This window comes from Paucibacter hankyongi (assembly GCF_037482915.1).
Classification (GTDB): Bacteria; Pseudomonadota; Gammaproteobacteria; order Burkholderiales; family Burkholderiaceae_C; genus Paucibacter_A; species Paucibacter_A hankyongi.
Genome location: NZ_JBBHJX010000007.1, coordinates 112,988 through 228,330, shown reverse-complemented (window position 1 = coordinate 228,330; position 115,343 = coordinate 112,988). Strand labels below are relative to the sequence as shown.

Sequence of the window (115,343 nt, the reverse complement as noted above, 5' to 3'; positions counted from 1 at the left end):
GAGCTGGGCACCCAGATTTTGCTCGGCGACGCTCAGCGCATCAGCGAGATCCTGCTGAACTTCGGCGGCAATGCGGTCAAGTTCACCGAGCAGGGCTATGTGCGTTTCAGCGCCCTGCTTGAACAGGACCTGGGCTCATCGCTGCAGATACGCTTTGAGGTGCAAGACAGCGGCATTGGCATCAGCGAAGAGGCGCAGGCGCGGCTGTTCCAAGACTTCGAACAGGCCGACAGCTCCACCACACGGCGCTACGGTGGCACCGGCCTGGGCCTGGCGATCTGCCGTCGTTTGGCGAGCTTGATGCACGGCGAGGTCGGCGTGCAAAGTGCGCCCGGTGAAGGCAGCCGCTTCTGGTTCACCGTGCGTGTCGACAAGAGCAGCGCCAAGACATTGAGCGAGTTGCCTCAGGCCACGCGCAGCCACGCCGCCCGGGATCAGCTGCAGCAGTTCCGCGGCACGCGCATCTTGCTGGCCGAAGACAACGCAGTGAACCAAGAAGTCGCGGTGGCGCTATTGGGCAGTGCCGGACTGCAGGTCGATGTGGCCGAAGACGGCCAGGAAGCACTGCGCATGGCCAGCGAGCAGGACTACGGGCTGGTGCTGATGGATGTGCAGATGCCGATGATGGATGGCCTGGACGCGACCCGCGCCATCCGCGACATGGAACGCCAGCGCGGCAAACGCCGCAGCACCCCGATTCTGGCCATGACCGCCAACGCCTTTGCCGAAGAGCGGCAGCGCTGCCTGGATGCCGGCATGAACGACCATGTGGCCAAGCCGGTGGTGGCCGAGCAACTCTTTGCCACCTTGTACATGTGGCTGAGCCGAGACGAGAAGCAGCGCGCCAAGCAGGATTCCTCGGCGGCGCCATAAGCCTTTGGGTGGCGCAGGGCCACTTGAGATTCAGCGTTATGGGGTAGCGATGTATCGGCTCGGGATGAAGGGCCGGGCCGCTTGGGGCCTTTTGAGAGAAACGGGCCGACGGGCAACTCAGCTTGAATCAATCCCCAAGACGCTAGTCAGTTGAGGACGGAGCTCGCAGCTGCGCGGCTTCGGTCCGTCCCCAAAAACATTAGTTTGACTCTTTGATCAAACGCCCCGAGCCAGCCTGGATGGGCCGGGCGTTCATCGGGTAGAGGCGCGAAAAAATCGTGATCTGATTGGCGGACAGTTGCACCGGCGAGCGCATCACCATCCACAGCACGCCTTCTGAGCAGGGCGGCGTGGTCAGCGAGCCCATATAGGTGTAGTAGGCCCGATCACTGGGCAGCAACTGACTCAGGTCGACAAAGCCCGGGGCCGGCAGCGCCTCGCCCTTCTCCAGCGGCAGATTGTTCCAAATCGTCTGGATCAACGGCTGGTCGCGGCCGCGCTCGAGCAGCACCGCCACCACGGCGAGTTTGCCGTCCGGATCCTTGTGAACCAGATGAGCCACCATATCGAATTGGCGGCCGTTGATGCGCTCCTCGCTCGGGCGATGGAAGTGGAACTGCAGCAAATCGAAGCGCCGTCCCATCACCGTCAAGGCATTGCCTTGCGCCACATTGACCTGGATGGTGTGCCCGTTGTCGAGCACCGCGAAGCCACTGGGGCGGTAGTCAAACTGGATCTTCTCCAGATCAACGCGAATGCCTTCGCGGATATCGATCGGGCTTTGCCGCGTGCCGATGGCGCATTGGCGGTTTTCGGGGCTCAACTCGGCCCAGCGCTCCGGCGCACCCTCGCCCGCATAACCCCAATGGACATGAGGCGCAGCGTGGGCCGCAGGGGATTCCGCCTTGGCAGCGCCGCTCTTGGGGGCAGCTTTGGCGCCGGCCTTACCACCCTTGGCCTCGCCCTCTTCCGACGGCTGCTTATTGGCCACCTTCATTTGACCGCTTGCGGCGCCAGGGTTGTTGCTCAGACGCTCGGCCAAACGCTTGCGCAACACGTCCAGCGGCTCACCGCCCGCTTCGGCGGGCGCGGCCGCAGGCTCGGCCGATTTGGACTTGGGCTCGGACGCCTGCACACCTGCGCAGACGGTCAGGCTCAAGGCCAAAACTTGGACGGCCGCCGCCACACCGGACCTCGGCCACACTCGCAAACTAGAAACCATGGTTCGACTCTCCTGGGCGCTTGATCGCCCTGATCGTCTAGTCATCGGACGTTTTACCGCCCAGCTTGAGGCCGGAAGCCGCGCTCAGGCCATTTCGCGCTTGACCGACAACCAAGCGATCAAGCCGATCGCCATCATCGACAAGGAGCCCAGCGCCAAGGTCAGCGTTGAATACATCACCAGCGGTACCACCAGGCCGGCCACCAGGCCGTTGGCGGCACTGCCGATGCAGGCCTGCAAAGAAGACGCCATGCCACGCCGCTCGGGCACCTCATCGAGCACCATCAAGGTCACCACCGGCACCATCAAGGCCCAGCCGAAGGAGAACGCTCCAATCACCGGCAGGGCCCAGAAAGGGCTCGGCGGCAAGACCAAATTCAGCAGCACATTCAGGCTGGAGAACACAAACATGATGGTGAAGCCGCGCCGGATCTGCTGCTTGGGGCGGATCTTGCCCGCCAAGCGGCCGCTCAACCAGGCGCCCCCCATGATGCCGCCAATGGCAAAACAGAAGAACCAGAAGAACTGCGTTGGCGCCAGGCTCAGGTGTTGACCCAAGAACACCGGGGCCGCCAAGACATAGAGAAACATGCCATTGAAGGGAATGCCGCTGGCCAGCGCCAGCAACACGAAGCGTCGGTTCGAACACAAACGCCAGTAGTCACGCAGCAAGGGCTTGACGTGAAACGGTTGGGCCATGTCCTTGTGCAGCGTCTCGGGCAGCAGACGCCAGTTGGCGACAAACAGAGTCACCCCCACCGCGACCAGGAACCAAAAGATCGAATGCCAGTCGGCATGCACAAACAAAAAGCCACCGATCATCGGCGCAATCGCCGGCGCCACGCCGAAGAAGATGGTCACCTGCGACATCACCCGCTGCGCCTCCGAGGGCGCAAACATATCGCGGATGATGGCCCGCGACACCACCATGCCGGCGCCCGCCGACATGCCCTGCACCGTGCGCCAAAACACCAGCTGGCCAATGCTGCTGGACAGCGCACAACCGACCGAGGCCAAGGTGAACACTGCCATGCCCCACAGCACCACCGGCCGGCGACCGAAGCTGTCGGACAACGCGCCGTGGAAGAGATTCATCACCGCAAAGCCGAACAGATAGCTCGACAGCGTCTGCTGCATCTCGATCGGCGTGGCCTTCAGCGCTGCCGCGATGCCCGAAAAGGCGGGCAAATAGGTATCGATCGAAAACGGCCCCAACATCGCCAGGCCAGCCAGCAAAACGGCCAGGGCCCAACGCGGAGCGCGCCACAAATTACTGGCTTCGGGATTCATGTGAGGCGTGCGGCGCGTCAGGGACGGCGCCATGATTGAGCAGCCTTCCAGTGTAATCGGCGGCCCTAAACTGCCGGCTTCAAGGGATTTGCTGGACGAACAAACAATGCATGACGGTCGATTGAATATTGGCGTGATTGGCCTTGGCGTGATGGGGCAAAGGATGCTGGCCCGGCTGGCCGCTCACGGCCGCTTGCAGGCCCAGTCGGTTTGGGATGCCAACCCGGCCGCCATCGCCGCCACGCTGCAAGCCTATCCGCAGCTGCGGGCCGCCCACAGTGCGCAAGCCTTGATCGCCACACCGGGCTTGCACAGCCTCTACATCGCCACCCCGCCGGCGCCGCATATGGCCTTGTCCGAACTGGCCTTCGATGCCGGCCTGGCGGTGTTTTGCGAAAAGCCATTGACGGTGGATTTCGCCGCGGCGCGGGCCTGCATCGCCCGCATCGAAGCCCAGGGCCAGCGCGCGGCGGTGAACTTCGCGCTTGCTTCTTCACAGGGCTTGGCGTTGCTGCAGCAACAATTTGGCGCGCCTGGTCAGCGCTCAACTCAGCAATCGCTTGGCGCCTTGCAACAGGTTGAACTCGAATTGGCCTTCGCGGCCTGGCCGCGGCCCTGGCAGGCGGCCGCCGGCGCTTGGCTGGGCGAGCGCATCGAAGGCGGCTTCAGCCGCGAGGTGCTGTCGCATTTCATCTTTGCGCTACAGCGGGTCTTGGGGCGCGCGACGGTGCTGCGCAGCCAGGTGGAGTACCCGTCGGACGGTGTGTCAGCCGAGACCGGCCTACAGGCGAGCGTGGACGCATCCGGCGTGCCGGTGCACATCAGCGGCCGGGTGGGCGGCGAGCAGGCCGACCTGAACCGTATGCTGTGGCGTGCCGAAGCCGGCCAGACCGAATTACAGGAGTGGTTCGGCCGCATCGAATGCCGTGACGCGGCCGGGCTACCCAAACCGCTGGATTCGGCGGCTGCCGAGCTACGACTGAGCGGTCAGCGCGAGCAACTGGATCAATGGGTGGCGCTGATCGAGGGCCGCCCACACGGCCTGCCCGGCTACGCCGAGGCCTTGGCCGTGCAAGAAACCGTCGAAACGCTGCTGCAGGGCCAGACCGGAACATAAAGAGTGAAGCAAGCCGATAGGCCGGATTCTGTGCAAGACCTGACCCTTGCGGGCCCGGTCCTGTGACCGCCATTCCTCTTGGCCGGACATCGCTGCCCGGCTCGGTGCCACCTACCCGCCAGCTCTGCGAGCCGCATCAATACTGGCCTACTTGGTGTTGCTGCGCGTAGAGATTGCCCGTTTCACCCGACCCCGGAGGCTGCGCTTCCGGTCCCGCGGCGCTTGCGCCCCGCACGTTTGATCGACTCGTCTCTGTTGCTCTAATCCTCGGCTCACGCCGGACAGCCGTTAGCTGCTACGCCGCTCTATGCAGTCCGGACCTTCCTCCAGCCCCAGGTTTCCCTGATCGGGCCAGCGGCGGTCTGGCTTGCTTCACAGCCGGCATTATCGCCCAGCGCGACTCGCCAGCGGACAGAGCCACTTTGCCTCTACCATTCAGTCCTCATCCACCGGGCCTCGCCGCATGCCGCACCTGACCACGCTTGACTTAGCAACACCCACTGGCGACGAACTGAAAGCCGCCCGCATGGCCGCCGGCCTGAGCCAGGTCGAAGCGGCCCAACTGATGGGCTATCCGGTGCAAGCCGGCAGCCGCGGTGGTCTGCAGTCGCGCACCTGGCAGGCCTTGGAAAGCGCCGGCGACCCCCGCAATATGCCGGGGCCCGTGTTTGCGCTTTTCCTCTTGATGACCGAGCAACATCCCGAGTACACGCTGGTTCGCAAAGACGGCTGCGCCGCTAACGGATAAGCCCGACGCCAACCCATTTCTCGCTATCTCACCGAAGGAGTCCACCGATGAAAGCCGACAACGTTCTCGCCACCATTGGCAACACACCGCATATCCGCATGCAACGCCTGTTCGGCGCGCAGGCCCAGGTCTGGGTCAAATCCGAGCGTAGCAACCCGGGGGGGTCGATCAAGGACCGCATCGCACTGGCGATGGTCGAAGACGCCGAAGCGCGCGGCTTGCTCAAGCCCGGTGCCACCATCATCGAGCCGACCTCGGGCAACACCGGCGTCGGCCTGGCCATGGTCGCCGCCGTCAAGGGCTACAAGCTGATTCTGGTGATGCCGGACAGCATGTCGGTCGAGCGCCGCCGCCTGATGCTGGCCTATGGCGCCAGCTTCGACCTGACCCCGCGCGAAAAAGGCATGAAGGGCGCCATCGCCCGCGCCCAGGAATTGATGGCCGAGCACCCCGGCTCCTGGATGCCACAACAGTTTGAAAATCCAGCCAATATCGCCGTCCATGTGCGCAGCACCGCCGAGGAAATCTTGGCCGACTTCCCGGGCGGCCTGGACGCCTTGATCACCGGTGTGGGCACCGGTGGCCACATCACCGGTTGCGCCCAGGTGCTGAAAAAGGCCTGGCCAAATCTGAAGGTGTTCGCGGTGGAGCCTGCTGCCTCGCCGGTGATCAGCGGCGGCGCGCCCAGCCCGCACCCGATTCAAGGCATTGGCGCCGGCTTCATCCCCGCCAATCTGCACACCGATTTGCTGGACGGCGTGATCCAGGTCGAGGCCGAGGAAGCGCGCGAATACGCACGCCGCAGCGCCGCGCAAGAGGGCTTGCTGGTCGGCATCTCCAGCGGCGCCACCTTGGCGGCCATTGCCAAGAAGCTGGCCGAACTGCCGGCCGGCTCGCGCGTGCTGGGCTTCAACTACGACACCGGCGAGCGCTATCTGTCGATCGAGGGCTTCTTGCCGGCCTGACGCAAGCGCTGCGCCAAGCCGTCAACGCGTCCCGGGTTCAGGCCCGGGGCGCGTTTTTTTGGCTCAGTCCTCGGCCGGCGCGTCGACGCTGGGGCTGTCATTGTCCTTATTGGCCTGGCGCGCCAACTCGGCCTCTAGCGGTTTCAAAGCATCGATCAGCGTCGTCGTTGGCTTGGGCTCAACAAGGCGGAAGGACGGCGGCGGCAAGCTGCTCAGATAGGCCGGGCCCAGCCAATGCTGCTGCTCCTGGCGCCTGGCCACCGTCAACACCAGCAAGGTCAGCAGGCCGGCCCCGACGGCCAGCGCCAGCCCGTGGCGGGCACGCGGCCAGACCAGACTCGCATGCCACCACAGCAAGGCCGCAACCCCACAGGGAAACGCGAGCGCGTCCAGCACCAACAAACGGGGCAGCGAGAAGGCATAGGCCAGCAGCGGCAGCAGCACCGCCACCAGATGCAGGCCGGTCACGCCGATCAAGGCGCGTCGCAAATGCGTGACGAAGGGAAACCGGTGTTGGAACAACTGCGTCACCAGCGACCACAGCGCCGCCCAAGCCAGCAACACGATCAGCGGCAGCAGCACCGCCCCGCTGTACTCGATCCACGGCGAGCCGGGGTTCAGGCCCGACCATTGGTCAAACCACAGCAGCCCCAGCCAAAGCAACAACAAGCCAGGCACCCAAGCCGCCGCCACCTTGGCGGCGCGCAGCTGATGCTGCTGCATCGGCAATTCCGGGGCCATCGTTTCGCTGTCGCGGCGCCAACGCAGATGCGTGGTGCCGAGCTGGAATAACTCGGTATCCCCCAGATCCACCCGCTGGCCCGGCTGCAAGCGCGCTTCGCCGAGCCAGCCGCCATTCAGGCTGGCCATCATCTCCAGCCGCGGCCCGCCCTGTTCATCCCAATGCAGGCAAGCATGTTCGGCGGCCAGGTGGCCGTCATCCAAGACCAGCTCGCAGCGCGGCGCGCGGCCAATTCGGGCCGGCCATTGGCTGATGCGTTGAACCAGGCGCGGATGGCCATCGCGGCCGAGGACTTCGATTACCGCGATGCGTTGTTGGCGCTCTTCTTGTTCCACGCGAAGCCCTCCAGGTAATGCGCGGTCAGTTTCAGCGCGTTGTCAAAGCTGACGCCGCGGGCGTCAAAGCGGCCAAGGGCACCCTCGGTGGCCGCATCCACCGTGGTCACCAAGACGCTCAGGTCATGGAGACCGGCCAGCTTGCGGTAGGCGCGCATGCAGACCACGGCACGCAAGGGCAATCCATCGCGGGAGACAAACTCCTCCTTGCAAAACGGCGCGGTGCGGAACTTGTCCTCGCGCCCCAACCGCTCATTGCGAAAACTGCCCGAATACTGCTTGGCAAAGCGGATCGGCCCCAGCTTGGCGCCGTCATAGGCCTCGTGCGACATGTCCAGATAGCCAGTCTGGATTTGACCGCTGACGAACACCGCATGCTCCATGCGGCACTGCGAGCGCTGGAACTCCAGGCCCTTGGTATCGGCCGGCGTGCCGCGACCCCAGCAGCGCATGAACTGCTCCTGCGGCACCGGCAGCAGGTAATGTGCGTGTCCCGCCGAGGCCCAGGGCTGGGCAATGAAGCGGCTGCTCAATTCCTCTTGATAAGCCAGCAACTGCTCGCGCAGACGCGGCCAGGCCGGGCTGCCCATCGGCTTGGCATTGCGGCTGCGCTCAAACAAGGCCTGGGCAAACGAGCCCGGCACCAGAAAACTCATTTGCTGGGCAAAGAACATCGCCGAGACATTGACGCCGACGACGCGCCCTTCTTCATCGACCACCGGGCCACCGCTCATACCAGAGTTGATGCTGCCCGAGTAGTAGATCAGCGGATCGAAACTGCGCTCGACCAAGCCATTGAAATTGCCCTCCACCACCGCAAAGGCGACGTCATGCGGATTGCCCATCGAATAGATGCGGTCGCCCTTGGACAAGGGCTGCGAGGCCGGCCTGAAGCCCAGCGCACCGCGCGCCTTGAGCGCCCCCGGCGTGGCGCGCAAGAGCGCCAAATCGCGCCGCACATCAAAGTCGAGCAACTCGAGTTGCCCCTCCTGCCCCTCAGTGGTGGCGAAACGCAGGCGGTAGCGGTCCGGCTCCAAGGCGAACTGGCTGATGACGTGGTAGTTGGTCAGCACATGCCCGTCTTCGCTGACCAAAAAACCGGAGCCGACCGAGGCCTGGCTGTCCTGCGTCTTCAGCAGCGTGCGGATCTGCAGCAATTGCGAGCGCGTGCTGTCGTAAAGCCTGCGTGCGCTGGCCGACACCGCGGCGGGCGGCGCCGAGGCGGCAGGGGCCACCGCAGGCATCGCGAGGGCCGGCGTCGGGCTCGGATTGGCGTTCGGACCTGGGCGCGATTGCGCCGCGGCCCAGCCGCAGCCGACGCTCAAACTCAGCGTTACCAACAACCATGCCGCTGCGCGCAGCGCCCTGCCCTTGGGGCTAATGTGGATCAGCAAGCGAGGTCCCATCAAAAAATGAGCGGCGAGTATGCCGGAGTGCAGCGCTCGCCGACCGAGGCGAACTGCTGCGCCGATGCTAGCTGGTTTGCGGCGCGGGCAGCGGGCGAAATACCTGGCGGTCCGCATAGAACTCGGGGCTTTCGTTGGCCGGCCACCAACCGGGCACGCCCAGCACCGGCAGCGGCAGAAAGGGCTTGCTCTCGAGCCAGTCCAGGTCGAGCGCCGCATCCGGCACCGGGCTGTCGGGCGCCAGCATCGGCTGGATCAAGACATGGGCGCAAATCGGCTTGCGCGGCTGTTGCAGCTTTTCCATCAAGGCATGCCCAACCAAGCGCAACCGGGCCTGCGCCCACAAGGGCCGCAGAGCGCCGAACAAGGCTTGCCAATCGCGCCGCGCCAAGGCTTCGCAAAGCGGCGGTGGCGCCCAGAGCAGAGCGGCGTTTTCGTCCACCACCGTCAAGGCATCGCGCAGCGGTCCTCGCAAGGGGCCCACGACACCGCCCATGCGCTCGATGGCCACCCTATGGCCCGCGTTCAGCCCCGCCTTCAAGATCGGCCAATGCAGCCACATCAAGCCATTCAGCAAGTCGTGCACGTTGTCGCGCGTCGGCACCGAGGCAGTGCGATGGATGAACACTTCGTAGGCCTCGCCTTCCGGCAAGGCGGCCTGCGGCACGAAGCGCAATGGGCCCTGCGGCAGGACGATGGACGAAGCCTGCGGTCGCCGCTGCAAGGCCCTATTGAGGGCCTCTGCCACCGTGGCCCCGGCAGCCAGATCGGCGCTCAAGACCTGACCCTGCTGGCGGTACGGCGCCATCCAGGGCGCCGACCAATCGATCTGCAACAGCGCCGGGTTCAGAGCAGTTTCCAGCCCAGGGTTTCGCCGCCGCGCAGCGGCTTCAGTTGCGCATCGCCGAAGGGCACGGCACTGGCCAGCGTCCAGTCTTGTTTGGCCAGCGTGACGCGGTCGGTGTTGCGCGGCAGGCCGTAAAAGTCGGCGCCATTGAAGCTGGCAAAGGCCTCCAACTTGTCCAAGGCGCCCATCGCCTCGAAGGCTTCGGCATACAACTCCAGGGCCGAGGCCGCGGTGAAGCAGCCGGCGCCGCAGACCGAGTTTTCTTTCATCTGCGAGGCATGCGGCGCGCTGTCGGTGCCGAGGAAGAACTTGTTGCTGCCTGAGGTGGCGGCCTTCAACAAGGCTTGGCGATGGACCTCGCGCTTGAGCACCGGCAGGCAGTAGTAATGCGGGCGCAGGCCGCCGGTGAAGATGGCGTTGCGGTTGTAAAGCAGGTGTTGCGGTGTCAGGGTCGCAGCGGTGTAGGCGTCGGCTGTTGACACATAGTCCGCCGCCTCTTTGGTGGTGATGTGCTCGAACACCACCTTCAGCTCCGGCATATCACGGCGCAGTGGCTGCATGACCCGGTCGATGAAAACGGCTTCACGGTCGAACACATCGATCTCGGGATCGGTGACTTCGCCGTGCACCAGGAAGAGCAGGCCTTCGCGCTGCATCGCTTCCAGCACCTTGTAGGTCTTGCGGATGTCGGTCACGCCGGCATCGCTGTTGGTGGTGGCGCCGGCCGGATAAAGCTTGAGGGCCACCACGCCTGCATCCTTGGCGCGTTTGATCTCGTCCACCGGGGTCAGGTCGGTCAGATACAGCGTCATCAAGGGCTGGAAGTTCGAGCCTTCAGGCACGGCCGCCAGAATTCGCTCACGGTAGGCGGCGGCTTGCTCGGCCGTCGTCACCGGCGGACGCAAGTTCGGCATGATGATGGCTCGGCCGAACTGACGCGCCGTGTAAGGCACGACGCTTTGCATGGCCGCGCCATCGCGCACATGCAAATGCCAGTCGTCAGGACGGGTGATGCTCAGCTGCTGCGCAGCCACGGAGGGGGTGGATGTTTGGGCCATGGGGGGATTGTCCCAAATCTCTCAGCGCAACTTCCAATCCGACGTTTTTTTGCAGTCTGCTTTTGCGAGCGCTGGACAAACATCGTTACCTTGGTGACCTTCGCCAATCGGCGGGTGCCAAGCGCCGCCGGGGGCGAAATTCCGCTCCTGTCCCCAAGAGTCCTGATCACCACCCTACGGTGGTTTAGCTCAGTCCAGCTCAACGCCGCTCAGTGAAACCCAGCCTTTGCAGCAGACCTTGCTCATTGAACAGCAAAACCAACTCGGTCCCGCGTTCTGGCGCAGCAGGCGCATCAACTGCGGTCTTGGCCGCAGCGGCTGCAGTTGCGGAGGCTGCGGCCGCTACCGAGGGAGGAAGTGAGGCGCTGATTTTCTCGACCTCGGCACGCAGATCTTGCTCGGACTTCTGGCTCATTTCGGCTTCGGAGGGCATGGCGCTGATGGCGGACCTCGCCGCCATCAAGGTCGACAAGGAAGGCATGGCCACTGACTCTGAACTGTCTTTTTTGGCTGCGTCCTTGCTCGCTTTCTCTTTTGGAGCCGCTTGCCAGTAACGCAAAATCTGATGGCCATGATCAAACTTGACTCGGCGTCCCTTGCCCAAGGCGGCGGTTACTTGATCCACATGGGTTTCACCAATCTTCCAGGACTTGGCTGCCTCGGCGAAGCGATGCTTGGAGGCCTGCAACTCCTTCACCGGCATCTGGGCCGGCGAGTCCATGGTTTCAAACACCACGCGGGTCTCATCCGACCAGGAGTTGTCGCCCATGGGCAGACGGAACATACGGTCGCGCAGCAAAAAACCCCAGTCATAGTCCTGGCCGCGATCGTCAAACAGGCCGTGCAGCATGCGATGGTTCAAACGCATGCGGCGCTCGCCATCGATCAGCGTGGCCGAAAAAATCGGAGCATCCGCGAAGTTGCTGGGACTCCAGTCCTTTTCTTCACATTGCTCATAGCCAGGCCGAAACACCGACTGCAAGAAGCGCTGCCAGGACGAATCCGTACGAGCCAAGCCACTGGCAAAGGCGATGCGGCATTGCAAGCGCAAGTCGCCCAGGCGGCGCTCACCCTCGGGCACACCGGGGCTGCGAATATCGGGGCGCCAGGTGACGCGACCTTCGGCCAGGCGACTGCGTACCACGCTGTCTTGATCGAGCTTGCGCCAGGCCGGGTTGGCCACAAATTGGTGTTGTTCGTCCAGGGCAATGGGGGTCCGTCCTTGCCCGCCCACCAAGGCCAAATCGGCCCGCTCCAGGTCCGAGGCGTACTGGCGCGCAAAGACGCGGAACTTCAGCTCCGCCTTTGGCGCCAAGCTTTGATGCTTTTGAAACAGCGCTTGAGCCTTGAAGATCTGTGCCAAGGTCTTGCGTTCGCGTGGCAAGGTCGATTCGCCTTGCGCCTGAACCTGGTGCAACTCCAGCAGTGGGGCATTGCGGGGAATGATCTTGGCCGGCGGCAATTCCTCATCGCTAGGCTCAGCGGCCGAGGCCAGAGTGCAGGCCAGCAGCATGACCGGGAGCCAAAGCAAGCGGGAAGCGGGAACAACAAAAGGACGAGCAATACAAGACATGGCACACATTCAAATCGGAATGTACGACAGCCTAAGGGCACAGACCCTCGCCACCCAGCGGCAGCCGACCAACTGCAGAAACAGCAGGACCAGCCGCAATTGAAAATGGCCCGCAAGACGAGATGCCTAGGCGGGCCATTCAAGTTGAGGAGTCGCCCCAAAAGAGGCGCTCAGTGCCTTGTCAAACCATCAGTGCTGCAAGATCTTCGCCAGGAAGTCCTTGGCGCGCGGGCTGCGCTCGTCGGGCTTGCCGAAGAAGTCCTCGCGCTTGCAGTCCTCAACGATCTTGCCCGCATCCATGAAGATGACACGATGGCTGACGCGCTTGGCAAAGCCCATTTCGTGCGTCACGCACATCATGGTCATGCCTTCTTCGGCCAGTTTGACCATCACGTCCAACACTTCGCCCACCATCTCGGGGTCCAGCGCCGAGGTCGGCTCGTCAAACAGCATCACGATCGGGTCCATGGACAGTGCGCGCGCAATCGCCACGCGTTGCTGCTGGCCGCCGGATAGCTGGCCCGGGAATTTGTCTTTGTGCGCCGACAGTCCCACGCGGTCCAGCATCTTAAGGCCCCGCACCTTGGCTTCATCGGGCGTGCGACCCAGCACCTTGATCTGCGCGATGGTCAGGTTCTCGGTCACGCTCAGGTGCGGGAACAACTCGAAATGCTGGAACACCATGCCGACGCGCGAACGCAGCTTGGGCAGATTGGTCTTGGGGTCGGCCAGCGAAATGCCGTCAACGATGATGTCGCCTTTTTGGAAAGGCTCCAGCGCGTTCACGGTCTTGATCAGCGTGGACTTGCCCGAACCCGAAGGGCCGCACACCACCACCACCTCGCCTTTTTGGATGCTGGTGGTGCAATCGGTCAGCACCTGGAATTGGCCGTACCACTTGGAAACGTTTTTGATATCGATCATTTGAAACTCCAGTCCAGCATCAGCGGATGATGGCAATCTTCTTTTGCAGTCGGCGCACCAGCATGGACATGCTGAAGCAGATCAGGAAGTAAATGGCCGTGGCCACCAAATAGGTCTCCACCGGGCGGTTGAAGTTGCGACCCGCAGTTTCAAAACCCTTCAACAAGTCGTAAGCGCCAATCGCATAGACCAAGGAGGTGTCTTGGAACAAGATGATGGTTTGGGTCAGCAGCACCGGCAACATATTGCGGAAGGCCTGCGGCAAGATCACCAACTGCATGGTCTGGCCATAGCTCATGCCCATGGCGTAACCCGCATGGGTCTGCCCCTTGGGTACGCTTTGGATACCGGCGCGCATGATCTCGGCGTAATAGGCCGCCTCGAACAGCGTGAAGGTCAAAATGGCCGAGATCTCTGCGCCCAAGGGCCGTCCGATGACAAAGGGGATCAGCAGGAAGAACCACAGAATCACCATCACCAGCGGAATGCTGCGCATGGTGTTGATGTAGGCGGCCGCCGGCAGCGCCAGCCAAGATTTGCCGGACAAGCGCATCAAGGCCAGCACGGTGCCCAGCGCAATGCCGCCGATCATGGCGATGAGGGTCAGCTGAACCGAGAAGTAAAGCCCCTTCAGCACATAGCTGCTGACGATGCCCCAGTTAAGGAAGGCGAAGTCGAGATTCATGATTGGCTGCTCCCCACCATGCCTGGCACGCGAGCGCGTAGTTCAATGAATCGGGCCACGGCGAAAATCGCAATCGAGGAGATGAAGTACAGCGCGGTCACCGCCAGATAAATCTCAATGCCTTTGGAGGTTTCTTCCTGCGCCTGGCGCGCAAACATGATCAGTTCGGGCACTGAGACCGCAAAAGCCACCGCCGAATTCTTGACGATGCCCATGGCCTCGCTGGTCAGTGGCGGAATCACGATGCGCAGCGCCACCGGCAGCAGCACATAGCGATAGGTTTGCGGCAAGGTGAAGCCCATGGCCAGACCGGCATAGGTCTGGCCCTTGGGCAGGCTTTGAATGCCAGCCTTGACCTGCTCAGAAATACGCGCCGAGGTGAAGAAACCCAGGCCCAACACCACCAGCAAGAAGCTCGGCACTTGCTTCATCACGGGCACCAACTCCGGCACCACAAAGTACCAAAGAAACACCTGGACCAGGACCGGAATATTGCGAAACAACTCGGTCCAACTGTCGCCCAACAAGACCAACCATTTGCTCGGCGTGGTGCGCGCGATACCGATCAGCACGCCAAAGAACATGGCGACGATCAAGGCCAAGCCCGAGACCGACAGGGTCCAGCCCCAGGCGGACATCATCCAGTCCAGATAGGTGATGGAGCCACCGCTGCCAAAGCAGCGCGGTACCACCTCCTGGTCAATGGTGTCTTTACAGAACACCTGCCAATCCCAATTAGACAAGGCACTTCTCCTTCAAAAAACTACAAGGCCGCCCGAACACTTGCTGGGCGGCCTGCTGATTCGGTGTTGCGCTCAGCGCATCACTTCTTGGCGTAGTCTTCGGCCGGCTTGTCGTTCGGGCTGGCCCAGGCCTTTTTGGTGTTTTCGTTGGCCGGCATGCCCACCTTGGTGTTGGTCGGCGGGATCGGCTGTTCGAACCACTTGCTCCAGGTCTTGGCGATTTCGCCAGACTTCATCTGAGCCATGATGCTGTCATCCACGGCCTTCTTGAAGGCGGGGTCGTCCTTGCGGATCATGATGGCAATCGGCTCGACCGCCAGCACTTCGCCAACGATTTTGAAATCCGCAGGGTTCTTGGCCTTGGCCGCCAGACCGGACAGAATGGCGCCGTCCATCACAAAGGCGTCGGCACGGCCCGATTCCAGCAGCAAGAAGCTGTCGGCGTGGTCCTTGCCAAACACTTCCTTGAAGTCCACGCCGGTGGCGCGCTCATGCTTGCGCAGTGTCTGCACCGAGGTCGTGCCGGTGGTGGTGGCCACGTTCTTTCCGTTCAGCTGATTGATGCCAGTAATACCCGAATTGGCCTTCACCAAGATGCGGACTTCTTCAACAAATGTGGTGACCGCGAAAGCCACGTCTTTTTGACGGGTGGCGTTGTTGGTGGTGGAGCCGCACTCGATGTCGACCGTGCCGTTTTGCACCAGCGGAATGCGGTTTTGCGAAGTCACCGGCTGGTACTTGACGCTCATCGAGCTCATGCCCAGCTGCTTGCGCACGTCTTGCAGCACCTTCTCGCAGATCTCGACGTGGTAACCAACGAACTTGCCATCACCCAAGGTGTAAGACAGGGCGCCGGAGGACTCACGCACGCCCATGGTGACGCTGCCACTGTCTTTGATTTTCTTCAGCGTATCTTCGGCATGGACCAGGCCGGTAGCGGCAGCCAGTGCAAGGGCAAGCAGTGTTTTCTTGGTCATAAACGCTCCAAATTCAAAGGTGGCAAGTACTGAAAATACTGAGGGTAGAGCAGACCACGCCGGAGTGGCGCGGCGAATACGTGTTTCTACGAATCCGATCCGCTTATGCGGCGGTCAGGAAGTTCCACAGGGCCAGCGAGGCGGGCTTGTTGCGCCGCGACAGTTCGGGCCGCTCCCGGTAAATGCGCAACTCCATGTTCAGCTCGAACTGGCCCTCGGGCGCGGCCCGCACCAAGCGGCGCGCCGCCAGTTCAACGGCCACCGAGCTGGCTGGCAAGAAGGTCAGGCCGTGCCCTTCCAAGGCCATGGCCTTCAGCCCTTCAGCCATATCGGTTTCGTAAATGGCGTCTAGATTCAAGGGTACGGCCGAGGCCTTCACCACCAACTCGACCAAGCGCCCCAGGTAGGCCCCGGAGGCATAGCTGAGAAAGGGCAGCTTCTGGCCCGGATGGCCGGGTAAGCGGAACATGGGCTCACCGCGGCTGTCGGCCTTGGCATAGGCGGCCAAGGTCTCCTGGCCGAGCGAGGCCATCTGGTAACGCTCAGGGTCGAGTTGCAGCGGCTGGCTGGCGTGGTGGTAGACGATCAGCAGGTCGCAATTGCCTTCGCTGAGCTGAGACATGGCGTCATGCACATTGAGCGCATTGAGCCGGCATTTGAGCGCCCCAAAACGCTGGCGCAAGCCCATCAACCAATGCGGGAAAAAGCTGAAGGCCAGCGAATGCGGCACGGCGAACTCGATCATGTCCTGCCCGGCCGACTGATGGCTGCGCAGCATATTGCGCGTCGCCTGCAAATTGCCGAGGATCTCGACCGCCTGCCCCAGCAAGGTTTCACCCGCACCGGTCAAGCGCGTCGGGTAGGACGATCTGTCCACCAGATCCACCCCCGCCCAAGCCTCAAGCGCCTGGATGCGGCGCGAGAACGCAGGTTGGGTCACATGCCTCAGTTGGGCGGAGCGCGAAAAGCTGCGCGTCTCGGCCAAGCTGACGAAATCTTCAAGCCATTTGGTTTCCACGCCGTCAGTGTAGCCGCGCCGCTGGGCTCATTGCAGGGCGTCAATGCGCCGACTCTGCCCCGCTTTGCTGCAAGCGCCACATCCTGGCGTAGGTGCCTTGCAGCGCCATCAGTTGCTCATGGTGGCCGCGCTCGACGATCCGGCCAGCCTCCAGCACCAAGATCTCGTGCGCATCGACCACGGTCGACAAACGGTGTGCGATCACCAGCACCGTCTTGTTTTGCGCCGCCGATTCCAGCTCGGACTGAATGGCGCGCTCATTGCTGGAATCCAGCGCCGAGGTGGCTTCATCGAAGATCAGCACGGGCGGGTTTTTCAACAACGTGCGGGCAATCGCCACGCGCTGCTTCTCGCCACCACTGAGCTTGAGCCCACGCTCGCCGACCATGGTCTCGTAACCCTTGGGCATGGCGGCAATAAAGCCATGAATATGGGCCGAGCGCGCGGCGGCCTCGACTTCTTCTTGGCTGGCGCCGGGGCGGCCGTAAGCGATGTTGTAGGCAATGGTGTCATTGAACAGCACCGTGTCCTGCGGCACGATGCCGATGGCGCGCCGCAGGCTGTTCTGCGTCACGCTGCGCAGCTCCTGACCGTCGATGCTGATGCTGCCGCCATCGATGTCATAGAAGCGATAGAGCAGCCTGGCCAAAGTGCTTTTGCCCGAGCCGCTGGGGCCCACCACCGCCACCTTTTTGCCTGCAGGGATGTCAAAGCTAACGCCATGCAGAATCGGCCGCGCCTTGTCGTAGGCAAAGCTGACGTTGTCAAAACGCACGGCGGCACCGCTGACCTGCAAGGCGCCCGCGCCGACCGTATCGGCCACCTCGCGCTCGCGCTCCAAGAGCGTGAACATTTTGTCCAAGTCGGTCAGGCTTTGCTTGATCTCTCGGTAGATCACACCGAGGAAGTTCAAGGGAATGTAGAGCTGGATCATGAAGGCATTGACCATCACCAGATCGCCCAAACTCATCTGCCCCGAGACCACCCCCTCGGTGGCGCGCCACAACATCAGCACCAATGCGGTGGCAATGATCAACTGCTGGCCGGTGTTGAGCAGCGACAGCGTCGACTGCGCTTTCAGCTGCGCGCGGCGCAGCTTCTCCAGGCTGGTGTCGTAGCGACTGGATTCAAAGTCCTCATTGTTGAAGTACTTGACCGTCTCAAAGTTCAGCAGCGAGTCGATCGCTCGGCTGTGCGCCACCGAATCCAACTCATTCAACTGCTTGCGGAACTTGGTGCGCCACTCGGTCACCGTGACGGTGAAGGTGATGTAGAGCGCCAATGCGGCCAGCGTGATCCAAGCAAACCAGGCATCGAACTTGATAGCCAGGAGGCTCAGCACCAAGGTCACCTCGATCAGCGTCGGCACGATGCTGTAGAGCGAATAGGAGATCAGCGAATGCACCGCGCGCGTGCCGCGCTCGATATCGCGCGTCATGCCGCCGGTTTGGCGCTCTAGGTGGAAGCGCAGGCTCAGCGCATGCAGATGGCGAAACACCTGCAGCGAGATGCTGCGCGCCGTGCCCTCGGTGGCCTTGGCGAAGATCAGCTCGCGCAACTCGGTGAACAAAGAGGTCATCAGGCGCAAGGCACCATAGGCCACCAACAATCCCAGCGGCACCACGGCCACGCTGGCCGGCGAACCGGGTTTGATCGACAGGCTGTCCACCAAGGACTTCAGCAACAACGGCACACCCACATTGCTGAGCTTGGCGCAGAGCATGAAGCCCAAAGCCAGCCCCACCCGCCAACGGTACTGCCACAGATAGGGCAAGAGCTTGCGAACGGTGGCCCAATCGGAACGCGCCGGGGCCGCTGTGGTCGTCGAGGCACTCGATGAATCGGCGGGGGAATGGCGTGAGGGCGCTGAGCTGCTGGGTCGCATGGGCTGGGGTGAATGGCTTTGTAATTGAAGGTCTGTCGCCGAGAATGGAGGGCAATTCTCTCAGGAAGCCTTATGTCAGACACCGCCACCCCGCCAAACCCATCCGCCACGCAGGCTTCTACGCCCAACACCGCGCCCATCATGCCGCGCGAACTGGTGCTGCGCGTCATGCCGATGCCGGCCGATGCCAATCACAACGGCGATGTGTTCGGCGGCTGGATCATGGCGCAGGTGGACATTGCCGGCTCGATCTTGCCGGCGCGTCTGTCGAAGGGCCGCGTCGCAACGGTGGCCGTGAAGGAGTTTTTGTTCAAGCAGCCGGTGTCGATTGGCGACCTGCTGTCCTTCTACTCGCAAGTGACCCGCGTTGGCCGCACCTCCATCACCGTGCGCGTCGAGGTGGTGGCCGAGCGCAACCCCGCCAACCCCGAAGTGGTCAAGGTCACCGAGGCGGAACTGACCTTTGTGGCCATCGACCATTCGGGCAAACCGCGGCACATCGGCCTGTCGGCCTGATCAGTTCAAGAGCGCTGATCAAGCGTCCTTGAAGGCTTCAAGCGCGATGCGCTCGCTCAGGCTCTCGGCCCAGAGCCGATAGCCGGCCGGCCCGGGGTGAAAACCATCGGGGGCCATCAAGGCCTGCACCGCCTCGCGGTTCTTGGCGCCATGAAGTTCATCGGGCATGGCTTGGACACCGCGCTCTGCGGTGCCGGCCAGCGCCAACCCTAGGCGCTGATTCAAACGCATCGCCTGCGTCCCCATCCACCAGCGCAAAGGCTGTGGCAAGAGCGGAAAGGCATGCATCGGCGGTATGGCGCTGTGCAAGGTGTAGCGCACCCCAGCCACCTGCCGCGCATGCGCGTCAATGGCCTGCAAGGTTTGCAGCCAGGATTGAGATCCGACTTGGCCGACCACATCGTTGACGCCCAAGGCTGTCACCAACACATCAGCGGCCTGCAAATCGCTGGATTGCAGATGACGCAAAGCCTCGGCACTGTTGTGCCCGGTTCGGGCCACCAATTGCCAGCGCACCCGGCCGCCCAAGCGACGCGCCAAGGCGCGACTCAGGCGCCCTGCCAAGGCTTCATCTTGGTGGCTGGCGCCAACACCGGCGCCCGAAGAATCACCCAGGATCAGCAGACGCAGCATCAACTCGCCATCGCCCACCTCGCCTTGGCGAGGGCCTGCCGCCTCGGGCAGTCGCAGCGCCTTGCGGCGCACTTGGCGCCCTTGCATCAGCAGCAGCGGCGCCAGCGCGGCCTTGGCCAGAAGCAGCTTCACTCGAACTGACTGAAGTCCGGCTGGCGCTTTTGGAAGAAGGCCTGGAAGGCTTCCATCGCCTCCGGCGAGCGCAGGCGGGCGCCGAAGATTTCGGCTTCGACCTTGATGGTTTGCATCACCTCGTCGGCGCTGTGGCGGCGCATCAGGCGCTTGCTTTCACGCACAGCGCTAGGCGCCAGCGCATTGAAGCGCTCGGCCACGCGGCGCGCATGGGCCTGCACTTCAGCCGCCGGCAAGACCCGGTTGGCAATACCGCATTCGGCCGCTTCGGCGCCGGTGAAAGGGTCGCCCAAGAGCAGTTTCTCTGCCGCCTTGACGTGGCCCATCAGGCGCGGCACCACCAGGCTGGAGGCGAACTCTGGCACCAAGCCCAGGCCCACAAAAGGCATGGCCAGGCGGGATTCATCCGACACGAAGACAAAGTCGCAATGGAAAAGCAGCGTGGTGCCGATGCCAATGGCCGCGCCAGTCACGGCCGCCACTACCGGCTTCTCGCAGCCGACCAGGGCGCGCATGAACTGGAACACCGGCGCGTCTTCATCGCGCGGCGGGCTGCTCATGAAGTCTTCGATGTCGTTGCCGGAGGTGAAGATCTCGGGCTGGCCCTGGATCAACACCGCCCGCACCGACTTGGCGCTGTTGGCGGCGACCAAGGCATCGGCCATGGTCTGGTACATCTCGCGGGTCAGCGCGTTCTTCTTCTCGGGGCGGGCGATTTCAATCGTCGCCACACCGTTGTGAATCGCGGTCTTGATGCTCATGGGTGAATCTCCTGTTGGGCGGCATTGTCCCGGATCACGGGGCCCTGCCTTTCAAGGCCTGCGGCCAGATCAGCCTTTGTTGCCGAGTTGCTGCCAGTGGTTGGCCAGATGCATCAGGTGGGCACGTTCATAGTCTTCACGACTCAAGGGCCCATAGGCAAAGTGCGGCGCGTACTCGCCCTTGTGCGCCGCAAAGGCGTCCATGGCATCAAGCATGCGCTGCACGGCCAGCTTCAAGCTGAGCTCGGCGTCCAAAGCGGGCGCCCCTGGAATCGGCTCATCCAAGCTGTGCGACATGCTGCCGCGGGCATTGAAAAATGCCCAGGCCGCGTTGCCCGCCGTAGCGCGAAACCAAGCCGGCTTCAGCTCGGGATAGCCTTGCACCGAGTACTCGATGCTCTGCGCCAGATGCTGAAGCAGTTGCGCCAGTGACCAGGGGCTTTGCATCAGCTTCGGGCTGCCGAACAGCAGGTCAAAGACCGCCTGGCGCGCCTGTTTCCAAGACTTGAAGGTCTTCAGATCACCGGCGCAGCCGGTGAGCAAGAGCGCGGGAGACGCCAACAGCGCAGGCGTCGCTCGCAACAGCCGGCGTCTCTCGCTCTGCATCTCAGACGCGCTCGAGAATGCCTGCAGCACCCTGGCCAGCGCCAACGCACATGGTCACCATGCCGTACTTGCCGCCGGTGCGACGCAGACCATGGATGACCGATGCCGCACGGATAGCGCCGGTTGCACCCAGCGGGTGACCGAGGGCGATCGCGCCGCCGTTCGGGTTGACCTTGGCGCGGTCCAGCGAGATGCCCTTGCTGTCCAGGTCGTTCAAGACGGCCAGCGACTGCGCAGCGAAGGCTTCGTTCAGTTCCACCCAGTCCAGATCGGCGGCCGAAATACCGGCCAGCTTCAAGGCGGCGGGGATGGCTTCGATCGGGCCGATACCCATGATTTCGGGCGGCACGCCGCGCACGGCGAAGCTCACGAAGCGGGCCAGCGGGGTCAGACCAAAACGCTTGACGGCGGCTTCCGAGGCCACGATCAGGGCGCCAGCGCCGTCCGAAGTTTGCGAACTGTTGCCGGCGGTGACGCTGCCCTTGGCGGCGAACACCGGACGCAGCTTGCCCAGGCCTTCCAGCGAGGTGTCCTTCCGAGCGCCTTCGTCCAGGCTGACGGTGCGGCGTTTTTCGATCACTGAACCATCGGCCAAATTCGGCAGACGCTCGATCAGTTCAAACGGCGTGATTTCGGCGGCGAAGTGGCCGGCTTCCATGGCAGCCAGGGCGCGCAGATGCGATTGCAGCGCGAACTCGTCTTGTGCTTCGCGGCTGATCTTCCACTGCTGAGCCACCTTCTCGGCGGTCAGGCCCATGCCGTAGGCGATGCCGATGTTCTCGTCACGCTCAAAAATCAGCGGCGACAGCGAAGGCTTGTTGCCGCCCATGGGCACCATGCTCATGGACTCCACGCCAGCGGCGATCATCACCTCGGCTTCACCGACGCGGATGCGGTCGGCCGCCATTTGCAGGGCGGTGATGCCGGAAGCGCAGTAACGGTTCACCGTCACGCCGCCCACACTATTGGGCAGGCCGGCCAGCACCGCGCCGACGCGGGCGATATTCATGCCCTGCTCGCCTTCGGGGAAGGAGCAGCCGACGATGGCGTCTTCAATCGCGGCCGGGTCCAGCGTTGGCACCTGAGCCAGTGCGGCTTGCATGGCGCGCACCAGCATTTCGTCTGGACGGGTGTTCTTGTAATAGCCCCGGCCCGACTTGCCGATGGGCAGACGGGTGGCGGCGCAGATATAGGCTTCTTGCACTTGCTTGGCCATGATTTCAACCTTTCAGTTTTTGGGGGTCTTGGGTATCCAAGCCCAAACAAATTCACATTCGACCGGGTTCACGCCGGCTTCATCCGTCACCACCACCGCCACCGTGACTTCGCCCTTGGGCTCGGTCGCCATGCTGTGACGCTGGGCCTCGCTGAGGCGAGCCTCGGCGCGCAGAGCACCGGTGGCGCGCTTCTTGAAATCCACTCGCATGGACTTGCACAGCGGCAGGCAGTCATCGCGCACATTCATGCCCACCACCATGCCCGTGGCCGTTTCGGCCAACAAGCTCATGGCAGCGGCATGCACGCCTTGGATGTGGTTCTGCACCGGGCGGCGATTGGCAATGCGGATGTCCGACTGAGACGGCGTCAAGGCCACAAAGTCCAGGCCCGCCGTGCCAGTGAAGGGCACGGCGCGGCGCAGCGCGAAATTGCGCGCGGCCGGGCGCAGCACAGCGGGCAAGGCCTCCAGGCGTTGCAGCGTGCGAACCAGTCTGTTGGGTGCAGCCGAGGTCATCATCAGTCTCTGATCAACTCAGACTCAGTTGCGAACCGGCTTGCCGGTTTGCAGCATGCCCATGATCCGCTCTTGAGTTTTTGGGTTCTCAAGCAGCGAGCAGAAGTGCTTGCGTTCCAGCGACATCAGGTACTCCTCGCTGACCAGCGAGCCCGCCTCAACCTCGCCGCCGCACACCACATCGCCGATCAGGCTGGCCAGATAGAAGTCGTGCTGGCTGATGAAGCCACCGTCACGCATATTGGCCAGCTGACCCTTGATGGTGGCGATGCCCGAGCGGCCAGCGACCGGGAACAGGGCCTTCAGCGGCGGACGGTAGCCCGACTCGAACAGACCCTTGACCTGGGCACTGGCCACGTGCAGCAACTCGTCCTTGTTGGGCACGATCACATCGCTGTCCAGCAAGAAGCCGTTCTTCTTGGCTTCCAGGGCCGAGGTCGCCACCTTGGCCGTGGCCGCGGTGGTGAAACCGTCCTTCAGGAAGGCGAACAGGTCGACGCCGGAGTTGCCAGCGGCAGCCATCTCGGCCGCGCGGCGGGCGATATAGGTCAGGCCGCCGCCGCCGGGGATCAGGCCGACGCCCACTTCCACCAGGCCGACATAACTTTCCATGTGCGCAACACGGCGTGCGCAATGCACGGCCAGCTCGGCGCCACCACCCAGGGCCAGACCACGCATGGCAGCCACCACCGGCACCTGGGCGTAACGCACGCGCAGCATCATGTCTTGCAGCTTCTTCTCTTCCGGCGCGATGCCCTTGGCACCCGACTTCATGAAGACCGGCATCAGCGCTTCCAGATTGGCGCCGGCCGAGAAGACATCGTCCGGGCTCCAGATCACCAGGCCCTTGTAGCCTGCTTCAGCGATCTCGACGGCCTTGAGTAGGCCTTCGGTCACGGTCGGGCTGATCAGGTGCAGCTTGGCGGTGATGGAGGCGATGACCACCTCGTTGTCCAGCGTCCAAACGCGCACTTCCTCGTTCTTGAACAGCTCGGTGCCGGCCTTCAGAGGCTCGACCGCGCCTTCGCCGACCAGACGCTCCGGGAAGGCTTGACGACCATAAACCGGCAACTCAACACGGCCCTTGAACTTGCCCTCGGCCGCACTCCAAGAACCGTTGGCGCTGTGAACGCCGCCGTTCTCGGCCACCGGGCCTTCAAACACCCAGGCTGGCAGCGGCGCGCTCGACAAGGTCTTGCCTTCGGCGATGTCGGCAGCCACCCACTCAGCCACTTGCTTCCAGCCGGCGGCTTGCCACAGCTCGAAGGGGCCTTGTTGGGAGCCGAAGCCCCAGCGCATCGCGAAGTCGATTTCGCGGGCGGTGTCGGCCACGCTGGCCAGATGCACGGCCACATAGTGGAAGCTGTCGCGCAGGATGGACCAGAGGAACTGGGCCTGCGGGTTGCTCGATTCACGCAGCAGCTTGATGCGATCAGCGGCCGGTTTTTTGAGCATACGGGCCACGATCTCGTCGGCCTTCTTGCCGCCAGCGACGTACTCGCCGGTGGCGAAGTCCAGGCGCATGATGTCCTTGCCGACCTTCTTGTAGAAGCCGCCGCCGGTCTTTTGACCCAGGGCGCCCTTCTCGATCAAACCGGCCAAGACCTTGGGCGTGGCATAGGTGCTGTAAAAGGGGTCGTCCTTCAGGTTGTCCTGCATGGTCTTGACCACGTGAGCCATGGTGTCCAGACCGACCACGTCCGCAGTGCGGAAGGTGCCGCTGGAAGCGCGACCCAGCTTCTTGCCGGTCAGGTCATCGACCAGATCGACGGAGAGGCCAAACTTCTCAGCCTCGATCATGGTCGCCATCATGCCGGCGATGCCGACCCGGTTGGCCACGAAGTTAGGCGTGTCATTGGCGCGCACCACACCCTTGCCCACGGCGGTGGTGACGAAGCCTTCCAGCTGGTCGATCACTTCCGGACGCGTGGTCGGGGTGTTGATCAACTCCACCAGGTACATATAACGCGGTGGGTTGAAGAAATGGATGCCGCAGAAACGCGGCTTGATGGATTCCGGCAGCACTTCAGAGAGCTTGGTGATGCTCAGGCCCGAGGTGTTGGAGGCGACGATGGCGTGCGGGGCAATGAAGGGAGCGATCTTGGTGTACAGATCGAGCTTCCAGTCCATGCGCTCGGCGATCGCCTCGATGATCAGGTCGCAGTCCTTCAGCAGTTCGAGGTGTTCCTCGTAATTGGCTTGCTGAATCAGCGCGGCATCGGCCACATCACCCAGCGGCGCGGGCTTGAGCTTCTTCAGGCCGTCGATGGCCTTGCTGACGATGCCGTTCTTGGCGCCTTCTTTGGCGGGCAGGTCAAACAGCACCACCGGCACTTTGACGTTGACCAGATGCGCAGCGATCTGCGCACCCATCACGCCAGCGCCGAGCACGGCGACTTTGCGAACTTGGAATCGACTCACGGACTTCTCCTAAAAATCAAAGGGAGCCCAGCTCTCGGCAACACGCGAGGCCGGCTCCGGGGAATCACAAGGGCTTATTCGGCCCGCACCCAAACCTGGGTGCGGTAGAAGAAACCGATATAGCCACGCATCTCCAGCTTCTTGCCACCGTCGACGGCCTTCAAGCGGGTTTTGTAGGTCTTGCCATTGTTCGGGTCAAGAATCTCTCCGCCCTCCCAGTGCGACTTGTCATCGCTGTCCTGCTTCACACCGCGGATGATCTGCATGCCAGTGACCGGCTTGTCCTTGCGGTCATCGGTGCACTTGTCGCACTTGGCATCTTGCTTGGCGGGATCAAACACCTTCTCGATCGTGCCGGTCAGCACGCCACCGTTTTCGGTGATGCGGACCAGCGACTTCTCAGTCTTGCCATCGTCATCAATGGTCTTCCACAGACCCACCGGGCTGGCCTGAGCCATGGCAATAGTGCTAACGAGGCTCAAAACAGCAGCGGCAACAAAAGATCTCATGGTGTCTCCAATTAGAAGTTTGAGTGGGCCGTTTGAAAACAGCCCTTGTTGTACAGGATCTGGGGCTAACTCTTGATGAACTCTGACAGAACGGGGAATGACGCTTTGAAGGGCCGCCGCAGCGGCCGCCGGCTTTAGAACAACTCTTCTTCCATCTCCATCAGCGGTGCCAGGCCGGCGCGCGCGGTACGGATCAGGGTGGCCGTCTCGGGCAGCAGCTTCGCAAAATAGAAGCGGGCTGTCGAGAGCTTGGCGATGTAGAACTTGTCGCCGCTGTCCTTCTTGGCCAGCGCCACCTTGGCCATGCGGGCCCAGAAGTAGGCGAAGGTCAGGTGACCGACCACACGCAGATAGTCAACGGCGGCGGCGCCCACTTCGTCAGGGTTGCCGAAGGCCTTCATGCCCAGCTCGGTGGTCAGCTTGGTGACCTTGTCGCCAATGTCGGCCAGCGGGTTGATGAACTCCTGCATGGCCTCATTGGTGCCCTCTTCTTCAACGAAGGCAGCGATCTTGGCGCCGAACTTCTTCAACTTGGCGCCGTTATCACCCAGGATCTTGCGGCCCAACAGGTCCAGCGACTGAATGGTGTTGGTGCCTTCATAGATCATATTGATGCGGGCATCGCGCACGAACTGCTCCATGCCCCACTCGTGGATGAAACCGTGGCCGCCAAACACCTGCATGCAGTGCGAGGTCGAGATCCAGCCGTTGTCGGTGATGAAGGCCTTGATGATGGGCGTCAGCAGCGAGACTTCGGCCTCGGCTTCCTTGCGCTCGTCTTCGTCGTCCGAAGCCAGGGCGCGGTCCAGCGTCATCGCCACATAGGTGGACAGCGCACGGCCGCCTTCCGCATAGGCACGGGCGGTCAGCAGCATCTTGCGCACATCGGGGTGCACGATGATGGAGTCGGCCGGCTTCTCAGGCGACTTGGGGCCGCTCAGGGCGCGCATCTGGATGCGGTCCTTGGCGTATGCGGCGGCGTTTTGATAGGCCACTTCGGTCAGACCGAGCGACTGGTTGCCGACGCCCAGGCGGGCGGCGTTCATCATCACGAACATGGCGGCCAGGCCCTTGTTGGGCTGACCGACCAGGGTGCCGACAGCGTCTTCCAAGACCATCTGGCAAGTCGAGTTGGCGTGGATGCCCATCTTGTGCTCGAGGCCGGCACAGAAGATGCCGTTGCGAGCACCAATGCTGCCATCCGCATTCACCAGGAACTTGGGCACGATGAAGAGCGAGATGCCCTTGGAGCCTTCGGGCGCGTCCGGCAGGCGGGCCAGCACCAGATGGACGATGTTCTCGACCATGTCGTGCTCACCGGCCGAGATGAAGATCTTGGCGCCGGTGATCTTGTAAGTGCCATCGGCTTGCGGCACGGCCTTGCTGCGCAGCAAGCCCAGGTCGGTACCGCAATGCGGTTCGGTCAGGCACATGGTGCCGGTCCACTCGCCACTGGTCAGCTTGGGCAGGTAGGTCGCCTTTTGCTCGGGCGTGCCGTGGGCATGCAAGCACTCGTAAGCGCCGTGGCTCAGGCCGGGATACATGGTCCAGGCCTGGTTGGCCGAGTTCATCATTTCGTAGAAGGACTGGTTCACCACCAGCGGCAGGCCTTGGCCGCCGTACTCGGGGTCGCAGCCCAGCGCCGGCCAGCCACCTTCCACGTACTTGGCATAGGCTTCCTTGAAGCCCTTGGGCGGCGTCACCTCATGGGTGGTTTTGTCCAGCTTGCAACCCTCGGCGTCGCCGCTCAGATTCAAGGGCGCCAGCACCTCGGCCGCAAACTTGCCGCCCTCTTCCAACACCGCATTGATGGTGTCGGCGTCGATGTCGGCATGCGCCGGCAACATTTTGAGTTCGTCGACCACATTGAGCACTTCGTGCATCACAAATTGCATGTCGCGCAGTGGGGGGTTGTAGATCGGCATGTCTTGCTCCAGGTTGAACTTGGTGAAATCAGGACCGCTTCTTGGCGGCGGCCCCTGTTTTTGGTTTTGGGGTGACGCGGGCGGCCTCGACGCCCAGGCCCTCCGCGGTGGCGTAGTACTGAATCGTGCGCTCGAAGCCGAGGCTGGCGCGGGATACGGCGCCGGGGTTGCGCATGAAGCGTGCGTCGTGGTGCAGGGAAAGAATCAGGCCGTGCAGTTCGAACAAAATCTGCTGCACATCGGCATCGGCGTGCAAATGACCGGCTTCTTGCGCCAGCACGATGGCTTTGTGCAGGGCTGCGTGCCAGGCTTTGACCATGGCCACCAAGGCATCGCGCACCGGGCCGGGCCGGTCGTCAAACTCCACCGCGCCGCTGATATAGATGCAGCCCGAGTCGATTTCGACCGACACCCGCCGCACCCAGCGCTCGAACAGCGCCCGCAGCCGCGGCAGGCCGCGCTCTTCCCGGATGGCGGTGAAGAACACCTCTTCCTCAAACTTGGCGTGGTACTCCATCACCACGGCAATTTGCAATTCCTCGCGTGAGCCGAAATGGGCGAACACGCCGGACTTGCTCATCTTGGTCACATCGGCCAAGGCGCCGATCGACAGTCCCTCCAGCCCCATATGCGAAGCCAGCCCCAAGGCCGCTTCCAAAATGATGGCTCGGGTATGCTGGCCTTTCTGCAAGGAACGCACCACCCGCGCAGGCTTGACCCCAGGCTCGGAGGCCAGTCCAACTTTGGGGTTTGAGGATGCAGACAGGGACACAGGCGTTTTCCAGACTTCGGCAGTGGTGCAATAATAAAACGAACGATCGTTCTATTTTGCAGAAAGCTGGAGAGACTTGTCCAAATATTTGGCATGATTTTTAGGCGCAAAGCCCTAGAAACCGATGCCCGGCCACCCGCCATGCCGCGGGAGAGCAAAGAGTCTGAGGGCGTGGCATGACAGGTTGTTGACGCCGCTGCTGCTGTTTCTTTCCCGGCGCATCGCCTTGAGAACGCCCTTGAGTCACGACGCACTATTGAAGTACGCTGCGGCTTGGAGGTCTACACCGTGGATGTGCTTCAACTGGATATCTCTGGTCGGCCGCAAGCGTGGATCACGACCCGAGAGGCCGCCGTCATCTACGCCAACGACGGCATTGCCTGGACGCTGGGCGACCCCTGCCATGTCCTGCGCGGTGGCATGCAACGGCGTACCGGCCTGCAGTCGCGCATTGAGGTGCACCCCATCATCGCCGTGCGCGGCGCCGTGCCCAGCCGAGCTTGGCGGCACTCGCCGGCCTTGTCGAATGCCAAACTCTTTGCCCGTGATCGTTATATGTGCGCCTATTGCGGCCACAGCTTCCGGCCCGATGACCTGACCTGTGAACACATTCACCCCAGTTCGCGCGGCGGCGCCGACAGCTGGATGAACTGCATCACCGCCTGCCGCGGCTGCAATGGCCGCAAGGGCAACCGCCTGCCCGAAGAAGCCCATATGAGCCTGCTCTACCTACCCTATGTGCCCAGCCTGCACGAGGACATGATTCTGCGCGGCCGTCGCATTTTGAGCGACCAGATGGACTTCTTGCTCGCCAGCGTGCCTCGCAGCAGTCGGCTGCACGCCTAAAGCCGGGCTCGAGCCCGCCCATGGCCGGGCCAGTAGCGTGAGGCGCTCCCCTAGGTATCAAACGGCAAGACTTGACCCCAGGGGGCCAGTCGGGCGTCAACGGCGTCACAATTGACTCCGTTAGTTGGCTAATCGCAAGCCAACCCCGGAGAACCCACATGACATTGAAGAAGTTTGCCCTTGTTGCCTGTATGGCTGGCGTGGCCGCCTTGAGCGCCTGCTCCACCTCGAACCCCGACGTGATCTCCCGCCATGACGCCCAGCGCATGTCACAAGTTCAAGACGCCACCCTGCTGTCGGTCCGCGCCGTCACGGTGGATGGCTCGCAAAGCGGTGTCGGCGCGGTCGCCGGCGGTGTTGTCGGCGCCGTCGCAGGCTCCAATGTCGGCGGCCGCACCGAAGGCCAAATCGCGGGCGTGCTGGTCGGTTTGGCCGGCGCCGCGGTCGGCAATGCCATCGAGCGCAATGTCACCAAGGAAGAAGCCGTCGAGATGTTGGTGCAATTACGCAACGGTGAGCGCCGTGCCATCGTGCAAGCCAAGGGCGGCGAAACACTGCTCCCCGGCGACGCCGTCATCCTCGTCACCAGCGGTGGCAAGACTCGCGTGATGCGCGCACCAGCCGTCACTCCCAGCGACAAGAACTAAGCCCGACGGGGCGCGGCGCCACCGCCGCACCGCGCCCAGTCCGGACTTTGGGCTAAGGCCAATGCGCCTTGAGCCTACGACCTTCACCTAGGTCCTACGGCAGCGCCGAGTCCCCTCGCCTGCCCCAACGGCACAACCTCTGTGCCTTGCACCCGACAACTAACGCGCGAAAGTTCCCCCATTCCTCGCGCTTGCTTGCTAAATTAGGCCCTTATCTCGGTTTTCCCAGTCTTTGAGATTGCGGAAACTGGCACTCACGCATCGTTTTGATGTCGAGTCACGACGTTCAAGCCCGCCCATCGCGGTGCTTAGAAAGGCTGTGAATGAGTTGTCGTTCGGGGGGTGACTTGGGGCAGAGTCAAAAAGCAATTCGCCTAGGGCCGCTGAAGCTGCGCATGGAAATCATGCTGCTGCTGCTTTGCGCACTCGCCCTCGCCTCGATCTGGCAACAGCAGTGGCTGGGCCTCGCCGCCGCGGCCTTCAGCGCCGCCATCCTGTGGGCCGCGCTGAACCCTTCACACGGCCCAACAAGCTCCAACAACGACACCAGCCCCCCAGCAGCCGAGGAGCAAGCCTCCCCCGCAAGCACAGCGCAGACCGGCGTCGAGCTGATGGCCGACGCCATCATCCCCATCTGGAGCCGCCAACTGGCGGCCATCCAAGCCAGCGTGCAGTCCGGCACCGTCGAATTGCTGACTTGCTTTTCCAGCGTGCTGGGACTGCAGGACCAATTGAGCGGGCAGATCCAGTCGCTGTCGGCCGAAGGGCAAAACCCACAGGCGCTGGAACAACTGACGCAGTTGGGCCAAGAGATTCAGACCCAGTGCGAAAACGCCTTGCACGGGCTGCAGTTCGGCGACCGCGTCTCGCAAATGGTCGACATCCTGCAACAAAACACCGAGCGCTTCAGCCAACAACTGTCCCAGATGAGCCAGGCCCAAAGCGCCGATGTGCAGGCCTGGTTGAGCGCGCTGGAAGCCACCTACACGACCGATGAACAGCGCCTGTTTCACCACGGTCAGCCGCAAGAACCCAAACATGACAACGTCGAATACTTTTAACTTTTCCTTCGCCAGTTCCGGTACGTCAAGCAAGCAAAGAGGCACACATGAGTAAAACAATTTTGGTCGTCGATGATTCGGGCAGTTTCCGCACCGTGGTGAAACTGGCCCTGCAAAAAGCCGGCTACACCGTGATCGAAGCCGTCGACGGGCAAGACGCCGTCGGCAAGCTCGATAACGCCAAGATCAACCTGATCGTCTGCGACGTCAATATGCCCAATATGGACGGTCTGAGCTTCCTGAAGCACGTCAAAACCTTGGCAGCCTACAAGTTCACGCCGGTCATCATGCTGACCACCGAGTCGCAGGAAGCCAAAAAGGCCGAAGGTCGTGCGGCCGGCGCCAAGGCCTGGATCACCAAGCCCTTCCAGCCCTCGCAGTTGGTGGACGCCGTCAATCGCTTGTGCGTTTGATCGAATCATTGTTCGAACGGCCCTCGACCAGGGCTCAGGGAGCAAGCCATGCCGGACCCCGTTGAAGCCGACGCAGCGCTGAGCCTGCCGCTCGGCCCCGAGCTGACAATCGCCCAGGCCGCCGCGCAGCACGACATCTTGCTGGATGCCTTGCAGCGCCTCGAGTCCGGTGTCCTCCGGCTCGACCTGAGTGGTGTTAGCGACTTCGACAGCTCGGCCATCCAGCTGCTGCTGGCCACGCGTCGCAGCCTGCAGGAGCGCGCCGCCGAACTGCAGTTGCACCAGCCCAGCCCGGTCGTCGTGGCGGCCCTGCGCAGCTATGGGCTCGACACCACCTTGCAGCCGCTGCGCGCCAGCGCCGCAGCCAACTCCAGCGAAGGATAGCCATGTCCATGAACGATGACGACGCCGAGATCCTGGCCGTTGCCCGGGCCGGCTTCCTGGACGAAGCGCAGGAGATGCTGCGCCAGTTCGAACAAGGCTTGCTGGTGTTGGAAAACGACCCGGCCGATTCCGAAAGCCTGAATTCGGCCTTCCGTGCGGCCCACACCATCAAGGGCACGGCCGGCATGTTTGGTTGCGAGGCGGTGGTCACCTTCACCCATGAAGCCGAGACCCTGCTCGAGGCGCTGCGCGCCAATCAGCGTCAGTTGGACGATGACGTCATGGGCGCCCTGCTGGAAAGCCGCGACCAAATTGAATTGCTGCTCGGCGAGGTGCGCAGCGGCGAGAACGACCCCGACATCGCCGCCAGCAGCGCCGCCCTGGCGGCCCGCCTGCGTGCGCTGCTGGGCCAGCCCGAAGCCGCCGCCGCGCCGCGCGCACCGGTAGAGGCCGAGGCCGCGCCTACAGCCGCCGAGACCGCCAGCAAGACCTGGCACCTGTCGCTGCGCTTCATGCAAGACGCGCTGCGCAACGGCCTCGACCCGCTGTCCTTCATCCGCTATCTGAGCACGCTCGGTAAAGTGACCGCCATCCGCACCCAGACCGCGGCCATCCCGGCGCTCGACGCCTTGGACGCCGAGGCCTGCTACCTCGGCTTTGAGCTGCGCTTTGACAGCGAAGCCAGCCACAAAGAGATCGAGCAGGTTTTTGAATTCGCCGTGGATGACAGCGATGTGGTGATCCTGCCGCCGGGCTCGCCGCCGGCCGCTTTCGAAGATCTGGCCACCAAGCGCTGCGCCGAAGACGCCGAGGCGCGCGCCGCCCTGTTTGCCTGCTGGCGTGAAATGGGCATGCACTTTGAGGTGCGGCTGGAAATCGCCGGCGCACCGGCCGGCGAGGCTCCGCCGGTGGTGCCGCATATCGAGCGCCGCGCGGCTGCAGCCGAAGACACCGGCAAGCGCGGCAGTGACCGCCGCAGCGGCGAGGGCGAACGCCGCACGGGCGGCCGCGACCGCCGGGCCGGCGACGAGACCCGCTTTGTGCGGGTGCGTGCCGACAAGCTCGACAAGCTGATTGACCTGATCGGTGAACTGGTGATTGCCGGCTCCGGCGCTCAAATGATTGCCCACCAGGAAGGCGCCGAAGTCTTGCTGGAAGCCACCCAGCGGGTCATGGATCTGGTGCAAGAAACCCGCGACGGCACCTTGGCGCTGCGCATGGTGCCCATCGGCGAGACCTTCGCGCGCTTCCAGCGCGTGGTGCGCGACGTCTCCAAGCAACTGGGCAAGGAGGTCGATCTGGTCGTCACCGGTGGCGACACCGAGTTGGACAAGTCCATGGTCGACGCCATCGCCGACCCGCTGATGCACCTGGTGCGCAACAGCATGGACCACGGCCTGGAAACCTATGACGAGCGCCTCGCCACCGGCAAGCCACCGGCCGGCCGTCTGGCACTGAACGCCTTCCATGAGGCTGGTTCGGTGGTCATTGAGGTCAGCGACGATGGCCGCGGCCTGGCGCGCGAGCGCATCATCAGAAAGGCGGTTGAGCGCGAGCTGATCGCCGAGGGTCAGGTCTTGTCTGACCACGAGGTCTGGCAGCTGATCTTCCAGCCGGGCTTCTCCACCGCCGAGCAGGTCACCGATCTGTCGGGCCGTGGCGTTGGCATGGACGTGGTGAAACGCAGCATCGAAGCGCTGCGTGGCACCATCGCCCTGACCAGCCAGGTCGGCCATGGCACGCTGACACAGATTCGCCTGCCGCTGACGCTGGCGATGATCGACGGCTTCCTGACCATGGTCGGCGGCGTCAACTATGTGCTGCCACTGGCGGCGGTGTCCGAGTGCATCGATGTCCCGTCCGAATGCGCAAAGCAGAGCGACCGCGTCAGCGGCACCTTTGACCTGCGCGGCGAAATTCTGCCTTGGCTCGATCTGGCGCGCTTCTACGGCATCAGCGCCCAAGGCCATGAGGTTGAGCACAGCCGCCGCCGCAGCGTGGTGGTGGTACGCGACGGGCCGACCCGCATCGGCCTGATCGTCGACCGCTTGCTGGGCGAGCACCAGACCGTCATCAAACCACTGTCCGGCATCTTCCAGCATCTGAAGGCGCTGGCCGGTTCGACCATTCTGGGCTCGGGCGAGGTAGCACTTTTGCTGGATGTATCAGGGCTGTTTGCCGCCGCCATTCGTGACGGCAAGAGCGCTGGGCCGACGCAGAGACAGAGCATCAGCAACCCATAAGTGAGTCAATCGACGTGATCAACGCAAACACTCGAGATCAACATTGAGCAGCGGCGATCAACCTCCACCTCAGGGATGAGATAAAAAATGGACAAGATCCTTCGCAGCATCAAACTGTGGCAAAAATTTGCCATTCTGGGCTTGGTCGCGCTGTTCTTGGCGGGCATGCCGGCCAGCCTGCGCCTGAAAGGGCAATTGGCGGACATCGACACCGCCAAGACCGAATTGCTAGGCTTTGGCCCACTGGCCGATGCGACCCTGCTCGAGCGCAAGCTGCAACTGCACCGAGGTCAAACCGTCCAGTGGCTGGGCGGCCGGATCGAAGCAGAGGCAGACCTACGCCGCCTGCGCGAGGAACTGAAGCCGCTGTTCGAAAAACTCAAGCTCACGCTGGATGCTGACCCCATCTTCAAGACGCCGGCTGATTTACTGAAAGAAAGCAAAGAGGTTTTCGACGGCTTGTTGGCTGCCCTGGATAAGCGCGAACTGTCACCCGATGACAACTTCGCCCTGCATGACAAGGCGATCCACGAAATGCTCGAAGTGATCTCCGCTATCGCGGATGCCTCGGGACTGATACTGGAACCCGATCCCCTCAACTATTTCCTCGTCACCACAGTGGCCGAGAGGCTGCCCGACTTGGCCGAAAACCTGGGTGCAGCGCGAGCCATCGGTACCGACATGTTGGTCTCCAAGGACTACAGCGCCAAGAACCGTTTCATGCTCGCCGCCCAGTTGAAAACCGCAGCCAATACACATGACCGGGCGATTGAGCAACTCGAGAAAGCCACAGCGCTTTCAGAGCCGATGAAGAAAGCCCTGGCCAGCGCCGTCAAAGCCAGCGGCGAATCACTGCAAAACTTCAGCCGCCTGGCCCAGGCTGAGCTGGTTGTCGCCGACAAGCCCAGCATTGGCATGGCCGAATTCTTCAAGCAAGGCAGCTTGGCCGTTGACGCCCAATATCAATTGATGGAGTTGGGCCGCACGACCCTGAATGACTCGGTCGAGCAGCGCCTAGCCGGCTTGCGCAGCAATACGCGCTGGGAAATTGGCAGCTTCGCGCTACTGGTGGCCGTCGCGGCGGCGCTGGCGCTGGCCATTTCTCGATCGGTGACTCAGCCGCTTGAGCATGCGGTCGCGGCCGCCGATGCGGTCGCCGACGGTGACCTCAATTTCGAGATCCAAGCTCGTGGCCGTGATGAGGCCGCTCGTTTGCTGAATCGCTTGGCCTTGATGCAAACCAGCCTGCGCGCACGCGGTCTGGCCGACGCAGCGGCCTTGGCCGAAAACGGCCGCATCAAACAAGCACTCGATGTCTGTTCGACCAATGTGATGATTGCCGACTCCGAGCTCAACATCATCTATATGAACCGCTCGGTCACACAGATGCTGCAAGGCAATGAGGCCGAGCTGAAGAAGGCACTACCTAACTTCAATGCCCGTCAGTTGATCGGCGCCAATATCGATGTCTTCCACAAGAACCCGGCGCATCAGCGCGGCATGCTGGCCAGGCTGCAGACCGAATACAAGACGCAGATCAAGGTCTCCAGCCTGGACTTTGGCCTGATCGCCAATCCCATTGTTGACGCAGCCGGCAAGCGCTTGGGCACCGTGGTCGAATGGCGCGACATGACGCAAGAGTTGGCCGCCCGCGCGCGCGAACAGGCCTTGGCGGCCGAGAACGCGCGCGTCAAGCAAGCGCTGGACATCTGCTCCACCAATGTGATGATCGCCGATCCCGAAGGCAACATCATCTACAACAACAGCTCGGTCGCGCAGATGATGCAGCGCAACGAGGCCGAGCTGCGCAAGACCTTGCCGCAATTCAATGCGCGCGCCATCGTCGGTAGCAATTTCGACCAATTCCACCGTAACCCCTCGCACCAGCGCAATCTGCTGGGCAGCCTGAAGGGCGAGTACAAGACCGAGATCAAGGTCGCCAGCCTGACCTTCTCCTTGATTGCCAACCCTATCAACGACAGCCAAGGCCATCGCCTGGGCACGGTGGTTGAGTGGAACGACCGCACGCTGGAAGTGGCGGTCGAGAACGAAATCGGCAGCATGGTCGACAAGGCCACGCAAGGCGACTTCTCGCACCGCGTCGCACTCGAAGGCAAGGCCGCTTTCTTCAGGATGCTGGGCGAGAGGTTCAATTCCTTGGTCGAGACCGTCAGCGGCACCATCCGTGAGGTGCGCGTCGCCGCCGACCAACTGAGCGGCGCGTCCGATCAGGTTTCCCAGACCTCGCAGAGCCTGTCGCACTCCGCTTCGCAGCAAGCCGCCAGCGTCGAACAGACCACCGCCTCGTTGCAAGAAATGGCGGCCTCGGTGAAACAAAACGCCGACAGCGCCAACGTCACCGACGGCATGGCCACCAAGGCGGCTCGCGAAGCGATGGACGGAGGCGCGGCGGTTGGCCAGACGGTGGATGCGATGAAGCAGATCGCCACCAAAATTTCCATCATTGACGACATCGCCTACCAGACCAATTTGCTGGCCTTGAACGCCGCAATCGAAGCCGCCCGTGCCGGCGAACATGGCAAGGGCTTTGCCGTGGTGGCGGCCGAAGTTCGCAAGCTGGCCGAGCGCAGCCAAGTGGCCGCCCAAGAGATCGGCACCTTGGCCAGCAATAGCGTTAGCTTGGCCGAAAAGGCCGGCACGCTTTTGAGAAATATGGTGCCCTCAATCCAGAAGACATCGGAGCTGGTGCAAGAGATTGCCGCGGCCTCGGGGGAGCAGTCGCAGGGCGTATCCCAAATCGGCAGCGCGATGAATCATCTGTCCACCGCCACGCAACAGACCGCCTCTGCCTCGGAACAATTGTCGGCTACGGCCGAGGAGTTGTCGGCCCAGGCCACGCAATTGCAAGAACAAATGTCCTTCTTCAAATTGGCCGATGACCACAGTGCTGCGGGCAATCACAGTCGCCGGACAGGGGTCCATCTGCGCCAAACCGGGCCGCGCATGTCCGCCACATTCCAAACCAGTTTGGCGGATCACTAACTTAACAAAGAGAGCAAACCATGGCCTTCACCAGTTTGAATGTTGGACAGCAGCCAAGCGCGGCGTTTGCGCTGCTGTTGGCGCATCTGATGGCTTGCGTGGGCTTCGCGTTCTACAAGGTCAAGCAAGCCAATCAGACACTGAAGCTCATGGTGCACGCTGTGCACAAGAACACCGCGCTGATCCATCACATGTCGGAGTCGGCGCACATCGTGCGAGGCGTCATCCGCGACCAGACTTTGCTGATTGATGCCGCGGCCATTCGAGACAGCCAGAACAAGAAATCTTCTTCGCAAGCGAGCCGCTAGCCCAAGACGGCGCCGGACAGTCACCCAAAAAACCTATCGTTGGAGTTCCTGCCATGCTTTCCCTGCTCCGCAAACTGATGCTCTGGCAACGCTTCGTCCTCCTGGCGGTGATCGCGCTGCTGGCCTGTGGCGTGCCTTTCACCTTGGTGCTGAAGAACTTGCAACAGCAGTTGACTGTGGCCATGGCGGAGGACGCCGGTCTTGACCCGCTGCGGCCCACGGTCGAGGCAATCCGACAGTTGCAAATTCACCGCGGCCTGTCCGGGCTGGCCTTAAGCGGCGATCCGGCTGCCATCGCAAAATTGCCGGATGTCGATCGCGCAGTCGTCAAATCGCTGGACGAATTGCGCAAGGCACTACCCGCCGATGACTCGCATTACCAGCGTGTGCGCGAACAGGCGGCAGCCCTACACACGGCAACGCAGCAATTGCTCGCCAAGGTCACCTCTCGCGAAATTGATGCCCCCAAGAGTTTCGCCGAGCACAGCCGCGTGATCGAAGATGCGGTGCTATTGATTGAAGGCATTTCCGACACCTCCGGCATGTCGCTGGACCCCGAAGAGGCCAGCTACTTTTTGGTCACCGCGGTCTCGGAATCCATTCCTCAACTGACCGAGTCCATGGCCCTTGTGCGAGGCAAGAGCGCCGGCATTTTGGCGGGCTTGGCCGCTGGCCGCGACATCAGTGCCGCCGACCGATCAGCGCTTCACGATTTGCGCCAACGGTCGGAGTTCTGGCGGCAGCGCGCCAAAAGGCAAATGGAGAAGTCTCTGGTCAGCGAACCCAAGCTCGCAAACGCGCTGAACAAGCCCTTCGCGGCAGCGCAGCAGGCCGCCGATGAGTTTCTCCATCAAGTTGAAAAACAGATCGACAGCGGTAAGCCGACGATCAGCGGGCAAGAGCTGTTCGCCCAAGGCACGGTGGCCGTCGAAGCACAGTTCGCACTCGACAAAGCGTCCACCGACGCGCTGGAGGAATTGCTGCACGAGCGCATTCACGCCCTCACCTTTCAGCGCAATGTGGGCAGTACAGCGCTGACCGCCTTCTTGCTCTTGGCCTTCTATATCGGCGTCACGATTGTGCGCTCGGTCACCCAACCGATTAATCGCGCCATGGCGGCAGCCAATGCCGTGGCCCAGGGAGACTTGGCTTTCGATACCAAAGACCCCCACAGCGATGAGATGGGCAATTTGCTCCGCACCTTGGGGCTGATGCAAAGCAATCTGCGTGAACGTATCGAGCGAGACGCACTGATCAGCGCCGAGAACGGCCGCGTCAAAGAAGCGCTGGACAACACCAGCACCAATGTGATGCTGACCGACGAGAACTACCGCATCATCTATGGCAACAAGTCCTTGATGGCCATGCTGCAAAAGTTCGAAACCGACTTCAAGCAAGCCGCACCGAACTTCGATGTCAACAACATCATCGGCAAGTCGGTCGACGACATGCACAAGAACCCGAGCCACCAGCGCGCCGTGCTGGAGCGCATGCAAGGCCCGCACTCGGCCCGACTCAAGGCCGGCAGCCGCACCTTTGATCTGGTCATCAACCATGTGCGCAATGCCCAAGGCCAGCGCAGCGGCACGATTCTGGAGTGGACCGACCGCACCGACGAGCTGGCTGCATTAGAGCTCGAGTTGCAACGAGGCCGCGAAGGCCGCCGTGTTCAACAAGCCCTGGATGCCACCAGCAGCAATGTGATGATTGCCGACGCCGAGGGCGTGATCGTCTTCATGAACAAATCGCTGGTGCTGATGCTGCGCTCTAACGAGGGCGAGATTCGCAAGCAACTGCCGCAGTTCGATTCGAACCGCTTGATCGGCATGAACTTCGACCGCTTCCACAAAAACCCGGCGCACCAGCGCGGCCTGATTGAGAAGTTGACCACCGAGCATGTGGCCGAAATCAAGGTCGCCTCGGCGAGCTTCCGACTGATTGCCAGCCCCATCAACGACACCGACGGCAAGCGCCTAGGCACCGTGGTGGAGTGGCGTGACCGCACCGCCGAACTGGCCGCTGAGGTCGAGGTCGGCGCGATGGTCGACGCAGCCAATGGTGGCGACTTCACCCAGCGCATTGCCTTGGAAGGCAAGGCCGAGTTCTTCAAGATGCTGGGCGAGAAGTTCAATTCGCTGGTCGAGACCGTCAGCAACACCATTCGCGAAGTGCGGGTGTCGGCCGACCAACTCAGCGGCGCGTCCGATCAGGTTTCGCAGACCTCGCAGAGCCTGTCGCATTCCGCCTCGCAGCAAGCCGCCAGCGTCGAACAAACCACTGCGTCGCTGCAAGAGATGGCGGCCTCGGTGAAACAAAACGCCGACAGTGCCAATGTCACCGACGGCATGGCCACCAAGGCGGCCAAGGAAGCGATGGATGGCGGCCAGGCGGTCGGCATGACGGTGGACGCGATGAAACAGATCGCCACCAAGATTTCCATCATTGACGACATCGCCTACCAGACCAATCTGCTGGCCCTGAATGCTGCCATTGAAGCGGCCCGTGCCGGCGAGCATGGCAAGGGCTTTGCCGTGGTGGCTGCCGAGGTGCGCAAGCTGGCCGAACGCAGCCAAGTGGCCGCCCAAGAGATTGGCACCCTGGCAACCAATAGCGTCAGCTTGGCCGAGAAGGCCGGCGCCCTGCTCAGCAATATGGTGCCTTCGATCCAGAAGACCTCGGAGCTGGTGCAAGAGATTGCCGCGGCCTCGGGGGAGCAGTCGCAGGGCGTCTCTCAAATCGGCAGCGCGATGAGCCATCTGTCCAACGCCACGCAGCAGACCGCCTCGGCCTCGGAGCAGTTGTCGGCCACGGCCGAGGAGTTGTCGGCCCAGGCCACGCAGCTGCAAGAGCAGATGGCGTTCTTCAAATTGGCCGATGACCATGCGGCGGCGAGCAGCCAGAGTCGCCGGTCCGGCCCCCATCAGCGCCAAACCGGATCGCGCTAGTCCACCAGACTCCGGACCCCACAACCCTAGCAAAGAGACCCACACATGAACTTCACCCATATGAATGTTGGACAACGGCTAGGCGTGGCGTTTGCGCTGCTGTTGGCTCTTCTGCTGGCATGCGTAGGCTTTGGGCTTTACGAGGTGAAACAGGCCAATCAGACGCTGGAGCTGATGGTGCACGATGTGCACAAGAAAACCACGCTGATCAATCACATGTCGGAGTCGGTGCACATCGTGCAACGCGTCGTGCGCAGCCAGATCTTGCTGAATGATGCCGCGGCCATTGAACGTGAAGGCGCCAAGATTCAGGCAGCCCGAAAACGTTACGACGACTCGCGCGATGCCTTAGAAAAAATGCCCATCAACGCCGACGGCCGCAAGGCCTTGGACCTGGTCGCGGCCAAACGAGCCCTGGCTCGCCCACTGAACAATCAAGTGATTGAACTGGCAGCTGCCAACAAACACGCCGAAGCGACCAAGCTGCTCTTGGAGCAGGCCAGCCCCGCCTCCAATGCATGGCAAGACGCCATCGACGCCTATGTCGGGGTCCAAGAAAAGCGCGCAGAGTTGGAGGTCGACAAGGCCGCAAAGGCCTACAACACGAGCCTGACGACCTTGGGCCTGCTGGCGGTATTGGCCATCTGCCTGGGCATTGGCGCGGCTTGGGCCGTGACTCGCAGCATCACCCGCCCGCTCGCCTTGGCCATCAACACCTCAGAGGCGGTGGGGCAAGGTCAACTGGAAAACCACATCCCGGAGGATGGTCGCGACGAGCCCGGCCGCCTACTCGCCTCGCTGGCCCGCATGCAGCGGCAGCTTCGTGAGCGCAATGAGCGTGACAGCGCGGCCGCTGCCGAGTCTGGCCGCGTCAAACAGGCGCTGGATGCCTGCTCCACCAACGTCATGATCGCGGACCCCGACGGCAACATCATTTATATGAACCGCTCGGTCACGCAGATGATGCAGGGCAATGAAGCGGAGTTGAAAACAGTGCTGCCGAACTTCGATGCACGGCGACTGATAGGCGCCAACGTCGATGGCTTCCACAAAAACCCTTCACATCAGCGCAACTTACTGGGCTCACTGAAAGGCGAGTACAAGTCACAAATCAAGGTCGCGCGACTCACCTTTGACCTGATTGCCAACCCCATCACCGACACCCAAGGTGTGCGGCTTGGTACGGTGGTCGAATGGAACGACGTGACGGCCACTCTGGCCGCACGCCAGCGCGAGATCGCCCTGGCGGCCGAGAACGCTCGCGTCAAGCAGGCGCTCGATATCTGCTCAACCAATGTGATGATTGCAGACCCCGACGGCGCCATCATTTACAACAACCGCTCGGTCGCGCAAATGATGCAGCGCAACGAGCAAGAACTGCGCAAAGTCTTGCCCCAGTTTGACGCGCGCAAGATCGTCGGCAGCAACTTTGACCAGTTCCACCGTAACCCCTCACACCAGCGCAATCTGCTCGGCGGGCTCAAGAACGAATACAAGACCGAGATCAAGGTCGGCGGTTTGACCTTTGCCCTGATTGCCAACCCCATCACCGATGCCCAGGGCGAGCGCTTGGGCACGGTCGTCGAGTGGACCGACCGCACCCTCGAAGTGGCCGTGGAAAACGAAATTGGCGGCATGGTGGATGAAGCCAACCAAGGCAACTTCTCCCAGCGTGTGCCGCTGGAGGGCAAGCAAGCCTTCTTCAAGATGCTGGGTCAAAAGTTCAACGACCTGGTCGAAACCGTCAGCGGCACCATCCGTGAGGTGCGCGTCGCGGCCGACCAATTGAGCGGCGCGTCCGATCAGGTGTCGCAGACTTCGCAGAGCCTGTCGCACTCCGCCTCGCAGCAAGCCGCCAGCGTCGAACAGACCACCGCCTCGCTGCAAGAGATGGCGGCCTCGGTGAAACAAAACGCCGACAGCGCCAACGTCACCGACGGCATGGCCACCAAGGCCGCGCGCGAAGCAATGGAAGGCGGCGCGGCGGTCGGGCAGACGGTGGATGCGATGAAACAGATCGCCACCAAGATTTCCATCATTGACGACATCGCCTACCAAACCAATTTGCTGGCCTTGAATGCGGCCATTGAAGCGGCCCGCGCCGGCGAGCATGGCAAGGGTTTCGCCGTGGTGGCGGCCGAGGTGCGCAAGCTGGCCGAACGCAGCCAAGTGGCCGCCCAAGAGATCGGCACCCTGGCGACCAACAGCGTCAGCTTGGCCGAGAAGGCCGGCGCCCTGCTCAGCAATATGGTGCCCTCGATCCAGAAGACCTCCGAATTGGTGCAAGAGATCGCCGCGGCATCGGGTGAGCAGTCGGAGGGCGTGTCACAAATCGGCAGCGCGATGAATCATCTGTCCACTGCCACACAGCAGACCGCCTCGGCCTCGGAGCAGTTGTCGGCCACGGCCGAAGAGTTGTCGGCCCAAGCAACGCAGTTGCAAGAGCAGATGGCCTTCTTCAGGCTGGCCGATGACGGGGCCGGTAGTACAAGTGGAAGCAGGAGAGCGCGTCCGCGCTAAACCCAGCGGGCGATCAGCCATCGCAATAATTGAAAACAGGACAAGGTGAAGCAATGTCACTCGCAAATCTGAAAATAGGGCAAAGGCTGGGCCTGGGTTTCGCCCTCTTGTTGGTAATGCTGATCGGTGTCGTCGCCTTGTCCCTGAAGAACCTGTCCGAAGTCAACCATGCGCTGGAACATGTGGTGGAGGAGAACTTCAACCGCATCGTGAACCTGAACGATATGTCGGAACAGGCCCATGTCGAACAGCGTGTGGTGCGCAGCATGATTCTGCTGACGGCTGCGGATGCGATCGAGGGTGAGCGCAAGAAGATCCTTGAGGCGCGCAAGGCCTTCGACGCAGCTTTGGCGTCGGTGACTAAAAACACAAGCCGCGATGAAGACAAGCAGGCGCTTGATGTGGCCCGCGAGCAAGCCAAGAAGGCCAGAGCACTCGATGATCAGGTGATGGAATTGGCCACGGCCAACAAGGATGAAGAGGCCGCCAAGTTCCTGCTGAGCCAGGCCAGCCCCGCAGCCAAAGCACTGCAAGCCACCTTGGACAAGGCCGTCAAGTTGCAGGTGGAAGACGCGCGGGCCGATGTCACCGAGGCTGGAGCCAACTATGCCTCGGCACGCGCTTGGATGATGGGCTTGGCCGCCTTGGCCGTCATGCTGGTGGTCTTGCTGGCCTGGGTGCTGACCCGCAGCGTGACGGCGCCGCTGGCCAAGGCGCTGCAGTTCTTCGATGCCATCGGCAACGGCCGCCTCGACAACGAGATTCGGGTCAATGGCAAGGACGAGGCGGCGCAGTTGCTGAACGGCTTGTCGCAGATGCAGGCCAATCTGCGCGAACGCAATGAGCGCGACAGCCGCATTGCGGCCGATAGCGCCCGCGTCAAACAGGCACTCGATGCCTGCTCGACCAATGTGATGATCGCCGACCCCGAAGGCTTGATCATCTATATGAACCGTTCCGTCGGCAGCATGTTGGCCGGCAATGAGACGGAGTTGCGAAAAGCCCTGCCCAATTTCGAAGCCAGCAAGCTGATGGGCGCCAATATCGACAGCTTCCATAAGAATCCTTCACACCAAAGAAACCTGCTCGGTGGTTTGAAGAGCGAGTACAGCGCGAACATCAAGGTGGGCGGCCTGTCGTTCAGCTTGATTGCGAACCCGATCAATGACGACCAGGGCACGCGGCTCGGCACCGTCGTGGAATGGCGCGACCAGACGGCCGAACTGGCGGCGCGAGAAAAAGAACAAAAGCTGGCGGCCGAAAACGCACGCGTCAAGCAAGCCCTGGACATTTGCTCGACCAATGTGATGATCGCCGACACCGACGGCAACATCATCTACAACAACGTCTCGGTGGCTCAGATGATGCAAAGGAACGAGAACGAGTTGCGCAAGGTCTTGCCGACTTTTGATGCACGCCGAATCGTCGGCAGCAACTTTGACCAGTTCCACCGCAACCCCTCACACCAGCGCAATCTGCTCGGCGCGCTGAAGAGCGAATACAAGACCGAAATCAAGGTCGGGGACTTGAGCTTCGCATTGACCGCCAACCCGATCAACGACAGCCAAGGCGCCCGCTTGGGCACGGTGGTCGAGTGGAAAGACCGCACCGCCGAGGTGGCCGCCGAGGTGGAAGTCAGCATGATGGTGGACGGCGCCAACGGCGGCGATTTTGCCAACCGCATCTCGCTGGAAGGCAAGGAACCCTTCTTCCGCATGCTGGGAGAGAAATTCAACGCCTTGGTCGAAACGGTGAGCGGCACCATCCGCGATGTACGCACCGCAGCCGATCAGCTCTCGGGCGCCTCGGACCAGGTGTCACAGACATCGCAATCGCTGTCGCACTCGGCCTCGCAACAAGCGGCCAGCGTCGAACAGACCACCGCCTCGCTGCAGGAAATGGCTTCTTCGGTGAAACAGAACGCCGACAGCGCCAACATCACCGATGGCATGGCCACCAAGGCGGCTCGCGAAGCGATGGATGGCGGCCAAGCGGTCGGCATGACGGTGGACGCGATGAAGCAGATCGCCACCAAGATTTCCATCATTGACGACATCGCCTACCAGACCAATCTGCTGGCCTTGAACGCGGCCATCGAGGCAGCACGCGCCGGCGAGCATGGCAAGGGCTTCGCCGTGGTGGCCGCCGAGGTGCGCAAATTGGCCGAGCGCAGCCAAGTGGCCGCGCAAGAGATTGGCAACCTGGCCGGCAATAGCGTCCAACTGGCGGAAAAAGCCGGCGCTCTATTGAGCAATATGGTGCCCTCGATTCAAAAGACCAGCGAGTTGGTGCAAGAGATATCGGCGGCGTCCGGCGAGCAATCGGAAGGCGTGGCGCAAATCACCAGCGCCATGAACCACTTGTCCACGGCCACGCAGCAGACGGCTTCCGCCTCGGAAGAGTTGTCCGCCACGGCGGAAGAGCTGTCCGCGCAGGCGACGCAGTTGCAAGAGCAGATGGCCTTTTTCCGCCTCGCCGATGACAAGGGCGCGGGCGCCGCGCGCCATCGAGGTCGATGATGCCTTGGTCCAAATCCCAGGTCCCATGTTCTTAAAGCAATAACAAAGGAAGGCTCCCCATGCGAAGCAATCTCCCCGTCACCCAGAAGGAGTACGTCTTGCGAGAGGGCATGACCATCGTGTCACGCACCGATCTGAAAGGACGCATCACCTACATCAATGATGACTTCATGGAGGCCAGCGGCTTTGTTGAAGCCGAATTGATTGGGCAGCCTCACAACCTGGTGCGGCATCCGGACATGCCGGAGGAGGCTTTTCAGGATTTGTGGGACACCTTGAAAGCCGGGCGCCCGTGGACGGGGCTGGTTAAGAACCGCTGTAAGAACGGCGACTTCTACTGGGTGGTGGCCAATGCCACGCCGGTCAAAGAAGGCGAGGCGGTGGTGGGCTATATGTCGGTGCGCACCCGCCCCTCGCGCGATCAGATCGAGGCTGCGGATGGGCTGTATCGCCTGTTCAAGGAAGGCAAGGCCAAGGGCTGGGTGATCCGCGAGGGTCGAGGTGTTCGATCCGGCGCCTTGGACAGCTTGCAGCAATCCTTGAGCGGCCTGAGTTTGAATACCAAAGTGATGCTGGGCAGTGTGGGCTTGGCGCTCGGCGCGGCCGGTCTGGGCCACACCGTGCCTCAGGCCAGCTGGCCCTTGGCTGCGGCCTGTCTGGTGCTCAGCCTCGTGGCGCTGTGGAGCTTGCGCGCCAGTGCAGGTCGCTTGAGTCAGACCCTGCAACAAGCGGGCCTGCAGTTCGAGCAATTTGGGCAAGGCCGCTTCGACGGCATCGTCGAGGCACAGGGCCGCGACGAGTTGGCCGGCATGATGCTGGCGCTGAAACGCGTTCAGACCCGCTTGGGCTTTGAGTTCGCCGACACCAAAAAGCGCGCCGAAGATGCCGAGCGGATTCGGCAGGCCTTGGACGTGGCCGCCACCAATATGATGGTGGCCGACCCGGGCTACAACATCATTTACGGCAACGCCTCCTTGCGTGCCATGTTGGCCGCAGCCGAATCCGATATCCGCAAGGACTTGCCACGTTTCAACGCGGCCACCTTGATGGGCACCAATATCGACACCTTCCACAAAAACCCTGCGCACCAGCGCGGCATGCTAGACCGGCTGACCAGCCCGCACAAAACCCGCTTGAACATTGGCGGCCGGCGTTTCGATTTGATCGTCAACCCGGTCATTGCCGGTGGCAAACGCCTGGGCACGGTGGTGGAGTGGAAGGACATGACGGCCGAACTGGCCGCGCTGGAACGCGAGGCCGAATTGGCGGCCGAGAATTCACGCGTCAAACAGGCGCTGGACATCTGCTCCACCAATGTGATGATTGCCGACCCCGACGGCAACATCATCTACAACAACGCCTCGGCCGCACAGATGATGCAGCGCAACGAGTCGGAGCTGCGCAAGGTGCTGCCGCAATTCAATGCGCGTGCGATTGTGGGTTCCAACTTCGACCAGTTCCACCGTAACCCCGCACACCAGCGCAATCTGCTGGCGGGGCTCAAAGGCGAATACAAGACCGAGATCAAGGTCAGCAGCCTGACCTTTGCCCTGACGGCCAACCCGATCACCGACGCGCAGGGCGTGCGCTTGGGCACCGTGGTGGAGTGGAAAGACCGCACCATCGAGGTGGCCGTCGAGAACGAGATTGGCGGCATGGTGGACGGCGCCACGCAAGGCGACTTTGGCCAACGCGTGCCGCTGGAAGGCAAGGAGCCTTTCTTCAAGATGCTGGGCGAGAAGTTCAACTCGCTGGTGGAGACCGTCAGCGGAACCATCCGCGAAGTTCGCACCGCCGCGGACCAGTTGTCAGGCGCCTCGGATCAAGTCTCACAGACCTCGCAGTCACTCTCTCACTCCGCCTCACAGCAAGCCGCCAGCGTGGAGCAGACCACGGCGTCCTTGCAGGAGATGGCGTCCTCGGTGAAACAGAACGCCGACAGCGCCAACCTCACCGATGGCATGGCCACCAAGGCGGCCAAAGAAGCGATGGATGGCGGCCAGGCCGTCGGCATGACGGTCGATGCGATGAAGCAAATCGCCACCAAGATTTCCATCATCGACGACATCGCCTACCAGACCAATTTGCTGGCCCTGAACGCCGCGATCGAGGCGGCCCGCGCCGGCGAGCATGGCAAGGGCTTTGCCGTGGTGGCAGCCGAGGTGCGCAAGCTGGCCGAGCGCAGCCAGGTGGCCGCGCAAGAGATCGGCACCCTGGCCAGCAATAGCGTGAACCTGGCCGAAAAAGCCGGCACGCTGCTGGCCAATATGGTGCCGTCGATTCAGAAGACCTCCGAGTTGGTGCAAGAGATCTCGGCCGCCTCCGGCGAGCAGTCCGAGGGTGTCTCGCAAATCACCACCGCCATGAATCACCTCTCCAACACAACCCAGCAGACCGCTTCGGCCTCCGAGCAGCTTTCGGCCACGGCCGAAGAGCTGTCGGCCCAGGCGGCCCAGTTGCAGGAGCAAATGGCCTTCTTCAGGCTGGCCGATGACGGCGATGGGGGCACGCCTAAGCGCACGGCGCAGCACGGTGGCAGCGGTGGAAGCAGTGGTGGCAGCAGTTCGAGCAACAGCGGCAGTGGAGGCAGCCGCCCCAGCGCGCCGCCGCGGCGCAGCATGGCTAGCAGCAGTGGCAGTTCCAGCAGCAGCGCGCAATTCAAACCAGCGCCCAGCAAGAGCCGCCCGCCCTCCTCCGGATCGTCCGGCTCGTCGAGAGGCTCGGTCCCGGTGGCCGGCGAAATCGATGAGTCCTATTTCAAACGCTTTTGAGACCGCAGCCAAGGAGTCTTTATGAACAAAGCCAATGGCGCACCCGCGGACCTCTTGCGCGGTGCCATCGCTGAACAGGCCACGGCCGGGCCAATGCGGCAGCTACTCCGACTGGCCGTCAGCCATGAAATCCTGGTCGTGCCGATCGAGGCGGTGCGCGAGATTCTCGAGGTCGGGCGCATGACCCCGCTGCCGCAAACGCCAGACTTCGTGCGCGGGGTGATGAATCTGCGCGGTGCGGTGGTGCCGGTCATCGACCTGGGCGCCCGCTTCGGCTTCGGCCCCACGACCATCGGGCGGCGCACCGCCATCATCGTGGTCGAAGCCAAGGGCGACGATGACTACGACCACCTGATCGCTGGCGTGCTGGTCGATGCCGTCTACGAGGTGCTGGATGTGGACTCCAAACGCATCGAGGCTGTGCCCACGCTGGGCGTCGCCATCGCCGGCGAATTCCTGGCCGGCATGATCAATGTGCGCGACGGTTATGCCGCCCTGCTCAATCTGGACCAGGTCTTGTCGCCGGTGGCGCTGTCGGCCCTGATCGCCGAATCGCAAACCGCCTGATCCCGTCTCCCTGCCCATCACCGCCCATCACCACCCAATGAGCCAACTGACCGAACAATCGTTCAACGCGATCACCGACTTGTTCCATCGCATCTCGGGCATCAAGCTGGTGGAGACCAAGCATGCACTGGTGCAAAGCCGGCTGCAAAAGCTCAGCGTCGATGCCGGCGAGGATGACATCAATGTCTTTGTGCAAAAAATGGTGCGCGGCCAAATGCCGGAGGCCATGCTGGTCAACGTGGTGGACAAGCTGACCACCAATGAAACCTATTTCTTCCGAGAACCACAGCACTTTGAAGACTTGGCGCGCCGCGCTGAGGCGCACCGCGACGGCGGCGAGTTCTTGGTCTGGAGCGGCGCTTCCTCCTCCGGCGAAGAGGCCTACAGCATCGCCATGACCTTGGCCGACAAGATGGGCAACCGGCCCTGGGGCATACGCGGCACCGACCTGTCCACCGCCATGGTCGACACCGCCCGCCAAGGTCTGTATCCGATGGAGCGGGCCCGCATGGTGCCCAACGAGTACCTGAAACGCTTTTGCCTGCGCGGCGAGGGCCCCTACCAGGGGCAGTTGCTGATCACCCGGGAGTTGCGCGCCAAGGTGCAGTTCCAATGTGCCAACCTGATGCAGCCACTGCCGACGCTGCCGATGTTTGATGTGATTTTTTTACGCAATGTCTTGATCTATTTCGATGGCCCTGCGAAAACAGCCATCGTCAACCGGGTGATTGAACGCCTGAAACCGGGTGGTGTGCTTTATCCTGGGCATGCAGAATCATTGGCCGCTCTTGGCCTGCCCCTCAAGGCGATCGCACCGGCGATTTATCAACATGCATAAGCACGGACACGGACATGGTCATGGCCACGGGCACGGCCATGGTCACAGCCCCCAGCAGCCCGCGCCGGCGGCCAAGCCCGGCTTGGCCGCCGGCCCGCAAATCATCAACCTGATGCCCGGCCAATGGCATTTTGGCCAAGGTGCGCTGCTGAAGACCTTGCTGGGTTCCTGCGTCGCCATCACGCTGTGGCACCCGGTCAAGCGCTTCGGCGGCATGTGCCATTTCCTCTTGCCTAGCCGCAGCACCCGCGGCACCGCACCGCTGGATGGCCGCTATGGCGAAGAAGCGATGGAGTTGCTCTTGCAATCGATTCAGCGCACCGGCACCCGGCCGAGCGAATACCAAGCCCATTTGTATGGTGGCGCCGACACCATGCCCGACGGCGTCAACGTCAAGTTCAATGTCGGCGAGCGCAATATCGAAATGGGCTGGAGCTTGATTGACCAGAATGGCTTTCAGATGCAGGACGTTGACGTCGGCGACAACGTGCCGCGCACCGTCACCATCGACCTGCCCACCGGCCGCGTGGAGGTCAAGCGCGGCGCCGGACATGGCCCGATTGGGGCCAAGAAATGAGCGCACCGCTGCGGGTTGCCATCGTTGATGATTCGGCCGTGGTGCGCAAGCACCTGAGCAGCGTGTTGGAGGCCGCCGGTATCCAGGTCAGCATCACCGCCAGCGACCCGCTGTTCGCATGGCCCAAGCTGGAAGCCGACTGGCCCGACGTGATCGTGCTGGATGTGGAGATGCCGCGCATGGACGGCATCAGCTTTTTGAAGCGGCTGATGACCGAGCATCCGATCCCGGTGGTGATGTGCTCGACCCTGACCGAGGCCGGCTGCGAGACCACCATGCAGGCGCTGGCCGCCGGCGCGGTTGGTTTCGTCACCAAACCCAAGCTGGGTTTGCGGGACTTTCTGGAAGACCCCGGCAATGGTCTGGTTGGCGCGGTGCGGGCGGCTGCGCGCGCGAATGTGCGCGCCCTGCCCAGCCAGATCGCCACACAGGCCGCTGGCGGTGCGGGTGGTGTGGGTGGCGCAGCCGCCGGATCTGCCGCGGGGCGGGCTCGCCGGCCCTCACCGATCATCAATATCAATGCCGTGGCCATGGCCGAGACCACCGACCGGGTGATTGCCTTTGGCAGTTCCACCGGTGGGGTGCAGACCATCGAGGCCGTGCTGAAGCAATTGCCGCGCACCACCCCCGGCATCGTCTTGGTTCAACACATGCCGGAGAAGTTCACCCACTCCTTTGCTGCGCGGCTGAACACCGTCACCGATCTGGAGGTGATGGAGGCCAAGGACGGCGACCGCGTCATCAACGGGCGCGTGTTGGTGGCACCGGGTGGGCGCCATATGCAGCTGAAGCGCAGTGGCGCGCAGTATGTGGTGGAGGTGCGCGATGGGCCCTTGGTCAACCACCACAAGCCTTCGGTCGATGTGTTGTTCAAATCGGTGGCGCACTGCGCTGGCCGCAACGCCATCGGCGCTATCTTCACCGGCATGGGCGATGACGGCGCACGTGGCCTGCTGGAAATGCGCAAGGCCGGCGCCATGACTCTGGCACAAGACGAAGCCAGTTGCGTGGTCTACGGCATGCCCAAGGCCGCCGCCGAACTGGGCGCCGCGCAACATGTGGTGGCTTTGTCGGAGATGGCCGCCGCCCTGCTCAAGCTGAGCGGCGTGGCCGGTGGGGTCAGGCTGGAGGCTTGAGGCCAGAGGCGCCGGACCGCACGGACCTCTGTGAGATAAAAAAAGCGGCGCTTCCCGCGCCGCTTCTTAAACACCGCAAACTGCGGCCGCTGATCAGCGCAAGACCTTACCGATCACCTTCATCAACTCCATCGGGCTGAAGGGCTTGATCAGGTACTCGTCGGCACCGGCCTTCAAACCGGCTTGCTTGTCGGCCTCCTGGCCGCGAGCGGTCAGCAAAACCACCTTGGTGCGCTTCAGCGCCGGGTCGGCCTTGACGCGCTGACAAACCTGCAAGCCATTCAAGCCACCGGGCATCATCACATCCAACAACATCAGGTCGGGCTTGAAACTGCCTGCCTTGCGAAGACCTTCGTCGCCGTTCGGCGCCTCATCAATTTCATAGTCATCAAACTCAAGAGTGACACGGATCAACTCTCGGATTTCTTCTTGATCTTCAACGATCAAAATCTTCTTCATGGACTCACTCCGGGTCGACAAAAGATGTCTGAGGATGATGCCTCAAACCGAGACAGTACGAGCAAAAAACAAAGAAAACAACGGCCAGTTTTCTCGATGCCAAAGACCCTTCTCAAGACACGCTGATTTACTCTACAGTAGACCGAAGATCATCATCAAGTCCGAGCCGGAGATGTCTGCTGAATGAACCCAAATTCAAGCCAAGATCGAACCATGTTGGCCATCATCGTGACCAACGCTTTGCTGGCAGGGGTGTTGGGCTCGGTGAATGGGGCCTTGGGCATGGCCTTGCAATGGGCGCTGCCCTGTTTGCTACTGGCGGGCTTGAACTATCACTACCGCAGTGACCGCCTCAGCGGCCGCATTGGCTTTGCCACCTTGCTGGTGTTGCTGGTGGCCCTGCAATTGCAGCTGACCCAAGGTGCCAGCAGCATTCACGCAAACGTCTATATCTCGCTGTGCCTCTTGCTGCCCTATGGCGACTGGATCGTGATCGCCTACATGACGGGTTTGTTCTGCGTACACAGCCTGGTGTTTCGGTTTTTCAGCTCGAGCAATACGCCGCTCTATGTGCACGAAGCGGCCAGCAGTTGGTCGCTGGTGGCGGACTGGGGTTTTTTGCTGGTCTTGAGCACCTTCCTGATCATCGCGGCGCGGGAGATGCATCGGCAGGCGAACGAACGCTTCGAGATGGAGTTCTTGGTCAAGGCGATGGGCAAGGATGGCCCGATTCGCCTCAACCTCGACGCCGTGCGCACCGACTCGGCCGTCGGTCAACGCCTCAAGCATGTGCAGCACCGCATGGCCGGCGCGCTGCGCCAGGTCCGAGACGCCATCTTCAAGGTGCACTCGGCCGCGCAGGAAGTGGGCGCCAGCAGCTCGGAATTGATGGAGCGCACCGACCGCACCGCCAACGGCCTGAAAGACGCGGCCATGTCGCTGGAACAAATCACCGTGATCGTGCAGGAGAGCGCACGCGCGTCCAAGGAAGCGCTGGCGCATTCGCAAGCGTCCTCCGAGATGGCCACCCGAGGCGGCGAGGTGGTGCAGCAGATGGTGGACACGATGCAGGAAATCGATCGCTCCTCGCGCCGCATCACCGACATCATCTCCGTCATCGACACCATTGCCTTCCAGACCAATATCCTGGCGTTGAATGCCGCCGTTGAAGCGGCGCGCGCCGGTGAGCAGGGGCGCGGCTTTGCGGTGGTCGCGAGCGAAGTGCGCATGTTGGCAGGCCGCTCGGCCGAAGCAGCCAAGGAAATCAAGAACCTGATCGCAGCCTCGATGGAAACCGTCGAGCGTGGCACCCAACAGGCCAGCTTGGCCGGCAGCACCATGGTGGAACTGGTGAGCTCGGTGAAGAGCGTCAGCACCGTCTTCGACAACCTGACCGCCGACAACGCTGAACACGCGCAGGGCATTGAGGTGGTCGCCGCCTCGGTCAAGGAGCTGGACGAGGTGACGCGCCAGAACGTCCATGTGGCCGAACGCTCAGGGCAGATTGCTGACGAATTGCTGCAACAAGCGCTGATGCTGGCCGAAGTCTTGAGCACCTTCCGCCTCGGCGAAGACGGCGCCGTCAGCGCCTTGCTGAAAGCCGCCCAACAGTCGGCCCAGGCCTCCAGCCAGGCGAAAGCCCAAATGGCCGAACGCAAAACCCAGGCCCAGGCTGCGCAAAGCCAGGAAGGTGGATCCAATGTCGATTTCTTCTGAGCCAGCGTATGACCCAATCGGGGCAGCGCCAACACCGAGGAGCCTCTCCATGAGCAAAGTACAAACGCTGTGGTCGCGTTGCCTGCGCGCCGGGCTGACCAGTTTGCTGGGCCTGGGCCTGTTCGCCGGCCCAGCCACAGCCGCAGACGAACCGGTTTACCGCTTCTCGCCCGTCAATCAAGCGAATATCGCGCTGACGGCCGACTACTGGAATCCGATCATGGCCTTTGTGTCGGAGCGCAGCGGCGTCAAGCTGGTCTTGAAGATCGGCCGAACCTCCGCCGACACCACCAGTTATGTGCTGGCCCAGGAAGTGGAGTTTGTGTTCAGCAACCATCTGTTCAGCCCGGAGCGCGAGAAACTCGGCTGGAAGGTCATCGGCCGACGGCTGACACCGCCGATTCACGGCCAAATGATCGTGCCGGCCGACTCCGCCATCACCGACCTGGCGCAGCTGAGCGGCAAGGACATCGTCTACCCAGGCCCCGAAGCCCTGGTGTCCTACAAATTCCCTTATGCGCATTTGCTGAGCAAGAAGATTGAGACCAAGACCGTTTTTGCCGGCAACACAGATGGCGCACTGGCGCAGCTTTTCAGCGGCAAAGCCAGCGCCGCCGGGGTCAATTCGCAGCTGGCGGAAAACTACGCTCGCCGCGAAAACAAAAAGTTCCGTGTGCTGTGGAGCTCCGAGCCGCTGCACGACCTGGCCCTGATGGCGGCCTCCAAGGTGCCGGCCAAAGACGTGCAGGCGGTCGCCAAGGCCTTTGCCGGCATGCACAAGGACCCCAAGGGTCGAGCCATCTTGGTGGAGGTGTCCAAGCATGTGGGCCTGACCGATGAGGCCTACTTCATTCTGTCCGACGGCAGCGAATACGACCCCTACCGGCGTTTCTATCAAAACGCGCCGGCGCAGTTGCGCTGAACGTGATCCCCCCGAGGTGCTGAGATGCCCACCCTGCGCCTCCTGCCTTCCAGCTTGATCGGGCGGGTATTCCTGCTCTACCTGATCTCCTTGCTGCTGGCGGTCGGCGGCGCCATGGGTTGGTTCGCCTCGCGCAGCTACAGCTCCAGCATCGCCGACGCGCAGGACTCTGCCGACACGCTGATCAGCCTGCTCGGTCCGGTGGTCACGGAATCCGCCGTGATTGGTGATTACGACACCATCGAGCGAGCGCTTGAGCGGGCGGCCAAGCACGCCGACATCAGTGCAGCCATTTTTATCGACCTCAAGGGCGGCTTGATCGAACGCCGCGGCCACAAGGAAGAGCAACAAACGGCGCCCGCTTGGTTGTTCCGGGCCATCGAAGATCAGCTCCCCGAACTGAACCAGAACATTGCCGCCGGCGGCCGCGACTACGGCGTGCTGCGCCTGCGCTTCAGCATTGCCCATATTGCCAGCACCTTCTGGCAACAGACCGTCGTGGCACTGGGCTTGTCCGGCCTGGGTCTGCTGCTGGGCCTGGCACTGGTGTGGTGGCCCCTGAATCGTTGGCTCGGCAACCTCGGTCGCATCCAAACCTTCGGCGAGCAATTGCAGGTCTCGGGCGGCGCGCTCAGCCCGATGCTGGCGGACGATGCGCCGCTGGAATTCCGCAAGACCTTCGAGGTCTTGAACCAAGCCGCTAACTCGCTGCAACAGGAACGCGAACGCGCCAGCGTCACCCTCGCCGCCATTGGCGACGGCATTGCCACCACCGACGCGCAGGGTCTGGTGCTGTTGGCCAACCCGGTCTTGGGCCAGCTGCTGGAACGCCCCACCGAACAATTGCTGGGTCAACGCATCCAGGATCTGCTGCCGGAGCTACCCAGCAATCCGGCCGTCGGTCGGGCCTGGCAAATGCGGCTGCGGCTGACGCCTAAGGCCGATGGCGCCAGCGTGCTGGACCTCAGCCGCACCGCCGTGGTGGACGGCGAGGGCCAACCGATCGGCTGGGTCTATGCCTTCCGCGACTTCAGCCAGCAGCAAGAGCTGGACGACCGGCTGCAAGACGAGCTGCGCGGCCGCGCCAGCACCATGCAAACGCTGCGCAATATGCTGCAGGGCTTTTCGGGCGAGACCTTGCAGTCCAGCGCCAACCAAGACTTTGCCGAAAGCGCCCTGTTGCTGAAGCTGGTGCAGGATTTGATCGCCCAACTGCGCGAACGCGGCGAGCAATTGGCGACCATTTTTGCGCTCAGCCCGGATGGCTTTGTTTGGTTCGATGGCGCCGGCCTGACGCGTTATGCGAGCCCGGCTTTTGCACGCTTGGCGGGCATCCCCATCCAAAGCGCGCTCGGTTTGGACGAAAACCGCTTGCTGCTTGAACTGGCCACTCACCAGGCCGAAGACGCCCCCCCCATCGACAAGAACGCTTTGCGGCAAGGGCGCTTGCGCGTCTCGCTGGAGCGCCCAACCCGCCGCGTGCTGGAGCTCAGTCTGCACGAAGGCTCGGCCCGCGAAGGCGGCGAAACCTCGCAACTGCTGCACCTCAGTGATGTGACCCATCAGGTCGAGGTCGATCAGATGAAGAGCGAGTTCTTGTCGACCGCCGCGCATGAATTGCGCACCCCGATGGCCAGCATCTTTGGTTTCACCGAGTTGCTGATGACGCGCGAGAACATGCCGGCCGACCGGCAAAAGCAGATGCTGGCGCGCATCTATCGGCAGAGCCAGGCGATGATCGCCATCCTCAACGAGTTGCTGGATCTGGCCCGCATCGAAGCGCGCCGCGGCCAGGACTTTGAGATGGAGCTGCTCGACCTGAACCAGTTGGTCGAAGAGGTAGTGCAGGATTTCCAGGCCCCCGAAGAGCGTGCGGGCCCGGAAGTGAAGCTGCCGGAAAACGGCTATCTGGTGCAGGCCGACCGCAAGAAGTTGCAACAGGTGCTGCGCAATCTGCTCTCCAACGCCTACAAGTACTCGCCCGCCGGTGGACATGTCTGGGTACGCGTGGGCCTGGTGGCCGATGCTGCGCCACCGCAAGTCCAGGTCGAGGTGCAGGACCAAGGCATTGGCATGACGGCCGAAGAGCTGTCTCATGTGACCGAGCGCTTCTACCGCGCCGACAAGTCCGGCACGGTGCTGGGCACCGGCCTGGGCATGAGCATCGTCAAGGAGATTGTCGAGTTGCATGGCGGCAAGCTGGTGCTGGCGAGCGAGCTGGGCCAGGGCACGACGGCCGCCTTCTGCATGCCCTGCGCGGCGCCGGGAGGCCTGTGAGGTCGGTGTTGGGGGAGCAATGGCGGGTTCACCTCCGCTGGGCCATCCGCATTTGCGCCGAGTTAGCGCTGCTGCTTGCGCTGTGCGCAGCACTCAATCGCTATTGGCTACACCCCCGGCTCAGTTCGCTGGGTTGGGAGTTGCACATCTGGGCCGAGCTGCTGCTGTGGATGTTGCCCGCGGTCACCCTGCTGGCCTGGCGTGGCAGCACTTTCGCCCGCAACAGCCTGGGCGCAGGACCGAAGGGCCGGCTTGCCGCACCGTTGCGCCGGGCGCGTATCGTGCTGCTGCTGGGCCTCTTGCTCAACGGCCTGCTGCTGCACTACCAGATCGCCAGCATTTACAGCCTTTCGCAGGTGCGATTTGATCGACTGGCGGCCGGCCTGGAAGATGATCTGCGCCGCCGTTTCGAACATCCCAGCCACGGCCTGCGAGCCCTGGCCGCCCACTATGCGGCCAGCCTATCGCTACGACGCGACGAGTTCGCCAACTTCGTTCAAGCGAATCGGCCGCCGATAGAGTTCAGCGCCATCAATAGCTATGGCTTCATCGAGAAGGTTCCGCGCGAAGAACTCGACAACTTCGTTCATCTGCAGCGCGGCAGCGGCGCGCCCGGCTTTGAGGTCAAGGGCGACACGCCGGGCGACACGCTGTACATCGTCAAGTACATCGAGCCATTGGCGCAGAACCGCGCCTTGCTGGGGCAGGACCTGAGCGCCGAGCCGGTGCGGCGGGCGGCCGTGGAGTTGGCCTTCCGCAGCGGCCAGCCGACCTTGTCCGGGCCAATCACGCTCGACAACAAGGGCGAGACAGCCACCGGCTTCCTCTACCTGCTACCGCTGCAATTCAGCGGCGCCAACACGAGTACCGAAGCGCAGCGAATCGAGGGCACCGCCGGCCTGCTGTTTGCGCCCATCGTGCTGGACAACCTGATGGAAGGGATCGGAGCGGGCATTCAAGGCCTGCTCGACTTCGAGCTCTTTGATGGCCCACCCGGCAAGGCCCAAGGTCTGGTGTTTGAGCTGTACAAAGGCCTCGGCCCGGGCGGGCGGACCAAGGTGAAGTCCGAGCAAGACCTGCATCAGCGCATGTTCTACAGCGACCGCAGCCTCTTCATCGGCGGCCGGGAACTGGGCCTGCGCCTCAGCACCACCACCATGTTCGCGACCCTGGCGGCGGAAAGCCGGCCGATCTGGATTGGACTGGGCGGCGCTGCGATGAGCTTGCTGGCGGCCGCCATCGTTTACCTGCTGAGCATTGGTCGCGCGCGCGCGGAGACCTTGGCCGACGAGATGACCGTCGACCTACGCCGAGCCACGGCCACGGCCGAGGCCGCGCTGCGCGATCACGGCTTCATGCTGGATACCTTGAATCAACACTCACTGGTGTCGATGGCCGACGCACAAGGGCGGCTGATCTACGCCAATGACGAGTTCTGCCGTGTCACCGGCTACCCCCGCGAGGACTTGCTGGGGCGGGACCACCGCGTCGTCACCCCATTGCCCGAATCTGAGCCCGAATTGAAAAAGGGCAGCGCCATGCTGGCGCAGGGGCAGATCTGGTCCAGCGTGGTCGGCTACAGCAATCGACAGGGCGAACCCTTCTGGGTCAAGTTGACGGTCGCCCCCTGCCTGGATGAGCAAGGCAAGGTGGAACGCTATGTGGCGATCCAGACCGACATCAGCACGCAAAAGCAACTCGAAGACAGCTTGGCGCAGGGCAATGAACGCTTTGCCCTGGCGCTAGAAGGCGGCTCCGACGGACTTTGGGACCGTGTCGACACCCACGGCGAAGCCGAGTGGTGGTCGCCCCAGTACTTCCGGATGCTGGGCCTGGAGCCCGGCGAGATCACCCCCAGCGTCAGTGAATTCGACAGCCGCCTGCATCCCGATGATCTGGCTCACACCCTGGCCGCGCTGGCTGATGCCTTGCAAGACATCGCGCCCTATGACGTCGAGTTCCGGCTCTTCATTCGCGGCTGTGGCTACCGTTGGTTCCGTTCGCGCGCCAAGGTATTTTTCGACGCCGAGGGCCACCACCGCCGCATGGCAGGCTCGTTGCAAGACGTCCATGAACTGAAGATGGCCGAGGCGCGCATGAAGGAGCGCAGCGACCAGTTGGCGGCCGTATTCGCGCTCAGTCCGGATGGATTTGTGTCGATCGGCGCCGAACACACGGTGCGCTATGTCAGCCCAGCCTTCACGCAATTCACCGGCATGAGCGCCGACAGCGTGTTTGAGCTGGAACCGGTGCGCCTGCTGGAAAGGTTGTGCGCACAGTCCCACTCCGTCGCCGATGATCCGACCGACACGCAGGCCGAAGTGATCACCCTGCACGCCCTCAAACAAGGGCCTCGCAAGCTCGAAATCCAAACCCCCATGCACCGCATGCTGGAACTGAGCTTGCATGAGGGGGGCAGCGGCGAGGTCACGCAGGTGCTGCTGCTGCGCGACGTGACACACCAGCATGAGGTCGACCGGCTGAAGAGCGAGTTCCTCACCACCGCCGCCCATGAGTTGCGCACGCCGATGGCCAGCATCTATGGCTTTACCGAGTTGTTGATGACTCGGCAGATGGCGCCGGAACGGCAGCAACAGATGCTTGAACGCATCTACCGCCAGAGCGAGGCCATGATCGCCATCATCAACGAGTTGCTGGACCTGGCCCGCATTGAAGACCGCCGCGGCCAAGACTTCGAGTTGGCGGACCAGGTCTTGCAGCCGCTGGTCGAGCAATGCCTGCAGGACTTCCGTATCCCCGAGGACCGCACGCCGCCGGAGTTTGATCCCAGCACCGCCCCGCTGACCGTGCATGTCGACGCACTCAAGATCCAACAAGTGCTGCGCAACCTGATCTCCAACGCCTACAAATTCTCCGCGCCGGGCACCTCGGTGTGGGTGCGGGTATCGAGCACGCCCACCGATCCGCCGCAGGCCCGCATCGACGTCCAGGACCAAGGCCGGGGCATGACAGCCGAACAACTGGCCCGCGTCACCGAGCGTTTCTACCGCGCCGACCAATCCGGCAATGTGCTGGGCGTCGGCCTGGGCATGAGCATCGTCAAGGAAATCGTCGACTTGCATGGAGGGCAGTTGCTGATGAGCAGCGAGCCGGGCCAGGGCAGCACCTTCTCCGTGCTGCTGCCCTTGTCGGTCAGTTCATCTGCCGACTCCAGTTCAAACGCTTTAGACGGGGAAAGCCCTGTTGTTTGAGCTACTGGCCGGCCCGGCAGCTGGCCTAATCGTGAGCAAAGCCACGAGTACCCGGCTGCGCGCAGCCATGGCTCGGTTTACAGTGTGAATTGCGTACGTTTAGCCCCCAGTCAATGTGAGTTTGAACCCCGCATTACGCCTCTTTTATCCACCTCAAGCGCCTTCAAGAACATAAGCAATGGATGCCACCCTGGCCGAGCCGCCCCAGTCAGCCCTTTCGGGCGTGGCACGCATGCTTGTCCACGCCGGAAAGCTGCAAGCCAAGGTTGCCGAGGACCTGGCACGTCAGGCGCGTGAGAAAAAGATCAGTTTCGTCAACTCGGTGATTGCCGCGGGCATGGTCTCGTCGGTCGATTTGGCGCACACCCTGTCTACCGCATTGGCCCTGCCACTGCTGGATCTGAACGCCATGGATCCGCAGCGCATGCCGCACAACATCATCGATAACAAGCTGGCCTTGCAGTATCAGGTGGTGGTGCTGGGGCGGCGCGGCAGCCGCCTCTTCATTGGCGGCGCCGACCCGACCGACCAGGAGGTGGTGGAGCGCATCAAGTTCGCTACCCAGCTGACGCCGGAGTGGGTGATCGTCGAGCATGACAAGCTGAGCAAAATGCTGGCGGGCACCAGCGCCAGCGCCGCGGAAGCGCTGGAGACCATCACCGGAGGTGACTTCGACTTCGACATCGGCGAAGAAGAAGCGGCGCCCCAGCAAGAAACCGCAGAGATGGGCGATGTGGAAGACGCGCCGGTGGTGCGCTTTCTGCAAAAGATGCTGGTCGACGCGATCAATCTGCGCGCCTCCGACTTGCATTTCGAACCCTATGAATTCCATTACCGGGTGCGCTTCCGGGTTGACGGCGAATTGCGCGAAATCACGCAACCGCCGATCGCCATCAAGGACAAGCTGTCCTCGCGCATCAAGGTTTTGTCGCGCTTGGACATCGCCGAGCGACGGGTCCCGCAAGACGGCCGCATGAAGCTGAAGTTCGGCGCCAAGGCAATCGACTTCCGCATCAGCACATTGCCGACCTTGTTTGGCGAGAAGATCGTGATCCGGATTCTGGACCCCTCCTCGGCCAAGCTGGGCATCGACGCGCTGGGCTACGAGAAGATCGAGAAGGAACGCCTGCTGGCCGCCATCTCCCGGCCCTACGGCATGGTGCTGGTGACCGGGCCCACCGGTTCGGGCAAGACGGTGTCGCTCTACACCTGTCTGAACATCCTCAATCAGCCCGGCGTCAATATTTCCACGGTCGAAGACCCTGCCGAAATCAACTTGCCCGGCATCAACCAGGTCAATGTCAATGACAAGGCCGGCCTGAGTTTTTCGGCCGCGCTGAAGTCGTTTCTGCGCCAGGATCCCGACATCATCATGGTGGGCGAGATCCGTGATCTGGAAACGGCCGACATCGCCATCAAGGCTGCACAGACCGGCCACATGGTGATGTCGACGCTGCACACCAATGACGCGCCGAAGACATTGACTCGTTTGTTGAACATGGGCGTGGCGCCTTTCAACATCGCCTCCAGCGTGCTGCTGATCACCGCCCAGCGCCTTGTGCGGCGACTCTGCGAAAACTGCAAGGCGGCGGCCGAGTACCCACGCGAAGCCTTGCTGCGCGCCGGCTTCCAGGAAGAGGAACTGGACGGCAGTTGGAAGCAGTACAGGGCCGTCGGTTGCTCCAGTTGTAACAGTGGTTACAAAGGACGGGTTGGCCTTTACCAAGTGATGCCCATTACCGAATCGATTCAGCGCATCATCTTGGCCGAGGGTTCGGCCATGGACATCGCGGTGCAAGCCAAGACCGACGGCGTGCGCGATCTGCGCCAGTTCGGGCTGGTCAAGGTCAAACTCGGTGTTACCACCCTCGAAGAAGTGCTGGCGGCAACCAATGAATAATTCGCACGCCCTCGCTGCGTGCAAGGGCCTTGAGCCCAGGAGCTGATGGATATGGCAACGACGACGGCATCCAAGGGCGCGAATGACGCGACCTATGAATGGGAAGGCAAGGACCGTAACGGCAAACTTGTGCGGGGCGAATTGCGCGCCGGCGGCGAGGCCATGGTCAGTGCCACCCTGCGCCGCCAAGGCATCTTGGTCAGCAAGGTCAAGAAACGCCGGGTCAGCGGTGGCAAGGCCATCAAGCAAAAAGACATCGCCATCTTCACCCGCCAATTGGCCACGATGATGCGCGCCGGCGTGCCCTTGCTGCAGTCTTTCGAGATCGTCGGCCGCGGCAGCACCAACCCCAAGCTGACTCGCTTGCTGAACGACATCCGCCAAGACGTCGAGACTGGCACCAGCCTGTCCACCTCACTACGCAAGCACCCGCTCTATTTCGATGCGCTGTACTGCAATCTGGTCGAGGCCGGCGAAGCGGCTGGTATTCTGGAATCGCTGCTCGATCGCTTGGCGATCTACCAAGAAAAAACCGTGGCCATCAAGGGCAAGATCAAATCGGCCCTGACCTACCCGGTCTCGGTGCTGGTGGTGGCCTTTGTGGTGGTGGCCGTGATCATGATCTTCGTGGTGCCGGCCTTCAAGGACGTGTTCAAGTCCTTCGGTGCCGAACTGCCCGCCCCCACCTTGGCGGTGATTGCCATGTCGGAGTTCTTTGTCGCCTATTGGTGGGCGATCTTTTCGACCATCGGCGGTGGCCTGTACTTCTTTTTCCAGTCCTGGAAGCGTTCGGCCAAGATGCAGGCCACCATGGACCGTCTGCTGCTGAAAATTCCAGTCTTCGGTGACCTGCTCTACAAATCGGCGGTGGCCCGCTGGACCCGCACCTTGTCGACGATGTTTGCCGCCGGTGTGCCGCTGGTGGAAGCGCTCGACTCGGTCGGCGGCGCCTCCGGCAATGCCATCTTCGCCGAGGCCACCGAGAAAATTCAGCGCGATGTTTCCACCGGTACCGCGCTGACTACCTCGATGCAATCGACCGGCATCTTCCCCACCATGGTGCTGCAGATGGCCGCCATCGGTGAAGAGTCCGGCTCGCTGGACCATATGCTGTCGAAGTCGGCCGAGTTCTACGAGGAGGAGGTCGACGAGGCGGTCAAGGCTTTGTCCAGCCTGATGGAGCCCTTCATCATCGTGATCCTGGGCGGCATCATCGGCGGCATCGTGGTGGCCATGTACCTGCCCATCTTCAAGCTTGGCCAAGTGGTCTGATCCTCGCCCTTCCCACTCATGAATCTTGATTTCGAATTCCTGCTTTCGCCGCTGGTGCTTGGCCTGTTGGGCCTGTGCATTGGCAGCTTTCTGAACGTTGTCATCCACCGCACGCCTTTGATTCTGGAGCGGCAATGGATGGCCGATGCGGGCGCGCAATTGGGCGATGCCAGCGAGTTGAGCCGCGCCATGGGCCTGCCCGCGGCCGAGGCCGAAAAGCTGGCCGCCGCGGCTAACACCTTGAGCGAGCGCATCGAAAAGCTGCCCAAACTCGGCATTGCCCTGCCGCGCTCGCGCTGTCCCAAATGCGGCCACCAGCTGGCTTGGCATGAAAACCTGCCCTTGCTCGGCTGGTTGCGCCTGGGCGGCAAGTGCTCGGCCTGCAAGACCCCCATTTCGGCCCGTTACCCGCTGATTGAACTGACTTGCGGCCTGCTGTTCGCGGCGCTGTCCTGGCGCTTTGGCGCGCAGCCCAGCACCCTGCTGTGGTGCGGCTTCAGCGCTTGCCTGTTGGCCCTGGCCACCATCGACTGGGACACCACCCTCTTGCCCGACTCCCTCAACCAACCGCTGCTGTGGGCCGGTTTGGCGGCATCGCTGCTGGGCTTCACCATTCCGCTGGCCGACGCCATGACCGGCGCACTGGTGGGTTATTTGTCCTTGTGGTCGGTCTACTGGCTGTTCAAGCTCGCCACCGGCAAGGAAGGCATGGGCTATGGGGACTTCAAGTTACTGGCCGCCCTCGGCGCCTGGCTGGGCTGGCAAATGGTGCTGCCCATCGTGCTGGGCGCATCGCTGATTGGCGCGATCGTCGGCATCGGCATGAAGATGAGCGCAAAACTCCGCGAAGGTCGCTACGTGCCCTTCGGTCCCTTCTTGGCCGGAGGCGGTTTCGTCGTGCTGTTTGCCGGCGCACCGCGCGTGCTGGGCTGGCTCGGCTGGGCATGAGGGGCCGGGCTTGAGGATAGGCCTGACCGGCGGCATCGGCAGCGGCAAGAGCACGGTGGCCGGTTTCTGGCGTGAAGCCGGCGCCGCTATCATCGACACCGATGCGATTGCCAGACGCCTGAGCGCCCCTGGCGGCGCGGCCATGCCAGCCATCGTGACCGAGTTCGGCCCTGAGCTACAGGCCGCCGACGGCGCCCTGGATCGCGCCGCCATGCGTGCGCTGGCTTTTTCAGACGCGACGGCTAAGGCTAGACTGGAAGCCATCCTCCATCCCCTGATCGGCGCACAAACGCGCGTGGAAGAAGCGGCAGCGGCAAGTGCGGGCCAGCAGCTGATCGTCTTTGATGTGCCGCTCTTGGTCGAATCCGGCCATTGGCGCGCCCGGGTTGAGCGGGTGCTGGTGGTCGATTGCGAAGAGCAAACGCAGCTAGAACGAGTCTGCCAACGCCCCGGCTGGACGCTCGATTCGGCCGCCGCTGTGCTGGCCGCACAAGCCAGCCGACAGCAGCGGCGCGCCTGTGCCGACGCCGTGATCTTCAATCAAAACTTGCCCCTCGAAACCTTGCGCGGGCAAGTCCTGACCCTCGCCCACGCCTGGAGCCAACGCAAATAGATGGCCGCCACGGCGGCTTCTGCCCGTGGCCGGCGCAGGCTATGGAACAATCGCAGGGTTTGGCGCGCAAAATGCGCATCGCCGCCCACCCGCTGACCGATAGGGATGACCGCCTTGGTCCTTTACGAGTACCCGTTCAACGAGAGCATCCGCACGATGCTGCGTCTGGAGCATCTGTTTGACCGCCTCGGTCAGCTGATGGAGCGCGAGACCGCGCTTGACCACCATTTCGCCCTGGTCACCATTTTCGAGATCATGGATGTGGCCGCCCGCGCGGACCTGAAGTCCGATCTCTTGAAGGAACTGGAGCGCCACAAGGCGCAGCTGAACGGCTATCGCGGCAACCCTGGCGTGGCCGAATCTGTGCTTGACGAGGTGATCGCTCGCATCGACCGCGCCTTTGAAGGCCTCAACAAGCTCAGCGGCAAAGCAGGCCACGCCCTCAATTCGAATGAATGGCTGATGAGTATTCGCAGCCGCATCAGCATTCCCGGCGGCACTTGCGAGTTCGATCTGCCGGCTTACTACACCTGGCAGCAGTTCTTGCCGGTGCGTCGCCGTAACGACCTGATGCAGTGGACGCAGAGCCTGATGCCACTGGCCGAGGCCCTGCAAGTGTTGCTGGGCTTGCTGCGCGACTCGGGTTCGCCGCACAAGGTGGCAGCAGTGGCCGGTCAGTTCCAACAAAACCTGGGCGCAGGCCGCAGCTTCCAATTACTGCGCATGCGCATCGACCCCAGCCTGGGCCTGGTGCCTGAGATCAGCGGTCACCGCTTGATGATCTCCATCCGCATGATGCGGCAAGACGAAGAAGGGCGCCTGCGCCCTGCCCCTCAGGACGTCAGTTTCGAGCTGACGCTGTGCGCATGAGCAAGCCAGACATCAAGCCGCAAGAACGCATCGTGCCTTGCCCGACTTGCCGGGGCGACTCGATCTTCGCGCCCAGCAATCTGTGGCGGCCTTTTTGCAGCCAGCGCTGCCGCCAGATCGATCTGGGTGCCTGGGCCAGTGAGAGCTTCGCGGTTGAAGCCAGCCCGCCGGTCGAAGACGACTCCTTACCTCACTGATGCCACGGCGCCCAAGGCCGACAAGGCTTGGCGCGCCTCGGCTGCATTGGTGAACAAAACCGCCTGCCAGCCCAGGGCCTGAGCGGCTTCGATATTGGCCGGGTGGTCATCCAAGAAGATGCAGTCCTTTGGCGCCAGCCCAAACTGCTGACTGGCGATCTCAAAGATCGGCTGACGCGGCTTGGAATGCTTGACGCGGCCCGAGAACACCCCCGACTCGAACCATTCGTTCAAGGGGTGACTGCGCTCCAGGTGGTCGGCATAGGGCTCGGGCATATTCGACAGATAGAACAGGCGATGGCCTGCCTGCTTCAGCTCTTCGATCAGCGCGGCCGTGTCGGTCTGCAACTGCAATTCATTCGGCACTTCTGCCACCACCTGCGCCACCTCGGCGCGCGGCCAGCCGGTACGCTCGGTGATGCGAGCGATCACCGTCTCGGCATCGATGAGCCCTTGGTCAAAAGCCCCCCAGTCGCCGCCATAGTTTTCAAAAAACTGCGCTGCGACCACGGCGCCCTCATCCACATCTGCCACGCGGTGGGGCCAGACTCGCGCCAAAAAACTGGCGGGGTGCCAACGGAACACCACGCCGCCAAAGTCAAAAACGATATTCATGCCAAGAGGTGCTTCAAAAGTCCAGCGGTGGAACTGTCCAAGCCTGCCGTGTCGCCACTGTTCAAGCGCGGCAGCAGCTGGCCGCACAAGGCCTTGCCCAGCTCGACGCCCCACTGATCAAAGCTGTTGATGCCCCAGAGCGCGCCGCTGACAAAGACCCGGTGCTCGTACATGGCAATCAAAGCGCCGAGTGAACGCGGCGTCAGCTGATCCAGAACCAAGGTGGTGCTGGGCCGATTACCGGGGAAGGAACGATGGCGGGCCACCGTTGCGGCGTCCAGCGCCTTGGAGGCCGTGGGCGCCGATTCGCCTATAGCCTCGTCAAACGACTTGCCTTGCATCAGCGCCTGCGACTGCGCCAGGCAGTTGGCCAGCAGCTTGCGATGTTGATCGGCCAAGCGCTCTTTCAGCTCACCCTGAACATGCGCACCGTGATTGGTGTGCTTCACGGCGATGAACTCGACAGGAATGACGTCCGAGCCTTGGTGCAGCATCTGGAAGTACGCATGCTGGCCATTGGTACCCGCCTCGCCCCAGACCACCGGGCTGGTGGCATAAGGCAAGGCCTGACCCTCGCGGTCCACACCCTTGCCATTGCTCTCCATCTCCAACTGCTGCAGATAAGCCGGCAAGCGACCCAGGCCCTGGTGATAAGGCGCCACGCTGCGGCTGCTGAAGCCATGAAAGTTGCGATACCAGAGGTCCAGCACGCCCAAGAGTACCGGCAGGTTTTGCTCCAGCGGCGTCTGCGCAAAATGCTGATCCATGGCGTAGGCACCGCCCAACAGCGCGCGGAAGTTCTCGGCGCCAATCGCGATGGCGATCGGCAGACCGATCACCGACCAGAGCGAATAGCGGCCGCCCACCCAGTCCCAAAAACCGAAGGTGGTGGTAATGCCAAAGTCTGCAGCCGCCGCGGTATTGCTGCTGGTGGCGACGAAGTGACGTGCGATATCGCTACCGCCGGCCGCCAGGAACCAGCTGCGCGCAGCCAAGGCGTTAGCCAGGGTTTCTTGCGTGGTGAAGGTCTTGGAGGCGATCACGAACAAGGTGGTGGCCGGCTTCAGATCGCGCAGCACCGGGGCCAGGTCATGCCCGTCCACATTGGAGACAAAGTGCAGCTTCAAGCCCGGTTGGGTAAAGCTCTGAAGCGCCCGCACGACCATGGCGGGGCCGAGGTCCGAGCCGCCAATGCCGATGTGAACCACATCGGTGATGCCGCTGCGGGCGCTGTCGCGCACGCTTTCGGCATAGCTCAGCATGGCGCTCAGCGAGGCTTGCACTTCCTCGGTGAACAAACCTTGACCGGCCGGCGCGCGCAGTGCGGTGTGCAGCACGGCGCGGCCTTCGGTGTGATTGATGGCCTCGCCGGCCAACATGGCATCGCGTTGTGATTCGAGCCCACAGTCCCGCGCCAATTGCAGCAGCAAGGCCAGGGTTTCGGCGTCGATGCGGTTCTTGGACAAGTCCGCCAACATCTCCGGCGCCTGGAAGGACCAAGCGGCATAGCGCTCCGGCTCTTCGGCAAAGGCGCGCCGCAGGTCAAAGCTGCTGCCAACGGCATCAAAGCGCTGTTGCAGGGCAGACCAGACCGGGCTACGGTCACAACGCGAGGCAAAGGACATATCAACTCACAATCATCTGATCCAGCTTGGCCGAGTCCACGGCAAACAGGCGGATGCCTTCGGCCAGCTTCTCGGTGGCCATCGCATCCTGGTTGAGGGCAAAGCGGAAGCCCGCTTCATCGAAAGAAACCTTGGGCAGATCCAAAGCGCTGGCGGCGGCCGCGTCGAGCGCGCGTGTCAGCGGCGCCGTCTGCGCTTGCAACTGAGCCAGCAAATCGGGGCTGATGGTCAGCAGGTCACAACCGGCCAGCGCTTGGATCTGGCCGATATTGCGGAAGCTCGCACCCATCACCTCGGTGCGGATGCCATGCTTTTTGTAGTAATTGAAGATCTGCGTGACCGACTTGACGCCGGGATCGTTCACACCGGCTTGTGTGGCCTCGTCCCAAGCGCTGCCAGCGCTCTTCTTGTACCAGTCGTAAATGCGACCGACGAAAGGCGAAATTAGTTGGATGCCGGCTTCACCGCAAGCCACAGCCTGACAGAAGGAGAACAGCAGCGTCAGATTGCAGTGGATGCCTTCGCGCTCCAACTCGGCGGCGGCTTGGATGCCTTCCCAGGTGGAGGCGATCTTGATCAGCACGCGCTCACGCGAAATGCCGGCGGCTTCGTAGAGGCCAATGATGCGGCGGGCGCGCAGCAAGGTGGCGGCCTTGTCAAAGCTCAGGCGGGCGTCCACTTCGGTCGAAACGCGACCGGGCACGACCTTCAGGATCTCCAGACCAAAGCGAACCAACACCCGGTCCACCACTTCGTCCAGGGCCAGGCTCTTATTGGCAGCAACGGTGTCGCTGAGCAGCGGTGCGTAATCGGGCGACTGCACGGCCTTCAGGATCAGCGATGGGTTGGTGGTCGCATCGCGCGGGGCAAACTGCGCCAGCTGCAGAAAATTGCCGGTGTCGGCCACCACCGTGGTCAGGGTCTTGAGTTGATCGAGTTGGTTCATCACAGCAGCACTCCAGAAAAAGCAATTCAAACCTCCATTAGAACCGCTCTCGGGCAGCCCCACTCGTCCAGGCCTTTGCATCGGGTTACAGACTCAGGCAAGCGCAAACCCCCATGAGAGGCGCAAAAAAAGCCTGACACATTGACCGAACGACGAAACTCATGCATCATAATTCCAGAAACTTTGTTACATCAAGGGTTCATTTTTTCGACTGAACCGCAACAGGGCGCATTCCATGTCTTTCGATCTCGTTTTCTTCGGCGGCACCGGCGATCTCACTTGGAGAAAGCTGATGCCGGCGCTGTTCCAGGCCTTTCGCCACGGCAAGCTGCCGGCTGGCGGCCGCATTTTGGCGGTGGCTCGTGACGACAATAGCGACGAGCGTTACCGCGAATGGCTGAAGGAACGCTTCCGCGAGGTCGATGGCTCTAAGCGCCCCAATGACGAAGAATTCGAGCGCTTTGCGGCGCTGATCCATTACCGCCGCATGGACCTGTCGCAGCCCGAGCATTACCAAGGCCTGAAGGACTGGCTGGATGAGCGCCAAGCCGACACGGTGGTGCTGTACCTAGCCACCAGCCCTTATCTGTTCACCCAAATCTGCCAGCAACTCGGTGCCGTCGGCCTGAACGAAGACCGCGTGCGCGTGGTGCTGGAGAAACCGCTGGGCCACGACCTGGCCAGCGCCCAAGAAATCAACCGCGTGGTGCGTTCGGTCTTCAAGGAAGAGCAAGCCTTCCGCATCGACCATTACCTGGGCAAGCCTTCGGTGCAGAACCTGATGGCGCTGCGCTTTGGTAACGCCTTGTTCGAGCCCCTGTGGCGCCGCGAGAGCATTGCCAATATCCAGATCACCCTGGCCGAAGAACTGGGCGTGGGCACCCGCGGCGCCTTCTACGACGACACCGGCGCCCTGCGCGACATGATTCAAAACCATGCGCTGCAGTTGCTGACCATGATCGCCATGGAGCCGCCTTCGACCAATGATGCCGACGCGATTCGCGACGAGAAGCTCAAGGTGCTGCGCTCGCTGAAACCGTTCACGGCTGAAACCGTGGCCCGCGATGTGGTGCGCGGCCAGTACCGCGCCGGTAACGTCGGCGGTACGGTCGTGAACGGCTATTTGGACGAAGCCAAGGTGCCCGAGAACAGCCCTTGCGAAACCTTTGTGGCGCTGCGTACCGAGGTGCAAAACTGGCGCTGGGCCGGCGTGCCCTTCTACTTGCGCACCGGCAAGCGTCTGGCCGCCCGCGATGCCCAGATCGTCATCAACTTCCGCCAAGTGCCGCACCCGATCTTCCCGGGCACCAACCAGGCCAATCGCCTGGTCATCAAGCTGCAACCGGAAGACGGTCTGGAATTGCAACTGCTGGCCGCCAAGGGCGGGGCGCATGGCGAGGCGCTGACGCCGGTGTCGCTGGATCTGGACTTTGACAAGGCTTTTGCCACCAACCGCGTCGGCGCCTATGAGCGCTTGCTGCTGGATGCAATCGCCGGCCGCCTGAACCTGTTCGTACGCAGCGATGAGCAAGAGCAAGCTTGGCGCTGGGTGGAGCCCATTCTGGACGCCTGGGCAAAAGACAGCACCGGGCCACGCCCCTACAACGCGGGTTCCTGGGGCCCTGCGGCCGCCAGTGCGCTGGTGGCCAAAGACGGCTTCGCTTGGGCGGAAGAACAGTGAGCATTCTGGAACGGGTCAAAGCCGCCATTCCGGCCTTGCCGCCGGCCGAGCAGCGCGTGGCCAAGCTCTTGCTGAACGACGCACGAGCTTTCGCCAACCTGCCGGTCAGTGAGTTGGCGGACCGCGCCCATGTTTCTAAGCCGACAGTGGTGCGTTTTTGCCGCAGCGTGGGCTATGACGGCCTGACCGACTTCAAGCGCAAGCTGGCCGGCAGCGTCAACGAAGGTGTGCCCTTTGTGCACCGGGCGGTGGACGAGGACGAAAAGCCGGCCGACCTGATCGTCAAGGTGGTCGACAACGCGGTCGCTGCGCTGCTGCATTACCGCAATGATGCGGCCAGTCACGCCTTTGAGGTGGCCATCAATGCCTTGTCCGAGGCGGCGCGCAACAACCGCCGCATCGAGTTCTACGGTGTCGGCAACTCCGGCATCGTGGCGCAAGATGCGCAGCACAAGTTTTTCCGCCTGGGCATCAACACCGCTGCCTGCAGCGACGGCCATGTGCAATTGATGAGCGCGACGATGTTGCAGCCGGGCGATTGCGCCGTGGTCATCAGCAACTCGGGGCGCAGCCGCGACCTACTGGACGCCGCCGAGATTGCGCGCAAAAAGGGCGCCACCACCATCATCATCACCGCCAGCGGCTCACCGCTGGCGACCTTGGGGCAAAGCCCCGGTCAGGTCTTGCTGGCGGTAGACCACCCCGAGGACTTTGACCGTTACAGCCCGATGGTGTCGCGTCTGCTGCACTTGATGGCGGTCGACATCCTGACCACCGGTGTGGCACTGCGACTGGGTCAAAACCTGCGCCCCATGCTGCAGGAAATCAAGAAGAACCTGCGCGGCAAGCGCTACGTCTAGGTTCTAGGGCTCCCGGCTGGCGCCGGGGCCGTTCAGGCCTTGGCCTGGGAGAGCAGCAGTTCGGGCCAGAGCAACTCGGCCACGCCATACACCCGCGCCAGCTCTTGCAGCTTGGCCGGCACGTCATGCACCTGCAGTTGGATGCCCTCTTTGCTGCACAGGCGTGCAGCGCTGAGCAATAACGTCAGGGCCGCCGAATCAAACTGACTCAGATCGCCCGCGCAGAGGTTCAGCTGGGCCCCGGCCCCGCTACGTACCTGCGCCGCCTCGGCGCGCAGGCTGGGTTGCAAAGCCGCCCACAAACTGGGCAACTCACCCATGCGCACCGAAGCAGGCATTCTCAACATGCTGTTGCTCGCACTCACCGTCTGGCTCAAACTCAAGCCTTGGCCGGCGCGCTGGCGGCCTTCTGGTTTTTGTCCACCAGAGTCTTGATCAGGCCGTCGATGCCATTGGCGCCGATTTCCTGAGCAAAGCTATTGCGATACTGGTCGGCCAGCCATATGCCCAGCACATTGACGTCATAGATGCGCCATTCGGCGCCGGTCTTTTCCAGACGGTAGTCCAGCTGGATTGGGTCACCCTTGCCGCGAATCTCGGTGCGCACCACCACCTCGGTCTCGCCTGCAGCGGCCCGCAGCGGCTTTAACGCAATGGTCTGGTCCTTCACCTGGGTCAAAGCACCGGCATAGGTGCGCACCAACAGGGTCTTGAACTCGTCCTGCAGGCGCTTTTGCTGCTCGGGCGTGGCTTGACGCCAGAAACGTCCCACCGCCGACGAGGTCATGCGCTGGAAGTTGATGTAAGGCATCACCTTGGTATCGACCAGATTGATGATCTTCTGCAAATCACCGCCTTGGATGGCCTTGTCGGACTTGACCGCCTCGATGGTCTCCAGCGAGAGCTGGCGAATCAGCAAATCAGGTGCGCTGGCGTCGGCTGCAAACACCGGCAGCCCGGCTGAAAGACCCAGGGCCAGGGCCGTCAGGCCGCGCAGGAGGGCTCGTTTAGTTGCTTTCATCACTTCAATTCCTATCTCTTTTGTCCAACATCCACCTCAACGCAGGCGCGGGGACTTGGGTTCACATGGGCGAGGCGACCTGCGTCTCTGCCCATCAGGTCCTCAGGGGCCGGCTTGCGGCGTGCCCTTCTCGGCCGGAGCCTCGGGTACCAGCACTTCGAACTCCTCGTCGTCGCCAAAACTGCCGCGCCGCTGCAAATAGGCGTCACGGTAGAAGGTGTACTTATCGAGCGCAATGCCTTCCAGCATGCTGCTGGCGCGCAAGAAGTTCGCCCGCGCATTGACGGTTTGCAGGCTGTAGATACCGACTTTGCTGCTGCCGTCCCGGAAGAGTACCGCGGGCGCTGCCGACCAGTCGAAAGGCATGGCCAGCGTGTCGCGCACCGACGATGGCCCAAAAAAAGGCCAGACGATATAGGCGCCGGTGCCGGTGCCCCAGCGTCCAAAGGTCTTGCCCATGTCTTCGCTCTTACGCTCGAGCCCTATTTCGGTCGAGATGTCGATCAGACCCGCAAAGCCCAGCGTCGAGTTGAAGAAGAAGCGCAAGCCCTGCTCGACGGCGGCCTTGGGTCGCCCCTGCAGCATCAGATTGACGGTCGACCAAGCATCGCCAATATTGTTGAAGAAATTATCGACCGACTGACGAATCGGGGCCGGCACCATATCGCTGTATACGGTGGCCACCGGACGCAGCACATGCTCGTCCAAGGAATCGTTGAAGGCAAATACCTTGCGATTCCAAGCCTCCCAGGGGTCCAGCCGCTGCCCCTGGGAGCCAGGGCCACGCAGGCTTGCGCAGCCACCCAGCAAAGCGAGCAGACTCAGCAGCAGTAGCCAGCGGCCGATACCGAGGGCCTTCCCAGTCCTCATGGCTTGGACTCTCCAGCGGTGCTCGAACCCGAGTCGGCCGCCTTGTTGTAGAGGAACTGGCCGATCAGGTTTTCCAGCACCACGGCCGATTGGGTCTGCTTGATGCTGTCCCCGGCTGCGAGGTTCTTTTCATCGGCACCGGCCTCCAGGCCGATGTACTGCTCGCCCAACAAACCGGCGGTCAGGATCTTGGCCGAGCTGTCCTTCGGGAAGGCCACTTTTTTGTTCAAGCTGATCATCACCTTGGCTTGAAAGCTCTTGTCGTCAAAGACGATGGACTCCACCCGGCCGATCACGACGCCGGCGCTCTTGACCGCCGCGCGCGCCTTCAGACCACCAATATTGTCAAATTTAGCGCTGACCTGATAGGTTTCATCAAAGTTCAGGCTCAGCAGATTGCCGGCCTTCAGTGCCAGGAACAGCAGGGCCGCGCCGCCCAGCAGCACAAAGAAACCTACCGCCGCATCATGCCTCGAGGCTTGTTGCATGCTTTTCTCCGAATCTCGAAAAACTAAATAGAAAACATCATGGCGGTCAGCACGAAGTCGAGCGCCAACACCGCCAAAGAAGAAACCACCACGGTGCGGGTCGTCGCCTGCGCCACGCCTTCGGGCGTCGGCTTGGCCGTGAAGCCTTGCAAGAGCGCCACAAAGCTGACCGTCACACCAAACACCAAACTCTTGATGACGCCATTGCCCACATCGGCCCAGACATCCACGCCACCCTGCATCTGCGACCAGAACGCACCTTCGTCGATGCCGATCAAGACCACCGCGACCAGCCAGCCACCGATGATGCCAATGGCAGAGAACAGCGCTGCAAGTAATGGCATCGCGATCACGCCGCCCCAAAAGCGCGGGGCCAGCACACGTGTCACCGGATCAACGGCCATCATTTCCATGGCGGTCAATTGCTCACCGGCCTTCATCAGGCCGATCTCGGCAGTCAGCGACGTCCCGGCGCGGCCGGCAAACAGCAAAGCAGCCACCACCGGCCCCAATTCGCGCACCAGACTCAGGGCGACCAACAGCCCCACCGCCTCGGCAGATCCATAGCGTTGCAGCGTGTAATAACCCTGCAGCGCCAGCACAAAGCCGACAAACAAGCCCGCCACACCAATCAAGGACACCGAGCGATTGCCGAGGAAGAACACCTGCTCACGCACCAGGGCGAAGCGCATCAAGCTTTGCGGCGAGCGGGCCAGCAATTGCAGAAACAAACGCGTGGCGGCGCCAATATCGGCCAGCTTCAGGCGCAAGGCGCGCCCGGTCGTGCTTGCAAAGCCCATCATTTGCGCAGCCCCACACCAAAGTCTTCATTCACCGGGCTGGCCGGTTGATGGAAATGCACCGGGCCTTCCGGCTCCGCGCCCACAAACTGACGAACCAACGGGTCCTCGCTTTGACGCAACTGCTCGGGCGTGCCCTGGGCGACCACGCGCCCATTGGCAATCATGGCCACTTCATCGGCAATGGCAAAGGTCTCATGCAGATCATGCGAAACGATGATGCTGGTCAGCCCCAGCGCGTCGTTCAAGTCGCGGATCAAGCGCGCGGCCACGCCCAGCGAGATCGGGTCGAGCCCGGCGAAGGGCTCGTCATACAGCACCAGATCAGGGTCAAGCGCAATCGCTCGCGCCAAGGCCACCCGGCGTGCCATGCCGCCAGAAATTTCCGAAGGCATCAGATCGCGTGCGCCACGCAGGCCGACGGCATTCAGTTTCATCAACACCAAATCGCGAATCATGGACTCGGGCAACTTGGTATGTTCGCGCAGCGGGAAGGCCACGTTCTCGAACACCGACAGATCGGTGAACAGCGCGCCAAACTGGAACAACATGCCCATGCGACGCCGCACAGCATAGAGATCCTCAGCGTTCAGTCCGCCAATGTCTTGGCCGTCGAACAAGACCTGACCCTTGATGGGCCGGATTTGGCGACCCAAGAGCCGCAGCACCGTGGTCTTCCCGCCACCAGAAGTGCCGATCAAAGCCAGCACCTTGCCGCGCGGCACAACGAGATTGACCTGTTCGAGAATGACCCGTTCGCCATAGCCAACGCTGACGTCGCGCAATTCGATCAATGGCGTAGCAGGCTGCGATTCAGCGCTCGAAATAGTGGGGTTTAGGGCCATGAGCCTCGGGCGGGCGGGCCGAAAGCCCGAATTCCAAAAGGGCACATCATAGGGGAAACACCGAAATCAAGTCAGAGTCAGGCGATTAGCACCCGGCGCGAGATTCAATGCACAGCGCCCCGCCCAGAAGGCCGGGTATCGGGGCGGTCGAAAACAACCTCGACATAAATGCGCGACTTGACCACTTGCCCATTCAACTCCCCCGCAGAGAAGCGCACGCCTTGAAAAGCACGCTTGGCGGCCTCCACCATGGCGGGCGCCAAGTTTCCCTCCTGGACCCTGACGGTTTGCACCCACCCGGCTTCATCAATAAAGAGCGCCAGCACACCGATGAACTGAGCGCCCGGCAAGGGATCACCTTCGCCGCCTTCAAACAAGGACTCGGGCCATTGCAAGAAGACCGGTTCATGAGCCAGCGGCGCCACGGTTAGCAATGGCCTGGGCACGTAGCCGTCCAGCCCGTCTGATCCGCCTTGTTCGGCGAACTCTGTGGGCATCTGCCGGGCTGAATGAACCTCCGAGTCAACGATTGGCTGAGGCGCACGCGACGGCGAAAGGATAGGAACTGGATTCTCGGCAGGCATACCCTTCTGTTGCGCCGGGGCTGGCAGCGGCGATGCGTCGCCTGCGGCCGAGATCCGTATGGCAAATGCTTGTTTGGGTACCGGATAGATGCCGGTCCTCACAGCCGGAGCCCAAGTTTGGCTCAAGGCCCATACATGTAAGAGCAATGAAGCACCCAGGCACAGGCTCAGCGCCAGCAGGCGCTGCGCCCCGCCTAGGCGCCAACTCATCAGCGGTCCACCAACTCTCGCCACGCAGTGCGCTTAGCTCCGGTGCTGGAAGGTGCTGGCGTCGGGACAGGCTGCTTCTCAATGCCATCGGTGCGGTTCACGATCACACCACTCTTGCCATTGGCCAGAAGGAAGGGGCTGAGGCCCACCACCATCGCATTGCTGATCTTGGTCGCCACCAAAGATCCGGTATTTCCACCGGTGGCGATGTCAAAGAAGTAGAGCCATGAATAACCACCACCGCTGGTGCACGAGGCCGCCGCCTTGGGCACATTGGAAGCCGCTGTCAGCGTATTGAACTGCAGCAACATGTCCACCGAGATGCGCTCACCCGAATCGGGCAGATCCACATACCAGCCTGTCTTTTGCGTCCAATCGACGGGATTGCCGCTGGCCACTCGCATGGTGCCGCTAGTTGTCAAAGTTTGCGCCACCAAAGCGCTGCCGGCCCGGATATCGCCATAACCGGTCGCGCCCAGATCATCCTTGATGCCGTACACCGTTTGCTTGTCGACGTTGTCCAGATCGGTCAGCCCCACCAAACGCCCGGTCCCGATATAGACCACCGGCGTCTTGAAGCCCTTGTAATTCACCTCTGCGAGTTGCGGCGTCGTCGCAATCGGTTGAACCACCCCGTTCACCTTGACGGTGGCCAATAGAAGCGCAGCATTTTTGGGATCTTTCAAACCTTCGGTATCAAAGCGCCACAAATTACCCAACATGTCGCCGCCGTAAAAGCGCAGGGCCTTGTTGTCATCGGTGGACTCCACCCAGGCATTCAAAGGCCCCAGGCCACTTGGTGTGGCTGCACTGCCTGCCGAGGTTGAGATATCAAGCACCTTGGCACCTGTGGCAATATTGACCATGAACAGATGGCCCTTGCCATCGCCGACATTGTTCAAGCCGGAACTGAAGACGGCCACCCAATCACCATTGCTGCGCTTGGTGACCAAGGGTTGCGCATAGCTAAAACCCAAATTGGTGTCAGTGAACTCCCACATGGCGAGGGGGTTGGCAGGATCGGTGACATCCAAAGCAAAATAGGATTTACCACCAGCACCCAGGCCGCAAATCAGCACGGTTTTCCAGACGCCGCCCACGCTAATGTCCGCCACCACCGGCGAGCCATCCACAAAGAACTGATGGTTGGACGAGTAATTATTGTCGGCCAACTTATACAAATTGCCCCGCACGGCGCTGGGAATATAGGCCCACATCTCCTCGCCGCTACTGGCATTGAAAGCGTGCAACATGCCATCGTTGCCGCCCACATACACCACACCCGCGCGATTCGCCTTTGACGACTGATAGGCTGCATAGCCCGCATCTTTGTATTTCAAAGGAGGGGCGCCAACATAAGCAGGCGAGGAACCGATAATATCGCCAAGAACTTCACCGCGCGACCTAAACACAGACAACTCGGTGCCGCGCAAGTAACTAACAAGATTAGCACCACTGTTGGCAGTCGTCTTCTCCGTACTGCTCAATGCCGGGCATTGACTGAGTTTCGAGCAAACATTATCTACCTCACCATTGAAGCCATCGGCCGTCAAGTTCGAATAGGTGAAAAGTCGCAAACCGCCCGATTTGTAATAATATATTTTTCGCGCGGTATTGAGCTTCAATTTAGCGGCAGCACTCCAGTCAGCAATATCCTTGCCGCTGGCATCAAGCACCAACGGGGTGCCGGTATCCGGGTCGATTTTGTAGGCACGCAAATCGCCGGTCCACAATTCGGACGTAAAGCGCCCGATAAAAACTTGGTTGTTGCCAGAAATTGGCCGCAAGGTACTGGTGGCAGCGGCTGAACCTGAAGCGGTAATCTGATCAATTGCCGACAACGCAGTTTTCAAACTCTGCGCCACCGCCGCGGGATCGGCGGCATTGAAATACTGCCCTCGCCCGTTCACGGCTGCGTGCCACAGGTCATCCACGTTTGCTGCATAAGCCGAGCCGGACGACTCTACGGACAACGGCCACTGCTTGGTATTTTGGGTCAAATTATAGTAATCACCCGAAGTCTGCGTGAGATACTTCGGATCGTAATTGAGCAGACCATTCTGACCAAGATTCAAGGTATATGTGGTCATGTGCTGCCAATAGGCAGTATCCAGCCCCAGGGGTTTGACATTATCCTGACAGACATCAGAACCAAGAGCACCCTTGCAATTACTTTGCCCCGTATTACGTAAATCCGTATTGTAGTAATACATGGCAACGTCAGCCAGCGAGTTGCTATCGCCTCCACTACCATTTGAACTACTGGCATCATGCATGGGTCGCGCAGTTGACCCGCCGTCCTGCTGGCCTACTTTTGTTTTACCGTCCAACTGAAAAGGACCATAAGTGGTCGACTCATCACTAGTATTCCAAGCACCATCGGTAGCAAGAATAACAAAGTTCTTTTGACAAGAATACTGAACCGGATCCGAATCTTGATTCGGCGCCTTATTGGCGTAATACCGACCAGCATTGGCCAATGCGGCACGCAAAGGCGTATAACCAGAATTCTTTGGACCCATCAGATAATCATAAAATTTTGATTTTTGCGTATCGTCGAAATCTCGAATGTGCAAGAAATCCGTGTTATCACTTGACTCCTTGGTCGTCGTATTCAGAATGGTGTTATAGCCAACCCGAAATTTCTCATCAATATCTTTGAATGCCTGATTGACCACCGTCTTCATCATCAACATCCGCGTGCTGTAGTACGTATACCAGATGGCATAGTTCTGCGCCACCGAGGAATTATTATCTACATACACAGTGGTAAAAACAGACGATCCAGGCGTAGAGCCGACCGAAGAATTACATTCTTTATAAAAGGTACTCGTACTCAATACGCTCCCAGTTGAGCCGTATGTATAAGCAAATCGAGGCTGAGTGCCTGAGTAAGTGTGGTAATAAAAATTCTTGAGCACTTCGCCATTCGCAACTTTGGGGCTACTCAAAGTTGCACTTCCCGAGGAAGTGGTAATTGCTACGCCCATCGTGCCGGTCTTGCCGCCATTGCTGACCGACCAGCTACTCACGGTCCCCGTCATGTATTGGGTAGGCGTCGTGTCCGAATAAATGGTCACGACATCGCCGATGTAATAGGTGGGCGACCAGCCGCTGCTACTCAGGCCGGTGTCGGATATGGTGATGGTCAAGGAGCCTGAGTTTTTCAGCGATACCGGCGAGGACGTGATCGTGCGCGGATTCCAGGTGTCAGCGGTCGCCACCGGCGCCAAAAACGCGACCGACGGATTCGCATAGGGCACCCCCGTTGAACTGACCGGCACGGTGTAGGTGGTGGCTGGATTGAAGGCCAAACCATTGCATTGCGATGCTTTGCTGCCGTATTCGCTGGAAGAGAACTTGCCGGCAGCTTCAGGGAGAAAACTTTCGCCCATTGATCCGGAGTCATCCAGAATAAACATCAGATTGGGCTTCACCGGCGTGCCGGACGCCGTCAAGACCGGCGTCTGAGAGATATCGGTTTGCGCCGCCTGAATCCAGCCGCAAACACCGGCTGTAGCCAATCCAAGGGTGAGTTTGAGGCCAACCAGCACGCGCTTGAGTTGTGGGGTGTGCATAGACGACTCCAGTCTGCAGAGTTCGGGTCAAGGGTCAGAAACGCACCATGGTTTCGGTGAAACTCACCGTCCCCTTGGGCCCTACCGTCCGAGTGATGATTCGAAAATAGGGGCTGTAAACGATGCCCCCGGTGCGGTCGGTCTTGGCACCAGCGTCCAGACTGCCGCGGCCGGCCGCGTCGATGGTGCTGCCGGCCACCGGCACGGCACAGCTGTTGGTTGCGTCCGAAGTTGGCAAGGGTTTGGAACACAGCCGAGTGATGATGTAGCGCACCTTATCGCTGCCCACCGTGATCTCGGGCGCGGTATCCATACAGCCAGCCCCTACACCGGCCTGGGCGCAGTTGTTGTCGTCCCAATCAACCTGCGCCATCAGATTGGCAGTTCCCACGGACCTCCCCGTCGGATCCAAGCTGTCCATGCTGGTAGCCGAATAGCCTTTCGCCGGGATGTTGGCATCCAAAGTGCCATTGCCGATATTGGCAGCCAACCAGGTCAAAGCTTGATCCGCCGCTTTCGCACCGGCCGTCACCCCAGATTGCTTGAAGGACAAATTGCCCAAAGCCAGGGTCCCGGTATCCACCGAACGAATCAAAGCGACCGCACCCATGGTCAAAGCCACCAGGGCCAGCAAGGCGAATATCAGCGCCACGCCGGCTTGCTTCGGCTGACGGATGCGATGAGATGCAATAAGTTTCATCATGCCCTCGTCTACTTCCAGCGTTGATTGCGCAAGGGAACGATGGTGTCGAAGACCTTGTAGCGATAGTGTTTCCAGTTGGCGTCACCATCAACTTTCAAATTCACACATTTGCTGCTGCCGCAGCTTGCGGCGCCCGCCACCGCAGTGGCAGCCCCAACGTCCCATTGCGGCGCCGAAAAGGTGACCTCTTCTTTTTCGTATTGGCTGTTGCGGGCCACCACGACCAAACGCACCGTCAGCACTTGCAACCAGCCAGCATTGTTAGCAGGCGTGGTGTAGTCATAGGTGTCGACGGCCAAGTCCCCGTCGGTATCGCGCCCATACAGGGCCTTGAGCTGCACGATATTGCTTTGCAATTCGGTGGTGGGGGCCGTCAGAGTCTGGGTATCGAGCCGGTTGGCGACCAATTTCTGATTGGCATCGACCGAAAAAGTGACGTCAATCAGGCGCCCCAAATTGACCAGGAAGCTGCCGTCTTTGACGGTTTGGGCCGGCTGCCCGGCGGGGTTCCACAGCGCCGGAACGTCGGCCCGAGGAATCACGCCAGCCGTCGGCGCACCCGTGACCTGAAACAAGCCGCAAGGTGTGACGCTGTCCACCACGGCGACCATCAGGTCACCATTCGCGACACTCAATTCAGACCACACGTTGTAGCGATCTTTGACTGTCACCCCATCGTAGTAAGGAGGAACGATGCGGGCGGGCGCGGTATAACCGACGGTCGACAGCGTGGCCACCGCAGGATTGATCATCTTGGAACTGGCCAACACCCGAATCCTGTCGGGGGCTCCATTCACCCCTTGCGTGATTTGCACCGGTGCCAGGACCGTCGGCATCAACACAGGCACGGCGCCGTTGAAGCGAGTCTGCAATTGGCACCCCACCGCGGCGCTCTCGCTGGCAAAGCCATAGCCGGCGACAGCGATCTCGCGCTGCAAGGCATACAAGGCCAAGGATCCCGCCACTTGCGCGTCGGATCCCTGCGTCACACCGCGCCTTTGGCCTTCGGCAGAACTCAAGACGGTGGCGATGACCAGCGTACACAGCAAACCGATCGCCAGGCCGACCATCAGTTCAATCAGGGAGAAGCCCGCGGCGCCAGCACGCCCCCGCACCGATAGCTTCAAAGTCGTTGCGCGCGTCATAGCTGCACCATGGCCGAAGTTTGATAGCGATGCTGGCCTTCACCCGCTTGCGTCCAGTTGATGGTGATATCCACCTCACCGGTCGCCGCATTGACCACCACGGCGGTCGTGGCACTGGGCAGTGTTTTTCCCACCTTGTCACTCCAATCTTTGCACCGTGCGTAGGCGGCGCAACTGGCGGTCGTGTAGTTGCCCAGACTGCCGGGCTTGTCGCTCCACATGACACCGAGCAACTCGCTGCTCAAATTGGACGCGTCGGCGCGAAACTTCGATCCCGTCTGCGCCTTGGTCATGCTCGCTTGCAAGCCCACCAAGCCCAGCACACCAAAGGCAAAAATCATGATGCCCACCAAGGCTTCGATCAAAGCAATGCCGCGCAAGTTGACGCGACCGGGCCTCGCCTCATGAAGCCTTGGACGCTGCCGACGTTGATCTCTTCTATTCGCTTGCTTCATGACAAAACCCTAGTCAGCATTTCCGGGGGTCGCTGGCTTCCACATTGGGATCGCACATCCGAATGGAACCGCCCGCATCGACCTGCACCCGCAGGCTCCGGGTACCCGGCGTGGAGTGGCTGATGGCGATGCGCGCCAAGGGCGTGCCCGTTGTCAGCACTTGGCCCAGACTATTGAAGGTGACGCTGCTGGTAGCGGTCGAATTGCTATCCATGGCCTCCACCTGCACGCCGCGAGCCCCATCTGCCGCGGACCAACTGTCGATCAACATCGGGTCCTCCGTGGTGGATGGCGCCGCAGCGCACTTGCCGTTCGGGCTGGCGATGCTGACAACCCAAGAGGGCCCCGTATTGGACAGGGCGCAAGAATTTGACAAGACCTTCCCGCTGTCTGAGACCAGCCAAAAGGTGACATTGGTATTGCGCCGCAAGGCCTCCATGCGCGCCCGTTCAACGCCGGCCCGCAAAGCCTCGCCCGCGTTTCGCACCGCCAGATTGCGCATCCAAACCGTCACATCCGGCGCCATGGCCGCCATCGCAAAACCCAGGATGGCAAGTGCCACCATCAATTCGATGAAGCTCAGGCCCCGTTGATCCTGGCGCAACAAGGGCACACGCGGACGCAACAAGGTTTTCATCAGCACTCATCCCCTTTGATGAGCCAACAGGCTTTAGAGGACGAAGCGCCCTTAAATTGCGTCGTGCCCTTGAGATTGTTGAAGTCCAAGGTGTAACTGTGGCCGATGGCTTGGCCCGCAATCCCCGTCGCAGTGAGCAGGAAGCCTTGCCCCCCGGCCACATTGAGGGAGCAAGTGAAACTGAAGTACTTGGCGGAGGCCGGCACAAAGGTATTCCAGGCCGGCGCATTGGCACCATCGGCACAGGTCGTGGTGCCGTACTTGCGATTGTCTTGGTAGTACTGCTCCAGTTTGATGCGGTAGTCGGCCAAGGACGCGAACGCGTCGGGCAGCTGCCCTCGCCGCGCATAGTCCTTGTAGGCCGGCACGGCCACTGCCGTCAACACGCCCACGATGGCCACCGTGATCATCACCTCGATCAAGGTGAAGCCCGCTGCGCGCTGCGCGAAAGATTGATGCTTGATGACTGATTTTTTCATGATGGCGTGGACTCCGGCTGGCCGGTCAAGCCCAAGAAAAGGGTCCTGAGCGCAGCGATTGATGACATTCTGAACAGCTCAGGCCCTATTGGATGTGAAGGACTTCACACTTTCCAGTCCCCCTCAGATGAGCGGGTGGGCACTCGCGACCAACGGGCACAAGCCGGTAACGAACTGCTACAGCGAGCATGGTGCAACAGCCCGCGAATTCAGAAGGCATGAAAAAAGCCACCCGGGGGTGGCTTCTGTCTTAGGGAGCGCGGTGACTCAACGCGGCAAATCGCTGCTACCCATCAAGAATTCATCAACCGAGCGCGCGGCTTGGCGACCTTCGCGGATGGCCCAGACCACCAGAGACTGGCCGCGCCGCATATCGCCGGCGGCGAAGACCTTGTCGACATTGGTTTTGTAGCCGCCGGTGAAATCGGTCGTGGCCTTGGCATTCCCGCGGGCGTCTTTGTTGACGCCGAAGGCATCCAGCACGGTTGCCACCGGAGACACAAAGCCCATGGCCAAGAAGACCAGATCGGCCTTGATGACCTGCTCGGAGCCCGGCACTTCAACCATCTTGCCGCCCTGCCATTCGACGCGCACCGTCTTCACGCCGGTCAGCTTGCCTTTCTCGCCCAAGAACTCCTTGGTCGAGATGGCGAACTCGCGCTCGCAACCCTCCTCATGGCTGCTGGAGGTGCGCAGCTTCAGCGGCCAATAGGGCCAGGTCAGTGGGCGGTCTTCCACCTCGGGCGGCTGTGGCATCACCTCAAACTGGGTGACGCTCTTGGCGCCATGACGGTTGCTGGTGCCCACGCAATCGCTGCCGGTGTCGCCACCGCCGATGACGACCACATGCTTGCCATCGGCGCGGATTTGGCCCTTCAGCTTATCGCCGGCATTGACCTTGTTCTGTTGCGGCAGGAATTCCATCGCGAAATGGATGCCCGACAACTCACGCCCCGGCGCTGGCAGATCGCGCGAATTCTCGGCACCACCGGTCAGCAAGACGGCGTCGAACTGGGCCTTCAGTTCGTCTGGGCTGATCGATTCCTTGGCCCAGTTGGTGACCTTGGAGCCTTCGGGCAGATTCGCCACGATCACACCGGTGCGGAAGACCACGCCCTCCGCTTCCATCTGCGCCACGCGGCGGTCGATGTGGGACTTCTCCATCTTGAAGTCAGGAATGCCATAACGCAGCAAACCACCGACGCGGTCGTTCTTCTCGAACACGGTGACGCTGTGTCCCGCACGAGCAAGTTGTTGCGCCGCTGCCATTCCGGCCGGGCCAGAGCCAACCACGGCCACCGTCTTGCCGGTCTTGGTTTTGGGCAACTGCGGCTTGACCCAACCTTCGGACCAAGCGCGGTCGATGATGGCGTGCTCGATGGACTTGATACCCACCGCGTCGTCATTCACATTCAACGTGCACGCCGCCTCGCACGGAGCGGGGCAGATGCGCCCGGTAAATTCCGGGAAGTTGTTGGTGCTGTGCAGGATGGTGATGGCATTGGCCCAATCACCGCGGTACACCAAATCATTGAAGTCCGGAATGATGTTATTGACCGGGCAGCCGTTGTTGCAGAACGGTGTGCCGCAGTCCATGCAGCGCGCGCTTTGCGTCTTGGCTTGGTCGGCACTCAAGCCGATGACAAATTCTTTGTAGTTCTTGACGCGCGCGCCGACGGGCTCATAGCCCTCTTCCAGACGCTCGTACTCCATGAAGCCGGTGACTTTTCCCATGGCCTTGTTTCCTTATGCTTTGACCGGCTTAGCGGCCGGTGCCTTGGCGTGTTCGATGGTTTCGCTGGCCTGCTTGGCGGCATGCATTTCGCCCAGGGCACGACGGTACTCGTGCGGGAAGACCTTGACGAATTTGGCGCGCGAATCGGCCCAGTGGTCGAGCAGATCGCGGGCACGTTGGCTGCCCGTCCAGCGGTGGTGGTCTTCCAGCATCTTCTTCAAGATGGCTTCGTCAGTCTGCGCCTCGGCTGCACCGAGGTGATGCCAGATGGCGCGGTCCACAGAAGCTTCTTGCTCGGCGGCCGGCAGCAGCTTGTCCAAGGCCACCATCGAGGTGTTGCAGCGCTTGGCGAACTGGCCGTCCTCGTCATAGACATAGGCGATACCACCGCTCATGCCGGCAGCGAAGTTGCGTCCGGTCTTGCCCAGCACCACCACGGTACCGCCGGTCATGTATTCGCAGCCATGGTCGCCAGTGCCCTCGACGACCGCCGAAGCGCCAGACAGACGCACTGCAAAGCGTTCGCCCGCCACACCACGGAAGAAAGCCTCGCCGCGCGTCGCGCCGTAAAGCACGGTATTGCCGACGATGATGTTCTTGGTCGCATCACCGCGGAAGTCGATGCTGGGGCGCACCACCACGCGGCCGCCGGACAAGCCCTTGCCGGTGTAGTCGTTGGCGTCGCCGATCAGGTAGAAGGTAATGCCCTGGGCCAAGAAAGCGCCATAGCTCTGGCCGCCCGTGCCTTCCATCTGAATGAACACTGTGTGGTCCGGCAGTCCTTCGGGACGACGGCGAATCAACTCGCCCGACAGCATGGCGCCGACGGTGCGACGCACATTCGTCACCTCTTGCATGAACTGCACCTTCTCACCCTTCTCGAAGGCGGGCAGGCACTTTTCGATCAGCTTGACGTCCAAGGCACGGTCCAGGCCATGGTCTTGCACATCGTTGTGGATGCGCGCCACGTCGGCGGCCAGGGCCGGACGATGGAAGACACGGCTGAAGTCCAGACCGCGGGCCTTCCAGTGCGAGATGCCCTTCTTGGTATCCAGCAGGTCGCTGCGGCCGATCAACTCATCGAACTTACGCAGGCCCAGCTGAGCCATGATCTGACGCGCTTCTTCGGCAATGAAGAAGAAGAAATTGACCACGTGCTCGGGCTTGCCGGTGAACTTGGCGCGCAAGACGGGGTCTTGGGTGGCCACGCCGACCGGGCAGGTGTTCAGATGGCATTTGCGCATCATGATGCAGCCCTCGGCGACCAGCGGCGCGGTAGCGAAGCCGAATTCATCAGCCCCCAGCAGCGCACCGATGACCACATCGCGGCCGGTCTTCATTTGGCCGTCGGCCTGCACGCGGACGCGGCCACGCAGGCGGTTCAAGACCAGAGTCTGCTGAGTTTCGGCCAGGCCGAGCTCCCATGGGGTGCCGGCATGCTTGATGGACGACCAAGGCGAAGCGCCGGTGCCACCGTCATGACCCGCGATCACCAGGTGATCGGCCTTGGCCTTGGCGACGCCGGCCGCGATGGTGCCCACGCCGACTTCAGACACCAGCTTGACCGACACATCAGCCCTGGGGTTGACGTTCTTCAAGTCGTGGATCAGCTGCGCCAAGTCCTCGATCGAGTAAATGTCATGGTGCGGCGGTGGTGAAATCAGGCCGACGCCCGGCACCGAGTAACGCAACATGCCGATGTACTCGGACACCTTGCCGCCGGGCAGCTGGCCGCCCTCACCCGGCTTGGCACCCTGGGCCATCTTGATCTGGATTTGATCGGCGCTGACCAGGTATTCGGTGGTCACACCGAAGCGGCCCGAAGCGACTTGCTTGATCTTGGAGCGCAGCGAATCGCCTTCCTTCAGCTCGTAGTCGACGGCGATGACTTTGCTGCCAATGACGTCAGAGACCTTGGTGCCGGCGACGATCTTGATGCCCTTGAGCTCGTTGCGATAACGCGCCGGGTCCTCGCCACCCTCGCCGGTATTGCTCTTGCCGCCAAAGCGGTTCATGGCCACGGCCAGCGTGGCATGGGCCTCGGTGGAGATGGAGCCCAGCGACATAGCGCCGGTGGCAAAGCGCTTGACGATCTCGGCGGCGGACTCGACCTCATCCAGCGGAATCGCCTTGCTCGGGTCAAACTTGAACTCGAACAGGCCACGCAAGGTCATGTGACGCTTGCTTTGGTCGTTGATGATCTGAGCGTATTCTTTGTAGGTGTCGTACTTGCCGCTGCGTGCGCTGTGCTGCAACTTGGCGATGGCGTCGGGCGTCCACATATGCTCTTCGCCACGGGCGCGCCAAGCGTATTCGCCGCCGGCGTCCAACATGCTGTCCAGCACCGGGTCGTCGCCAAAGGCGGCGCGGTGCAAGCGGATCGCTTCTTCCGCCACCTCAAACACGCCGATGCCGCCCACCTGGGTGGGCGTGCCGCGGAAATACTTCTCGACGAAGTCGCTCTTCAGACCGATGGCCTCAAAGATCTGCGCACCGCAGTAAGACATGTACGTCGAGATGCCCATCTTGGACATGATCTTGGACAGGCCTTTGCCGATGCCCTTGATGTAGTTGTAAGTAGCCTTCTCGGCCGACAACTCACCCGGCAAGCCGGCGGCGATCTCGGCCAAGGTTTCCAAGGCCAGATAAGGGTGAACCGCCTCGGCGCCAAAGCCGGCCAGCACCGCAAAGTGGTGCACCTCACGGGCGCTGCCGGTTTCGACCACAAGACCAGCGGTGGTACGACGACCTTCACGCACCAGATGGTGGTGAATGGCGGACAGAGCCAACAAGGCTGGGATGGCGACGCGGCTGTCGCTCAGGCCACGGTCGGTGATGATCAGAATGTTGTGACCGCTCTTGATCGCGTCCACCGATTCGGCGCACAGCGAAGCCAGCTGCGCCTCCACGCCTTCGTGACCCCAGGCCAGCGGATAGGTGATGTCGAGTTCATAAGGCTTGAACTTGCCATGCGTGTGCGCTTCGATCTGGCGCAGGCGGGCCATGTCCTTGAAGTCCAACACCGGTTGCGAGACCTCCAAGCGCATCGGCGGGTTCACCGCATTGATGTCCAGCAGATTCGGCTTGGGGCCGATGAAGCTGTTGAGCGACATCACGATGGCTTCGCGGATCGGGTCGATCGGCGGGTTGGTCACCTGAGCGAACAACTGCTTGAAGTAGTTGAACAGCGGCTTGTCCTTGGAAGACAGCACGGCCAAGGGCGAATCATTGCCCATGGAGCCCAGGGCTTCTTCGCCGGTTGCGGCCATCGGCGCCATCAGGAACTTGATGTCCTCCTGGGTGAAACCGAAGGCTTGTTGACGGTCCAACAGCGTCGAGGCGAATGTGGCGGGCTTGCTGTCCACCACCTCGATGTCGTCGAGCTTGACGCGTACGTTTTCAATCCACTGGCGATAAGGCCGGGCATTGGCGTACTGGTTCTTCAGCTCTTCGTCATCGATGATGCGGCCTTGTTCAAGGTCGATCAGGAACATCTTGCCCGGCTGCAGACGCCACTTCTTGACGATCTTGTTCTCTGGGATGGGCAACACGCCGGATTCGGAAGCCAGGATGACCAAATCATCATCGGTAACGCAGTAGCGGGCCGGGCGCAGGCCGTTGCGGTCCAAGGCGGCGCAGACCTGGCGGCCGTCTGTGAAGACCATGGCGGCTGGGCCGTCCCAGGGTTCCATCATGGCGGCGTGGTATTCATAGAACGCGCGGCGACGCAGATCCATGTGCTCATGCTGCTCCCAGGCTTCCGGGATCATCATCATGGCAGCGTGGGCCAACGGGTAGCCGGCCATGGTCAGCAGCTCGATCGCGTTATCAAAGGTCGCCGTGTCCGACTGATGCTCAAAGCTGATGGGGTAGAGCTTGTTCAGATCATCACCCAGCACCGGCGACTTCATCACGCCTTCGCGAGCGCGCATCCAGTTGAAGTTGCCCTTGACCGTGTTGATCTCACCGTTGTGAGCAACCATGCGGTAAGGGTGAGCCAGCGGCCACTCGGGGAAGGTGTTGGTGGAGAAACGCTGGTGCACCAGGGCGATGGCGGAAACGACGCGCGGATCGGCCAGGTCCTTGTAATAGCTGCCCACCTGGTCGGCCAAGAGCAGGCCCTTGTAGATGATGGTGCGGCAGCTCATGCTAGGCACGTAGTACTCGCGGCTGTGGGTCAGCTGCAAGGCCTGTATGGCGCTGGATGCCGTCTTGCGGATGACGTAAAGCTTTCGCTCGAGGGCATCGGGAACAATGATGTCCGGGCCGCGCCCGATGAAGATCTGGCGAATGATGGGCTCTTTGTCACGCACGGTCGGCGACATCGGCATCTCGGCATCGACCGGCACATCACGCCAGCCCAGCAAGACCTGACCCTCGGCCTTGATGGCGCGCGCCAGTTCTTGTTCGCAAGCCAAACGAGAGGCGTGCTCCTTGGGCAGGAAGATCATGCCGACGCCGTACTCGCCGGGCGGCGGCAATTCCACACCCTGCAAAGCCATTTCGGCGCGGAACAACTCGTCGGGAATCTGGATCAAGATGCCGGCGCCGTCGCCCATCAGCTTGTCGGCACCCACGGCGCCGCGATGGTCCAGGTTCTCGAGGATCTTCAGACCCTGCTGAACGATGGAATGCGCCTTCTGGCCCTTGATATGGGCCACAAAGCCCAGACCGCATGCGTCTTTTTCGTTCTGCGGACGGTAGAGGCCCTGGGCCGCCAGTTCGTCTTTCTCGGCTTGAAACTCTGCTGCACTGCTCATGGCACTCTCCGACGTAATTCAGTTACGGCCCAGAGGTTACTTCGGCAGCTTGTTCCGATCAAGCGCAATTAAATGGGGTCAGGTTCGATTTAAATTTCAAAACCACCAGGCAATCAATTTAATTGGGGCCAGAGTCGATTTATTCTTCTTTCTTTGGTGCGGCTCGCACTGATTTGGGGCGTCCTCTTGGCTTCGCTGCCAAAGGCAATGGTGTTTTTTCTGAGAGGATTTTCAAGAAGGTGGCCGAGCCCAGCGGCCGCCCCTTCAATGCCGCGTCGTGCAGTTGAGCCCGCTCCGGCTCGGGAAGGCCCTGGTTGAGCAGTTCCCGATAGCTAGCCTCCCGCTCAAACGGCGTATTGCCCAGGGACCAAAACATCGGGTGATCGTGAACCATGGGGTCACTGCGGCGTCCAAGGTGATGGGCGCAACTGGACCACGGGTAGTCGACAGCCTCAGCGCAGATGCCCGCCCTGACCGGATTGAGTTCGATGTAGCGCATGCAGCTCATCAGATAGTGCTCGCTGTCGACGAGGCCGGCCCGAAAGCGCCCCTCCCAAAGCGTGCCGCTGCGCTGGTATTTGTGATTGAACCAAGCCACATAGCGGCGGCCCAAAGATTGCATCATTTGACTGATGCCTTCATTGCTGTCGGGCGTGGCGAGCAGATGTACATGGTTATCCATCAGCACGTAGGCGTGGATGGCAACCTTGTAGGTGGCAGCACAATCGCGAAGTTGGTCCAGGTACTGGCGCCGATCCGCATCATTCAAGACGATGGGTTGGCGGTTATTGCCTCGCTGGATGACATGATGAGCTTGCCCTGCAAGCACGAGGCGCGGAAGTCTGGCCATGACGAGCCGCCCCAATCTGGGGCGTCAAAATTGAACCTGACCCCATTTTAGGAGGGCGCAGCGCTGTCGGCCTAGAACAACGACAGGCCGGTCAGTTTTTGATGCTCGCGGATGGCGAAACGGTCGGTCATCCCGGCGATGTAGTCAGCACAGGCGCGGTGAACGCCCTCCTGAGCTGAAGCGTCCCGGTACTCCGCGGGCAGTTGACTGGCATCCTCTGCATAAATCCGAAACAAATCGCGCAAGACCTGCTCTGCCCGGTGACGGGTGGCCTGCACTTGCGGATGGCGATACAGGTGCGCGAACAAAAAGCGCTTCAATTCGGTGCTGGCGGTCCGCATCGCAGGGCTGAAACACACCAGGGGCCCTGCCTTGCGAGCCTCTTCAACATCAGCTACCCCGGTCGCATTCAATGCCTGTTGGGTGGCATCGATGATGTCGTACACCTGCGCAGAGAGCATGCGGCGAATCGTCTCTGCCAGCAGCCGTTTGCTTTGCATCGCCGGATAGTCGGCTAAGGCCGCTCGCAGATGGCACTGAACCAAGGGCACGGCTTCTAACTGCTCCAGATCCAGCAGGCCGGAGCGCACACCGTCATCGATATCGTGCGCGTTGTACGCCACCTCGTCAGCCAGATTGCACAACTGGGCCTCAAGGCTCGGCTGATGGCCGAGCAAAAAGCGCTCGCCGACTCCACCAGGTTCATCCTGCTGCAACTGCAGAGCATTGCGTCTGGCGCAATGTTTCAGGATGCCTTCGCGGGTTTCAAAACAAAGATTCAGCCCGTCGAATGCCGGGTAGCGCTGCTCCAACTTGTCGACGACGCGCAGCGATTGCAGATTGTGCTCAAACCCGCCGTGCGACTTCATGCACTCGTCCAGCACATCTTGACCGGCGTGTCCGAAGGGCGTGTGACCCAGGTCATGGGCCAGGGCCACCGCTTCGATCAAATCTTCGTCGAGCCCCAAACTCCGCCCGATGGAACGCCCCAGCTGTGCCACCTCGAGCGAATGGGTCAGTCGGGTGCGAAACAGATCACCCTCGTGATTCAGGAACACCTGAGTTTTGTAGACCAGCCGTCGGAAGGCAGTGCTGTGAATGATGCGGTCGCGGTCACGCTGGAATTCACTGCGGGTCGGCGCGGCTGGCTCGAAGACCCGACGCCCGCGACTGCGTGAAGGGTGGCAGGCGTAGGGCGCGAGGGTCATGTTCAGGCCTTAAATCCGAATCTTCATCAAGCGCAGTGGCTCGCCAACACCTGGGCCACCAGTTCGTCGGGTGCCGCGTGCATGCCGGCGCGGCCGAGCCCCTCAATGAGCACGAAACGAATCGCCCCACCCTCTGACTTTTTGTCGACCCGCATCAGTTCCAAATAGCGCTCCGCACCCAAGTTGGGCCCCACCACCGGCAAGCCAGCCCGTTCGATCAGACGCCGCATGCGAGTCAAAAACTCCGGAGGCATAAGACCCAGGCGGACCGACAAGTCGCTGGCCATCACCATGCCGCAGCCTACGGCTTCGCCATGCAGCCATTCGCCGTACCCAAGGCCAGTCTCAATCGCATGTCCAAAGGTGTGACCGAAATTGAGGATGGCGCGCAGCCCTTGCTCGCGCTCATCTTGCCCCACCACCCAGGCCTTGATCTCACAACAGCGCCTAACGGCATAGGCCAACGCGGCCTTGTCACGCGCCAGCAACGCATCCAGATTGACTTCAATCCAATCCAGAAAGGCGGCATCGGCGATAGGGCCGTACTTGATCACCTCCGCGAGCCCGGCCGACAACTCCCGCTGCGGCAGCGTGTCCAAGGTGTCCAGATCGGCGATCACACGCGCCGGTTGATAGAAGGCGCCGAGCATGTTCTTGCCCAACGGGTGGTTGATTGCGGTCTTGCCGCCGACCGATGAGTCCACTTGGGCCAGCAAGGTCGTGGGCACCTGCACGAAGGGCACGCCGCGCATATAGATCGAAGCGGCGAATCCCGTCATATCACCGATGACGCCGCCGCCGAGTGCAAACAAGACCGTCTTGCGATCCGAAGCCGAGGCCAACAAATGGTCGAAGATTCGGTTCAGCGACGCCCAATCCTTGTACTGCTCGCCGTCCGGCAATTGCACAACATCGACCCGCGGATAGTGCGCCAACAACTGCTCACGCAGGCGTTGCTGGTACAGCGGTGCGACCGTTTCGTTGCTGACAATCAGCGCCGCCGCGGCCTTGGGCAAACCTTGCCACGAAGTGGACGAGTCCAGCAGGCCCGAGCCAATCAGGATGTCGTAAGCCCGTTGTCCATCGTCAAGCGCAATGGGAACGGTCTGGGTAGAGGATTGAGAAAGGCTGAGGATGTTCTGTGGCGCTGCGTTCATGGGCCCAAGTGTACGAGCCTGAACCCACCACTCGATTGAGCTACCGAATGCCCTCAGACTTTTACTTCGGCGCCCACCGTGGCCGCCACACGGCTGGGATCCACAATACCGGCCAACTCCAGTTGCATCAGCGCCATATTGACCAGACCCTGCACCGAAGGTCGGCCGGTTTCCAGTACGAAATGGGCGCAGCGCCGGTAGAACGGATTGCGCTGAAGATACAACTCGCGCAACTTCCCCAAGGGGTCGCGCACCTGCAGCAAAGGCCGCTGTGTATCGTGACGCAAGCGCCTGAATAACTCCTCCGGCGTCGAACGCAGATACAAGACGGTGGAGTGCTTGTGCAGCAAATCGCGGTTGCTATCCCTCAGGACAATGCCGCCACCGGTGGCCAACACAAACTCACCCTCCCGGGTGAGGATTTCGGCCAAGACCTCCGACTCAATGTCGCGAAAAGCAGCCTCGCCGGAGCGATCAAAAAAAGTCTTGATCGTCTCGCCGAGGCGCGTTTCTATTTCGGCGTCGGTGTCGATAAAGCGCATTCCCAGTTGGCGCGCCATCTGACGGCCGACGGTGGACTTGCCACCGCCGGGCATACCGACAAGGGAGATGATCATGCCCAAGGAGGCACTCAGTCAGCGTTCGTGCAATAGGTCGAATCCGCCGACTTTCTCTTGATGCCGTATGGGCTGACCACGAAGGCTGGAGGTGGTGTTTCTGTCTTGATGGCGGTGGCAGACACCGGCAAGGTACTTGCGTAAATCGCTGGAGGGCTCAACACGCCAGCCGCAGATGCCTGGATCGTGAAGTTCACCCAACCCGCCACACTCTTCGGGTATTCAATCTTCAAGATCGCTGTGCCATTGGCGCCAGTCTTGGTCGAACCGACCATGGTGATGGACGCATCCGACTTGCGCGGATCCAACTGCGCGTTGGCATTACGGTCCTCGCCAACTTCGATCGAACCGTTCTTGTTCAAGTCCTCCGCCGCGCAGCCTGCAGCATAGCCTGGAGTCTTGATGGCATCCGAGTAGTAGAAAGGCTTCCAAGCCGCAGCCACCTTGTCGTACTCATAAAAGCCCTTCGAATACCCAGTCAAGTCCAAGGACGGAGTGATTTGGACATTCGAAACAGGGTTGCCGGCAGCATCCACAACCAAGAGGATGTATTGCTTCACATAGGTCAGCTTGCTATCGCCCTCCGAGATCGTCTCATCCGTACCGATCGTGATGGACAAGGGATCCGACACCACGGTCAGGCTAGTCAACACCGCATTCGGGCAGGCGGTGACAGCAAAATCGCTGTAGTCCCAGCAAGCACGCACCGTCACCCCATTGGTCGGGCTCGAACGTTGGCCGGGCGTGTAATTGGTGACCGCAGCGCCACCGGCATCCGAATACACGATCGACGAGGCTGAACTCAGCGAACCGCCAATGCTGTTGCTGTCGCCATTCAAGTCAAAGCGGACCCGAACATTCTTGACTGGCGTGTTGTTCGCCGCCAAAAACAAGGCGCGGATTTCCGTCCGATTGGAGGTGTCTGCGGTGTTCACTTTGACCACCGATGGTGACGCCGAAACGGCGGCGGACGTCACCGTCAAGGTGACCGGATCGACCGTCGATGAACCCGAAGGAACCGTCACGGTTTGCACCACCGTCTTGCCTCCAGCCACCGCCGTGATATCGATGGGGCCGGGTGTAGTGGGTGCGGTGTAGGTGTAGGTGAAGCCGCCATTGCTGTCGGTCACATCGGTCACGGTCGGGAGGCCACTGGCGCTGATCTTGATCGCCACTCCATTCATGGCATTTTTATTGACGTCACTCAGGCGGTACTCCACCTTATTGCCTGCACTCCCCGCAACCGGCAAGGCTGGCAGAGCGGTTGCTTGCAGAGTTGTTCCAGTGACCAGGAAGGTGGCTGTGCGGACCAGCGTATCGCTTTTGACGGTGACGGTGATCAGTCGGTCAGACTTGTCATCGCCAATCTTGACCTTTGCCGTGACTTGCCCCTGGGCATCGGTTTGATTCGACGCCGCAGCAACGGTCGCCTTGTTGTCAACGGTGAAGGTCACTGGAATGCCACTGATGACATTTCGCAGAGCATCCACGGCCGTCACGGTCACCGTCACTACATCGCCACCGGAATTGGTGACATTGTTTTTATCCAGCAACACAGAAAGATCAGCCGCCTTGGGCGCACTCACCAGGGAGTCGACCACATTGACGCTGATGGAGCGTGTCACCGTTCCGCTGGTCGCGATCAAGGCAATGGTCCGGTTTTTCTTGTTGGCCACCAAGCTCAAATCAGCAGTCAATTGCCCGCTTGTGGTCCCAGTTGTCGTCGCGCCTCCGGCGTTGAGCAGGGCGTCTTCATTGGGATGCAGGGTGGCATCGGTATCCACCTTCAAAGTGACCGGCGAGCCGCCAATGGCATTCCGATTCGCGTCGAGCGATGTCACCGTCAATTTGATGGTCTGCGTGCCATCGTTGGGCATGGTGGCCTTATCAACGACCAAAGCCAAATCAGCAACCTTGCCGCCATTGACACTATCGACGACATCAAAGCTTGCCGTCTTGGTAACCGAGCCACTGGTCACCGTCACTTTCACGGTGCGACTGGTTTTGTCCACCAATTGAACAATTGCGGTCAAGGTCCCGTTGTCCTTGCTGGTAGCCTTGGCCGAAGGTGTCACGATGGCGCCGCTGTCCACGGTGACGGAAACAGGAACCTCCACACCGGTGATGGCCGTATTGCCTGCCGCCAAGGCCGTGATCGTCAGCGTGACCTTTTCCGTTCCTGAATTGGGGATCGAACTCTTGTCGCCGATCACCGCCAAATCAGTCAAGCTGGTTGGGGTCGTGGTGCTTGGGGTACTCGGGTCTTGAAAGATCGGCTTGCCCGAATCTGAACCACTTCCGCCTCCACAAGCAACCATGAGGCCCGCGACGACAAATCCCAGCACCGCTCGGACACAAGTTCGACCGAAGCGATCCAATTTATTACTACTGCTCATTTCTGCTTACTCCTGCAATGCCAGCGTATGTGAACGCAGGCGCTCCCGTGTTTCAGTGGATCTTGCTTGTTAGACCAGCGGCGCTACCAGGCGAGCCTGATCCAAGTCAGCGAACCGTCGCCCGGTCATTCACGACCTTGGGGGTCAGGAAGATCAGCAACTCCGTCTTGATCGACGTACGGGACTTGTTCTTGAATAGATTTCCCAAATAAGGGACATCTCCGAGCAAAGGTACCTTGGAAATGTCCTCGCGCTCATCTTGAGTAAAGATACCGCCGATCACCACCGTGCCGCCGTTTTCCACCAGCACCTGGGTCTGCACATGCTTGGTGTTGATGGCAAAGCCCTGAGGAGTGAGCGTGCCGCGGCTGTCCTTATTGACATCCACATTCAGGATCACATTGCCTTCGGGCGTGATCTGCGGCGTCACTTCAAGCTTCAGATTGGCCTTGCGGAACTGAATCGAAGTGGCGCCACTGGCCGTGGCTACTTGATAGGGCAACTCCTCACCTTGCTCGATCAATGCCTTGACTTGGTCGGCGGTAATGACGCGCGGACTGGACACGATCTTGCCCTTGCCATCCGATTCAAGTGCCGACAACTCCAAGTTCAAGAATCGGTTGGCGGTGGCACTGAACAGTGACAGCGCAAAGTTTGCGGCATTGGCGCCGCCAAAGCTGTCCGAGGACACATTGGCCGGCAGGTTGATGAACTGGGTGTTGGAAAAGTCATTCACCGGGTACTGCAAAGTGCTGTAGCCGACACCGTTGTACTTGCCTCCCGCAACCAAATAGTTGCCACCACCGACCGGATAGCCCGGGATGCCATCTTGTCGACCACGCAGGTCATTAGCACCGAGCTTGACCCCCAAAGCACGACCAAACTTATCGTCCGCTTCAACAATGCGAGCCTCGATCAGAACCTGGCGCACCGGGATGTCGATCTTGGCGATCATGGCCTGAACTTCCTCCAACTTGGACGGAATATCGGTCACGAACAACTGGTTGGTACGAGTCTCAAAGATCACGCTGCCACGCGGCGACAGAATGCGCGAGGGGTTTTGGCCTGCACCCGAAGAGCTTCCAGCGTTCTGTCCGCTCAAACCCTTGGCCACTTCCTCGGCCTTGGTGTAGTTCAGTTGGATGGACTGTGTACGCACCGGTTCCAACTGCGCGATCTGAGCCTTTGACTCGAGGTCGAGTTTTTCCTTGGCGGCGAGTTCATCTTTCGGCGCAATCCAAAGCACATTGCCCGATTTGCGCAGGCCCAGGCCCTTGGCCTGCATGATGATGTCCAGCGCCTGATCCCAAGGCACGTCTTTCAGGCGCAGCGTGACATTGCCGGTTACCGTGTCGCTGGTCACCACGTTGAAGTTGGTGAAGTCTGCGATCACCTGCAGCAAGGCGCGCACTTCGATATTCTGGAAATTCAACGACAGCTTGTCGCCGGCGTAGCCCGGGCCTGCCACCAATTTGTTCGGGTCGAGCTTTTGCTGGCGCACTTCCAGCACGAACTGGTTGTCGCTTTGGTACGCACTATGTTCCCAAGCGCCCTTCGGCTCGATCACCATGCGAACGCGCTCACCCACCTGGGTGGTCGAGATGGCCTGCACCGGGCTGCCGAAATCGGACACATCCAGCTTACGACGCAGGCCTGCCGGCAAGCTGGAGCGGAGGAACTCAACCACCAGATTCTGGCCCTGCTGTTGAATGTCGACGCCGACTTGGTTGCTGGGCAGGCTAACAACGATCCGGCCTGCATTGTCTTGGCCGCGGCGGAAATCGATATCGCGAATCGACTGCAACTCAGCGTTCAAACTCGGTGCGAAATGCACCGGCTCGCCGGCTGCCTGCGGCGCTGGGGCAGCTCCAGGCGCCGTCTCCAACACAAGCAACAAAGCGTTGTCCTGAATCTCGGCTTTGTAGCCCGAAGGCTGGCGCAAATTCAGCACCACGCGGGTACGCTCCCCCGCCTGAGCCACATTGGCCGAACGCAAATTGCCCTGATTGATCTCCACCAAGGAGCGGCCAATGCCATTCACCACACCCGGCAGGTCAATCGCAATGCGCGGTGGTGACTGCACGGTGAAGCCCTTTGGCACTTCGGTCAGCGGCTGCGACATCTCGATGCGCACGACCTCGACACCCGACTGCTGGACGCTATTGATCGATCGAATGGCCGTTTGAGCCGCCACCGAACCGGCCGCCAACAAGCCCAGCGATAGAACCACGCTCAAACCCGCTGCGCGCCAAAACTGGCCCATGCCGAATTGGCTCATGCCTGAAGTCTCCTGCAATTTATTCATCGTCCCTGCTCCTGAAGCTGGAGGGTACTGGTGCGTTCAATCCACTCGCCCGCCGCGTCTTGCACGACTTCCCGCAGGGTGATATCGGTCTCGGTGATTGTCATCACGCGTCCAAAATTCAGACCCAGGTGATCGCCGGCCTTGACCTGGTACAACAAGTTGTCGGCCCGCAGCAAGGCAAAGCGCTGGTTCGAGCGGGTGATGCTGCCGACCATGGCCATGCTGTCGAGCGGATAGGCTTCCAGCGGTTCACGGCGACGATTCATCTCGGCGCTCAACAATGAATTGGGCTGAGCCGCCTCCTGCTTGACCGCCACACTGAGCTTTTGCGCGCTGTACGGGTCAATGCCACCCGCAGCCTCGTAAGGCTGGGGTAGAAACTTCTTGGGCGGCACCAGCGGCGTGATGGTGGCGCGGGCCTCGCGGCGCTGCTGCTCCATCCACTGGGTCAGCTCATTGGTGTCGTCCGCGCAAGCCACCAACAAGGTCGCCAGCAGCAACAGGACTCCTGCATTCAGCGGCTTCACTTCTTCGCTCCTGCAGCGGCCTTGGCCGCACTCTTCTTCTGATCTGCCACCTCGAGCGAGTCAAGGTAACGGTAAGTCCGAGCGGTCGCCTCCATGCTCAGCGTGCCGCTATTGGCATCCTTGCCGGTAGGTGCCACCACGTTCAGGTTATGCAGGGTCACGATGCGGGAAAGATTCGACACGTCGGCAGCAAAGGCGCCGATGTCGTGATAACGCCCCGAGACGCGCAAAGAGATCGGCAACTCCGCGTAGTAGTCCTTGCGCTGTTCCTGCCCTGGGCGGAACAACTCGAACTGCAAGCCTCGACCAAGACCGGCCTGGTTGATGTCGGACAGCAAGGCATCGATTTCGGCCTTGCCGGGCAATTGCTTTTCAAGCTGGGTCACGTATTCTTCAACCTGACTCTTTTGCTTGCGCAACTCAGGCAAGTTGACAGCTTGGGCCAGTTTGCCCTTGAAGTCTTGCTTCAACACCGGCTCGCGGGCGAGTTCAGCATCCAGCGCCGACTGCACATCGGACAGCAGGAACACCCAACCCAGCGCCATCACCACCACCGCAGAGGCACAAAAAGCTGCCAACTTAGGCAGCAGCGGCCATTGACCGGGTTCATTGGGATTGAGGCCGCGGAACTGATCGGCCACGCCCTCGAACCACGCGTTGGGATCGAATTTGATTGATAAAGCCTTGGTCGCCATGCTTGCCTTCAGGACTTGTTGGCTTCGCCGGGCCGCGCCGTGGCCGCGGCGCCGGAAGCTGCCGAGCCAGGTTTGCCAGGCACATCATTGGCTTCACGATTCGGATCTTTGATCGTGACGCGCATGGAAAAATCGAGCAGTCGTTTCTGGTCACGACCACTGGTGCTGAGATTGGCAACCTTGATTTCGACCAATTCTGGGCGCTCCAGCCATTCGGATGCGCGCGATGTGTTGCGCAACAACTCGGCCACACGTTCATTGGTCTGGGCGATGCCATTGATGGTGACGACTTTTTCGGCCTGCCGGATCGCCGTCAGATACACACCTTCGGGCGTATGGCGAGCCAATTCATTCAGTAACTGCACCGGTGTATTTCGGTCGGTTTGCAAATCCTCAACCGCACGTTGGCGCGATTTAAGCGACTCGATCTCGGCGCGCAAATTGGCGATATCTTTGATTTGGTTATCCAGCCGACCAATTTCCAAGGTCAGGTACTGATTGCGACCTTGCTGCTCGGTAGTCCAGTGCTGCAACAAAGCGTAGGTGAGCGCGACCAAACCGGCACCGACCAAGCCAGCCGCCGCCAAACCGACAAAAAACTGCGCCTTGCGTCGCTTACGTTTTTCTTCCCGATAAGGAAGTAGGTTGATCAGGATCACTGGAAAAACCTCCGCATGGCCAGTCCGCAGGCGGTCAAATAGGCGGGCGCTTCGCGGCGCAGTTTGGATTCACGAATGGCCGAACCCAAAGCCATGTTCTCGAACGGATTCACCACCATGCAGGCAAAACCGGTCAACTCGGTGACCCGTTCCTTCAATCCCGGCAAGGTGGCCGTACCACCAGCCAACATCACATAGTGCACCTTGTGGTGCGGGGTGCTGGTAAAGAAATACTGCAGCGCGCGGCCGATTTCCTGCGACAGGCTATCCACAAAGGGGTTCAGCACGGCGTTTGCAAAATCTTCCGGCAAATCATTGGCGAGCTTTTTTTGCTCGGCCTCTTCAAACGAAAACCCGTATTGGCGCGAAATCAACTGCGTCAGTTGTGAGCCGCCAAAAGCCTGATCACGGTCGTACAGCATTTCATCGTCACGCAGCACCTTGAGGCTGGTGGTGTCGGCACCAATCTCAAACAAAGCCACCAAGGCATCTTTGCCTTCATTCGGCAGATTGGCGATCAAGCGCCCCATGGCCATGCGAGAGGCGTGCGACTCGATGTCCAGGATCACCGGACGCAGGCCGGCGGCCTCGGCCAAACCTTGACGATCCTGCACCCGGTCCTTACGCGAAGCAGCAATCAAGACCTCAACATCACCGACCGAGGTCGGGCTGGGGCCAATCACGCAAAAATCGAGACTGACTTCATCGAGCGAGAACGGGATGTACTGGTTGGCTTCCGCCTCGACCTGGATCTCGAGTTCTTCATCCCGCAAGCCGGCGGGCAGCATGATCTTCTTGGTGATCACGGCGGATTGCGGCATGGCCAACACAGCATCGCGTGTACGGCTGCCACTGCGCGCCACGACGCGACGCACCGCATCGGCCACTTCATCGAATTTCTCGATCTGGCCGTCGGTGATCCAACCTTTTTCAAATGGCTCGGTGGCAAATCGCTCCAACACCATATCGCCATTGGCGGTCTGGCCCAGCTCCACCAATTTGACGCTGGACGAACTGATATCCAAGCCAATCATGGGCGGATGCTTTCGACCCATCAGTACGTCAAGTATTCCCACGACGTGAATCCCCCAACGTTTTTCGCCGGACTATTAATAAGTTACTTGAATGCTAGCAGCAAAGCCCTTGCCCCCCTAAGGAAACAAGGTCACAGGCGGTAACACCACGTTGCGAAACATACACGCCGCAAGCGCGCCCTAAAGACCGGAAAAACACTGCATTTCCGACTTCGAGGCTTCCTTGTGGCGGCCAAGTTGAAAACAACGCAAGCTAGAGAGCTTTCTATAATCGCCCGACCCCAGCGGAGGCCCATGAGCGAAGCCAAAAAGAAAGTCCCTCGGAACTCCAATACCGAGTCCCGCCCCGAAATTCCAAAGACGGCCCTGTCTGTCGCGGGCAAACTGTTTGGCTGGCTGCTCGGCCTCGGCCTTGCCGGGCTTGGTTCGGTGCTCTTGCTAGTGGCGCTAGCCCTGGCCATGGCCTACCCCAACCTGCCCGACATCAGCGGCTTGACCGAATATCGGCCCAAGTTGCCGATGCGGATTTTGTCGAATGACGGGCAATTGCTCGGTGAATTTGGCGAAGAACGGCGCAACTACCTGACCATCAAGGAAATCCCCAAGGTCATGCAGGATGCTGTGCTGGCCATTGAGGATGCGCGCTTTTATCAACATGGCGGCGTCGACTATCTGGGCGTGATCCGAGCCGGCTTGGCCAACGTCGGTGAATCGCGCAGCCAGGGTGCGTCCACCATCACCATGCAGGTAGCCCGCAATTTCTACCTGTCGACCGAAAAAACGCTGACCCGCAAGATTTACGAGATCTTGTTGGCCTTGAAGATCGAGAACGCCCTCAGCAAGGAGCAAATTCTCGAGATCTACATGAACCAGATCTTTCTGGGTCATCGGGCCTACGGCTTTGCCGCCGCCAGCGAAGTCTATTTCGGCAAACCATTGCGCAGCATCTCGATTGCCGAAGCCGCCATGCTGGCCGGTTTGCCCAAGGCACCCTCGGCCTATAACCCGATCAACAACCCACGTCGCGCCAATATCCGCCAGCAATACATCATCGAGCGCATGCTGGAAAACGGTTTCATCACGCCCGAGCAGCGTGACAGCGCCAAGGCCGAAGTGCTGCGCTACCGTCAGATGAGCGAGACCCCCTCGCATGCCGAGTTCGTGGCCGAGGCGGCCCGCCAACTGATCTTCAGCCAGTATGGTGACGAGGCGTACACGCGCGGCTTGAATGTCTATCTGACCCTGCGCGCCGATGAACAAAACGCGGCCTACCGCGCCTTACGCCGCGGCATCATGGACTTTGAACGGCGTCAGGTTTACCGTGGCCCGGAAGCCTATGTCGATCTGCCGGCGGCACAAAAGGACTTGGATGCTCGGCTGGCCGAAGCCCTGGCCGACCATCCCGCCAACGACGAGCTATTGGCTGCCGTGGTGCTCGAGGCCGACCCGCGCAAGGTGGTGGCAGCACTGCAAAGCGGCGAGACGCTGACGCTCAGCGGCGAAGGATTGAAGCCGGCGACCTCCGGACTGTCCGAGAAGGGCAATCCAAAAACACGCATCCGCCGTGGCGCCATCATCCGGGTCATCAAATCAACGCGGGCCGGCAAAGACGAATGGACCATCACTCAATTGCCTGAAGTGGAAGGTGCGTTTGTGTCGATGGATCCGCGCAACGGCCAGATCCGGGCGATGGTGGGCGGCTTTGACTACGCCAAAAACAAATTCAATCACGTCACCCAAGCCTGGCGCCAACCGGGCTCCAGCTTCAAACCCTTTATCTATTCGGCAGCGCTGGAAAAAGGCTTCACCCCCAGCACGGTGGTGAATGACGCACCGCTGTTCTTCAACGCGTCCAGCACCGGCAGCCAACCCTGGGAACCCAAGAACTACGACGGCACCTTTGAAGGACCGATGCCGCTGCGGCGCGCCTTGGCCAAGTCGAAGAATATGGTGTCGATCCGGATTCTTAATTCGATCGGCGTGCATTACGCCCAAGACTGGCTGACCCGTTTCGGCTTCGAAGCCGAAAAGCACCCCGCTTACCTGACCATGGCCCTGGGTGCCGGCTCGGTCACCCCAATGCAGCTGGCGCAGGGCTACGCGGTGTTTGCCAACGGCGGCCACCGCGTCACGCCACAGTTGATTGCCAAGATGACCGACAACAAGGGGCGTTTGCTCTACGAAGCGGCGCAGACCGTGGTTGGCGAAGACTCCCGCACCATTGAGGCGCGCAACGCCTTCATGATGAGCAGCCTTCTGCAGGAAGTCACTCGCAGCGGCACGGCGGCCAAGGCGCAAGCGCAGCTGAAGCGTCCCGACCTGTACGGCAAGACCGGTACCACCAATGACTCAATGGACGCCTGGTTTGCCGGTTATCAGCAAGAGGTGGTGGCCGTGGTTTGGATCGGTTATGACCAGCCCAGAAAGCTCGGCGACCGAGAAACCGGCGGCGGCCTCTCACTGCCAGTCTGGATCGAGTACATGAGTTTTGCGCTGCGCAATGTGGCCGTTTCCGAAATGGCCGCCCCCGAGGGCATCGTGCGCATCAACAACGAGTGGTACTACGACGAGTACTCCGGCAAAGACGGCGTGCGCGAGTTGAGTCAGGACGAGACCAGCATGCCGCAAGCGGCCAGCCCTGACGAAAAGAAGAGCATCATGGACTTGTTCAAGCGCTGAAGCTCAGCGCCTTGCCCGCCTGAGCGCTGGCTTGTTCGGACAGCAGGGCCAGGAACTCGGCGCTGCTGCGGGTGTCCAGCCAAAGACCGTCGACGTATCGGAAGTGATAGCCGCCCGCGCGCGCCGCCAGCCAAATCTCTTGCAGCGGCGCCTGGGTGTTGATGATGAGTTTGCTGCCACCGGGCATGCTCAACTCCAACAGGCCGCCACTGCGATGGCTGTCGATGTCCACCACATCAGCATCCAGCCAGGCATCGACTCGGGCCTCGACCAGATCCAGCAGGGCTCGGGCCTTGGTTTGGTATTCGAGATCGGTCAAGGGCGTGGCGGCAGGCGCCGGCAATGAAGAAGACATGGGCGATAAACTTCCGGAATGATGAAAACAACGAGCGAAACCCTCACCCGCCCGGCAAGTGTAGGTCGCAGCACCCCGACCGCACACCCCGCAGGGGCAAAGCGGTCCAGTAGATTGGTCTGTGTTGCGGGCTTGGGCTTGCTGATGCTGACCACCGCCTGCGGGCAAAAAGGCCCGCTGACGCTGCCCCGCGGCGCCACGACTGCGGCGACAAGCCAGCCTGCGCCGCAGCCCGAGGTTCCAGCCAAAGCCGCCGCATCAGCGCCCCTCTGAGCGCTAGCCTAGGCCCACAAGGGCTTGATGCTCGGGCCGCCGCTCCGTAAGAAGGCGCTAGTTACGACCTTCCTCTACGGCGTGGCAGGCCACCCTGACCCCTTGGAACTGCAGCATCTGCGGACGCTCAATCTTGCAGCGTGCCGTTGCCTTGGGGCAGCGCGGGTGAAAGCTGCAACCGCTAGGCGGGTTGAGTGGGTTGGGGACCTCGCCCTGCACCGGCGTGCGCGACCGCCCCGTCATATGGATGTCGGGAATCGCGTCCAAGAGCATGCGGGTGTACGGATGGCGCGGCTGTTCGAACAACTGCGCCTTATCGGCCAACTCGACCAAACGCCCCAAATACATCACCCCGACTTGATCGGACACATGCCGAACCACGGCCAGATTGTGTGAGATGAACAAATAGGTCAGGCCCTGGGCGCGCTGTTGGTCCTTCATGATGTTGAGCACCTGCGCCTGCACCGACACATCGAGGGCCGAGGTCGGCTCATCACACACCAGAAACTCGGGTTGCGTGGCCAGCGCACGGGCAATCGAGATGCGTTGCCGCTGGCCGCCGGAGAACTGATGCGGGAATTTATCCCGATCCACCGGCGACAAACCGACGGAGCGCAACAACTCGCCAACGCGCTCACGCTGCTGTTCTAAGCCCGCCAGCAAACCATGCTCGCGCAGGGGCTCGGCCACAATGTCCTGCACCTTCCAACGCGGATTCAATGACGCATAGGGATCTTGGAAGATCATCTGCATGCGCCGGCGCAAGGCCAAGGCGGCATTCGAGGCCAAGGTTTTGGCGATATCTTCGCCGTCAAAGCTGACCGACCCGCGCGTGGGCTCGTACAAGCCCACCAACAGGCGTGCGACGGTACTCTTGCCGCAACCGGACTCACCCACCAAAGCCAGCGTCTTCCCGCGAGCAATGCTGAAATCTACACCGTCCACCGCGTGGACAAACTGCTTGGGCTTGCGCTCAATGACCCGGTTCAACCAAGGCGGCGAGACGTCAAAGGTTTTGGCCAGGTCCTTCACCTCCACCAACGGGCGGCTCATCGCGCGGCCTCCTTCTCGGCGCCATGTAGCCAGCACGCAGCTTGGGTGGGGCCTACTGTCCTGAGCTCAGGCCGCTCAATGCGGCAGCGCTCGAACACCTGCGGACAACGCGGATTGAAAGCACAGCCCTGTGGAATGGCATTCAAGCGCGGCATCGCGCCATCGATCTGCAACAGGCGTTCGCGGTCCTCATCCATGGCCGGAATCGAACCCATCAAACCACGGGTATAGGGGTGTGCGGGCCGGTGAATGAGGTCATGGACCGGGCCAATCTCCGCCACACGCCCGGCGTAGAGTACGGCCACCCGATCGCAGGTTTCGGCGATGACGCCCATATCGTGCGTGACCAGCATGACCGCCGCCCCCTGCTCTTTGCAGATGCGTTTGAGCAAAGCAATGATCTGCGCTTGAATTGACACGTCAAGCGCCGTGGTCGGTTCGTCCGCAACGATCAATTTGGGGCTGGCCGCCAAGGCCAAGGCAATCACCACCCGTTGACGCATGCCGCCGGAAAATTGATGCGGGTATTGATCAATGCGGGCCTCGGCGGCGGGAATGCCGGTTTGCTCCAACAACTCAATCGCGCGCTTGCGCGCCTGCGCTTCGGTCAAGTTCAGGTGGGTGGTGATGGTTTCGATCAGCTGCCGCCCCACCGTATAGAGGGGGTTCAGTGATGTCAGTGGATCTTGAAAGATAGCGCCGATCTGCCGGCCGCGGATCTTGCGCATCTGCTCGTAGGGCAAATTGTCGATTCTCTGCCCCTCCAGCAGGATCTCGCCCGAGGCAATCCGACCCGGAGGATCAAGCAGGCCGATGATGGCGGCACCGGTCAGCGACTTACCGGCGCCGGATTCACCCACCACACCCAGAATCTCACCCGGCGCGATGTCCAGATTGATATCGTCAAGCGCCAGCAAGGTTCCGCGCCGTGTCGGAAATTCAACCCGCAGATGGCGGACCTGAAGCAAGGGAGTCGTCATAAAGGGCTCGTCAATTCTCAGCGCAGGCGCGGGTTCAAGGCGTCGCGAAGCCAGTCACCGAGCAGGTTCACGCTCAAAGCAATCAAGACCAGCATCACGCCCGGCCAGATGGTGATCCACCATTCACCCGAGAACAGAAAGTCATTGCCAACCCGGATCAGCGTGCCCAAGGAAGGACTGGTCGGCGGCACACCCACCCCCAGAAAGGACAAAGTCGCCTCGGTGATGATGGCGGCCGCCACCTGAATGGTGGCCAACACCAGCACTGGCCCCAGCACATTGGGCAGCACATGCTTGCGCATGATGCGTGCCGGCCTAACGCCGATGACGCGCGCCGCCTGCACATATTCCTTGTTGCGCTCAACCAAGGTGGAGCCACGCACCGTGCGAGCGTACTGTACCCAACCGGTCAAGGAGATGGCCAAGATCAGCACCAAAAAAGCCAGCGCATCGTGGGCGTTAGGAAACATCGCCCGTCCTACGCCATCGATCAACAGAGCCACCAAGATAGATGGGAAGGACAGCATCACATCGCAAACCCGCATGATGAAGGCGTCGACCTTGCCGCCCAGGAAGCCCGACAGTAGTCCCAGGCCTACTCCGATCAACATCGACAAGAGCACCGAGGCCAGGCCGACGAACAACGAAATTCGCGCGCCATACATCAAGGCCGACAAGATGTCGCGGCCCTGGTCGTCGGTTCCGAGCAAATACTTGCTGCTACCGCCTTCCATCCATGCCGGCGGCAGGCGCGAATCCATCAGTTCCAAAGACGCCAGATCAAAGGGATTGTGCGGCGCCACCCACTCAGCAAAGAGCGCGCAAAACACACAAATCAGAGCGATCAGCGCCGCCGTGACAGCAACCGGTGACGAGCGAAAGGAGTGCCACACATCGCCGTCGAAAAAGCGCGCTATGGCACCCTGCACTGGCACCGGACTAGGAGTTGAACTCATCGGAACAGGTCTCAAGAGAAAAGCATGGGCCGCGGCAGCGCAGCACGCTCAATGGGCCTTGCCTTCAAGGCGCAAGCGCGGGTCAACGGTGAAATAGAGCAAGTCCACCAGCAGATTGATGCTCACGAAGATAAATGAGATCAGGCACAAATAGGCGGCCATCACCGGAATGTCTGCAAACTGGACCGCCTGAATGAAGAGCAAGCCCATGCCCGGCCACTGAAACACCGTCTCGGTGATGATGGCGAAGGCGATCAGCGAACCGAGTTGCAAACCGGTGATCGTGATGACCGGCACCAAGGTGTTTTTCAAGGCATGCCCAAAATAGACGGCGCGATTGCTCAGGCCGCGCGCACGCGCGAACTTGATGTAATCGGTGCGCAGCACCTCCAGCATCTCGGCGCGCACCAGTCGCATGATCAGCGTCAGCTGAAACACCGACAAGGTAATGGCCGGCAAAAGGATGTGACGCAACCCGTCCAGCGATAAGAGCCCGGTGGTCCAGGAGCCCAAGGCGATGACATCGCCCCGACCGAAACTGGGCAGCCATTTGAGCCACACCGCAAAAACCAAGATCAGCAAAATCCCGATCAAAAACGTTGGCAGCGACACACCCAGCAAGGAAAGCATCATCAGCACTTGTGAGCTGGCCCGGCCGCGCCGCAGCGCCGCGAACACACCCAAAGGGATGCCGACACCCAAGGCGATCACGCCGGCCACCATCGACAATTCCAGTGTCGCTGGCAAGCGCTCAATGATCAGCGTCGACACCTTGCGACCCTGCCTCAGGCTCAAGCCGAATTCACCCTGCACCGCATTGGCAACGAAACGCGCAAATTGGACCGGGAAGGGCGCATCCAGTCCCAAATCGTGCCGCAAGGCCACGCGCTGCTCTTCAGTCGCGTCCTGGCCCAGCAAGTTGGTCACCGGATCACCCACGTACTGAAACAACATGAAGGCGATGAAGGCCACCGTCAGCATCACGACAAGAGCCTGGGCCAAGCGTCTGAGAATGAAAACAAGCATGTGTAAGTCGATCGTTAGCCATCTGACGCGCGACGCCAGGCGTCGACAGCCACGAAGTCAAAGTGATAATTCCGGCCAACGCATTGGGTCAGCCAGCCAAGAAGCAGCGCCATGATGGCGAAGACTGCCCCGTGCCACAAACGGGTTAGCCCTGAGTGCCCGTCCGTAGATCCCCGCCCCTGAACAGGCTCAGAGCTGCAAACTCCCGACCAGCGCCTGCCCCGCAGAATCCAAGAGCAAGATGTTGCCGTAGCAGGCTGACGTGCGACTGGATGTGTTGTCGCCATCGGTCATCATGGCCATCGACACCAGCCTGCCAGGGGGCTCGCCAAAGGCTTTTTCGTAGTCGGCCCTCACGTCGCGCTGCTTGCGCTGCCACATCCCCTTGCCGCCGAGGCCGCTGCCCACAACGATCTTGCGAATGCGGTCGCTGCGCGCGCTGATGATCACCGTCTCCGGTGCGGCGCTCGCATCCCACACATACATCAGGGTGGCATAGGGTGGCATTTCACCGGTCAAAGCCTGGGCCAATTCGAATTGCAGACGGTTGCGCATCGAAAGTTTGCTTTCATCACCCGCAAAGCCCAGCAATAAGCGCGCGGGCGCATCGTCGGTATCGGGATCGGTTACCGTCGCACGAGGCTCCAAAGCTTGAATCCACCAATCGAATTGAAGCCGCTCAATGTGAGCCGAATCGACATTCATCGACCGCCTCCAAAGACTCACCGACTGAGTCGCCTGAGCCAATACGCAGGCCTGCCCAGCCCGACTGGCCAAGCTGTACTGTGTGATGCGCTTACCAGGCAAGGCGCGCGGCGACCAGTCGGACAAGGCGGGAGGCATGGCCGCGGCCTCTGCATCGACCACCGGCTCCGTCACGGCACAACCGACCAGGCCACCCATCAGCAGGAAACTCAGCAGCGCCACCCAGCCAGCAGAAAGGCGCGAGCAAGAACTGACAAAACCAGAAAAAAACACAGGGAACTCTCAGGGTGGCGAATCGGTCTGGCGCAAGCAATGTGACAAGCCCGCTACGACCATTTATGAAAAAAGAAAGGGCCGCTCGAAGCGGCCCTTGCCTTAGAACAGCGGTGCCCAGCATAGCTGAGCACGTTAACCCCATCAGAAGCGGTGACGAATGCCGCTGCTGACGCCCACGCGATCCTTGGCGGTATTGCTAAAGCTGACGGCACCACCCAACTTGGTGTAATCCAGCTCAGCATAAACGTCGGTACGCTTGGACAGCGCGTAATCAGCCACCGCGGCAGCAAAGCCAGCCTTGCTCTTGCCACCCAGCACATGATGTGTCTGCTCAGCATACCAACCTTGCAGACCCAGATTCAGTTGCGGGCTGAGTTGATAAGTCAGACCCATGGTGACCATATCGCGCTGCTTGACATCGAGACCCGCGGCATTCAATGCGCTATTCGGGCTGACGGTGTAGTTGTTGGTGTAGGCAGCTTGCAGAACGTTGGTGCCGAGGTCAAACTTGTTTTGAGCCCACGACAGGTTCAAGTACATCGGGCCCGAGGTGTAAGCACCCCCGACCGTCATGCCTTGCACCTTGCGGCCGGCAGTGTCTTTGGCCTCCAAGAAACCAGCACCCAGGGCAAACTCATTCATAACGTAACGAGCCATCGCACCCATGGACTTGTCGGGCGTAGCGCCCTCACCAGCACTCACCTGAGCCTCGGCACGGAAGCCTCCCGCCTCAACCAGATACTTGACCATATTGCTCTGACGACCGCCCATGGCCATGACCGTCTCTGGACGGAAAATCTCGATATAGGGCGAGTACTTGAAAGACGAATAGGTGCTGGTGTAAACGTCGAACAAGACGTTGTACTGGCGACCCAAGGTCAAACGACCATAGTCCTTGGACTCCAAGCCCACCCAGGACTGACGCCAGAACTCGCCGGCGGTTTGAGCACCGGTATCCGAATTCAAGCGATGCTCAAGATTGGCAATCGCTTTCAAACCACCGCCCATGTCTTCCGTGACATTGACACCCAAACGGCTGTTCGACATGCCGCCAGGAATCACTTGCGACAGCGATGAGCCCTTAGTCCCAGCGGTCGTACCCGAATTCGTGGTGTAGCGGACACCCACATCCACGATGCCATAAAGCGTCACGCTGGACTGAGCCCAAGCCGTCGAACTTGCAAGCGCCAAAAGGCCAAGAGCCAAAGCGGTTTTTTTCATGAAAGTCTCCTGCTGTTGTGGAATATCTTTGAATTGATTCTCAAGTATTCAAGAACAGAAAAGAACTCCTTGTTGTCAACTCCCAACAAGCAGAAACCCTGTCATTTGCGAGCTTGCTGCGGCAGATCAAAAAAAAGCCACCCGAAGGTGGCTTTTTGACTCTCCGCGGGGCCGAGGCCCTGCAAAACATCGTTTGGCTTAGAAGCTGTGACGCACGCCGAAGTCGACACCGCCCGACTTGCCGCTGACGGCCACAGCAGGGTTGTTGCCGTTCAGCGAGAAGCTGGCATTGCCGCCGTTTTCGATGTACGAAACGGTGGTGTACAGAGCTGTACGCTTGGACAGGTTGTGGATATAACCTGCGGCTGCCTGACCGGCCTTACCGGTCAGAGCCTTGGCGGCGCCGCCCTTGTCGTACTCGGCGTAAGTGCCCGACACCCACACCACGCCCGAACCGAACACCGGAGCAGACACAGACAGGTTGTAGATGTCTTGGCTGTGTGCGGTGAACTTGGTCTGCGAGTATGTACCCATGACCTTGGCGATGCCGAAGTCATAAGAACCACCCAACACGGTCAGCTTGAACTTATCGGTCGCGCCGAACTCGGTGTAAGCAGCGGCAACGTTGAAAGCGCCAGCCTTGTAGCCCACGCGGCCACCAATGCTCTTGTTGAAGGCGTTGGTGCCCTCACCAGCAGCGATGTCCACGCCACCGTACACGCCGCCCAGATTGGCCGGCAATGTGTAGGAAACTTGGTTGTCGCTACGGCTCATGTCAACCGTGGTGCCCAGCTTGTGGTGCAGATTGAAAGCCGAACCCAGACCAGTGGCGCTCACCGGGTCGAAGTCTTCGATGGCCAACTTGGTGACGGTCTTGAAACGGCCCAGGCGAACTTCGCCCATGCTGTCGGAGATCAAGCTCACGGTCGAGCGACGAGCCCAGAAACCGGTCGAAGAACCGCCGCCGCCGTTGTCAGTGTTGACTTCGCTTTCCAGCCAGAAGCCAGCCTTCAGGCCGCCACCCAGATCTTCAACGCCACGCACGCCGAAACGGCTGGTGCTGCTACCGCCAGAAGCCAAGCTGTAGACATGCTTGCCATTGGCTTCGGTGTAACGAGCCGCTGCATCGACCACGCCGAACAGGGTCACCGACGATTGAGCAGCAGCAACGCCAGCAAACGAGCCGAGAACGGCCAGTGCAACAATAGATTTCTTCATTCGATACTCCTAAAAATTCAACGAGGTCCCAATCGCAGGGTTCCGCAAAGGAACCCATCGGGCCCACCCCCTCAATGGAAGTTGCCGTATTGCACCAGACGAATGAGGCTTTTGCGAGACAAGCCCAACTAAATCAGGGTTTGCGTTGTTGACACACAACGAAAATCACTCATCACAAAAAGTTCATAAAGCCAAAGTCCCCGCGCAAGAGCGACAAAAGCTGGGGACCTAACTTGGAATGCCGAATCTTCGTGAGTTCCACCCTCTTCCGCTCTCATCTCTACACTACGGCCCGCCGCGCAACTTCCGTCCACGCCCAATATGCCCGCCCACGCCAGCCTATCCCCCTTGGATCAGCTCCTCACCAGCGTTGACCACGGCCTGCGCACCGTGTTCGGCGTCCCGCAGTCGGCCAGGCCAAGTCCGGCGGCGCAATCCGCCTCACCGACCAACTTGAGTGCCGAGCAAAAACAGTTGTCTGCGGCGCTGATGCGCGTCAATCATGTGGGCGAGGTTTGCGCGCAAGCGCTTTACCAATCTCAGGCTCTGCTGACCCACAACCCCGGCTTGCGTGAGCATTTCAAGCGCGCCGCCAAGGAAGAAGTCGACCATCTGGCCTGGACTCACCGCCGAATTGAGGAGTTGGGCGGCCATATCAGCCATCTGACGCCACTTTGGTATGGCGGCGCATTTGCGATTGGCAGCCTGGCAGCCTTGGCCGGCGACCAAAACAGCCTGGGTTTTGTCGTCGAGACAGAACGGCAGGTGGAGCAACATCTGGCCAGCCACCTGGATCGGCTACCCGCCGCCGATCACGCCTCACGCGCCATCATCACTCAAATGAAAATTGAAGAGGCGAGCCACGCAGAAGAGGCGCTGGCCGCCGGCGCCAAGCTACTGCCGGCACCGGTCAAGGGACTGATGCGCCTCAGCGCCAAGCTAATGACGCACACCGCTCACTATATTTAGCGCCAATTGGAGGTCGCCGTGGCGCGGCTCACCTGATCAACCCTCAACCAACTCCACCGAGGTGGTGATCGCCGCAGTCTTGCCCAACATGATGCTGGCCGAGCAATACTTCTCGTGCGAAAGCGCCACCGCCCGCTCCACCACCTCTTGCTTCAAGCCGCGGCCGGTGACGACAAAGTGCATATGGATGGCGGTAAACACCTTGGGCTCGGCATCAGCCCGCTCGGCAGTCAGTTTGACCTGACAGCCGCGCACATCATGGCGGCCACGCTTCAAGATCAGCACCACGTCATAAGCGGTGCAACCGCCAGTACCGGCCAGCACAGTTTCCATCGGGCGCGGCGCCAGGTTGTGGCCACCGCCCTCGGGCGCACCGTCCATGCTCAGCAGATGGCCGCTGCCGGTTTCGGCCACAAAAGCCATGCCGGTGTTGCCCATCCAATTGATCGTGCATTCCATACGGTCCGACTCCAGAAAGTTTCGCGGCGCCCCTCCCTTGGGGGGTGTCGCAGAAATCACCGCAAATTTATTGCAGTGCAGCATAACTTGCGTCTAAAATTCTACCTAAGCGAATCTATTCAGAGATATTGCCGAACACGGCCTTCTTGAATCGCACCGTTTGTCTCCTCCACCGCCTCCATGGTGGATTCAGCCCAAGCTTGCAAAAGCTTGGGCTTTTTTTTGCCTATTGACTCCAAATAGGCGCAAACAGGCCCGCCGAGCCCCTCGCTTATCATGTTGCACTGCAATAGATTGCTGCACTTGATTGGCATTGGAGATTTCATGGCTGGCCCCGCTCGAGCAACAAAGAACAAGGTCGACAACAAGCGCAGCAGCGCTTTGCCAGTTCCGCCAGCCCTGCCCGCCCTGATTCCCAGCGACAACAGCTATTTGCAGAAGATTCTCAACGCGCGCGTGTATGAGGCGGCGCGAGAAACATCGCTGACCCCGGCCAAAAACCTTTCCAAACGCCTGGGCAACAAAATTTGGCTCAAACGGGAAGACGAGCAACCGGTCTTCAGCTTCAAACTACGCGGCGCCTATAACAAGATGGCCCACCTGAGCGCCGAGCAGTTGGCGCGCGGCGTCATCTGCGCCTCGGCCGGCAATCATGCCCAGGGCGTGGCCCTGTCCGCCAAGAAGCTGGGCTGCCGCGCCGTCATCGTGATGCCGGCCACCACACCGAAACTCAAAATTGACGCCGTCCACAGCCTTGGCGGCGAAGTCGTGCTGCACGGCGACAGCTATACCGATGCCTACGGCCATGCATTGGCCCTGGAAAAAGAACAGGGGCTGACCTTTGTTCACCCGTTTGACGACCCGGACGTGATTGCCGGCCAGGGCACCATCGCGATGGAGGTGCTGCGCCAACATCAGGGGCCGATTGACGCGATCTTTTGCGCCATCGGTGGCGGCGGTTTGATTTCTGGCGTGGCTGCCTACATCAAGTCGGTACGCCCCGAGATCAAGGTGATCGGCGTGCAAACACGCGACTCCGACGCCATGGTGCGCTCGGTGCGCGCCGGCAAACGGGTGCAATTGAACGATGTGGGTCTGTTCTCCGACGGCACGGCGGTCAAACTGGTGGGAGAGGAGACCTTCCGCATCACGCGCGAGTTGGTCGATGACTTTGTGCTGGTCGACACCGACGCTGTCTGCGCCGCCATCAAAGATGTCTTCGAAGACACTCGCAGCATTCTGGAGCCTGCCGGCGCCCTGGGCGTCGCCGCCATCAAGCAATACGTGGCCGAACATGGCTGCAAGGGCCAAACCTTCATCGCCATCACCTGTGGCGCCAATATGAACTTCGACCGGCTGCGCTTTGTGGCCGAGCGCGCCGAAGTGGGCGAGCACCGCGAAGCCTTGTTTGCCATCACCATCCCCGAAGAGCGCGGCAGCTTCAAGCGCTTTTGCGAATTGCTCGGCCCCCGCAGCGTGACCGAGTTCAATTACCGCATCTCGGATGCCAACAAGGCGCATGTTTTCGTCGGCATCGCCACGCAAAAGCGCGAGGAGTCACTGAAGCTGGCCAAGGCCTTTGCCAAGCAGGGCTTCGAGACATTGGATTTGACCGATAACGAGTTGGCCAAGCAGCACATCCGCCATATGGTCGGCGGCCGCTCCGAATTGGCCCGCGATGAGCGGCTTTACCGATTCATCTTTCCCGAGCGCCCCGGTGCATTGATGAAATTCCTCTCGTCCATGCACCCGGACTGGAACATCAGCCTGTTCCACTACCGCAACCAAGGCGCCGACTACGGCCGCATCTTGGTGGGCATTCAAGTGCCGCCCAGCGACAATGCCGCCCTGCGCAAGTTTTTGGCCTCGCTCAACTATCCATTCGAAGACGAGTCCAACAATCCGGTCTACCAGCTCTTCCTGCGCTGAGCCCGAGGGCGCCGCCCCGGCCGCACCGACAAAAGGGCATTTGCGGATGGGCAGTGTCACGCATTGAATTCAAAATGCTGGCTTTTGCATTGCTTGCGCCCGCCCGTTCACCCCTGACCTCCGATCTGCGCCCGCTTCTTCCACCATGTCGCTGCAACAGTCCCTGATTTCGCCGACGGC

The 115,343-nt window shown here is 61.3% G+C and carries 96 protein-coding genes, 1 other RNA gene and 3 pseudogenes (2 of these 100 running past the window's edge); 39 read left to right on the top strand and 61 right to left on the bottom strand.

Features of this window, described 5'->3' with window-relative positions; genetic code table 11:
- On the top strand, positions 1-873 hold the 3' end of the coding sequence (locus WG899_RS12995) for an ATP-binding protein (RefSeq protein WP_339596068.1). The gene continues 1,473 nt to the left of window position 1, outside the view; the window shows 873 of its 2,346 coding nt (coding positions 1,474-2,346); its start codon lies off the left edge, out of view; its stop codon occupies positions 871-873.
- 199 nt (positions 874-1,072) lie between these two features.
- On the opposite strand, the gene WG899_RS12990 is transcribed toward WG899_RS12995, so the two are convergent.
- Together WG899_RS12990 and WG899_RS12985 are read right to left on the bottom strand one after the other, a co-directional pair.
- Positions 1,073-2,095, bottom strand: a complete 1,023-nt coding sequence (locus tag WG899_RS12990; protein WP_339596067.1) for a carbonic anhydrase — start codon at positions 2,093-2,095, stop codon at positions 1,073-1,075.
- 53 nt (positions 2,096-2,148) lie between these two features.
- Positions 2,149-3,385, bottom strand: a pseudogene (locus tag WG899_RS12985) (multidrug effflux MFS transporter).
- A 106-nt stretch (positions 3,386-3,491) separates the two neighbouring features.
- Here WG899_RS12985 and WG899_RS12980 point away from each other — a divergent pair.
- A complete protein-coding gene (locus WG899_RS12980; protein ID WP_339596065.1) occupies positions 3,492-4,502 on the top strand; it encodes a Gfo/Idh/MocA family protein in 1,011 nt (336 codons plus the stop codon).
- A gap of 1 nt (position 4,503) precedes the next feature.
- On the opposite strand, the gene rnpB is transcribed toward WG899_RS12980, so the two are convergent.
- Positions 4,504-4,876, bottom strand: an RNA gene (rnpB, locus tag WG899_RS12975) — RNase P RNA component class A.
- An 89-nt stretch (positions 4,877-4,965) separates the two neighbouring features.
- On the opposite strand from rnpB, the gene WG899_RS12970 reads away from it, so the two are divergent.
- A complete protein-coding gene (locus WG899_RS12970; protein ID WP_339596064.1) occupies positions 4,966-5,250 on the top strand; it encodes a helix-turn-helix domain-containing protein in 285 nt (94 codons plus the stop codon).
- Between the two features lie 47 nt (positions 5,251-5,297).
- Positions 5,298-6,215: a cysteine synthase A gene (cysK, locus tag WG899_RS12965; protein WP_339596063.1), complete on the top strand. Its 918-nt coding sequence runs from the start codon at positions 5,298-5,300 to the stop codon at positions 6,213-6,215.
- 63 nt (positions 6,216-6,278) lie between these two features.
- Here the strand turns inward: cysK and WG899_RS12960 are convergent, their stop codons facing one another.
- From WG899_RS12960 to WG899_RS12910, 11 genes are all read right to left on the bottom strand, one after another.
- Positions 6,279-7,292, bottom strand: coding sequence for an FHA domain-containing protein (locus tag WG899_RS12960; RefSeq protein WP_339596062.1), 1,014 nt, complete (start codon positions 7,290-7,292; stop codon positions 6,279-6,281).
- The gene (locus tag WG899_RS12955) at positions 7,256-8,686 is read right to left on the bottom strand and encodes a S1 family peptidase (RefSeq protein ID WP_339596061.1); all 1,431 of its coding nucleotides are present in this window, start codon (positions 8,684-8,686) and stop codon (positions 7,256-7,258) included. The genes WG899_RS12960 and WG899_RS12955 overlap by 37 nt, the downstream gene beginning before the upstream one ends.
- 79 nt (positions 8,687-8,765) lie before the next feature.
- The gene (locus tag WG899_RS12950; protein WP_339596060.1) at positions 8,766-9,533 is read right to left on the bottom strand and encodes a DUF3025 domain-containing protein; all 768 of its coding nucleotides are present in this window, start codon (positions 9,531-9,533) and stop codon (positions 8,766-8,768) included.
- A gap of 11 nt (positions 9,534-9,544) precedes the next feature.
- Positions 9,545-10,603: a dihydroorotase gene (gene pyrC, locus WG899_RS12945; RefSeq protein ID WP_339596059.1), complete on the bottom strand. Its 1,059-nt coding sequence runs from the start codon at positions 10,601-10,603 to the stop codon at positions 9,545-9,547.
- Positions 10,604-10,802: 199 nt separating this feature from the next.
- Entirely contained in the window at positions 10,803-12,116 is a 1,314-nt protein-coding gene (locus tag WG899_RS12940) for a hypothetical protein (RefSeq protein WP_339596058.1), read from the bottom strand.
- 249 nt (positions 12,117-12,365) lie between these two features.
- Complete coding sequence (locus tag WG899_RS12935; RefSeq protein ID WP_339596057.1) at positions 12,366-13,100, bottom strand: amino acid ABC transporter ATP-binding protein; 735 nt, start codon at positions 13,098-13,100, stop codon at positions 12,366-12,368.
- Between the two features lie 19 nt (positions 13,101-13,119).
- On the bottom strand, positions 13,120-13,785 hold the full coding sequence (locus WG899_RS12930) for an amino acid ABC transporter permease (protein WP_339596056.1): 666 nt from the start codon (positions 13,783-13,785) through the stop codon (positions 13,120-13,122).
- Positions 13,782-14,528, bottom strand: coding sequence for an amino acid ABC transporter permease (locus tag WG899_RS12925; protein ID WP_339596055.1), 747 nt, complete (start codon positions 14,526-14,528; stop codon positions 13,782-13,784). The genes WG899_RS12930 and WG899_RS12925 overlap by 4 nt, the downstream gene beginning before the upstream one ends.
- Before the next feature lie 80 nt (positions 14,529-14,608).
- Positions 14,609-15,505 carry an amino acid ABC transporter substrate-binding protein gene (locus tag WG899_RS12920; protein WP_339596054.1) on the bottom strand — a complete coding sequence of 299 codons (897 nt, stop codon included), beginning with the start codon at positions 15,503-15,505 and terminating at the stop codon, positions 14,609-14,611.
- Between the two features lie 103 nt (positions 15,506-15,608).
- A complete protein-coding gene (locus WG899_RS12915) occupies positions 15,609-16,523 on the bottom strand; it encodes a LysR substrate-binding domain-containing protein (protein ID WP_339596053.1) in 915 nt (304 codons plus the stop codon).
- A gap of 40 nt (positions 16,524-16,563) precedes the next feature.
- On the bottom strand, positions 16,564-18,408 hold the full coding sequence (locus WG899_RS12910) for an ABCB family ABC transporter ATP-binding protein/permease (protein WP_339596052.1): 1,845 nt from the start codon (positions 18,406-18,408) through the stop codon (positions 16,564-16,566).
- Between the two features lie 141 nt (positions 18,409-18,549).
- On the opposite strand from WG899_RS12910, the gene WG899_RS12905 reads away from it, so the two are divergent.
- Positions 18,550-18,924, top strand: a complete 375-nt coding sequence (locus WG899_RS12905; protein ID WP_263537986.1) for an acyl-CoA thioesterase — start codon at positions 18,550-18,552, stop codon at positions 18,922-18,924.
- Positions 18,925-18,942: 18 nt separating this feature from the next.
- On the opposite strand, the gene WG899_RS12900 is transcribed toward WG899_RS12905, so the two are convergent.
- The 9 genes from WG899_RS12900 to WG899_RS12860 all read right to left on the bottom strand — a co-directional run bounded on the left by WG899_RS12900 (position 18,943) and on the right by WG899_RS12860 (position 28,379).
- Positions 18,943-19,689 carry an SGNH/GDSL hydrolase family protein gene (locus tag WG899_RS12900; RefSeq protein WP_339596051.1) on the bottom strand — a complete coding sequence of 249 codons (747 nt, stop codon included), beginning with the start codon at positions 19,687-19,689 and terminating at the stop codon, positions 18,943-18,945.
- A complete protein-coding gene (locus WG899_RS12895) occupies positions 19,686-20,450 on the bottom strand; it encodes an enoyl-CoA hydratase (RefSeq protein WP_339596050.1) in 765 nt (254 codons plus the stop codon). Before WG899_RS12895 ends, WG899_RS12900 begins: the two co-directional genes overlap by 4 nt.
- Before the next feature lie 69 nt (positions 20,451-20,519).
- The gene (locus WG899_RS12890; protein WP_339596049.1) at positions 20,520-21,056 is read right to left on the bottom strand and encodes a DUF1569 domain-containing protein; all 537 of its coding nucleotides are present in this window, start codon (positions 21,054-21,056) and stop codon (positions 20,520-20,522) included.
- A 1-nt stretch (position 21,057) separates the two neighbouring features.
- Positions 21,058-22,272, bottom strand: coding sequence for an acetyl-CoA C-acyltransferase (locus tag WG899_RS12885; protein ID WP_263537990.1), 1,215 nt, complete (start codon positions 22,270-22,272; stop codon positions 21,058-21,060).
- Positions 22,273-22,284: 12 nt separating this feature from the next.
- Entirely contained in the window at positions 22,285-22,788 is a 504-nt protein-coding gene (locus tag WG899_RS12880; protein ID WP_263538340.1) for a DUF4442 domain-containing protein, read from the bottom strand.
- Between the two features lie 24 nt (positions 22,789-22,812).
- Positions 22,813-25,209, bottom strand: a complete 2,397-nt coding sequence (locus tag WG899_RS12875) for a 3-hydroxyacyl-CoA dehydrogenase/enoyl-CoA hydratase family protein (RefSeq protein ID WP_339596048.1) — start codon at positions 25,207-25,209, stop codon at positions 22,813-22,815.
- 74 nt (positions 25,210-25,283) lie between these two features.
- The gene (locus tag WG899_RS12870; protein ID WP_339596047.1) at positions 25,284-25,718 is read right to left on the bottom strand and encodes a DUF2147 domain-containing protein; all 435 of its coding nucleotides are present in this window, start codon (positions 25,716-25,718) and stop codon (positions 25,284-25,286) included.
- A gap of 134 nt (positions 25,719-25,852) precedes the next feature.
- Complete coding sequence (locus WG899_RS12865; protein WP_339596046.1) at positions 25,853-27,643, bottom strand: acyl-CoA dehydrogenase C-terminal domain-containing protein; 1,791 nt, start codon at positions 27,641-27,643, stop codon at positions 25,853-25,855.
- Between the two features lie 28 nt (positions 27,644-27,671).
- Complete coding sequence (locus WG899_RS12860; protein WP_339596086.1) at positions 27,672-28,379, bottom strand: TetR/AcrR family transcriptional regulator; 708 nt, start codon at positions 28,377-28,379, stop codon at positions 27,672-27,674.
- A gap of 324 nt (positions 28,380-28,703) precedes the next feature.
- Between WG899_RS12860 and WG899_RS12855 the strand changes: the two genes are divergently transcribed.
- The 17 genes and pseudogenes from WG899_RS12855 to WG899_RS12765 all read left to right on the top strand — a co-directional run bounded on the left by WG899_RS12855 (position 28,704) and on the right by WG899_RS12765 (position 51,193).
- The gene (locus WG899_RS12855; protein ID WP_339596045.1) at positions 28,704-29,261 is read left to right on the top strand and encodes an HNH endonuclease; all 558 of its coding nucleotides are present in this window, start codon (positions 28,704-28,706) and stop codon (positions 29,259-29,261) included.
- Between the two features lie 158 nt (positions 29,262-29,419).
- The gene (locus tag WG899_RS12850; protein ID WP_339596044.1) at positions 29,420-29,908 is read left to right on the top strand and encodes an outer membrane lipoprotein; all 489 of its coding nucleotides are present in this window, start codon (positions 29,420-29,422) and stop codon (positions 29,906-29,908) included.
- A gap of 395 nt (positions 29,909-30,303) precedes the next feature.
- Complete coding sequence (locus tag WG899_RS12845) at positions 30,304-30,969, top strand: hypothetical protein (RefSeq protein ID WP_339596043.1); 666 nt, start codon at positions 30,304-30,306, stop codon at positions 30,967-30,969.
- Positions 30,970-31,016: 47 nt separating this feature from the next.
- Positions 31,017-31,382, top strand: a complete 366-nt coding sequence (locus tag WG899_RS12840) for a response regulator (RefSeq protein WP_339596042.1) — start codon at positions 31,017-31,019, stop codon at positions 31,380-31,382.
- Positions 31,383-31,430: 48 nt separating this feature from the next.
- Positions 31,431-31,766: an STAS domain-containing protein gene (locus WG899_RS12835; protein ID WP_339596041.1), complete on the top strand. Its 336-nt coding sequence runs from the start codon at positions 31,431-31,433 to the stop codon at positions 31,764-31,766.
- Positions 31,767-31,768: 2 nt separating this feature from the next.
- Complete coding sequence (locus WG899_RS12830; RefSeq protein ID WP_339596040.1) at positions 31,769-34,009, top strand: chemotaxis protein CheA; 2,241 nt, start codon at positions 31,769-31,771, stop codon at positions 34,007-34,009.
- A gap of 87 nt (positions 34,010-34,096) precedes the next feature.
- On the top strand, positions 34,097-37,012 hold the full coding sequence (locus WG899_RS22380; protein ID WP_444718843.1) for a methyl-accepting chemotaxis protein: 2,916 nt from the start codon (positions 34,097-34,099) through the stop codon (positions 37,010-37,012).
- Between the two features lie 20 nt (positions 37,013-37,032).
- A complete protein-coding gene (locus tag WG899_RS12815) occupies positions 37,033-37,320 on the top strand; it encodes a hypothetical protein (protein WP_339596039.1) in 288 nt (95 codons plus the stop codon).
- A 53-nt stretch (positions 37,321-37,373) separates the two neighbouring features.
- Entirely contained in the window at positions 37,374-40,265 is a 2,892-nt protein-coding gene (locus WG899_RS12810; protein WP_339596038.1) for a methyl-accepting chemotaxis protein, read from the top strand.
- A gap of 45 nt (positions 40,266-40,310) precedes the next feature.
- Positions 40,311-42,785, top strand: coding sequence for a methyl-accepting chemotaxis protein (locus WG899_RS22375; RefSeq protein WP_444718842.1), 2,475 nt, complete (start codon positions 40,311-40,313; stop codon positions 42,783-42,785).
- Between the two features lie 53 nt (positions 42,786-42,838).
- Positions 42,839-45,304 carry a methyl-accepting chemotaxis protein gene (locus WG899_RS12795; RefSeq protein WP_339596037.1) on the top strand — a complete coding sequence of 822 codons (2,466 nt, stop codon included), beginning with the start codon at positions 42,839-42,841 and terminating at the stop codon, positions 45,302-45,304.
- 59 nt (positions 45,305-45,363) lie between these two features.
- Positions 45,364-46,350, top strand: a pseudogene (locus WG899_RS12790) (PAS domain-containing protein); the annotation flags it as partial.
- Positions 46,351-47,796: pseudogene (locus tag WG899_RS22370) on the top strand (methyl-accepting chemotaxis protein); the annotation flags it as partial.
- Positions 47,797-48,096: 300 nt separating this feature from the next.
- Positions 48,097-48,642 carry a chemotaxis protein CheW gene (locus tag WG899_RS12780; RefSeq protein ID WP_339596036.1) on the top strand — a complete coding sequence of 182 codons (546 nt, stop codon included), beginning with the start codon at positions 48,097-48,099 and terminating at the stop codon, positions 48,640-48,642.
- Between the two features lie 37 nt (positions 48,643-48,679).
- Entirely contained in the window at positions 48,680-49,480 is an 801-nt protein-coding gene (locus WG899_RS12775; RefSeq protein WP_339596035.1) for a CheR family methyltransferase, read from the top strand.
- Positions 49,473-50,057: a chemotaxis protein CheD gene (locus tag WG899_RS12770; RefSeq protein WP_339596034.1), complete on the top strand. Its 585-nt coding sequence runs from the start codon at positions 49,473-49,475 to the stop codon at positions 50,055-50,057. Before WG899_RS12775 ends, WG899_RS12770 begins: the two co-directional genes overlap by 8 nt.
- On the top strand, positions 50,054-51,193 hold the full coding sequence (locus WG899_RS12765) for a protein-glutamate methylesterase/protein-glutamine glutaminase (protein ID WP_339596033.1): 1,140 nt from the start codon (positions 50,054-50,056) through the stop codon (positions 51,191-51,193). Before WG899_RS12770 ends, WG899_RS12765 begins: the two co-directional genes overlap by 4 nt.
- Before the next feature lie 93 nt (positions 51,194-51,286).
- On the opposite strand, the gene WG899_RS12760 is transcribed toward WG899_RS12765, so the two are convergent.
- A complete protein-coding gene (locus WG899_RS12760) occupies positions 51,287-51,652 on the bottom strand; it encodes a response regulator transcription factor (protein WP_339596032.1) in 366 nt (121 codons plus the stop codon).
- 183 nt (positions 51,653-51,835) lie between these two features.
- Between WG899_RS12760 and WG899_RS12755 the strand changes: the two genes are divergently transcribed.
- From WG899_RS12755 to WG899_RS12710, 10 genes are all read left to right on the top strand, one after another.
- Entirely contained in the window at positions 51,836-53,368 is a 1,533-nt protein-coding gene (locus WG899_RS12755; protein WP_339596031.1) for a methyl-accepting chemotaxis protein, read from the top strand.
- A gap of 49 nt (positions 53,369-53,417) precedes the next feature.
- A complete protein-coding gene (locus WG899_RS12750) occupies positions 53,418-54,290 on the top strand; it encodes a phosphate/phosphite/phosphonate ABC transporter substrate-binding protein (protein WP_339596030.1) in 873 nt (290 codons plus the stop codon).
- Between the two features lie 24 nt (positions 54,291-54,314).
- The gene (locus tag WG899_RS12745) at positions 54,315-56,567 is read left to right on the top strand and encodes a sensor histidine kinase (RefSeq protein WP_339596029.1); all 2,253 of its coding nucleotides are present in this window, start codon (positions 54,315-54,317) and stop codon (positions 56,565-56,567) included.
- A complete protein-coding gene (locus WG899_RS12740; RefSeq protein ID WP_339596028.1) occupies positions 56,564-59,779 on the top strand; it encodes a CHASE domain-containing protein in 3,216 nt (1,071 codons plus the stop codon). The genes WG899_RS12745 and WG899_RS12740 overlap by 4 nt, the downstream gene beginning before the upstream one ends.
- A gap of 178 nt (positions 59,780-59,957) precedes the next feature.
- A complete protein-coding gene (gene pilB, locus WG899_RS12735) occupies positions 59,958-61,679 on the top strand; it encodes a type IV-A pilus assembly ATPase PilB (protein WP_339596027.1) in 1,722 nt (573 codons plus the stop codon).
- Between the two features lie 51 nt (positions 61,680-61,730).
- Complete coding sequence (locus tag WG899_RS12730) at positions 61,731-62,951, top strand: type II secretion system F family protein (RefSeq protein ID WP_339596026.1); 1,221 nt, start codon at positions 61,731-61,733, stop codon at positions 62,949-62,951.
- Positions 62,952-62,969: 18 nt separating this feature from the next.
- Entirely contained in the window at positions 62,970-63,899 is a 930-nt protein-coding gene (locus tag WG899_RS12725; RefSeq protein WP_339596025.1) for a prepilin peptidase, read from the top strand.
- 10 nt (positions 63,900-63,909) lie between these two features.
- The gene (coaE, locus tag WG899_RS12720) at positions 63,910-64,512 is read left to right on the top strand and encodes a dephospho-CoA kinase (protein WP_339596024.1); all 603 of its coding nucleotides are present in this window, start codon (positions 63,910-63,912) and stop codon (positions 64,510-64,512) included.
- Positions 64,513-64,626: 114 nt separating this feature from the next.
- Positions 64,627-65,382 (top strand): cell division protein ZapD, encoded by a 756-nt coding sequence (gene zapD, locus WG899_RS12715; protein ID WP_339596085.1) that lies wholly within the window; start codon positions 64,627-64,629, stop codon positions 65,380-65,382.
- Positions 65,379-65,579 carry a DNA gyrase inhibitor YacG gene (locus tag WG899_RS12710; protein ID WP_339596023.1) on the top strand — a complete coding sequence of 67 codons (201 nt, stop codon included), beginning with the start codon at positions 65,379-65,381 and terminating at the stop codon, positions 65,577-65,579. Before zapD ends, WG899_RS12710 begins: the two co-directional genes overlap by 4 nt.
- Here the strand turns inward: WG899_RS12710 and WG899_RS12705 are convergent.
- Genes WG899_RS12705 through tal form a run of 3 tightly spaced genes read right to left on the bottom strand, consistent with a single transcriptional unit; the run spans position 65,568 to position 68,765 of the window.
- On the bottom strand, positions 65,568-66,194 hold the full coding sequence (locus WG899_RS12705) for an HAD family hydrolase (RefSeq protein ID WP_339596022.1): 627 nt from the start codon (positions 66,192-66,194) through the stop codon (positions 65,568-65,570). The two genes, WG899_RS12710 and WG899_RS12705, sit on opposite strands and share 12 nt — an antisense overlap.
- Positions 66,191-67,819 carry a glucose-6-phosphate isomerase gene (gene pgi / locus WG899_RS12700; RefSeq protein WP_339596021.1) on the bottom strand — a complete coding sequence of 543 codons (1,629 nt, stop codon included), beginning with the start codon at positions 67,817-67,819 and terminating at the stop codon, positions 66,191-66,193. The genes WG899_RS12705 and pgi overlap by 4 nt, the downstream gene beginning before the upstream one ends.
- Position 67,820: 1 nt before the next feature.
- Positions 67,821-68,765, bottom strand: coding sequence for a transaldolase (gene tal, locus WG899_RS12695; protein ID WP_339596020.1), 945 nt, complete (start codon positions 68,763-68,765; stop codon positions 67,821-67,823).
- Positions 68,766-69,000: 235 nt separating this feature from the next.
- Between tal and zwf the strand changes: the two genes are divergently transcribed.
- Together zwf and WG899_RS12685 are read left to right on the top strand one after the other, a co-directional pair.
- On the top strand, positions 69,001-70,446 hold the full coding sequence (gene zwf / locus WG899_RS12690; protein WP_339596019.1) for a glucose-6-phosphate dehydrogenase: 1,446 nt from the start codon (positions 69,001-69,003) through the stop codon (positions 70,444-70,446).
- A 2-nt stretch (positions 70,447-70,448) separates the two neighbouring features.
- Positions 70,449-71,306, top strand: a complete 858-nt coding sequence (locus tag WG899_RS12685) for a MurR/RpiR family transcriptional regulator (RefSeq protein ID WP_339596084.1) — start codon at positions 70,449-70,451, stop codon at positions 71,304-71,306.
- A gap of 32 nt (positions 71,307-71,338) precedes the next feature.
- Here the strand turns inward: WG899_RS12685 and WG899_RS12680 are convergent, their stop codons facing one another.
- The 25 genes from WG899_RS12680 to WG899_RS12560 all read right to left on the bottom strand — a co-directional run bounded on the left by WG899_RS12680 (position 71,339) and on the right by WG899_RS12560 (position 101,064).
- Positions 71,339-71,653, bottom strand: coding sequence for an STAS domain-containing protein (locus tag WG899_RS12680; protein WP_339596018.1), 315 nt, complete (start codon positions 71,651-71,653; stop codon positions 71,339-71,341).
- Positions 71,654-71,685: 32 nt separating this feature from the next.
- Positions 71,686-72,327: an MlaC/ttg2D family ABC transporter substrate-binding protein gene (locus WG899_RS12675; RefSeq protein WP_339596017.1), complete on the bottom strand. Its 642-nt coding sequence runs from the start codon at positions 72,325-72,327 to the stop codon at positions 71,686-71,688.
- A gap of 102 nt (positions 72,328-72,429) precedes the next feature.
- On the bottom strand, positions 72,430-73,197 hold the full coding sequence (locus WG899_RS12670) for an MlaA family lipoprotein (RefSeq protein WP_339596016.1): 768 nt from the start codon (positions 73,195-73,197) through the stop codon (positions 72,430-72,432).
- Positions 73,194-73,685 (bottom strand): outer membrane lipid asymmetry maintenance protein MlaD, encoded by a 492-nt coding sequence (gene mlaD, locus WG899_RS12665; protein ID WP_339596015.1) that lies wholly within the window; start codon positions 73,683-73,685, stop codon positions 73,194-73,196. The genes WG899_RS12670 and mlaD overlap by 4 nt, the downstream gene beginning before the upstream one ends.
- 23 nt (positions 73,686-73,708) lie before the next feature.
- Positions 73,709-74,485 (bottom strand): lipid asymmetry maintenance ABC transporter permease subunit MlaE, encoded by a 777-nt coding sequence (mlaE, locus tag WG899_RS12660; protein ID WP_444718845.1) that lies wholly within the window; start codon positions 74,483-74,485, stop codon positions 73,709-73,711.
- Positions 74,485-75,330, bottom strand: a complete 846-nt coding sequence (locus WG899_RS12655) for an ABC transporter ATP-binding protein (protein WP_339596013.1) — start codon at positions 75,328-75,330, stop codon at positions 74,485-74,487. The genes mlaE and WG899_RS12655 overlap by 1 nt, the downstream gene beginning before the upstream one ends.
- Positions 75,331-75,434: 104 nt before the next feature.
- Positions 75,435-75,827 carry an energy transducer TonB gene (locus WG899_RS12650; RefSeq protein ID WP_339596012.1) on the bottom strand — a complete coding sequence of 131 codons (393 nt, stop codon included), beginning with the start codon at positions 75,825-75,827 and terminating at the stop codon, positions 75,435-75,437.
- A 296-nt stretch (positions 75,828-76,123) separates the two neighbouring features.
- Positions 76,124-79,702, bottom strand: a complete 3,579-nt coding sequence (locus tag WG899_RS12645; RefSeq protein ID WP_339596011.1) for a PilC/PilY family type IV pilus protein — start codon at positions 79,700-79,702, stop codon at positions 76,124-76,126.
- Between the two features lie 34 nt (positions 79,703-79,736).
- On the bottom strand, positions 79,737-80,402 hold the full coding sequence (locus tag WG899_RS12640) for a pilus assembly PilX family protein (RefSeq protein WP_339596010.1): 666 nt from the start codon (positions 80,400-80,402) through the stop codon (positions 79,737-79,739).
- 11 nt (positions 80,403-80,413) lie between these two features.
- Positions 80,414-81,550: a PilW family protein gene (locus WG899_RS12635; RefSeq protein WP_339596009.1), complete on the bottom strand. Its 1,137-nt coding sequence runs from the start codon at positions 81,548-81,550 to the stop codon at positions 80,414-80,416.
- On the bottom strand, positions 81,547-82,005 hold the full coding sequence (locus WG899_RS12630; RefSeq protein ID WP_339596008.1) for a type IV pilus modification PilV family protein: 459 nt from the start codon (positions 82,003-82,005) through the stop codon (positions 81,547-81,549). Before WG899_RS12630 ends, WG899_RS12635 begins: the two co-directional genes overlap by 4 nt.
- A gap of 13 nt (positions 82,006-82,018) precedes the next feature.
- Positions 82,019-82,642, bottom strand: coding sequence for a GspH/FimT family pseudopilin (locus WG899_RS12625; RefSeq protein WP_339596007.1), 624 nt, complete (start codon positions 82,640-82,642; stop codon positions 82,019-82,021).
- A complete protein-coding gene (locus WG899_RS12620; RefSeq protein ID WP_339596006.1) occupies positions 82,642-83,121 on the bottom strand; it encodes a type IV pilin protein in 480 nt (159 codons plus the stop codon). Before WG899_RS12620 ends, WG899_RS12625 begins: the two co-directional genes overlap by 1 nt.
- Positions 83,122-83,388: 267 nt before the next feature.
- Positions 83,389-84,855, bottom strand: a complete 1,467-nt coding sequence (locus WG899_RS12615; RefSeq protein WP_339596005.1) for a glutamate synthase subunit beta — start codon at positions 84,853-84,855, stop codon at positions 83,389-83,391.
- 12 nt (positions 84,856-84,867) lie between these two features.
- Positions 84,868-89,616 (bottom strand): glutamate synthase-related protein, encoded by a 4,749-nt coding sequence (locus tag WG899_RS12610; RefSeq protein ID WP_339596004.1) that lies wholly within the window; start codon positions 89,614-89,616, stop codon positions 84,868-84,870.
- Positions 89,617-89,755: 139 nt separating this feature from the next.
- Positions 89,756-90,466 carry an REP-associated tyrosine transposase gene (locus WG899_RS12605; protein WP_339596003.1) on the bottom strand — a complete coding sequence of 237 codons (711 nt, stop codon included), beginning with the start codon at positions 90,464-90,466 and terminating at the stop codon, positions 89,756-89,758.
- 71 nt (positions 90,467-90,537) lie between these two features.
- The gene (locus WG899_RS12600) at positions 90,538-91,674 is read right to left on the bottom strand and encodes a deoxyguanosinetriphosphate triphosphohydrolase (protein ID WP_339596002.1); all 1,137 of its coding nucleotides are present in this window, start codon (positions 91,672-91,674) and stop codon (positions 90,538-90,540) included.
- A 26-nt stretch (positions 91,675-91,700) separates the two neighbouring features.
- Positions 91,701-92,831: a 3-dehydroquinate synthase gene (gene aroB / locus WG899_RS12595; protein WP_339596001.1), complete on the bottom strand. Its 1,131-nt coding sequence runs from the start codon at positions 92,829-92,831 to the stop codon at positions 91,701-91,703.
- 53 nt (positions 92,832-92,884) lie between these two features.
- Positions 92,885-93,448: a shikimate kinase gene (locus WG899_RS12590; RefSeq protein ID WP_339596000.1), complete on the bottom strand. Its 564-nt coding sequence runs from the start codon at positions 93,446-93,448 to the stop codon at positions 92,885-92,887.
- Between the two features lie 14 nt (positions 93,449-93,462).
- Positions 93,463-95,844: an Ig-like domain-containing protein gene (locus WG899_RS12585; protein ID WP_339595999.1), complete on the bottom strand. Its 2,382-nt coding sequence runs from the start codon at positions 95,842-95,844 to the stop codon at positions 93,463-93,465.
- Positions 95,845-95,950: 106 nt separating this feature from the next.
- On the bottom strand, positions 95,951-98,149 hold the full coding sequence (locus WG899_RS12580; RefSeq protein WP_339595998.1) for a type IV pilus secretin PilQ: 2,199 nt from the start codon (positions 98,147-98,149) through the stop codon (positions 95,951-95,953).
- Positions 98,146-98,667 carry a pilus assembly protein PilP gene (locus WG899_RS12575; protein ID WP_339596083.1) on the bottom strand — a complete coding sequence of 174 codons (522 nt, stop codon included), beginning with the start codon at positions 98,665-98,667 and terminating at the stop codon, positions 98,146-98,148. Before WG899_RS12575 ends, WG899_RS12580 begins: the two co-directional genes overlap by 4 nt.
- A gap of 5 nt (positions 98,668-98,672) precedes the next feature.
- The gene (locus tag WG899_RS12570; protein WP_339595997.1) at positions 98,673-99,371 is read right to left on the bottom strand and encodes a type IV pilus inner membrane component PilO; all 699 of its coding nucleotides are present in this window, start codon (positions 99,369-99,371) and stop codon (positions 98,673-98,675) included.
- A gap of 8 nt (positions 99,372-99,379) precedes the next feature.
- A complete protein-coding gene (locus WG899_RS12565) occupies positions 99,380-100,030 on the bottom strand; it encodes a PilN domain-containing protein (RefSeq protein ID WP_339595996.1) in 651 nt (216 codons plus the stop codon).
- Positions 100,027-101,064: a pilus assembly protein PilM gene (locus WG899_RS12560; RefSeq protein WP_444718841.1), complete on the bottom strand. Its 1,038-nt coding sequence runs from the start codon at positions 101,062-101,064 to the stop codon at positions 100,027-100,029. Before WG899_RS12560 ends, WG899_RS12565 begins: the two co-directional genes overlap by 4 nt.
- A gap of 294 nt (positions 101,065-101,358) precedes the next feature.
- Here WG899_RS12560 and WG899_RS12555 point away from each other — a divergent pair, with 294 nt between their 5' ends.
- Positions 101,359-103,743 (top strand): penicillin-binding protein 1A, encoded by a 2,385-nt coding sequence (locus WG899_RS12555; RefSeq protein ID WP_339595994.1) that lies wholly within the window; start codon positions 101,359-101,361, stop codon positions 103,741-103,743.
- On the opposite strand, the gene cyaY is transcribed toward WG899_RS12555, so the two are convergent.
- Positions 103,733-104,062, bottom strand: coding sequence for an iron donor protein CyaY (cyaY, locus tag WG899_RS12550; RefSeq protein WP_339596082.1), 330 nt, complete (start codon positions 104,060-104,062; stop codon positions 103,733-103,735). The genes WG899_RS12555 and cyaY overlap by 11 nt on opposite strands.
- A 54-nt stretch (positions 104,063-104,116) precedes the next feature.
- Between cyaY and lptM the strand changes: the two genes are divergently transcribed.
- The gene (gene lptM / locus WG899_RS22365; RefSeq protein ID WP_444718840.1) at positions 104,117-104,371 is read left to right on the top strand and encodes an LPS translocon maturation chaperone LptM; all 255 of its coding nucleotides are present in this window, start codon (positions 104,117-104,119) and stop codon (positions 104,369-104,371) included.
- A gap of 57 nt (positions 104,372-104,428) precedes the next feature.
- On the opposite strand, the gene WG899_RS12545 is transcribed toward lptM, so the two are convergent.
- The 7 genes from WG899_RS12545 to WG899_RS12515 all read right to left on the bottom strand — a co-directional run bounded on the left by WG899_RS12545 (position 104,429) and on the right by WG899_RS12515 (position 111,806).
- Complete coding sequence (locus WG899_RS12545; RefSeq protein WP_339595993.1) at positions 104,429-105,424, bottom strand: ABC transporter ATP-binding protein; 996 nt, start codon at positions 105,422-105,424, stop codon at positions 104,429-104,431.
- Positions 105,421-106,404: an ABC transporter ATP-binding protein gene (locus WG899_RS12540; RefSeq protein WP_339595992.1), complete on the bottom strand. Its 984-nt coding sequence runs from the start codon at positions 106,402-106,404 to the stop codon at positions 105,421-105,423. Before WG899_RS12540 ends, WG899_RS12545 begins: the two co-directional genes overlap by 4 nt.
- 17 nt (positions 106,405-106,421) lie before the next feature.
- The gene (locus WG899_RS12535) at positions 106,422-107,360 is read right to left on the bottom strand and encodes an ABC transporter permease (RefSeq protein ID WP_444718839.1); all 939 of its coding nucleotides are present in this window, start codon (positions 107,358-107,360) and stop codon (positions 106,422-106,424) included.
- A gap of 48 nt (positions 107,361-107,408) precedes the next feature.
- On the bottom strand, positions 107,409-108,386 hold the full coding sequence (locus WG899_RS12530; RefSeq protein ID WP_339595991.1) for an ABC transporter permease: 978 nt from the start codon (positions 108,384-108,386) through the stop codon (positions 107,409-107,411).
- Between the two features lie 189 nt (positions 108,387-108,575).
- Positions 108,576-109,364 (bottom strand): DUF3047 domain-containing protein, encoded by a 789-nt coding sequence (locus WG899_RS12525; protein ID WP_339595990.1) that lies wholly within the window; start codon positions 109,362-109,364, stop codon positions 108,576-108,578.
- Positions 109,365-109,508: 144 nt separating this feature from the next.
- Positions 109,509-110,588, bottom strand: a complete 1,080-nt coding sequence (locus tag WG899_RS12520; protein WP_339595989.1) for a porin — start codon at positions 110,586-110,588, stop codon at positions 109,509-109,511.
- 198 nt (positions 110,589-110,786) lie between these two features.
- Positions 110,787-111,806, bottom strand: a complete 1,020-nt coding sequence (locus tag WG899_RS12515; RefSeq protein WP_339595988.1) for a porin — start codon at positions 111,804-111,806, stop codon at positions 110,787-110,789.
- A 321-nt stretch (positions 111,807-112,127) separates the two neighbouring features.
- On the opposite strand from WG899_RS12515, the gene coq7 reads away from it, so the two are divergent.
- Positions 112,128-112,775: a 2-polyprenyl-3-methyl-6-methoxy-1,4-benzoquinone monooxygenase gene (coq7, locus tag WG899_RS12510; RefSeq protein WP_339595987.1), complete on the top strand. Its 648-nt coding sequence runs from the start codon at positions 112,128-112,130 to the stop codon at positions 112,773-112,775.
- Between the two features lie 36 nt (positions 112,776-112,811).
- Here coq7 and WG899_RS12505 read toward each other — a convergent pair whose 3' ends face one another.
- Positions 112,812-113,234 carry an OsmC family protein gene (locus WG899_RS12505; RefSeq protein ID WP_339595986.1) on the bottom strand — a complete coding sequence of 141 codons (423 nt, stop codon included), beginning with the start codon at positions 113,232-113,234 and terminating at the stop codon, positions 112,812-112,814.
- A gap of 324 nt (positions 113,235-113,558) precedes the next feature.
- Here WG899_RS12505 and ilvA point away from each other — a divergent pair, with 324 nt between their 5' ends.
- Together ilvA and WG899_RS12495 are read left to right on the top strand one after the other, a co-directional pair.
- Positions 113,559-115,163, top strand: a complete 1,605-nt coding sequence (gene ilvA / locus WG899_RS12500; RefSeq protein WP_339595985.1) for a threonine ammonia-lyase, biosynthetic — start codon at positions 113,559-113,561, stop codon at positions 115,161-115,163.
- A gap of 145 nt (positions 115,164-115,308) precedes the next feature.
- Positions 115,309-115,343 carry the beginning of a nicotinate-nucleotide--dimethylbenzimidazole phosphoribosyltransferase gene (locus WG899_RS12495; RefSeq protein ID WP_339595984.1) on the top strand. Its footprint extends 1,084 nt past the window's final position, so only the first 35 of its 1,119 coding nucleotides appear in the window; its start codon is at positions 115,309-115,311; the stop codon falls past the right edge of the window.

Bases quoted from the DNA above. Each gene is read 5' to 3' on its own strand.
- WG899_RS12990 (WP_339596067.1), bottom strand. From the start codon at position 2,095: ATGGTTTCTAGTTTGCGAGTGTGGCCGAGGTCCGGTGTGGCGGCGGCC.
- WG899_RS12980 (WP_339596065.1), top strand. From the start codon at position 3,492: ATGCATGACGGTCGATTGAATATTGGCGTGATTGGCCTTGGCGTGATG.
- WG899_RS12970 (WP_339596064.1), top strand. From the start codon at position 4,966: ATGCCGCACCTGACCACGCTTGACTTAGCAACACCCACTGGCGACGAA.
- cysK (WP_339596063.1), top strand. From the start codon at position 5,298: ATGAAAGCCGACAACGTTCTCGCCACCATTGGCAACACACCGCATATC.
- pyrC (WP_339596059.1), bottom strand. From the start codon at position 10,603: ATGGCCCAAACATCCACCCCCTCCGTGGCTGCGCAGCAGCTGAGCATC.
- WG899_RS12940 (WP_339596058.1), bottom strand. From the start codon at position 12,116: ATGCTGCTGGCCTGCACTCTGGCCTCGGCCGCTGAGCCTAGCGATGAG.
- WG899_RS12935 (WP_339596057.1), bottom strand. From the start codon at position 13,100: ATGATCGATATCAAAAACGTTTCCAAGTGGTACGGCCAATTCCAGGTG.
- WG899_RS12930 (WP_339596056.1), bottom strand. From the start codon at position 13,785: ATGAATCTCGACTTCGCCTTCCTTAACTGGGGCATCGTCAGCAGCTAT.
- WG899_RS12920 (WP_339596054.1), bottom strand. From the start codon at position 15,505: ATGACCAAGAAAACACTGCTTGCCCTTGCACTGGCTGCCGCTACCGGC.
- WG899_RS12910 (WP_339596052.1), bottom strand. From the start codon at position 18,408: ATGCGACCCAGCAGCTCAGCGCCCTCACGCCATTCCCCCGCCGATTCA.
- WG899_RS12905 (WP_263537986.1), top strand. From the start codon at position 18,550: ATGCCGCGCGAACTGGTGCTGCGCGTCATGCCGATGCCGGCCGATGCC.
- WG899_RS12895 (WP_339596050.1), bottom strand. From the start codon at position 20,450: ATGAGCATCAAGACCGCGATTCACAACGGTGTGGCGACGATTGAAATC.
- WG899_RS12890 (WP_339596049.1), bottom strand. From the start codon at position 21,056: ATGCAGAGCGAGAGACGCCGGCTGTTGCGAGCGACGCCTGCGCTGTTG.
- WG899_RS12885 (WP_263537990.1), bottom strand. From the start codon at position 22,272: ATGGCCAAGCAAGTGCAAGAAGCCTATATCTGCGCCGCCACCCGTCTG.
- WG899_RS12880 (WP_263538340.1), bottom strand. From the start codon at position 22,788: ATGACCTCGGCTGCACCCAACAGACTGGTTCGCACGCTGCAACGCCTG.
- WG899_RS12870 (WP_339596047.1), bottom strand. From the start codon at position 25,718: ATGAGATCTTTTGTTGCCGCTGCTGTTTTGAGCCTCGTTAGCACTATT.
- WG899_RS12865 (WP_339596046.1), bottom strand. From the start codon at position 27,643: ATGCCGATCTACAACCCCCCACTGCGCGACATGCAATTTGTGATGCAC.
- WG899_RS12850 (WP_339596044.1), top strand. From the start codon at position 29,420: ATGACATTGAAGAAGTTTGCCCTTGTTGCCTGTATGGCTGGCGTGGCC.
- WG899_RS12845 (WP_339596043.1), top strand. From the start codon at position 30,304: ATGGAAATCATGCTGCTGCTGCTTTGCGCACTCGCCCTCGCCTCGATC.
- WG899_RS12840 (WP_339596042.1), top strand. From the start codon at position 31,017: ATGAGTAAAACAATTTTGGTCGTCGATGATTCGGGCAGTTTCCGCACC.
- WG899_RS12835 (WP_339596041.1), top strand. From the start codon at position 31,431: ATGCCGGACCCCGTTGAAGCCGACGCAGCGCTGAGCCTGCCGCTCGGC.
- WG899_RS12830 (WP_339596040.1), top strand. From the start codon at position 31,769: ATGTCCATGAACGATGACGACGCCGAGATCCTGGCCGTTGCCCGGGCC.
- WG899_RS22380 (WP_444718843.1), top strand. From the start codon at position 34,097: ATGGACAAGATCCTTCGCAGCATCAAACTGTGGCAAAAATTTGCCATT.
- WG899_RS12815 (WP_339596039.1), top strand. From the start codon at position 37,033: ATGGCCTTCACCAGTTTGAATGTTGGACAGCAGCCAAGCGCGGCGTTT.
- WG899_RS12810 (WP_339596038.1), top strand. From the start codon at position 37,374: ATGCTTTCCCTGCTCCGCAAACTGATGCTCTGGCAACGCTTCGTCCTC.
- WG899_RS22375 (WP_444718842.1), top strand. From the start codon at position 40,311: ATGAACTTCACCCATATGAATGTTGGACAACGGCTAGGCGTGGCGTTT.
- WG899_RS12795 (WP_339596037.1), top strand. From the start codon at position 42,839: ATGTCACTCGCAAATCTGAAAATAGGGCAAAGGCTGGGCCTGGGTTTC.
- WG899_RS12780 (WP_339596036.1), top strand. From the start codon at position 48,097: ATGAACAAAGCCAATGGCGCACCCGCGGACCTCTTGCGCGGTGCCATC.
- WG899_RS12775 (WP_339596035.1), top strand. From the start codon at position 48,680: ATGAGCCAACTGACCGAACAATCGTTCAACGCGATCACCGACTTGTTC.
- WG899_RS12770 (WP_339596034.1), top strand. From the start codon at position 49,473: ATGCATAAGCACGGACACGGACATGGTCATGGCCACGGGCACGGCCAT.
- WG899_RS12765 (WP_339596033.1), top strand. From the start codon at position 50,054: ATGAGCGCACCGCTGCGGGTTGCCATCGTTGATGATTCGGCCGTGGTG.
- WG899_RS12760 (WP_339596032.1), bottom strand. From the start codon at position 51,652: ATGAAGAAGATTTTGATCGTTGAAGATCAAGAAGAAATCCGAGAGTTG.
- WG899_RS12755 (WP_339596031.1), top strand. From the start codon at position 51,836: ATGAACCCAAATTCAAGCCAAGATCGAACCATGTTGGCCATCATCGTG.
- WG899_RS12750 (WP_339596030.1), top strand. From the start codon at position 53,418: ATGAGCAAAGTACAAACGCTGTGGTCGCGTTGCCTGCGCGCCGGGCTG.
- WG899_RS12745 (WP_339596029.1), top strand. From the start codon at position 54,315: ATGCCCACCCTGCGCCTCCTGCCTTCCAGCTTGATCGGGCGGGTATTC.
- pilB (WP_339596027.1), top strand. From the start codon at position 59,958: ATGGATGCCACCCTGGCCGAGCCGCCCCAGTCAGCCCTTTCGGGCGTG.
- WG899_RS12730 (WP_339596026.1), top strand. From the start codon at position 61,731: ATGGCAACGACGACGGCATCCAAGGGCGCGAATGACGCGACCTATGAA.
- WG899_RS12725 (WP_339596025.1), top strand. From the start codon at position 62,970: ATGAATCTTGATTTCGAATTCCTGCTTTCGCCGCTGGTGCTTGGCCTG.
- WG899_RS12710 (WP_339596023.1), top strand. From the start codon at position 65,379: ATGAGCAAGCCAGACATCAAGCCGCAAGAACGCATCGTGCCTTGCCCG.
- WG899_RS12705 (WP_339596022.1), bottom strand. From the start codon at position 66,194: ATGAATATCGTTTTTGACTTTGGCGGCGTGGTGTTCCGTTGGCACCCC.
- pgi (WP_339596021.1), bottom strand. From the start codon at position 67,819: ATGTCCTTTGCCTCGCGTTGTGACCGTAGCCCGGTCTGGTCTGCCCTG.
- tal (WP_339596020.1), bottom strand. From the start codon at position 68,765: ATGAACCAACTCGATCAACTCAAGACCCTGACCACGGTGGTGGCCGAC.
- zwf (WP_339596019.1), top strand. From the start codon at position 69,001: ATGTCTTTCGATCTCGTTTTCTTCGGCGGCACCGGCGATCTCACTTGG.
- WG899_RS12680 (WP_339596018.1), bottom strand. From the start codon at position 71,653: ATGTTGAGAATGCCTGCTTCGGTGCGCATGGGTGAGTTGCCCAGTTTG.
- WG899_RS12675 (WP_339596017.1), bottom strand. From the start codon at position 72,327: ATGAAAGCAACTAAACGAGCCCTCCTGCGCGGCCTGACGGCCCTGGCC.
- WG899_RS12670 (WP_339596016.1), bottom strand. From the start codon at position 73,197: ATGAGGACTGGGAAGGCCCTCGGTATCGGCCGCTGGCTACTGCTGCTG.
- mlaD (WP_339596015.1), bottom strand. From the start codon at position 73,685: ATGCAACAAGCCTCGAGGCATGATGCGGCGGTAGGTTTCTTTGTGCTG.
- mlaE (WP_444718845.1), bottom strand. From the start codon at position 74,485: ATGGGCTTTGCAAGCACGACCGGGCGCGCCTTGCGCCTGAAGCTGGCC.
- WG899_RS12655 (WP_339596013.1), bottom strand. From the start codon at position 75,330: ATGGCCCTAAACCCCACTATTTCGAGCGCTGAATCGCAGCCTGCTACG.
- WG899_RS12650 (WP_339596012.1), bottom strand. From the start codon at position 75,827: ATGCCCACAGAGTTCGCCGAACAAGGCGGATCAGACGGGCTGGACGGC.
- WG899_RS12645 (WP_339596011.1), bottom strand. From the start codon at position 79,702: ATGCACACCCCACAACTCAAGCGCGTGCTGGTTGGCCTCAAACTCACC.
- WG899_RS12640 (WP_339596010.1), bottom strand. From the start codon at position 80,402: ATGAAACTTATTGCATCTCATCGCATCCGTCAGCCGAAGCAAGCCGGC.
- WG899_RS12635 (WP_339596009.1), bottom strand. From the start codon at position 81,550: ATGACGCGCGCAACGACTTTGAAGCTATCGGTGCGGGGGCGTGCTGGC.
- WG899_RS12630 (WP_339596008.1), bottom strand. From the start codon at position 82,005: ATGAAGCAAGCGAATAGAAGAGATCAACGTCGGCAGCGTCCAAGGCTT.
- WG899_RS12625 (WP_339596007.1), bottom strand. From the start codon at position 82,642: ATGAAAACCTTGTTGCGTCCGCGTGTGCCCTTGTTGCGCCAGGATCAA.
- WG899_RS12620 (WP_339596006.1), bottom strand. From the start codon at position 83,121: ATGAAAAAATCAGTCATCAAGCATCAATCTTTCGCGCAGCGCGCAGCG.
- WG899_RS12615 (WP_339596005.1), bottom strand. From the start codon at position 84,855: ATGGGAAAAGTCACCGGCTTCATGGAGTACGAGCGTCTGGAAGAGGGC.
- WG899_RS12610 (WP_339596004.1), bottom strand. From the start codon at position 89,616: ATGAGCAGTGCAGCAGAGTTTCAAGCCGAGAAAGACGAACTGGCGGCC.
- WG899_RS12605 (WP_339596003.1), bottom strand. From the start codon at position 90,466: ATGGCCAGACTTCCGCGCCTCGTGCTTGCAGGGCAAGCTCATCATGTC.
- WG899_RS12600 (WP_339596002.1), bottom strand. From the start codon at position 91,674: ATGACCCTCGCGCCCTACGCCTGCCACCCTTCACGCAGTCGCGGGCGT.
- aroB (WP_339596001.1), bottom strand. From the start codon at position 92,831: ATGAACGCAGCGCCACAGAACATCCTCAGCCTTTCTCAATCCTCTACC.
- WG899_RS12590 (WP_339596000.1), bottom strand. From the start codon at position 93,448: ATGATCATCTCCCTTGTCGGTATGCCCGGCGGTGGCAAGTCCACCGTC.
- WG899_RS12585 (WP_339595999.1), bottom strand. From the start codon at position 95,844: ATGAGCAGTAGTAATAAATTGGATCGCTTCGGTCGAACTTGTGTCCGA.
- WG899_RS12580 (WP_339595998.1), bottom strand. From the start codon at position 98,149: ATGAATAAATTGCAGGAGACTTCAGGCATGAGCCAATTCGGCATGGGC.
- WG899_RS12570 (WP_339595997.1), bottom strand. From the start codon at position 99,371: ATGGCGACCAAGGCTTTATCAATCAAATTCGATCCCAACGCGTGGTTC.
- WG899_RS12560 (WP_444718841.1), bottom strand. From the start codon at position 101,064: ATGATTGGCTTGGATATCAGTTCGTCCAGCGTCAAATTGGTGGAGCTG.
- WG899_RS12555 (WP_339595994.1), top strand. From the start codon at position 101,359: ATGAGCGAAGCCAAAAAGAAAGTCCCTCGGAACTCCAATACCGAGTCC.
- lptM (WP_444718840.1), top strand. From the start codon at position 104,117: ATGATGAAAACAACGAGCGAAACCCTCACCCGCCCGGCAAGTGTAGGT.
- WG899_RS12545 (WP_339595993.1), bottom strand. From the start codon at position 105,424: ATGAGCCGCCCGTTGGTGGAGGTGAAGGACCTGGCCAAAACCTTTGAC.
- WG899_RS12540 (WP_339595992.1), bottom strand. From the start codon at position 106,404: ATGACGACTCCCTTGCTTCAGGTCCGCCATCTGCGGGTTGAATTTCCG.
- WG899_RS12535 (WP_444718839.1), bottom strand. From the start codon at position 107,360: ATGAGTTCAACTCCTAGTCCGGTGCCAGTGCAGGGTGCCATAGCGCGC.
- WG899_RS12530 (WP_339595991.1), bottom strand. From the start codon at position 108,386: ATGCTTGTTTTCATTCTCAGACGCTTGGCCCAGGCTCTTGTCGTGATG.
- WG899_RS12520 (WP_339595989.1), bottom strand. From the start codon at position 110,588: ATGAAAAAAACCGCTTTGGCTCTTGGCCTTTTGGCGCTTGCAAGTTCG.
- WG899_RS12515 (WP_339595988.1), bottom strand. From the start codon at position 111,806: ATGAAGAAATCTATTGTTGCACTGGCCGTTCTCGGCTCGTTTGCTGGC.
- coq7 (WP_339595987.1), top strand. From the start codon at position 112,128: ATGCCCGCCCACGCCAGCCTATCCCCCTTGGATCAGCTCCTCACCAGC.
- WG899_RS12505 (WP_339595986.1), bottom strand. From the start codon at position 113,234: ATGGAATGCACGATCAATTGGATGGGCAACACCGGCATGGCTTTTGTG.
- ilvA (WP_339595985.1), top strand. From the start codon at position 113,559: ATGGCTGGCCCCGCTCGAGCAACAAAGAACAAGGTCGACAACAAGCGC.